The sequence below is a fragment of the Mesorhizobium liriopis genome (assembly GCF_024053505.1).
Classification (GTDB): domain Bacteria; phylum Pseudomonadota; class Alphaproteobacteria; order Rhizobiales; family Rhizobiaceae; genus Mesorhizobium_B; species Mesorhizobium_B liriopis.
Window position 1 is genome coordinate 224578 of the sequence record NZ_JAMXQS010000001.1, and the last position, 113594, is coordinate 338171.

At 64.6% G+C, this 113594-nt stretch carries 96 protein-coding genes, 3 tRNA genes and 1 pseudogene (2 of these 100 only partly in view); 53 read left to right on the plus strand and 47 right to left on the minus strand.

The window, feature by feature from the left end:
- Together NGM99_RS01080 and NGM99_RS01085 are read right to left on the minus strand one after the other, a co-directional pair.
- Window positions 1–22, minus strand: the beginning of a protein-coding gene (locus NGM99_RS01080; protein WP_252815198.1) for a site-specific integrase. 1583 nt of this gene lie to the left of the window's left edge; the window shows 22 of its 1605 coding nt (coding positions 1–22); its start codon is at window positions 20–22; its stop codon lies beyond the left edge, outside the window.
- Between the two features lie 142 nt (window positions 23–164).
- Window positions 165–239 (minus strand) — tRNA-Thr (locus NGM99_RS01085).
- A gap of 89 nt (window positions 240–328) precedes the next feature.
- On the opposite strand from NGM99_RS01085, the gene NGM99_RS01090 reads away from it, so the two are divergent.
- A complete protein-coding gene (locus NGM99_RS01090) occupies window positions 329–502 on the plus strand; it encodes a hypothetical protein (protein ID WP_252815199.1) in 174 nt (57 codons plus the stop codon).
- A 114-nt stretch (window positions 503–616) separates the two neighbouring features.
- Here NGM99_RS01090 and NGM99_RS01095 read toward each other — a convergent pair whose 3' ends face one another.
- From NGM99_RS01095 to NGM99_RS01135, 9 genes are all read right to left on the minus strand, one after another.
- Window positions 617–1447 (minus strand): aldo/keto reductase, encoded by an 831-nt coding sequence (locus NGM99_RS01095; protein ID WP_252815200.1) that lies wholly within the window; start codon window positions 1445–1447, stop codon window positions 617–619.
- 158 nt (window positions 1448–1605) lie between these two features.
- Window positions 1606–2622, minus strand: coding sequence for a zinc-binding alcohol dehydrogenase family protein (locus NGM99_RS01100; RefSeq protein WP_252815807.1), 1017 nt, complete (start codon window positions 2620–2622; stop codon window positions 1606–1608).
- A gap of 35 nt (window positions 2623–2657) precedes the next feature.
- Window positions 2658–3635 (minus strand): ABC transporter permease, encoded by a 978-nt coding sequence (locus NGM99_RS01105; protein WP_252815201.1) that lies wholly within the window; start codon window positions 3633–3635, stop codon window positions 2658–2660.
- A gap of 17 nt (window positions 3636–3652) precedes the next feature.
- A complete protein-coding gene (locus NGM99_RS01110) occupies window positions 3653–5182 on the minus strand; it encodes a sugar ABC transporter ATP-binding protein (protein ID WP_252815202.1) in 1530 nt (509 codons plus the stop codon).
- A 76-nt stretch (window positions 5183–5258) separates the two neighbouring features.
- Entirely contained in the window at window positions 5259–6254 is a 996-nt protein-coding gene (locus NGM99_RS01115) for an ABC transporter substrate-binding protein (protein ID WP_252815203.1), read from the minus strand.
- A 414-nt stretch (window positions 6255–6668) separates the two neighbouring features.
- On the minus strand, window positions 6669–9146 hold the full coding sequence (locus NGM99_RS01120; RefSeq protein ID WP_252815204.1) for a glucose/quinate/shikimate family membrane-bound PQQ-dependent dehydrogenase: 2478 nt from the start codon (window positions 9144–9146) through the stop codon (window positions 6669–6671).
- 272 nt (window positions 9147–9418) lie between these two features.
- A complete protein-coding gene (locus tag NGM99_RS01125) occupies window positions 9419–10438 on the minus strand; it encodes an aldo/keto reductase (protein ID WP_252815205.1) in 1020 nt (339 codons plus the stop codon).
- 195 nt (window positions 10439–10633) lie between these two features.
- Window positions 10634–12139 carry a UxaA family hydrolase gene (locus NGM99_RS01130; RefSeq protein ID WP_252815206.1) on the minus strand — a complete coding sequence of 502 codons (1506 nt, stop codon included), beginning with the start codon at window positions 12137–12139 and terminating at the stop codon, window positions 10634–10636.
- The gene (locus tag NGM99_RS01135) at window positions 12136–13281 is read right to left on the minus strand and encodes a mannitol dehydrogenase family protein (protein ID WP_252815207.1); all 1146 of its coding nucleotides are present in this window, start codon (window positions 13279–13281) and stop codon (window positions 12136–12138) included. The genes NGM99_RS01130 and NGM99_RS01135 overlap by 4 nt, the downstream gene beginning before the upstream one ends.
- A gap of 60 nt (window positions 13282–13341) precedes the next feature.
- Here NGM99_RS01135 and NGM99_RS01140 point away from each other — a divergent pair, with 60 nt between their 5' ends.
- The 4 genes from NGM99_RS01140 to NGM99_RS01155 all read left to right on the plus strand — a co-directional run bounded on the left by NGM99_RS01140 (window position 13342) and on the right by NGM99_RS01155 (window position 17835).
- Window positions 13342–14220: a GntR family transcriptional regulator gene (locus NGM99_RS01140; RefSeq protein WP_252815208.1), complete on the plus strand. Its 879-nt coding sequence runs from the start codon at window positions 13342–13344 to the stop codon at window positions 14218–14220.
- Between the two features lie 25 nt (window positions 14221–14245).
- Window positions 14246–15160, plus strand: coding sequence for a sugar kinase (locus NGM99_RS01145; RefSeq protein WP_252815209.1), 915 nt, complete (start codon window positions 14246–14248; stop codon window positions 15158–15160).
- Window positions 15161–15339: 179 nt separating this feature from the next.
- On the plus strand, window positions 15340–17373 hold the full coding sequence (locus tag NGM99_RS01150) for a putative bifunctional diguanylate cyclase/phosphodiesterase (RefSeq protein WP_252815210.1): 2034 nt from the start codon (window positions 15340–15342) through the stop codon (window positions 17371–17373).
- Between the two features lie 12 nt (window positions 17374–17385).
- Entirely contained in the window at window positions 17386–17835 is a 450-nt protein-coding gene (locus NGM99_RS01155) for a BLUF domain-containing protein (RefSeq protein ID WP_252815211.1), read from the plus strand.
- 358 nt (window positions 17836–18193) lie between these two features.
- On the opposite strand, the gene NGM99_RS01160 is transcribed toward NGM99_RS01155, so the two are convergent.
- The 4 genes from NGM99_RS01160 to NGM99_RS01175 form a co-directional block, all read right to left on the minus strand.
- Entirely contained in the window at window positions 18194–18523 is a 330-nt protein-coding gene (locus NGM99_RS01160; protein ID WP_252815212.1) for a hypothetical protein, read from the minus strand.
- A gap of 63 nt (window positions 18524–18586) precedes the next feature.
- A complete protein-coding gene (gene proC, locus NGM99_RS01165; RefSeq protein WP_252815213.1) occupies window positions 18587–19408 on the minus strand; it encodes a pyrroline-5-carboxylate reductase in 822 nt (273 codons plus the stop codon).
- Complete coding sequence (locus tag NGM99_RS01170) at window positions 19405–20724, minus strand: O-antigen ligase family protein (protein ID WP_252815214.1); 1320 nt, start codon at window positions 20722–20724, stop codon at window positions 19405–19407. The genes proC and NGM99_RS01170 overlap by 4 nt, the downstream gene beginning before the upstream one ends.
- A gap of 26 nt (window positions 20725–20750) precedes the next feature.
- Window positions 20751–21749 carry a glycosyltransferase family 2 protein gene (locus NGM99_RS01175; RefSeq protein ID WP_252815215.1) on the minus strand — a complete coding sequence of 333 codons (999 nt, stop codon included), beginning with the start codon at window positions 21747–21749 and terminating at the stop codon, window positions 20751–20753.
- Between the two features lie 164 nt (window positions 21750–21913).
- Here NGM99_RS01175 and NGM99_RS01180 point away from each other — a divergent pair, with 164 nt between their 5' ends.
- From NGM99_RS01180 to NGM99_RS01200, 5 genes are all read left to right on the plus strand, one after another.
- Window positions 21914–23086, plus strand: coding sequence for a glycosyltransferase (locus tag NGM99_RS01180; protein WP_252815216.1), 1173 nt, complete (start codon window positions 21914–21916; stop codon window positions 23084–23086).
- The gene (locus tag NGM99_RS01185; protein ID WP_252815217.1) at window positions 23083–23880 is read left to right on the plus strand and encodes a WecB/TagA/CpsF family glycosyltransferase; all 798 of its coding nucleotides are present in this window, start codon (window positions 23083–23085) and stop codon (window positions 23878–23880) included. Before NGM99_RS01180 ends, NGM99_RS01185 begins: the two co-directional genes overlap by 4 nt.
- A 13-nt stretch (window positions 23881–23893) precedes the next feature.
- A complete protein-coding gene (locus tag NGM99_RS01190; protein ID WP_252815218.1) occupies window positions 23894–24796 on the plus strand; it encodes a DUF6492 family protein in 903 nt (300 codons plus the stop codon).
- Between the two features lie 90 nt (window positions 24797–24886).
- The gene (locus NGM99_RS01195; RefSeq protein WP_252815219.1) at window positions 24887–25102 is read left to right on the plus strand and encodes a ribbon-helix-helix protein, CopG family; all 216 of its coding nucleotides are present in this window, start codon (window positions 24887–24889) and stop codon (window positions 25100–25102) included.
- A complete protein-coding gene (locus tag NGM99_RS01200; protein WP_252815220.1) occupies window positions 25096–25461 on the plus strand; it encodes a type II toxin-antitoxin system VapC family toxin in 366 nt (121 codons plus the stop codon). Before NGM99_RS01195 ends, NGM99_RS01200 begins: the two co-directional genes overlap by 7 nt.
- Before the next feature lie 302 nt (window positions 25462–25763).
- On the opposite strand, the gene NGM99_RS01205 is transcribed toward NGM99_RS01200, so the two are convergent.
- The gene (locus tag NGM99_RS01205) at window positions 25764–27035 is read right to left on the minus strand and encodes a lipopolysaccharide biosynthesis protein (protein ID WP_252815221.1); all 1272 of its coding nucleotides are present in this window, start codon (window positions 27033–27035) and stop codon (window positions 25764–25766) included.
- Window positions 27036–27297: 262 nt separating this feature from the next.
- Between NGM99_RS01205 and NGM99_RS01210 the strand changes: the two genes are divergently transcribed.
- From NGM99_RS01210 to NGM99_RS01230, 5 genes are all read left to right on the plus strand, one after another.
- Window positions 27298–29292, plus strand: a complete 1995-nt coding sequence (locus NGM99_RS01210; protein WP_252815222.1) for a GumC family protein — start codon at window positions 27298–27300, stop codon at window positions 29290–29292.
- Between the two features lie 185 nt (window positions 29293–29477).
- Window positions 29478–29936: a hypothetical protein gene (locus NGM99_RS01215; RefSeq protein ID WP_252815223.1), complete on the plus strand. Its 459-nt coding sequence runs from the start codon at window positions 29478–29480 to the stop codon at window positions 29934–29936.
- Window positions 29937–30143: 207 nt separating this feature from the next.
- Window positions 30144–31058, plus strand: a complete 915-nt coding sequence (gene folD / locus NGM99_RS01220) for a bifunctional methylenetetrahydrofolate dehydrogenase/methenyltetrahydrofolate cyclohydrolase FolD (protein ID WP_252815224.1) — start codon at window positions 30144–30146, stop codon at window positions 31056–31058.
- 449 nt (window positions 31059–31507) lie between these two features.
- Window positions 31508–31583: transfer RNA gene (locus tag NGM99_RS01225), tRNA-Phe, on the plus strand.
- Between the two features lie 231 nt (window positions 31584–31814).
- Window positions 31815–32777 carry a GlxA family transcriptional regulator gene (locus NGM99_RS01230; RefSeq protein ID WP_252815225.1) on the plus strand — a complete coding sequence of 321 codons (963 nt, stop codon included), beginning with the start codon at window positions 31815–31817 and terminating at the stop codon, window positions 32775–32777.
- 53 nt (window positions 32778–32830) lie between these two features.
- Here the strand turns inward: NGM99_RS01230 and NGM99_RS01235 are convergent, their stop codons facing one another.
- Window positions 32831–33595 carry a DUF5131 family protein gene (locus tag NGM99_RS01235; RefSeq protein WP_252815226.1) on the minus strand — a complete coding sequence of 255 codons (765 nt, stop codon included), beginning with the start codon at window positions 33593–33595 and terminating at the stop codon, window positions 32831–32833.
- On the minus strand, window positions 33596–34708 hold the full coding sequence (locus NGM99_RS01240; RefSeq protein WP_252815227.1) for a three-Cys-motif partner protein TcmP: 1113 nt from the start codon (window positions 34706–34708) through the stop codon (window positions 33596–33598).
- Window positions 34709–35349: 641 nt separating this feature from the next.
- Between NGM99_RS01240 and NGM99_RS01245 the strand changes: the two genes are divergently transcribed.
- From NGM99_RS01245 to uvsE, 3 genes are read left to right on the plus strand one after another with little or no spacing between them, the layout of a single operon-like run.
- Window positions 35350–35685 (plus strand): hypothetical protein, encoded by a 336-nt coding sequence (locus tag NGM99_RS01245; protein WP_252815228.1) that lies wholly within the window; start codon window positions 35350–35352, stop codon window positions 35683–35685.
- A 42-nt stretch (window positions 35686–35727) separates the two neighbouring features.
- Window positions 35728–36789 (plus strand): DHH family phosphoesterase, encoded by a 1062-nt coding sequence (locus tag NGM99_RS01250; protein WP_252815229.1) that lies wholly within the window; start codon window positions 35728–35730, stop codon window positions 36787–36789.
- A gap of 8 nt (window positions 36790–36797) precedes the next feature.
- Window positions 36798–37841: a UV DNA damage repair endonuclease UvsE gene (gene uvsE, locus NGM99_RS01255; RefSeq protein ID WP_252815230.1), complete on the plus strand. Its 1044-nt coding sequence runs from the start codon at window positions 36798–36800 to the stop codon at window positions 37839–37841.
- A 35-nt stretch (window positions 37842–37876) separates the two neighbouring features.
- Here the strand turns inward: uvsE and edd are convergent, their stop codons facing one another.
- The 4 genes from edd to NGM99_RS01275 form a co-directional block, all read right to left on the minus strand.
- Window positions 37877–39697: a phosphogluconate dehydratase gene (gene edd, locus NGM99_RS01260; protein WP_252815231.1), complete on the minus strand. Its 1821-nt coding sequence runs from the start codon at window positions 39695–39697 to the stop codon at window positions 37877–37879.
- 31 nt (window positions 39698–39728) lie between these two features.
- Window positions 39729–40430, minus strand: coding sequence for a 6-phosphogluconolactonase (gene pgl / locus NGM99_RS01265; RefSeq protein ID WP_252815232.1), 702 nt, complete (start codon window positions 40428–40430; stop codon window positions 39729–39731).
- A complete protein-coding gene (gene zwf / locus NGM99_RS01270; protein ID WP_252815233.1) occupies window positions 40427–41896 on the minus strand; it encodes a glucose-6-phosphate dehydrogenase in 1470 nt (489 codons plus the stop codon). Before zwf ends, pgl begins: the two co-directional genes overlap by 4 nt.
- A 207-nt stretch (window positions 41897–42103) precedes the next feature.
- Window positions 42104–42433 carry a hypothetical protein gene (locus NGM99_RS01275; protein ID WP_252815234.1) on the minus strand — a complete coding sequence of 110 codons (330 nt, stop codon included), beginning with the start codon at window positions 42431–42433 and terminating at the stop codon, window positions 42104–42106.
- A gap of 196 nt (window positions 42434–42629) precedes the next feature.
- On the opposite strand from NGM99_RS01275, the gene NGM99_RS01280 reads away from it, so the two are divergent.
- A complete protein-coding gene (locus tag NGM99_RS01280; RefSeq protein ID WP_252815235.1) occupies window positions 42630–43019 on the plus strand; it encodes a DoxX family protein in 390 nt (129 codons plus the stop codon).
- A 53-nt stretch (window positions 43020–43072) separates the two neighbouring features.
- On the opposite strand, the gene NGM99_RS01285 is transcribed toward NGM99_RS01280, so the two are convergent.
- Complete coding sequence (locus tag NGM99_RS01285) at window positions 43073–44359, minus strand: NAD(P)/FAD-dependent oxidoreductase (RefSeq protein ID WP_252815236.1); 1287 nt, start codon at window positions 44357–44359, stop codon at window positions 43073–43075.
- Between the two features lie 60 nt (window positions 44360–44419).
- Window positions 44420–45856: a glutamine synthetase family protein gene (locus NGM99_RS01290; RefSeq protein ID WP_252815237.1), complete on the minus strand. Its 1437-nt coding sequence runs from the start codon at window positions 45854–45856 to the stop codon at window positions 44420–44422.
- A gap of 204 nt (window positions 45857–46060) precedes the next feature.
- On the opposite strand from NGM99_RS01290, the gene NGM99_RS01295 reads away from it, so the two are divergent.
- The 5 genes from NGM99_RS01295 to NGM99_RS01315 all read left to right on the plus strand — a co-directional run bounded on the left by NGM99_RS01295 (window position 46061) and on the right by NGM99_RS01315 (window position 51207).
- Window positions 46061–47017: a DMT family transporter gene (locus tag NGM99_RS01295; RefSeq protein ID WP_252815238.1), complete on the plus strand. Its 957-nt coding sequence runs from the start codon at window positions 46061–46063 to the stop codon at window positions 47015–47017.
- Between the two features lie 119 nt (window positions 47018–47136).
- On the plus strand, window positions 47137–48255 hold the full coding sequence (locus NGM99_RS01300; RefSeq protein ID WP_252815239.1) for a polyamine ABC transporter substrate-binding protein: 1119 nt from the start codon (window positions 47137–47139) through the stop codon (window positions 48253–48255).
- 22 nt (window positions 48256–48277) lie between these two features.
- Window positions 48278–49417: an ABC transporter ATP-binding protein gene (locus NGM99_RS01305; RefSeq protein ID WP_252815240.1), complete on the plus strand. Its 1140-nt coding sequence runs from the start codon at window positions 48278–48280 to the stop codon at window positions 49415–49417.
- A gap of 6 nt (window positions 49418–49423) precedes the next feature.
- Window positions 49424–50395 (plus strand): ABC transporter permease subunit, encoded by a 972-nt coding sequence (locus tag NGM99_RS01310; RefSeq protein WP_252815241.1) that lies wholly within the window; start codon window positions 49424–49426, stop codon window positions 50393–50395.
- Window positions 50392–51207 (plus strand): ABC transporter permease, encoded by an 816-nt coding sequence (locus tag NGM99_RS01315; protein WP_252815242.1) that lies wholly within the window; start codon window positions 50392–50394, stop codon window positions 51205–51207. The genes NGM99_RS01310 and NGM99_RS01315 overlap by 4 nt, the downstream gene beginning before the upstream one ends.
- Before the next feature lie 238 nt (window positions 51208–51445).
- Here the strand turns inward: NGM99_RS01315 and NGM99_RS01320 are convergent, their stop codons facing one another.
- Together NGM99_RS01320 and NGM99_RS21875 are read right to left on the minus strand one after the other, a co-directional pair.
- Complete coding sequence (locus NGM99_RS01320) at window positions 51446–52486, minus strand: extracellular solute-binding protein (protein ID WP_252815243.1); 1041 nt, start codon at window positions 52484–52486, stop codon at window positions 51446–51448.
- Window positions 52487–52590: 104 nt separating this feature from the next.
- Window positions 52591–54432, minus strand: a pseudogene (locus tag NGM99_RS21875) (PAS domain-containing sensor histidine kinase); the annotation flags it as partial.
- A gap of 1347 nt (window positions 54433–55779) precedes the next feature.
- Between NGM99_RS21875 and NGM99_RS01330 the strand changes: the two are divergent.
- Both NGM99_RS01330 and NGM99_RS01335 read left to right on the plus strand, forming a co-directional pair.
- The gene (locus NGM99_RS01330) at window positions 55780–56226 is read left to right on the plus strand and encodes a phasin (RefSeq protein ID WP_252815245.1); all 447 of its coding nucleotides are present in this window, start codon (window positions 55780–55782) and stop codon (window positions 56224–56226) included.
- A 225-nt stretch (window positions 56227–56451) separates the two neighbouring features.
- Window positions 56452–56528: transfer RNA gene (locus NGM99_RS01335), tRNA-His, on the plus strand.
- 15 nt (window positions 56529–56543) lie between these two features.
- On the opposite strand, the gene xseA is transcribed toward NGM99_RS01335, so the two are convergent.
- Both xseA and NGM99_RS01345 read right to left on the minus strand, forming a co-directional pair.
- The gene (xseA, locus tag NGM99_RS01340) at window positions 56544–58181 is read right to left on the minus strand and encodes an exodeoxyribonuclease VII large subunit (RefSeq protein WP_252815246.1); all 1638 of its coding nucleotides are present in this window, start codon (window positions 58179–58181) and stop codon (window positions 56544–56546) included.
- 1 nt (window position 58182) lies between these two features.
- Window positions 58183–59139 (minus strand): LysR substrate-binding domain-containing protein, encoded by a 957-nt coding sequence (locus tag NGM99_RS01345; RefSeq protein ID WP_252815247.1) that lies wholly within the window; start codon window positions 59137–59139, stop codon window positions 58183–58185.
- Between the two features lie 181 nt (window positions 59140–59320).
- Between NGM99_RS01345 and NGM99_RS01350 the strand changes: the two genes are divergently transcribed.
- Window positions 59321–59623: a DUF1127 domain-containing protein gene (locus NGM99_RS01350; RefSeq protein ID WP_252815248.1), complete on the plus strand. Its 303-nt coding sequence runs from the start codon at window positions 59321–59323 to the stop codon at window positions 59621–59623.
- A gap of 87 nt (window positions 59624–59710) precedes the next feature.
- On the opposite strand, the gene NGM99_RS01355 is transcribed toward NGM99_RS01350, so the two are convergent.
- The 3 genes from NGM99_RS01355 to NGM99_RS01365 all read right to left on the minus strand — a co-directional run bounded on the left by NGM99_RS01355 (window position 59711) and on the right by NGM99_RS01365 (window position 62753).
- The gene (locus NGM99_RS01355) at window positions 59711–60463 is read right to left on the minus strand and encodes a DUF937 domain-containing protein (RefSeq protein ID WP_252815249.1); all 753 of its coding nucleotides are present in this window, start codon (window positions 60461–60463) and stop codon (window positions 59711–59713) included.
- Between the two features lie 83 nt (window positions 60464–60546).
- Window positions 60547–61920: a glutamate--cysteine ligase gene (locus NGM99_RS01360; RefSeq protein WP_252815250.1), complete on the minus strand. Its 1374-nt coding sequence runs from the start codon at window positions 61918–61920 to the stop codon at window positions 60547–60549.
- A gap of 95 nt (window positions 61921–62015) precedes the next feature.
- A complete protein-coding gene (locus NGM99_RS01365; protein ID WP_252815809.1) occupies window positions 62016–62753 on the minus strand; it encodes a 16S rRNA (uracil(1498)-N(3))-methyltransferase in 738 nt (245 codons plus the stop codon).
- 107 nt (window positions 62754–62860) lie between these two features.
- On the opposite strand from NGM99_RS01365, the gene NGM99_RS01370 reads away from it, so the two are divergent.
- The gene (locus NGM99_RS01370) at window positions 62861–63559 is read left to right on the plus strand and encodes a type 1 glutamine amidotransferase (protein ID WP_252815251.1); all 699 of its coding nucleotides are present in this window, start codon (window positions 62861–62863) and stop codon (window positions 63557–63559) included.
- Window positions 63560–63777: 218 nt separating this feature from the next.
- Window positions 63778–63906, plus strand: a complete 129-nt coding sequence (locus tag NGM99_RS21560; protein ID WP_289852333.1) for a hypothetical protein — start codon at window positions 63778–63780, stop codon at window positions 63904–63906.
- Here the strand turns inward: NGM99_RS21560 and NGM99_RS01375 are convergent.
- From NGM99_RS01375 to NGM99_RS01385, 3 genes are all read right to left on the minus strand, one after another.
- Window positions 63903–64649 carry a metallophosphoesterase family protein gene (locus NGM99_RS01375; protein WP_252815252.1) on the minus strand — a complete coding sequence of 249 codons (747 nt, stop codon included), beginning with the start codon at window positions 64647–64649 and terminating at the stop codon, window positions 63903–63905. The two genes, NGM99_RS21560 and NGM99_RS01375, sit on opposite strands and share 4 nt — an antisense overlap.
- Window positions 64650–64735: 86 nt before the next feature.
- Window positions 64736–65665 carry a bifunctional 5,10-methylenetetrahydrofolate dehydrogenase/5,10-methenyltetrahydrofolate cyclohydrolase gene (locus NGM99_RS01380; protein WP_252815253.1) on the minus strand — a complete coding sequence of 310 codons (930 nt, stop codon included), beginning with the start codon at window positions 65663–65665 and terminating at the stop codon, window positions 64736–64738.
- Between the two features lie 99 nt (window positions 65666–65764).
- Window positions 65765–66520: a L,D-transpeptidase gene (locus NGM99_RS01385; protein ID WP_252815254.1), complete on the minus strand. Its 756-nt coding sequence runs from the start codon at window positions 66518–66520 to the stop codon at window positions 65765–65767.
- A gap of 174 nt (window positions 66521–66694) precedes the next feature.
- Between NGM99_RS01385 and NGM99_RS01390 the strand changes: the two genes are divergently transcribed.
- Entirely contained in the window at window positions 66695–67324 is a 630-nt protein-coding gene (locus NGM99_RS01390; protein WP_252815255.1) for a DNA-3-methyladenine glycosylase I, read from the plus strand.
- A gap of 14 nt (window positions 67325–67338) precedes the next feature.
- Here NGM99_RS01390 and NGM99_RS01395 read toward each other — a convergent pair whose 3' ends face one another.
- Window positions 67339–67758, minus strand: coding sequence for a hypothetical protein (locus tag NGM99_RS01395; protein WP_252815256.1), 420 nt, complete (start codon window positions 67756–67758; stop codon window positions 67339–67341).
- Between the two features lie 361 nt (window positions 67759–68119).
- Between NGM99_RS01395 and hisS the strand changes: the two genes are divergently transcribed.
- From hisS to hisG, 3 genes are read left to right on the plus strand one after another with little or no spacing between them, the layout of a single operon-like run.
- Window positions 68120–69712, plus strand: a complete 1593-nt coding sequence (hisS, locus tag NGM99_RS01400) for a histidine--tRNA ligase (RefSeq protein ID WP_252815257.1) — start codon at window positions 68120–68122, stop codon at window positions 69710–69712.
- A complete protein-coding gene (locus tag NGM99_RS01405) occupies window positions 69709–70818 on the plus strand; it encodes an ATP phosphoribosyltransferase regulatory subunit (RefSeq protein WP_252815258.1) in 1110 nt (369 codons plus the stop codon). Before hisS ends, NGM99_RS01405 begins: the two co-directional genes overlap by 4 nt.
- Entirely contained in the window at window positions 70815–71525 is a 711-nt protein-coding gene (gene hisG, locus NGM99_RS01410) for an ATP phosphoribosyltransferase (protein WP_252815259.1), read from the plus strand. The genes NGM99_RS01405 and hisG overlap by 4 nt, the downstream gene beginning before the upstream one ends.
- A gap of 54 nt (window positions 71526–71579) precedes the next feature.
- Here the strand turns inward: hisG and fumC are convergent, their stop codons facing one another.
- The 5 genes from fumC to NGM99_RS01435 form a co-directional block, all read right to left on the minus strand.
- Window positions 71580–72974, minus strand: a complete 1395-nt coding sequence (gene fumC, locus NGM99_RS01415; RefSeq protein ID WP_252815260.1) for a class II fumarate hydratase — start codon at window positions 72972–72974, stop codon at window positions 71580–71582.
- 155 nt (window positions 72975–73129) lie between these two features.
- Complete coding sequence (locus NGM99_RS01420; RefSeq protein ID WP_252815261.1) at window positions 73130–73321, minus strand: CsbD family protein; 192 nt, start codon at window positions 73319–73321, stop codon at window positions 73130–73132.
- A 162-nt stretch (window positions 73322–73483) separates the two neighbouring features.
- Window positions 73484–75127: a chaperonin GroEL gene (gene groL / locus NGM99_RS01425; protein ID WP_252815262.1), complete on the minus strand. Its 1644-nt coding sequence runs from the start codon at window positions 75125–75127 to the stop codon at window positions 73484–73486.
- Between the two features lie 66 nt (window positions 75128–75193).
- Entirely contained in the window at window positions 75194–75490 is a 297-nt protein-coding gene (gene groES, locus NGM99_RS01430) for a co-chaperone GroES (RefSeq protein WP_252815263.1), read from the minus strand.
- 185 nt (window positions 75491–75675) lie between these two features.
- Window positions 75676–77598, minus strand: coding sequence for a pilus assembly protein TadG-related protein (locus NGM99_RS01435; protein ID WP_252815264.1), 1923 nt, complete (start codon window positions 77596–77598; stop codon window positions 75676–75678).
- 219 nt (window positions 77599–77817) lie between these two features.
- Here NGM99_RS01435 and NGM99_RS01440 point away from each other — a divergent pair, with 219 nt between their 5' ends.
- Both NGM99_RS01440 and NGM99_RS01445 read left to right on the plus strand, forming a co-directional pair.
- A complete protein-coding gene (locus tag NGM99_RS01440; protein ID WP_252815265.1) occupies window positions 77818–78678 on the plus strand; it encodes a TIGR01459 family HAD-type hydrolase in 861 nt (286 codons plus the stop codon).
- Between the two features lie 4 nt (window positions 78679–78682).
- Window positions 78683–79666: a bifunctional riboflavin kinase/FAD synthetase gene (locus tag NGM99_RS01445; RefSeq protein ID WP_252815266.1), complete on the plus strand. Its 984-nt coding sequence runs from the start codon at window positions 78683–78685 to the stop codon at window positions 79664–79666.
- On the opposite strand, the gene NGM99_RS01450 is transcribed toward NGM99_RS01445, so the two are convergent.
- A complete protein-coding gene (locus NGM99_RS01450; RefSeq protein ID WP_252815267.1) occupies window positions 79663–80229 on the minus strand; it encodes an HdeD family acid-resistance protein in 567 nt (188 codons plus the stop codon). The genes NGM99_RS01445 and NGM99_RS01450 overlap by 4 nt on opposite strands.
- A gap of 304 nt (window positions 80230–80533) precedes the next feature.
- Here NGM99_RS01450 and ileS point away from each other — a divergent pair, with 304 nt between their 5' ends.
- Window positions 80534–83440 carry an isoleucine--tRNA ligase gene (gene ileS, locus NGM99_RS01455; RefSeq protein WP_252815268.1) on the plus strand — a complete coding sequence of 969 codons (2907 nt, stop codon included), beginning with the start codon at window positions 80534–80536 and terminating at the stop codon, window positions 83438–83440.
- 157 nt (window positions 83441–83597) lie between these two features.
- Window positions 83598–84284, plus strand: coding sequence for a hypothetical protein (locus tag NGM99_RS01460; protein WP_252815269.1), 687 nt, complete (start codon window positions 83598–83600; stop codon window positions 84282–84284).
- Here NGM99_RS01460 and NGM99_RS01465 read toward each other — a convergent pair whose 3' ends face one another.
- Window positions 84285–84713: a nucleoside deaminase gene (locus NGM99_RS01465; protein WP_252815811.1), complete on the minus strand. Its 429-nt coding sequence runs from the start codon at window positions 84711–84713 to the stop codon at window positions 84285–84287.
- Between the two features lie 99 nt (window positions 84714–84812).
- Here NGM99_RS01465 and NGM99_RS01470 point away from each other — a divergent pair, with 99 nt between their 5' ends.
- The 10 genes from NGM99_RS01470 (at window position 84813) to lpxK (ending at window position 95625) form a co-directional block, all read left to right on the plus strand.
- The gene (locus tag NGM99_RS01470) at window positions 84813–86702 is read left to right on the plus strand and encodes a pseudouridine synthase (protein ID WP_252815270.1); all 1890 of its coding nucleotides are present in this window, start codon (window positions 84813–84815) and stop codon (window positions 86700–86702) included.
- Entirely contained in the window at window positions 86702–87259 is a 558-nt protein-coding gene (gene rsmD, locus NGM99_RS01475) for a 16S rRNA (guanine(966)-N(2))-methyltransferase RsmD (RefSeq protein WP_252815271.1), read from the plus strand. Before NGM99_RS01470 ends, rsmD begins: the two co-directional genes overlap by 1 nt.
- Before the next feature lie 54 nt (window positions 87260–87313).
- A complete protein-coding gene (locus NGM99_RS01480; protein ID WP_252815813.1) occupies window positions 87314–88699 on the plus strand; it encodes a M16 family metallopeptidase in 1386 nt (461 codons plus the stop codon).
- Window positions 88696–90006, plus strand: coding sequence for a M16 family metallopeptidase (locus NGM99_RS01485; protein ID WP_252815272.1), 1311 nt, complete (start codon window positions 88696–88698; stop codon window positions 90004–90006). The genes NGM99_RS01480 and NGM99_RS01485 overlap by 4 nt, the downstream gene beginning before the upstream one ends.
- 89 nt (window positions 90007–90095) lie before the next feature.
- A complete protein-coding gene (locus tag NGM99_RS01490) occupies window positions 90096–91439 on the plus strand; it encodes a TldD/PmbA family protein (RefSeq protein WP_252815273.1) in 1344 nt (447 codons plus the stop codon).
- Window positions 91426–92229: a 3'(2'),5'-bisphosphate nucleotidase CysQ gene (locus NGM99_RS01495; RefSeq protein ID WP_252815274.1), complete on the plus strand. Its 804-nt coding sequence runs from the start codon at window positions 91426–91428 to the stop codon at window positions 92227–92229. The genes NGM99_RS01490 and NGM99_RS01495 overlap by 14 nt, the downstream gene beginning before the upstream one ends.
- Before the next feature lie 56 nt (window positions 92230–92285).
- Entirely contained in the window at window positions 92286–92531 is a 246-nt protein-coding gene (locus NGM99_RS01500; RefSeq protein WP_289852289.1) for a DUF4170 domain-containing protein, read from the plus strand.
- A 3-nt stretch (window positions 92532–92534) separates the two neighbouring features.
- Entirely contained in the window at window positions 92535–93299 is a 765-nt protein-coding gene (locus NGM99_RS01505; RefSeq protein WP_252815275.1) for a lysophospholipid acyltransferase family protein, read from the plus strand.
- Window positions 93296–94609 (plus strand): lipid IV(A) 3-deoxy-D-manno-octulosonic acid transferase, encoded by a 1314-nt coding sequence (waaA, locus tag NGM99_RS01510; protein WP_252815276.1) that lies wholly within the window; start codon window positions 93296–93298, stop codon window positions 94607–94609. The genes NGM99_RS01505 and waaA overlap by 4 nt, the downstream gene beginning before the upstream one ends.
- A 5-nt stretch (window positions 94610–94614) precedes the next feature.
- Window positions 94615–95625: a tetraacyldisaccharide 4'-kinase gene (gene lpxK / locus NGM99_RS01515; protein WP_252815277.1), complete on the plus strand. Its 1011-nt coding sequence runs from the start codon at window positions 94615–94617 to the stop codon at window positions 95623–95625.
- Here the strand turns inward: lpxK and NGM99_RS01520 are convergent.
- From NGM99_RS01520 to mutL, 3 genes are all read right to left on the minus strand, one after another.
- Window positions 95612–95842 carry a DUF2093 domain-containing protein gene (locus NGM99_RS01520; RefSeq protein WP_252815278.1) on the minus strand — a complete coding sequence of 77 codons (231 nt, stop codon included), beginning with the start codon at window positions 95840–95842 and terminating at the stop codon, window positions 95612–95614. The genes lpxK and NGM99_RS01520 overlap by 14 nt on opposite strands.
- A 79-nt stretch (window positions 95843–95921) precedes the next feature.
- Window positions 95922–96305, minus strand: coding sequence for a lysozyme inhibitor LprI family protein (locus tag NGM99_RS01525; RefSeq protein WP_252815279.1), 384 nt, complete (start codon window positions 96303–96305; stop codon window positions 95922–95924).
- Between the two features lies 1 nt (window position 96306).
- Complete coding sequence (gene mutL / locus NGM99_RS01530; RefSeq protein ID WP_252815816.1) at window positions 96307–98145, minus strand: DNA mismatch repair endonuclease MutL; 1839 nt, start codon at window positions 98143–98145, stop codon at window positions 96307–96309.
- Window positions 98146–98300: 155 nt separating this feature from the next.
- On the opposite strand from mutL, the gene NGM99_RS01535 reads away from it, so the two are divergent.
- Window positions 98301–98981 (plus strand): superoxide dismutase, encoded by a 681-nt coding sequence (locus tag NGM99_RS01535; RefSeq protein WP_252815280.1) that lies wholly within the window; start codon window positions 98301–98303, stop codon window positions 98979–98981.
- Window positions 98982–99167: 186 nt separating this feature from the next.
- Window positions 99168–99647, plus strand: a complete 480-nt coding sequence (locus tag NGM99_RS01540) for a cupin domain-containing protein (RefSeq protein WP_252815281.1) — start codon at window positions 99168–99170, stop codon at window positions 99645–99647.
- Between the two features lie 56 nt (window positions 99648–99703).
- On the opposite strand, the gene NGM99_RS01545 is transcribed toward NGM99_RS01540, so the two are convergent.
- A complete protein-coding gene (locus tag NGM99_RS01545) occupies window positions 99704–100039 on the minus strand; it encodes a protein tyrosine phosphatase family protein (RefSeq protein WP_252815282.1) in 336 nt (111 codons plus the stop codon).
- A gap of 96 nt (window positions 100040–100135) precedes the next feature.
- On the opposite strand from NGM99_RS01545, the gene hutG reads away from it, so the two are divergent.
- The 3 genes from hutG to NGM99_RS01560 all read left to right on the plus strand — a co-directional run bounded on the left by hutG (window position 100136) and on the right by NGM99_RS01560 (window position 111633).
- Window positions 100136–100960 carry an N-formylglutamate deformylase gene (gene hutG, locus NGM99_RS01550; RefSeq protein WP_252815283.1) on the plus strand — a complete coding sequence of 275 codons (825 nt, stop codon included), beginning with the start codon at window positions 100136–100138 and terminating at the stop codon, window positions 100958–100960.
- Between the two features lie 154 nt (window positions 100961–101114).
- The gene (locus NGM99_RS01555) at window positions 101115–109631 is read left to right on the plus strand and encodes a glycoside hydrolase family 94 protein (protein ID WP_252815284.1); all 8517 of its coding nucleotides are present in this window, start codon (window positions 101115–101117) and stop codon (window positions 109629–109631) included.
- A gap of 223 nt (window positions 109632–109854) precedes the next feature.
- Window positions 109855–111633 (plus strand): glucan ABC transporter ATP-binding protein/ permease, encoded by a 1779-nt coding sequence (locus tag NGM99_RS01560; RefSeq protein ID WP_252815285.1) that lies wholly within the window; start codon window positions 109855–109857, stop codon window positions 111631–111633.
- A gap of 66 nt (window positions 111634–111699) precedes the next feature.
- On the opposite strand, the gene NGM99_RS01565 is transcribed toward NGM99_RS01560, so the two are convergent.
- On the minus strand, window positions 111700–112764 hold the full coding sequence (locus NGM99_RS01565) for a DNA topoisomerase IB (protein WP_252815286.1): 1065 nt from the start codon (window positions 112762–112764) through the stop codon (window positions 111700–111702).
- Between the two features lie 148 nt (window positions 112765–112912).
- On the opposite strand from NGM99_RS01565, the gene fba reads away from it, so the two are divergent.
- Window positions 112913–113594, plus strand: partial view of a class II fructose-bisphosphate aldolase gene (gene fba, locus NGM99_RS01570; RefSeq protein WP_252815287.1) — the 5' portion only. Its footprint extends 401 nt past the window's final position; only the first 682 of its 1083 coding nucleotides appear in the window; the start codon lies at window positions 112913–112915; the stop codon falls past the right edge of the window.

The following is a 113594-nucleotide window of genomic DNA, read 5'->3' on the forward strand; positions in this document are numbered from 1 at the left end:
AGCGGCCACCACGTTCGATCATGTGAGCGGGCAACCGCTTGGTGCTTGTCCTCGCCACTAGCTACTCTCCCCATTCGGCCGAGTTTTGCAGCAGACTTTGTAGCAGAAGATTGTAGCAGAACCCATGCTGTTCGAGGGGTTCAAGCCTTTTCAAGGGGAAAGGATGGTGCTGCGAGAGAGGATTGAACTCTCGACCTCACCCTTACCAAGGGTGTGCTCTACCACTGAGCTACCGCAGCGCCGCGAGTGAGCGGGCTTCTGCCATATCACTGTTTGCCGTGCAAGGTGCTATGAGCGGGAAACTGAAAAGAGCGAACGGGGCTGGAAAATGAGCGAGGACGAGGAACGCGAGCGCCGCAAGAAAGCGCGCCTCGCCGAAGCGCTCCGCGCCAACCTCGCCCGCCGCAAGAGCCAGACGCGGGCGCGGCGGGAAGGTGCGGCTGACGAGCGGCCCGAAGGGTTGCAGGCGGCGGAGGGTGGGGAGGCTGGCGACGAAAAGTAGGTCCGGGTGGAAGTTTGCCGGGCTATGGGAGGGAGGCATGAGTGGGCCGCCCTCGACCCGAAGCCCGACGCCTCCACGCGCGACAACGCCCCCTTCCACTGGAAGCACTGGCCCTCAGAACGTCGCCGTCATCGGGTTCGGCCCGATGCGCCCGCCCACATCCTCAAGCCCTGAGATCCGTTCCAGATCGCCCGAATCCAGCTTGAAGCCGAACACGTCGAAATTTTCCTTGATGCGGCTCGGCGTCACCGATTTCGGGATCACGATCAGCCCGTTGTCGAGGTGCCAGCGGATGATGACCTGCGCGGGCGTCTTGCCGTATTTCGCGGCGATTCCCGCGATCACCGGGTCGGACAGCGTCTTGCCCTGGCCGAGCGGGCTCCAGCTTTCGGTGCGGATGTCGCGCTGGGCATGCGCCGCGCGCAACCGCTTCTGTTCGAAACCGGGATGCAGCTCGATCTGGTTGAGCACCGGCGTCACGCCCGTTTCCTCGACGATGCGGTCGAGATGCTCGATCTCGAAATTCGACACGCCGATCGACTTCGCCTTGCCGTCCTCGCGCGCCTTGATCAGCGCCCGCCAGGTGTCGACGTAGAGATCGCGATGGGGCGAGGGCCAGTGGATCAGGATGAGGTCCACCTGATCGAGCTTGAGTTTCTTGAGGCTCGCATCCAGCGCCTTCAGCGTCTGGTCGTAGCCCTGGTCCTCGTTCCAGATCTTGGTGGTGACGAACACCTCGTCTCGGCCAAGACCCGAGGCGCGAATGCCTTCGCCCACCCCTTCCTCGTTGTTGTAGGCGGCTGCCGTGTCGATGTGGCGGTAACCGGCTTCGAGCGCGGTGCGCACGGCATCCGCCGCGCCGTCATTGGGCGTCTGCCACACGCCGAGCCCGATCTGCGGGATCGAATGGCCGTCATTGAACGTGATGCGGGGTTGCTCGGTCATGGGGTCCGTCCTCTGTTGACTGGTTCGCCACTCATCTAGGCATTGCCGGGCCGATGTCCGTCCCGAAAGAGGAAATTCGGCGCAGCCGACCGAAACCATCCCGCACGAGCGGCGCGCGGATCACGGCACGAAATCAGAAACGGAAGGCCCTGCCGCTTCTACCCGCCCACCTTCACCAAGGCCTTCACGAGCCCTGCGCGCGTCGCGGCCCAGCGCGGCAGATCCGCTATCGCCCCGCCCAGCGTCGTCTCATGCGTCAGAAGCTTGGCCACCGGCACGAGCCCCTCGCGGAGCGAGCGCACCACATGCTCGAAATCCTCGCGCGTCGCGTTGCGCGAGCCGACCACGCTCATCTCGCGCTTGTGGAATTCTGGATCGGAGAAGGCGATCGCGTCCTTCACCACGCTGACGAGCACTAGCGTGCCGCCATGCGCGACATAGGCAAACGCCCCTTGCATCGACTGCGCATTGCCGGTCGCATCGAACACGAAATCGAAGCTTTCCCCATCCGTCCGCGCCGCCACCACAGCCGGAACATCCGCGCTGCCGTCGATTGTCGCGAAGCCCAGTTCTTCCCGCGCGAACGCCAACCGTTCGGCGCTGGTATCGAGCAGCGTCACATCGAGCCCCGCGATGCGCGCGAAGAGTGCGGTGCCGAGCCCGATCGGCCCGGCTCCGATCACCAGCGCCCGCGCGCCTGCCCACGGTTGCGCGCGCCGCACGGCATGCGCGCCGATCGCCAGAAATTCCACCGTCGCCGCTTCGCGCAGCGAGAGGTCGCCCGCCGGATAAAGGTTGCTTTCGGGCACGAGCACCTGTTCCGCCATCGCCCCATCGCGATGCACGCCCAGGACTTCGATTGCCACGCAGGCATTCGGCTTGTCTTGCCGGCAGGCCACGCAATGGCCGCAGGCGAGATAGGGGTTCACGATCACCGGTTGTCCGACCTGCAAGGCAACGCCATCACCCGGTGCCGCCACGCGCCCCGAAATCTCGTGTCCCATCACCCGCGGATAGGCGAGAAACGGATGCTTGCCCTCATAGATGTGGTAGTCCGTGCCGCAGATGCCGACATAAGCCACATCCACCAGCACCCAGCCGGGGCGAGGGGCCTCCGGCACCGGCCGCTGCGCCAGTTCCAGCCGCCCCGGTTCGACGCAAACCAGCGCGTCCAGCGTGGCGGGCTCTTCCGCCCCCAAGGCCTGCGCGCTCACCGCCCGCCCTTCCGGCGCAATCCGTCGAAATAGACGATCACGATGATCAGGACGCCGGTGATGATGCGCTGCCAGAACGAGTTCACGTTGAGCAGGTTCGCGCCATTGTTGATGGTCGCGAGAATGAAGGCGCCCAGCAGCGGTCCATGCACCGAGCCCACCGCGCCGAACAGCGAGGTGCCGCCGATCACCGATGAGGCGATGGCCTGCAATTCCCAGCCCTCGGCCTGCGTCGGGTTGCCGATGCCGATGCGCGACGCCAGGAGCACGCCCACGAAGGCCGCGCAGAGGCCCGACAGCGTATAGGCCATGTAGATCGTGCGATTGACGTTCACGCCCGACAGGCGCGCGGCTTCCGCGTTCGAACCCACCGAGAACAGATAGCGCCCCCAGCGCGTGTGCTGGAGAAAAACATAGGCCGGCACGCCCACCAGGATCACCATCCAGAACAGGTTCGGCACACCGCCGAACGAGCCGCGCGAGAAGGTCTGGAAGGCTTCGCTCTGGATGTTGATCGAGTTGCCGTTGGTCATCAAGAGGCCGATGCCGCGCAGCGAAGTGAGCGTCGCGAGCGTGATGATGAAGGGTGGCAGGCCCATCTTCACGATGCCGAAGCCGTGGAACACGCCGATGCCGATGCCGACGAGAAGCGTGGTCGCCACCGCCAGCCAGACCGGCCAGCCGGCATTGATCATGAGCGCCGTCACCACCGTCGAGAAGCCCACCACGGCACCCACCGACAGGTCGATGCCGCCGGTGATGATGACGAAGGTCTGCCCCACCGCGAGGATCGCGATCATCGAACCCTGCCGCAACAGGTTCGCGATATTGACGGGCGAGGCAAAGGAGGGCGTGGCGATCGACAAGACGATCCAGAGCACCACCAGCAGCGCCAGAAGTGTCAGCCCGAACAGCACGTTGAAGTTGCGCCGCTTGCGCGGGGCCTCAGGCGCGGCGGCCGTTTCCGTGGACATTCGTGTTCCCCCTCTTTTTATGCCTTGCCAATGGCTTCGGTCAGCACGGTCTCGTCGGTCGCCGCGCGGAAGCCGTGGCTGGCCACCAGCCGCCCGCGCCGGAACACATGCAGCGTGTCGGCCAGTTCATAGACTTCCGGCAGGTAGGACGAGATCAGGATGATGCCGGCGCCGTTGCGCAGCAGCTCGCCGAACAGGCGATAGATTTCGGCCTTGGTGCCCACATCGACGCCGACCGTCGGCTCGTCGAAGATGAAGAGCTTCGCGCCGTGGTTGAGCCATTTGCCGATTACGATCTTCTGCTGGTTGCCGCCCGACAGCGAGGAAGCGAGCGCATGCCGCGTCGGCGTCTTGATGCGCAAACCGCCGATCTGCTGCTCGGCCTGCCGCTTTTCCTCGCCGTTCGAGATCAGCCCATTGGCGCTGATGCGCTTGTAGACCGGCAGGTTGATGTTGAACCCCACCGGCAGGTTGAGACAAAGCCCCTGATCGCGCCGGCTTTCGGGCGCCAGCGCCATGCCGAGCTTGATCGCATCGTGCTCGGAGCGGATATCCACTTCTCTGCCCTGCCAGTGAATGGAGCCCGCGCTCTTCGCGTGCCGCCCGTAAAGCGTCGTCACGAACTCCGAGCGCCCGGCGCCCACCAGCCCGTAGAGCCCGACGATCTCGCCCTCGCGCACCGTGATCGAGACATCCTCGAAGCCCTTGCCCGAAAGGTTGCGCGCTTCCACGATCGGCGCGCCGAACGCGAAATGCTCCTTGTGGTAGATCTGTTCGAGCGAGCGGTTGATCATCATCCGCACCAGCTCGGGCTCGTCGGTTTCGCCGATTGCCCTCGTCCCCACATAGGTTCCGTCGCGAAGAACCGAGACACGGTCGGCCAGCTCGAACACCTCTTCCATGCGGTGCGAGATGTAGATGATCGTGACCCCTTGGGCCTTGAGCCGCCGGATCAGCGCGAAGAGCTGCTCGGCCTCGCGACGGGTCAGATAGGCGGTGGGTTCGTCGAAGATCAGGAATTTCGTGCCGCGCACGGTGGCGCGGGCTGCCGCCACAAGCTGCTGCTGGCCGATGGTCAGATCGCCGAGCATAACGCCGGCCGGCAGGTGGAAGCCGAGATCGTCGAGGATCTTCTGCGCGTCGCGCACCATCGCGCGCTGCCTCAAAAGGCCGTAGCGCGTTTCCTCATCGCCCAGAAAGATGTTGGCCGCGACCGACAGGTGCCGGCACAGCACCACTTCCTGATGCACGGCATTGATGCCCAGCGCCTGGGCCTCGAGCGGCGTGGAAAGCGGCACCGAGCGGCCTTCCCAGATCATGTCGCCGCCGGTTCGCACGATGGCGCCGGTCAAGAGCTTGATCAGCGTGGATTTACCCGCTCCGTTTTCGCCCACCACGGCATGGATTTCGCCGGGCAGAAAAGCGAGATCGACGGGCTTCAGCGCATGCGTGCCGGGGTAGCGCTTCTCCAGCCCCTTGAGTTCGAGGATCGGCGCAGGCGCCCCTCGCGCGAGTGCATCATCGGTCCTGAGAGCCGCTTGAGACATGTTCCGGTTCCTCCCAAAACCAGCGCCGACAAGAAAACAGGCGAGAGCGTGCGCCCCCGCCTGCTGTTGAGCAAGCTTAATTCAGCTTCGGATTGAGGAGCGCGTCGATCTTGGGCTCCTTCATGTTGGCCTTGGTCACGAGGTTGGCGCCCGTGTCGACATTGGCCTCGACCTTTTCGCCCTTGGACGCGGCGAGCGCGGTCTTGATGCCGTCATAGCCCATCCGGTAGGGGTCCTGCACGACCAGCGCCGAGATCACGCCCTGGTTCAGGAACGAGATCAGCTTCTCGTCCGAATCGAAGCCCACCAGCGCGACCTTGCCGCCCAGATCGTTCTCGGCAATCGCCTGGCCTACGCCCTGCGCCATGATCAGATTGGATGCGAAGATACCCTTAAGGTTCGGGTTGGCCGTGATCAGGTCGGTCGCGATGTTGAGGCCGGTCGTCGCCTGGCCGTCGGCATAGCGGTCGGCGACCAGCTTCAGGCCCGGATATTTCGCGGCCAGCTGCTCCTTGAAGCCTTGCGCGCGCTGTTCCAGCGAGCCCGCGCCGGGCTGCGCGGTGATCAGCGCCACGTCGCCCTCGATCTTGCCGCCATTGGCCTCGCCGATGGCTGCGGCCAAGCCGTCGGCCGCGACGCGGCCGCCCTGCACGTTGTCGGTGGTCAGGAACGAGGTGAATGCCTTGGAATCGGCCGCCGAGTCGATGCCCACCACCTTCACCTTGGCCGCCGCCTCGTCGATCGGCTTGCCGAGCGCCTTGGCCTCGGTCGCCGCGATCACGATCGCCGCCGGATTGCCGGCCACCGCATTTTCGAGGATCGAGATCTGCCCGTTCACGTCCGTCTCGGCCTGTGCGCCGAGCTCCGGCACGTTGACGCCGAGCTCCTTGCCGGCCGCGCGCGCGCCGGCCATCACGATCTGCCAGTAGAAGGACGTGGTGTCCTTCACGATGATCGGGATCGTCGGCTGCTGCGCCAGCGCCGGCCCCACGCCCAGCGTCCCCGCGGCGATCGAGGCGGCCGCCAGAAGCCCGAAGGCGCGCCGCGAGATCCTGTTCTTCAAACCAGTCATGCAATTTCCTCCCTGAAGCCCGAACAGTCCTCCCGGCTCCATGCGTCGGGCCGCGTATGGAGCTTTATCGATAAAAAACAATCGCAGGAAGATTGGTAGCCAATCTGTGAGGCGCACGCAAGCGGCTCGAACGCAGTGTTGTGGACTGCTGCGGATGGGGCGGGGCGGCGAAGGGCGCTGGCCTGGGTCGGGCCTTGCCCGTGGCGAATGTAACCGGCGCGATGCCGGCAAAAGGGGAGCGACAATGGCGGAATAGAGCTTTGCCCGCGTCCCGGATCGAACCTTCGATCCGGAAGCGGTCGCGCCGAAAGCTCCTTGGGCACGGCACGACCCGTTGAAGCGGGTTTGCCGGTTCAGAGCCGGTCCAGGGGACCGGCTCTGTGCGCCTTCATCGAGCGGGCGGTCTGGTCTGCCTCATTGGGGCAGGGCATAGGCGATCACGTAATCGCCTCGGTCCTGTGACTGGCGCGCGCCGCCCGCCGAAATGACCACATATTGCTTGCCCGTCTTGGGCGACTTGTAGGTCATCGGCCCGCCCTGGCTGCCGACCGGCAGGCGCGCTTTCCAGACTTCCGTGCCGGTGCCCGAATCGAACGCGCGCAGATAGTAGTCCTGCGTGCCGGCGATGAAGACGAGCCCGCCTTGCGTCGCCAGCGTCCCGCCCAGCGTCGGCATGCCGACCGGGATTGGCGCGCGCATCTTGAAGCCGAAGGGACCGGTGTCCTGCACCGTGCCGACAGGCACCTGCCAGACGATCTGGCGCGTCTTGAGATCGACCGCCGTCAGCGTGCCGAAAGGCGGCTTCTGGCAGGGAATGCCGAGCTGCGACAGGAAGCGGTTCTTGTTGACCGAGTAGGGGGTGCCTTTCAGCGGCACGGCGCCCATGCCGGTGTTGGGCGCTTCGCCGCCATTGTTTTCCTCGGCCTTCTTTTCGGGCGGGTTGGTGCCGGTCGGATTGCTGTTGCTCTGCGCGACCTCCTGCGGCTCCTGAGGGAACATCTGCACCCAGAGGCCGAGCCGCATATCGTTGAAGAAAGCGTAGCCGGTGGTCGGATCGACCGAGAGGCCGCCCCAGTTCATGCCGCCGAGCGAGCCGGGAAAGGACAGCGAGCGGTCCGTGTCGGGCGCGGTGTAGAGCCCCTCATAGCGCATGCCCTTGAAGGCGATGCGGCAGAGGAGCTGGTCGAAGGGCGTCGCGCCCCACATGTCGGCCTCCGTCAGCGTCTGCGCGCCGATCTGCGGCATGCCGACCGAGCGCGGCTGGGTGGGGGAGTATTGCTCGCGGGCGATGCTCGCGGCTTTCACCGGCTGCTCCGTCACCTCGGTCAGCGGCTTTCCGGTCGCGCGATCCACCACATAGATCTGGCCCGCCTTGGTGCCGAAGATCACGGCCGGCGTGGTGGCCCCGTCGGCTGCGGGGAAGTCGATCAGCGTCGGCTGCATCGGCACGTCGAAGTCCCAAAGGTCGTTGTGCACCGTCTGGAACACCCATTTGACTTGGCCCGTGGTGCCGTCCAGCGCCACGACGGACGCGCCGTATTTGTGGTCGAGTTCGGTGCGTGTGCCGCCCCAGAGATCGACCGACGGGCTGCCCACCGGCATGAACACGGTGTTGGATGTCGGGTCATAGGTCATCGAAGCCCAGACATTGGGCGTCGAACGCGTATAGCTCTGACCGGCTGGCGGCGCCTGGGTGATCGCGGGGTTGCCCGGATCGAACGCCCAGCGCAGCGCGCCGGTGATCACGTCGAAGCCGCGAACCACGCCGCCCGGCATATCGACCTGCACATTGTCGGCGATGCGGCCGCCGACCACCGCCGTGGTGCCGGCGATGGTGGGCGGCGAGGTCAGCTGGTACTGCGGATCGGGCGCGGCACCCAGGCCCTCTTTCAGATCGACGCGGCCATTATTGCCGAAATCGGGGCAGAAGGCGCCGGTGTCGGCATCGAGCGCGATCAGCTCGGCGGTGATCGTGTTCATCAGGATGCGGCGCTGGCAGAGCGCGCCTTGCGCGACCACGGCCGGGGTCACGGGCGTGGCCCCGTTCGCGGTCGGCTGTTCGAGCGGCGCCGTGGCGTCGAAATAGGACAGGCCGCGGCAGCGGTTCCAGACCGAGGACTTGGCATCGATCTGGTTCTTCCAGATTTCCTTGCCCGTATCGGCGTCGAGCGCGATCACGTTGTTGTGCGGCGTGCAGAGAAACACGCGGTCGCCGATCTGCAACGGCGTCTGCTGGTCTTCCGCCTCGTTGCCGGTCGGCGAAAGCGGCGTGTCGCCCGTGTGATAGGTCCAGGCGACCTGAAGGTCGGACACGTTCTCGCGCGTGATCTGGTCGAGCGCGGCGAACCGCGTGCCACCGGCATCATTGCCGTAATGCGACCAGTTCCGCTGTTCGGCTGCGGCATCGACCGCCTTCAGCGTGGTGGTGCCGGCGGCCTTCACCTCGGGGTGAGGAATGAACATGCCATAGGCCGTCGCCGCGCAGAGAACGGCAAGCACCCCCGCCGCGCCGAAGGCAGGCGTGGAGCGCAAAGGGAGATCGGAAGCACGGCGCAGCAAAGGGAGGCTGAGCAGCACGAAGACGAGGCCGATGGCCATGGCAAACAGCCGCGACACCAGCGGCCAGAACGCGAAGCCGACTTCCCAGACCGACCAGATGACAGTGCCGATGAAAACCAGCGTGAACAGCCATGCCCCGGAGGGCCGCCCGCGGATCACCTGAATGCCCGCCACGCAGATCAGCAGCCCGGCGATCACGAAGTACCAGCTGCCGCCCAGCGTCAGAAGCGTGCCGCCGCCGACCACGAAGAACGCGCCGGCCAGAAGAAGAACGGCGCCCAGAACAATGAGCCAGATCCTTCCCGGCAGGGAGATCGATGACGCTAGGGGCATGGCAAAAACACTCTTTTCAGAGATGAGCCGAAAGCTCGTAATTCAATTCGGGGCACAAAAAGCTGGCTGTCGCGCAAAGCGATCTGGCATGCAATATGGTGCAGCCTTTACAACAGTCGTGCGGCCAGCGCCACCGCCGGCTCCATGCAGGGCGCAGGCCCACGCAATAGACGTGGAAAGCAGCAGCCTGTGTAAGCAAAGCCGAATTTGTCGATCAGAGCGTGATGGGTGGCTGTAGCACGGCCCCGGCTGCGCGGCTCGTGCCGTCCCGTTTACTCCCGCACCGCGCGGTCCGGCAGCACCTGCTTCACCGTCAGCGCATCATATTTCGCCCATTCGCTGTCGGGGATCGGCGTTTCCAGAAGCTTGAAGTTGCGCTCGAGGCTCGACCGCTTGGACGAGCCCACCAGCACCGTCGCGACTTCTTCCGAATGCAGCGGAAACTGCAGGGCCGCCGCCGGCAGCGCGTAGCCGCCGCTTTTCGCAACCTCTTCCATCTGCCCGACCTTCTCGCGCACGTCGTTGGGCGCTTCCCCATAGTCAAAATGCGCGCCGGGAACGGGGCCGGTGGCAAGAATGCCCGAATTGAACACCCCGCCGATCACCAGCGACGTGCCTTTTTCGCGGCACAGCGGCAAGAGCTTGTCCTCGGCCGTGCGGTCGAGCAGCGTGTAGCGCCCGGCAAGCAGGATGCAGTCGATATCCGCCCGCGCCATCACGTCGAGACAGATCTGCGTTTCGTTGACGCCCAGCCCGAACGCGTGGATCGTGCCCGCCTTCTTCAGCTCCTCCAGCGCCCTTATACCGCCGCCCTCGATGAGCTGGCGCAGATGCTCCTCCGTCTTCTCCGGCCCATGCGTGTAGGAGCCGATATCGTGCACGTAGAGGATGTCGATGCGGTTGAGCCCCAGCCGCGCATAGGAAAACTCGACCGAGCGCATGATGGCGTCATAGGAATAATCGTAGGTCAGCTTGAAGGGCAGCGGGTCGACGAACCCCACCTGCGGCACCTGGTCTTCCGGCACCGGCGAGAGCAGGCGTCCGACCTTGGTGGAGAGGACCCACTCGTCCTTGGGCTTGCCCCGCAGGAAGTCGCCCACCCGCCGCTCGGCGAGCCCGAACCCGTAATGGGGCGCGGTGTCGAAATAGCGCATCCCGCCTTCCCACGCGGCCTCGAGCGCATCCATGCCCTGTTCGCGCGACACCACCTGGAACATGTTCCCCAAGGGTGCCGTGCCGAAGGAATATTCGGTCACATGCAGATCGGTGCGACCGACGCGGCGCGTTTTCATAGGAATCTCTCCGAAATGATGCGTCTGGAGACTGTTTAAGAATTTATCGGTTGAGGGCCGGCGAGGGATTTTTGCTGATCCGCGAGGCGACGAACGCAGGCGATGCCAGCGGCATCGGCGAGGCTCGGCAACGAAGCGGGCGGCGAAAAGAACCGTCGGACCGACCCGAGAACATTTTCAAATGGTCTCCCATAGTTAGAGCGTGGCGCCCAGATGCCAGGGCACGAACTCGTTGTCGCCGTAGCCGAAGTCTTCGCTCTTGGTTTTCTGGCCCGATGCGGTTGCCACGATCAGCTCGAAAATCTCGCGTCCCATCCCCGAGATCGTCTTCGAGCCCGACGCGATCGGTCCGCAATCGAGATCCATGTCCTCTTCCATCGCCTGATAGAGCGCGGAGTTCGAGGCGATCTTGAGCGAAGGCGTCGGCCGGCACCCGAAGCACGAGCCGCGTCCGGTGGTGAAGACGATGACGTTGGCGCCGCCCGCCACCTGTCCTGTCGCCGAAACAGGGTCGTATCCCGGCGTGTCCATGAAGACGAGGCCCGGCGCAGAAACCTTTTCCGCATAGCCATAGACCGCGTTCAGCGGCGTCGAGCCGCCTTTCGCGACCGCACCCAGCGATTTTTCGAGAATGGTCGTCAGCCCGCCGCGCTTGTTGCCGGGCGAGGGGTTGTTGTCGAGCGAGGCCTCATGCATCGCCGCATAGCGCTCCCACCACTTGATCAGCCCGTCGAGTTTCTCGGCCACCTCGGGGCTCGACGCGCGAGACGCCAACAGATGCTCCGCGCCATAGATTTCCGATGTCTCAGACAGGATTCCCGTGCCGCCCACGCCTGCCAGAATATCCACCGCAGCACCCAGTGCCGGGTTCGCCGTGATGCCCGACATGCCGTCCGACCCGCCGCATTGCAGGCCGACCACGATCTCCGACACCGGGATCGGCTCGCGCTTGAGCTTGCCCACTTCTTCCGCGATCTCGTTCAACACGCCCATCGCGCGCAAGACGGCTTTGCGCGAGCCGCCCGCATCCTGAATGTTGAAGTGCCGCTTGGATTGGGCCTGGCCCTGTTGCCCGTAAAGCGTCAGCTGGTTCACCTCGCAGCCCAAGCCCACCATCAGCGCGCCGCCGAAATTCGGATGCCGCGCATAGCCGGCCAGCGTCCGGTGCAAGACGCGCATCCCGTCGCCCGTGCCGCTCATGCCGCAGCCCTGGTCGTGGACGATCGGCACGAAGCCGTCGATGCCGGGATGCTTGGGCAGAAGCGTCCGGTTGGCTTCCTCGGCAATCGACCGGCACACGGTGGACGAGCAGTTGACGCTTGCGATGATGCCGATGAAGTTGCGGGTGCCCGCCCGCCCGTCGGCGCGGCGATAGCCCATGAAGGTGCGCGCCCGATCACTGCTCGATGCCGCCTCCGCCTCGCCCGGCGCCTGCACCGGCAGGCGGCCCGCCTCGAAAACGAGATTGTGGCTGTGAACATGCTCGCCGGCCACGATTGTCGCGGTCGCGCGGCCGATCGCCTGCGCATATTTCACCACGGCCTCGCCCTGGGAAATCGCGCGCACCGCGACCTTATGGCCGGGTTCGATTGCCGAAAGGGTCGCGCCCCCGCCCGGCAGCGCCGTGCCCGGTTCGAGGCGTCCGTTCGCCACCGCCACATTGTCGGAAGGGGCGAGGAGGATTGCGGCTGGCAGGCTCATGCTGCGACGTATCCTTGCGATTTCTGGAAAAGCGTTTCGAGTTCGGGCAGCGCTGCCGCGCCCCCGACCCATGCGATGAAGCCACCCACGCGCTTCTCGATCTTGGCCGCGTGGTTGGTGGCGATGTCGCTCAGGCGATGGTCGAGAAACGGGTTGCGGAAGCGTTCCAGCGTGGTGGCGACATAGAGTTCCGCCTCGTCACCCATGCCTTTCGCCCGAAAGCCCGGCAGAACTTCGCGTCCGTAGATGCCATCCAGCCGCGCCCACGCTTCGGGGTCTTCGAGGATTTCGCGAACCGTCAGCCCCTCGGGCCTGCCATGGCCGAGCCACCAATCGGCCAGCACCGTATGCCCGAGATTGAGGATATGGATCTTCAGCCGTTCGAACGGCTCGAGGCTGTCCACCACCCGGATCGCCGGATGCGCGCAGGGCAGCGTCAGCTTGGGCTTCCTCTCGATGGCCCAGAGCGCATAGGGCTCGGCCACGGCCCCCGCCGGTTCGAGCGGCGTCGAAACGATCCGGTCCACGAGACTGTCGGCGAACACGCAGTCATCGGCGATGAAACGGACGAGTTCTTCCGACGCTCCGCTTGAGCGCGCCAGCCCGAGCACGACCCCGCGCAAGGTCTCGCCGTTGCGCCCGACGAGTTCGGTCGGCAGCACCACGAGCCCAGCCCGGCCCGCGCGATGCCGTGCCGCAAGCAGCACGAGCAGCCGGGCCGGAAAGCTCGGGGGAGGGGCGTCGCAATCAGCAACGGGATCGACCCGCAACCCGTCCGGCACCGTGAAGCCGGTCTCGGTCGTGTTCGAGATCACGAACCGCGCCTCGTCCACGAAGATCCGCTTCAGCTCGGCCCAATCCGCCTCGGCGTCGATCCCACGCGTGACCGAGCGCACCTGCACATGCCGCTCGATCTTATCGCCGTCCTCCAGTCCGCGCACGATCACCGGATAACCAGCCGGATCGTTGAATGCCGCGAGCCGCTCGCGGTTTCCCGCCGATCCGCTGCCGGCCACCACCGTGACCGGCCCGACGTCCTGTCCCTCTTCCCGCGCCTCGTGGATGAAAAAATCCGCATGGGCTTGCAGGAATCGGCTCGTTCCGAACTGTATGACCGGCGTGGACAATGACGTGGTGGACAAGGACGTTTCCCGACTGCTTTTTGTCTTTTATCGTCAAAAAACATTTGCTAGTCAACGCATGTGACCCGCCAGAACAACGTCCTCAAGCAGGCCTACAACGCAGCCCTCGCGCAACTGGAGCACGGCGCGGCCCTGCCGTCCGAGCCGGAACTGGGCCAGCGTCTGGGCGTCAGCCGCACCACCGTGCGCTCCATCCTGTCGCGCATGAGCGAGGAAGGGCTCATCAGCTGGGACAAGCGCCAGAAGACGGTTCTGCGCGCGCCGAAACCGGCCGATTTCTTTCCCGAGGAAGAAACCGACTCGCTCACCGAAGTGGTCGAGCGCGCCTTCATGCGCCGCCTCGTGGAAGGCTCCAGGGAGCCCGGCATGCAGATCAACGAGCTGGAGCTGGCCCGCGCCATCGGGGTGGGCACGTCATCCGTGCGCGAATTCCTGATCCGCTTTTCCCGCTTCGGCCTCATCGAAAAGCGCCCCAACAGCCACTGGGTGCTGAAAGGCTTCACCCCGTCCTTCGCGCTCGAACTGGCCGAGATCCGCGAAATGTTCGAATTGCGCTCCGCCCAGGCCTTTGCCGCGCTCCCCAAATCCGATCCGATCTGGCACGAGCTCGACCGCATCGAGGCCGACCATCATGCGCTGCGCAAGGTGGTCGATTCGGAGTTCAAGCAGTTTTCCGCCCTCGACGAGCGCTTTCACCGCCTGATCCACACCGCCTCGCTCAACCGCTTCATCACCGATTTCTACGATGTGATCGCGGTGGTCTTCCACCACCACTACCAATGGAACAAGGCGGGCGAGCGCGAGCGCAACGCGGTGGCCATCGAAGAGCATCTCCGCTACATCGGCGCCCTGCACTCGGGCGATGCGGCAACCGTGGAAGCGGCCTGCCGCACCCATCTCGCCTCGGCGCGAAAGACCATGCTCGAATCCATGTCCTGAGGGACGGCGGAGGAAGAAAGACCCCATGCCCGACATCATCGCTCTCGGCGAACCCATGGTCGAGTTCAACGAAGGCGCGGGTGCCGGCCAGTTCGGGCAAGGCTTCGGCGGCGATGTCTCGAACTGCGCCATTGCCGCCTCGCGCGCAGGGGCTTCCTCCGGCATCTTCACGAGCCTCGGCCAGGACGAGTTCGGCGACCGTCTGACTGCCCTCTGGGCCGAGAACGGCATCGACGCCACTCTCGTCTCGCGCCACGCGAGCGCGCCCACCGGCATCTATTTCGTGTCCCACGGCCTGCAAGGCCACAGCTTCTCCTACCGCCGCGCCGGCTCCGCCGCCTCGCTGGTCGCGCCCGCCGATCTGCCGCGTGAGGCCATCAGGGCGGCCAGACTCATCCACGCTTCCGGCATCAGCCTCGCCATCTCCGCTTCCGCCTGCGACGCGGTTTTGGAAGCCATCGCGCTCGCCCGCGACAATGGCGTGCTGGTTTCCTTCGACCCCAACTTGCGCCTCAAGCTCTGGCCTCTGCCCCGCGCCCGCGCGCTCACCCATGCCGCGATGCAGGCTTGCGACATCGCGCTTCCCGGCCTCGACGACGCACAGATCCTGACCGGCCTCGACGACCCGCAAGCCATCGCCGATTTCTACCTCACGCTGGGCGCAAGGATCGTGGCGCTGACGCTCGGCCGCGATGGCTGCCTCGTCGCCACGCCGGACCGGCGCGCGCACATTGCCGGCATGACCGTCAAAGCCGTCGATGCCACAGGCGCTGGCGACGCCTTCGACGGCAATTTCATCGCCGAATACCTTCGGCATCGCGACCCGTTCGAGGCCGCGCGCTACGCCAATGCGGCGGCAGCCCTTTCCACGCAGGGCTACGGCGCGGTCGCACCCTTGCCGCACCGCGCGGCGGTGCTCGAATTTCTTGCTCGGCATTAGAGGCTGTTATGAGCCTCGAATCTGCGCAGTTCGCCTCGAAATTGGGCGCAAACTCGCGAAAGACTCAAACTTAACCGCATCGGGTGAAGCTCCTTTAACGTGTTCGCCCTTTAAAGTGGCAGACAACGCAATGCGGGTTGTGCCCCTCGGCGCTTCGGCATCGTTGTCGGAGCTTTCTCTTGCGCGTCATCGACTGCATCGTTTCCGATCATAATCTGTGGTTCGTCCTGCTCGCCGCCATCACCTGCGCGGTCGGCAGCGCGGTTACCACCCGTCTCTGGCGGCAGGCGAGGGCGGCCACCGGGCGCAGCCGCTACGACTGGTGCTTTCTGAGCGGCGTGGTCGCCGGCTCCTCGATCTGGGCCACCCATTTCATCGCGATGCTCGGCTACCTGACGCCTGCGACCGTGACGTTCGATGCGGTCACGACGCTCGCCTCCATCGCCGTCGCGATCCTCGGCTCCGGCCTGGGCTTCCTGATCACGCTCCTGTCGCCGCGTCTCACCGTGCGCATCGCGGGCGGCGCCACGGTCGGCCTGTCGATTGCGGCGATGCATTACATCGGCATGTTCGCCTACCGCGTCGATGGCATCGTGTCCTGGGACCCGCTCTATCTCTGGCTTTCGCTTGCGGCGGCCGCCGGCATATCGGTTCTGGCGGTGCTCGCGCTCGACAAGCGCGACACGATCTTCCGCGGCCATCTGCCCGCCATGCTCCTGATGACGTCGATCGTGCTTCTCCACTTCCTCGGCATGACCGCGTTCGGCGTCACGCCGCTCTCAGGCGTGTCGTCGGGCGTGGACAGCGAGGCTTTCTCTGCCATGGCCATCGCGGTGGCGCTCGTCGCCTTGCTGATCGTCGGCACCGGCGTCTCGTCCTTTCTGATCGACGACCGCGCCCGTGTTTCGTCGGAATCCGCGCTCCACCACATGGCCTCGCACGATGCGCTGACGGGCATGGCCAACCGGCTCCACTTCCATGTGACGCTCGCAGAGCGCTGCGCGGCGCTCGATCTTCGCCAGCCGGAATTCGCCGTGCTCGCCATCGATCTCGACCGCTTCAAACAGGTGAACGACTCGCATGGCCACCATGTCGGCGACGAAGTACTCCGCCGCGTCGCGCATCGTCTGGAAACGGCGCTCGACGGGGCGGGGCTGGTCGGCCGTCTGGGCGGCGACGAGTTCGCCGCGATCGTCGATGACGCGGCGCTCGCCGAAGCGGTCGCCGGCCGCGTCGTGGAGATCCTCAGCCGGCCCTTCCTCGTCAACGGCATGATCGTGGATATCGGCGCCAGCGTCGGCATTGCGGTCGGCCCGCGCGACGCCACCGATCCGCGCGATCTCCTGCGCAACGCCGATGTCGCGCTTTACGCGGCCAAGGAAGCCGGCCGCGCCACGTTCCGCATGTTCGAAGGCGCGATGGTCGAGGAGATGCAGGCCCGCATCGCGCTCGAACAGGACCTGCGCCGCGCCGTCGCCCGCGAAGACTTTACGCTCTTCTTCCAGCCACAGGTGGATAGCCGCACCGGTGCCTTCACCGGTGCCGAAGCGCTGCTGCGCTGGGATCACGCCACGCGCGGCATGGTTTCGCCCGCGATCTTCATTCCGCTCGCCGAACAGCTCGGCCTGATCGGGCGCATCGGCAAATGGGTGCTCACCACTGCCTGTCGCGAGGCCGCCACCTGGGATCCGCACCTGTCGATCGCCGTCAACCTGTCGCCCATGCAACTGGCCGACCCGCGCCTGCCGCGTACCGTGTCGCAGGTGTTGGCGGAAACCGGCCTGCCTGCGGAGCGCCTTGAGCTCGAGATCACCGAAACGGCGCTTCTCGCCAATGACGAGCAGGCGCTTTCCACGCTCAGTGAACTGCGCCGCATGGGCGTGGTCATCTCGCTCGACGATTTCGGCACCGGCTACTCGTCGCTGTCCTACCTCCACCGCTTTCCCATCGACCGCATCAAGATCGACCGCTCCTTCATTTCCGGTGTCGCCACCGACCAGCACAGCGCCACCATCGTCCGCGCCATCGCGCATCTGGGCACCAATCTCGGCTTGAAGATCACCGCAGAAGGCATCGAGGACGGCGACCAGCGCGATTTCTCGGCTCTCTACGGCTGCGACAATCTTCAGGGCTACCTGTTCTCGAGGCCGCTCCCGGCCGAAAAACTTCCCCCCGCTTTCGCCGGGCGGACTACCGCCCCCGAAGCCGCCTGAGGCTCAGATACAATGCCTTTGCACCGTCTTCTCTACACCTCGGAAGCCCGCCTGTCCGACAACGCGTCGGGGGCCGACCTTATGGTCGAAAGCATCGTCGCCCATTCGCAGGCCAACAATGAGAAGCGCGGCCTGACCGGCGCGCTGCTTTATGTGCGCGGCACCTTCATTCAAGCCCTGGAAGGCCCCCTCGATGCGCTCGAAAATACGTTCGAACGCATCTGCCACGATTTCCGCCACGCCAGACTCACGCTGGTCGACATGTCGCCCGCCAGCGAGCGCATGTTCGAGCGCTGGTCCATGACCTATCTCGCCCAGAACGACGAACCCGCCCGCCTGCTTGTCAACCGCGACCTCGAAGAGCTCTATTTCACCGTCAGCACCAACGCCGCCGAAGCCATGCGCCAGATGCGCGGCCTGCTGCTGGGCGAGGGCAAGAAGCCGGCGCTGGAAGTGGTGTGAAAACCTAAAAGCCAAAATGTGGCGCTTGGGGCAGTGCTGGTTGGGAGTTCACCCCCACCCTTTACCCCTCCCCACAGGTGGGAGGGGGACTTCGACGTCGATTCAATCTCGGAGCTTGGTCCCTAGCTTGAAGGATTGACCGCAAGGCTGACGTCTCCCCTCCCACCTGTGGGGAGGGGTAAGGGGTGGGGGTGACCTCTCCATCCCACCAACCCTTCAGCAAACAACCTGTGCCAATCCGTGGAGCAAGGTACAACGGCGGAAAGCTAGCGAGATGCCTTCTCGATCTTCGAGCGCCTCAAGCCATGCGAAAGGGCGCCAGGGAGGCCCCCAACTCTCACCAAAACCCAATCCGCCCTCACAGCTCCCGGGACTGCCGCCGATCCGACAGCCCCGCCAGGTCCGGCCGATCATCCGGATCCTCGCTCGGCTTTTCGCCCTCCGCCAGAAACGTCCCGGGCGGGTTCTCGCCTTCGCTCTGCCGCGTTTCCTCGTAAACGACGTCCACACCTTCCAGAAGATGCGTGTTGGCTGCTGCTTCGCGGTCGTTGTCCGCCAGAAAGTCGCCGGCCTGCCGGTTGCCGCCATCCGGCCGCGCTTCGAGCTTGCGTTCGCCGGAATTGCGCAGGTTTTCCGTGTCGGGACCGGGTTTCTGCGCGTCGCGTGGGTGAGGGGCGTCCTTGCTCATCGGTGGTCTCCTGCTGTTTCACCGGAAACGGCGGGAGACCGCGATGGGTTGCCGAAGCGGGATTTACGCCTTGCCGAGCTCTTCCGACCGCCGCCTGGCCGCATCCACCGTGCCGGCGAGCAGGGGCCCGAGCCCCTTCGTCTCATCCATCAGCACGTTGAGCCCGGCCACCGTGGTGCCGTTCGGGCTCATCACCTGCCGCCGAAGCTCCGCCGGCACGTCCTGCGATTCCACTGCGAGCGACGCCGCACCCCAAACCGTCTGCTTGGCGAGCAGCGCCGCGACATCGTCTGGCAGGCCCGCGCGCTTGGCAGCCTCTTCCAGCGCCTCGATGAAAAAGAACACATAGCCCGGGCCCGAGCCGGAAACGGCCGTCACCGCATCCATCATCGCCTCTTCCGGCAGGGCCGCGACCGCGCCCGAGCACGACAGAAGCGCTTCCACGAACTTCGCCGTCTCGGGGGAAACATGCGCGTTCGCATAAGTCGCGATCATGCCCTTGCCGATCATGGCCGGGATATTGGGCATCGAGCGTATCACGGGCGTTTGCCCGCCCAGCACGTCCTCGAATGTCGCGATCGACGTGCCTGCGGCAACCGACAGAACCGTGGTCGCGCCGTTGCCCCAGTGCCTGTAATGCGCCGCCACATCGCGGATGACCTGCGGCTTCACCGCCAGAACCAGCAGCTCCGGCGCGTCGCTTGCGTCCAGCGCTTCCGCATCCGCCACGGCGCGAACGCCCAGACCCGCCGCCCGCTCGCGCAAGGCTGGCGTCGGCTCCACCACGGCCACCTGATCCACCGGGACCACGCCCCCGCCGAGCCAGCCTTTCAGCATGGCGAAACCCATATGGCCGCAGCCGACCAGAACGATTCTCGTGCTCATGCCCGAACTCTAGCGCCGCCATTCGCTCCCGGCGAGACCGGAAACCGCGCCACGAGCCGCAATCCCAGAATTCCCATCACGGTGAACAGCCAGACCGGGTCCGCGCGCCGAAAGAAGAAGCTTTCGAGGAAGGCGTTCAGCGTGGTGAAGAGCAGAACCATCAGAAAGAAATCCGCCAGCCGCACGTTTTCGAGCAGGCGCGGAACCCGCGCATAATCGCGCAGGGGCACGAGGATGAAGGCGAAAACGGCCGTCCCGAGTGCGGGCAGCCCCATCAGGACGGCGATGTCGAGATAGCCGTTATGGCCGTGCACGATCCCCGAAATGTCCCAGTCCATGTCGAAGGGCCGGTCCATCTCGGTCACTAGGGGCGTGCCCCAGAAGCTCTCATAGCCGTAGCCGAACCAGGGCCGCTGCGCGATCATCTCGCCCCCGAAGCGCCAGAGTGCCGTGCGCCCCGTGAACGTCATGTCCGGGAAATGCGTGGCGGCGAAATCGCTCAAGGGCCCGATGAACACGATGCCCAGCGTGCCGAGCGCGGTGCCGGCGAGCACCAGCGCCACCAACCACGGCGTCAGCCCGCGCACGCCCATGAAGCCCGGCAGCGCCACCACCAGCACCGCGACCGGCACGAGCCCCGCCGTCGTCTTCGACCCCGTATGCGCCACGAAGATGATGGCCAGCCCGAACAGGACCGCACCGGCCCAGCGCCAGCCGCGCCGGAACAGGTAAACGCCGGCGAAGGCGAAGCAGGCCATCACCGGCCCGGCGATGTTCTTGTGGCTGAACACCCCGCGCCAAAGCCCTTCATGCTGCGGCTCCATGGAGTCCGCCGTGTGCTTGGCGACGTCCGGAAGCAGCATCAGCCCCGCATAGGACAGCCCGACCACGGCAAAGCCCGCAATCGCCAGCACCCACGAAAACCGCTCCGCATCCGGCGGCAGCACGAGCACCGCCCCGATCGCCACGATCCCGATCAGCGTGAACGACGCCGCCCGCGCTGCCTGGCCCGGATCGGCCGCATGCAGCACGGACAGGAAGAAGAAGCCCAGCAGCAGCAAAAACCACGGCCCCCAAAGAGCCAGCACCAGCTTGGGCCGCGTGAAGCAGACGAGCCCGCCCAGCGCGAGCAGGCCCACCGTTCCGAACCCCAGCTGGTTGACCGCGTCGCCCCCACCCGCCTCCAGCACCGCGCCGGCAGGCTGGAACGGCCGGAACGAAACGATCAGCAGCGTCAGAATGAGCGCCGCGATGCCCGTCGCGACCGTGCCCTGCGTGACCGCACCGGGGCGAGAGGAGACCGTCTGCGACGTCATCGCCGGATCATCATTGCGAACCGAACCTAATTCTTCTCGGGCTCGCGATATTGCTCACGGGCATATCCGAATTCGGCGGCCAGTCGGCCGATGGCGACAAGAACGGGGTAGGCCCCGATGGCAGCCGAGCCCGACCGCCATGTATCGCGAAACGCGCGCAGTGGCGAGACGCTGAGCAGACCGAGGCTTTTGCCCAACACCCGCGCCCGCGCGCCGAGCGAGTTCCCCCGCTTGCCTTTTTCCACCAGCGTCGAGATCACCCCGTTGCGCACCGAGCGCGCCCGGATCCAGTCGCCTTCCACCCGCCGCGCCGGCACCGCTTCCATCACCGGCGCTTCCGCGCACCAGCCGAGCTTGAACCCTTTCGCCGCCGTCCGGCTCAGGAAATCGGAATCCCCGCCGCCCAGAAAATTGAACCGCCCGTCCAGAAACGGCGGCCCCATCGCCTCCAGCACGTTGCGTCCGATCAGCAGGTTCCCCGAAGAGTAAAGCGCGGGCACCAGCCGCGTTTCGCCGTATGGCGGCGCGAACACCGGATGTTTCCGCACCCCCGCACGCGGCTCCCGCTCGAACACCGGCCTTTGCGGCCCGCCCACGATATCCGCCCCCAGCCGCCGCGCCGCGTCGCGCATCCCCTCGATCCAGCCCGCGGACGCCGTTTCATCGTCGTCGATCACCAGAAGATGCCGCATCGCCGGAAACTGTTTCAGCGCCGTCGCCCATCCCGCATTATAGGCCGAGCAGTTGCCCCGCTGGTGCGCCACGATCACCAGCCCTTCGACCGTGCCGTCCTCGAACAGCGCTTTCGCGGCCCGCGCCCCTGCGAGCCCCTCCGCATCGTTCTCCATCACGATCACCGCGAAAGGCTCGCTCGTCTTCTGCGCCGCCAGCGAGCGCAGCGTTTCCACCACCTGCGCGGGCCGCCGAAAGGTCGGCAGCGTGACCACGGCGGCGAAACGCGAAGCGTCCAGCCCGGCGGAGTGGCCGAACAGCGTCACATGGGGCGGAAAAGCGGCGTCGGGCATGGCAGGAGAGGGGCGTGAGGCCTTGAATTTATCGCAATTCTGGCATCCTGCCCTTCACGCTCCCTTAACGGAACCCGAAGAAACGCGGTGGCAACGCGCGGAAACGGCTGTACCGGGGGCGAGGGGTTCAACCGGTCTTCACTTCTGTCGCTCAAGAGCAATCCATGCGCCTGCTCTTCGCCACTTCGCTCATCCCGGACAGCCACGGCCGGTCCGGCTACGAGATCGCATCAGCCGCGGTCATCGATGCCCTGCGCCATGCCGGTGCCGATGTCACGGTCATGGGCTTCGCCTGGCCCGAGCAGAGCGTGCCCGACGATGGCCGAACGGTCTGCCTGGGCCGCATCGACGTCAAAACCGAAACCGCCTCGCCCGCCCAGAAACTCGCCTGGCTCGCCCGCGCGGTGCGCCTCGGCCTTCCTTTCGCCGCCGCCAAGCTGCGCACGCTCACGCCCGAAACCCTGCGCGAGAAAATCCGCGAAGCCGGTCCGTTCGACGCCTATGTGCTCAATGCCGCGCAGTTCGCTTCCGCCTTCGAAACCGTGCTGCACGATCGCCCCACCGTCTTCGTCGCCCACAATGTCGAGCACCGCTCGGCCGAGGAGAATGCAAGGGCCGCGCGCAACCTGTTCGAGCGCCTGCTCTACGAGCGCGAGGCCAAGCTTCTCGAACGCGTCGAAGCGCGCCTCTGCCGCTCCGCGTCCCACACCTTCACCTTCGCCGCCGAAGACCGCGACACGCTCTTCCTCGACCCCGCGCGCTCTTCCATGCTGCCCCTCGTCACCCGCGAAAGCGCGCCAGAGGCCTTGCCATTCGCGCCCAGGACCCTCGACGCCGCCATGATCGGCACCTGGACCTGGGCGCCCAACCGCATCGGCCTCGACTGGTTTCTCCAATCCGTCGCACCGCTTCTGCCGAGCACGTTCCGCATCGACATCGCCGGCCATGTGCCCGCCGACCTCACGAGCGGGCACCCCGGCATCCGCTTCGTCGGCCGCGTGGACGATGCCGAGGCCTTTCTCGCGAGTGCGGCGGTCGTGCCCCTCGTCAGCCGCGCCGGCACCGGCGTTCAGCTCAAGACGGTCGAAACCTTCGAGCTCGGCCTGCCGACGGTTGCCACCACCCATTCCCTGCGCGGCATCGATCAGGTTCCCGACAACTGCCTCATCGCCGACAACCCGCGCCTTTTCGCCGATCTCCTGATCCGTTTCGCCCGCGAAAAGCCCGCCGCCCTCGACGGCACCGCTTTCTTCGAAACCCAGCGCGCCGCGCTCCGCGCGCGTGTCGCCCTCGTCGTGTCCCGCCTGCGTTCGCCCTTCGAGAGAGCCGCCGCATGACGGTTGCCGCATTTCCCCATCCCGAATTCCTTGTCGCACCCGCCAGCCGCACCATCCTCGGCGTCGCCGTCGCGCCCATGCGTCAGCGACAGGCCATCGCGCGCCTGCAGGATCTGCTCGCCCAGAAACTCTTCACCCGCGTCGGCTTTCTGAATGCCCACACCGCGAACCTCGCGCACACCGACCCCGAATTCGCCGCCTCGCTGAAGGATTTCCTGATCCTGCCCGACGGCATCGGCGTCGATCTCGCCTCGACGCTGCTTTATGGCGAAGCCTTCCCCGAAAACCTCAACGGCACCGATTTCGTGCCCGCCTTCCTGGCGTCCGTCGGTCGCCCTTTGCGTGTCGGCCTGATCGGTGCGAAGCATCATCACGGGGAGGGCGCTGCCGCTGCCCTGCGCCACGCGGCACCCCAGCACAGCTTCTTCGTCGTCCACCACGGCTTCTTCACGCCTGAGGAAGAGCCGCATGTTCTCGAACGCATCGCGGCTCTCGACCTCGATGTGCTGCTCGTCGCCATGGGCGTGCCGCGTCAGGAGCTCTGGATCACCCGCAAGATCGGGCCCGAGCACTGCACGATGCCGATCGCCGTCGGCGCGCTGCTCGATTTCCTGTCTGGCGCCGTGCCCCGCGCGCCGCTCTGGATGCGCCGGCTGCGCATGGAATGGCTGTTCCGCCTCGGCCTCGAACCCGTTCGCCTCTGGCGCCGCTACGTGCTCGGCAATCCGCTCTTTCTTTTCCGCGTCTTCCGCCAGAAACAGACCCGCGCCACCGCCGATGCCGCCGCGAGCTGACGCGGCCGGAAAAATGTCCCTGCAACCAGCCGGCGAGCCTGCTCTCAAACCCTTGGGCGAGGCCCCCACGGCGGCCATCGTCACCGCCTCCTACGCGCCCGATTTCGAGCGCTGCCGCCTGCTCTGCGAAACGGTCGACCAACACGTCTCCGGCTTTTCCCGCCACCTGATCCTCGTCGAGGACCGCGACGTCCCACTCTTCCGCGCGCTCGAAACCCCGCGCCGCCAGATCGTCAGCGAACGCGACCTTCTTCCGGGCTGGCTGCGCCCCTTCAACGATCCCTTCAGCCTCGGCCGCCGGCGCATCTGGCTTTCCCTGCGCACGCCTCCCTTGCGCGGCTGGCATGTCCAGCAACTCCGCCGCATCGCCGTCGCCGATCATGTTTCCGAAGACCTCCTCGTCTTCTGCGACTCCGATGTCGCCTTCACCCGCCCGTTCAACTGCACCGGCTTCGCAGAGAACGGCCGCGCCAAACTCTTCCGCTCAGCCGACCCCCTGCCGCCCGGCCTCCATCAAAAATGGTCCGCCCAGGCGGGCAGGGCGCTTGGTCTTACGCAGCCTTCCGCCCGGGACTACATCGCCACCCTCATCGCCTGGCGCACCGACGCCACCCGCGCCATGCGCGCGCATATCGAGCAGGTCTCGGGCCGCCACTGGATCCCCACGATCACCCGAACCCGCCAATTCTCCGAATGCCTCCTCTACGGCCGCTTCGCCGAAGACGTGCTGGGCGGCCAGGGCCACATCCCCGACCCCCACCCCCTCTGCCGCATCCACTGGACCGGCCAGGCCCCCACCGACGAAGGCTTCCACCAGTTCCTCTCCGAGATGGAGCCCGACCAGATCGCCGTCGGCATCCAGTCCTTCATAGGCATGGACCCCAACCGCATCAGACGCCTGCTCCGGCAGGCATAGCGCAGACCGCCTTGGGCTCTGCGGAAGATACCGGTCCCTTTCAATCCGGTTCCTATATGATATCGTCTATGCATATCATCGGAGAGCCGCATGCGAGCCCTTGTGGACATGAACGACGCTCAGGTCGAAGCTCTGGACATGCTTGCCAAACGCGTCCGCAAGTCCCGCGCGTCGCTCATCCGGGCTGCAATCGACGACTATCTCGAACGTCATCATCGTGGCCAGGTCGAGGATGGCTTCGGCCTTTGGGGCAGGGCGACGGTCGATGGGGTCGCCTATCAGGACAAAGCGCGCAGCGAATGGTAGGCGCGCTGTTCGACACGAACATCCTGATCGATCACCTGAACGGCATACCGCAGGCCCGCCTGGAATTGGGCCGCTATGACGCTCCGGCGATCAGCATCGTCTCGTGGATGGAAGTCATGGTCGGCGCCACGCCCGACTTGGCCGATCCGACCAGACGCTTCCTCGAAGGGTTCAAACTGATCGCTCTCGATAGCACGATCGCCGAAAGGGCCGTCGCCCTGCGGCGCGCCTATCGTATCAAGCTGCCGGATGCCATCGTCTGGGCCTCGGCACAGACCAGCGGCTTCCTGCTCGTGACGCGCAACATCAAGGATTTTCCCCCGACCGATCCGGGAATACGCGAGCCTTACACGCTCTAGGCAAGTGCGACAGGAACACACCCACGGCGCATGTTATGCTCGAGCCTGCTCCGCAGCTTCTGGAAACCCGATGCCGAGCGTCAACGTCACCCCCACCCCGTACCCTTCCCCACAGGTGGGAGGGGAGACACCGGCGCCGCGTTTCCTTCTTCGCGCTAGGCGTCAGGCTTGGAAGTGAAGCGCCACGCCTATGTCCCCCTCCCACCTGTGGGGAGGGGTACGGGGTGGGGGTGACGCCTCCATCTCTTCAGCCTTTCAGCAAACTTGACGGCCCCATCTACGCGGCCGGGCCCACCGTCGCACTACACCCCCCGCACCCCCCGCCGCATCGCCCGGTAAGTCAGCACCATCGACCCCAGATACATCACCGCGAACACCGCGTTGAGCGCCAGCACCAGCCGTTCCGGCCCTTTCGCCCAGCCCAGCACCTGCGCGAGCAGCACGCCCTTCAGAACCCCGAGCAGCGCCAGATTGAGCGCCCGCGTCGCCGTCTGGCCGCGCGCGAACAAGAGTTCCGCCTGATACTCCACGAGATTGCGTAGCCCCGGCACCAACAGCGCCAGTCCGACGATGGGGGCTGCTTCGGCCACATTGCGCCCCAGCGCGTTCGGCGCCACCCACAACACCCCTGCCAGCCCGGCCAGCGCCAGTGTCGAGCCTACGAAGATCCCCATCTCGATCAGCGCCCTGATGCGCAAACCCCGCAACAGGTCCGGCGCGCGCATCATCTTCTGTACCAGCATCATCGTGAAGGCCCGGATCGGGATCGCCGTCAGATCAACCAGCCGCATCACGATCGCATAGATGCCCGCCAGCTGCGCATTGCCGAGCGCCAGCACCAGAAGCTTGTCCAACTCGCTCTGCACGTAGAACAGCGCCTCGGCTCCCGCGACATAAAGCGAATCCGGCAATCGCCGAAGGTAGAGCCGCGGCGCCAACCGCAGGCGCTGCCTGGGATAGGCCAGCACCACGCCCATCAGAAGCGTCGCCGCGTTCGCCGCCGCATAGAACAGCGCCCAGGCACCCAGCGACGTGTCCGCGTTCCACGCAAACAGAAACGCCGCCAGCGCCCGAAACGCCGTGCCCGCGATCACCAGCGCCGCCGCCCGCCCGAACAGCCCCAAGCCGTTATTGACGATCACCACCGCCTCGAAGGGCCGCCACAACAGTGCTTCGGCAATGACGATGCCGAGGAACACCCCGAACCCCATATCCGCGCGAAAGAACAGCCAATAGGTTCCCCACGAGGCCGCGCCGATGAGCGGCAGCGAAAGCACCGAAAGCGCGATGAACCCCGCCGTGAACGTGCCGATCAGCCGTGGCCGCTTGGTCGCCGTCCGGTAAAGTGCCGAAATGAACCCGAATGCCAGGAGCCGCGACAGCACCACGCCGGCAGCGGACGCCGTGGCGAACAGCCCGAACGCCGCCACGCTCAGCGTGTTTGCGAGCGCAATGAAATAAACGAGGCTGAACACCAGCCGTCCCGCCGATCCGCTCACCGCCGAGAGATAGCCGCGCACCAGCGCTGTCCGCCCATCGAGCAGCGAACCATATCGCAACGGAATTTGACTCATGAGGCGGCGCATAGGCTTGCCTCTTTAGCCGCTCGGGCTTAACGCCGCGTGAGCCTGGGCGGTCCGGCGGCGGGACGAGGACTTTCCCCCATCGCTGGCCCGGTCGGAAAGGGAGCCGGGCCAGCGATGGGGGCGTTGCGGGAAAGCCTGCCACGCTCCGCTGAATGGGCGTGCCGGACGGAGCGTTAACCATCTCTTGCGCCGCCCGTGCTAGGCTTGCAAAAGATGCCGCACGAGAAACAGGCGGCCGGGGTCGAGGCGGATGTTTCAAACCGAGGATGGGCACAAGCCGGCAAGGGGTGGCTCGCTGCTTTCCGTGAAGCCGAGCGACAGGCCGGCCCACGAAAAGCGCCCGGCACTTTCACCGGCCGAAGCCGCTGCGATTGCCGAGCGCAACTGGCAGGACGCCAATCCCGTGTCGCCGACCCCGCAGCCCACGTCTGTGGATACCCTGCCGCCCGCGCCGCCAACCTCGCTTGCTGCTGCCATCGCCGCCGCCCGCGCGCGCCCAGGCCCGCCCCCATCCGAGCCCGGCCTGTTCGACCGCATGCGCGGCTGGGCCGCTGCCCGTGCCGCGACTGAGACGCCGTCCGAGGCTGATGCTGCGCCTCAAACGCCGCCCCCGCCGCCAGTCGCCCCCGCGGCCGATCTCGCCCCCCGCGCCACCCCCATCGCGCCGCGTCCCGAAACTGCGCCGCGTCCCATCATCGAATACGGCCCCATCCCCCTGGCTGATGCGTCGGGCGGCGGCACGTGGCGTCCGCTGATCGACCCGGTTCTCGTCGCCCGCCACGTCGCGCGTTCGAAAAGCCTGATCTTCGTCGGCGCGCTGCTGGGCGCCTTGATCGGCGTCGGCATCGCCGTCTCCACGCCCAAGCGCTACGAAGCCTCGACCGAGATCCTGATCGACCCGCGCGATCTCAAGCTCGTCGAGCGCGATCTCACCGGCGCCGGGCTCCCTTCCGAGGCCACCGTCGCCATCGTCGAGAACCAGGTCCGCGTTCTCACTTCCGGCAATGTGCTCGCCAAGGTCGTGTCCGACTTGCGACTTGCCGAGGACCCCGAATTCAACGGCACGCGCGGCGAGGGCGGTTTGCGCGGGCTTGTCGCCGACCTGCGCTCCCTGGTCTCGGGCGCCGGCCCGAGCGGTGATCCTTCCGTGCGTCGGCGCGCGCTCGCCATGGAGAACCTGCGCGAGAAGCTCGAAGTCTCCCGCACCGGCAAGACCTTCGTGATCCGCGTCGGGGCCATCACCGAGGAGCCGGAAAAGTCGGCCTCGATCGCCAACACCATGGCCGCGACCTTTCTGCAGACCTATGGCGAGATCCAGTCCGGCACTGCTGGCCGCGCCGCCGAAGAGCTCAACGCCCGCCTCAGCGAGCTGCGCAAGGGCGTCGAAGACGCCGAGCGCGCGGTGGAAACCTTCAAGGCCCAGAACGATCTGGTCGATGCGCAGGGCCGCCTGATCTCCGACGACGAGATCCTCAAGCTCAACGACCAGCTCGCCACCGCCCGTGCCCGCTCGCTCGAACTCGACGCCCGCGCGGCCTCCGCTCGCGGCGTCGATGCCAATGCCGTGCTCAACGGCGCGCTGCCCGAAGGCGTGTCGTCCAACCTCGTCACCGAACTGCGCGCGCAATATGCCGCGCAAAAGGCCGAGGCCGACCGTCTGGCCGTCCGCCTCGGCCCCCGCCACCCCCAGCTTCTGGCCGTCCAGGCGCAGCTTTCGGGCGCGCGCGAACAGCTCGAAGGCGAGCTCCGCCGCATCGTCACCTCGACCCAGGTCGAACAGCGCCGCGCCGCCGATCTCGTCGCGCAGCTTTCCGCGCGCCTGGCGCAGCTGAAAGTCCGCCAGGGCGACAACTCCTCTAATCTCGTCACGCTACGCGAGCTCGAGCGCGAAGCCACCTCCAAGCGCGCGGTCTATGAATCCTACCTGCTCCGCGCCCGCGAAACCGGCGAGCAGCAGGGCATCAACACCGCCAATATGAGCGTCATCTCTCCCGCCGAACCCCCGCTCGAAGCGCTGGGCCCCTCGCGCGCCATCATCTCGCTCACCGGCCTCATCCTCGGCGCCCTCGCAGGCCTCGGCCTCGCCATCCTCCTCGGCGCCTGGGCCTCCCTTCGCGCCCGCACGACCGAACCGGTCCGCACCAGCTCCGACACCACGGCGGAAGTCGAACACCTCCGCGCCAGCCTCCAGTCCTTGCGCGAAACCGTGCGCGAACTGACCGAGGCGCGGGCAGGGCGGGGATAAACCGACGCGTCGAACCGCCCTCTGAACTGTCCGCTTCGCTTCTCGGACTTCGACAGGATAGGAGAACCCTGTTCCGTCAGCGACAATGGCAGCTACCGAATTCGTCATGTCGGTCCCCACCTCGCGACCGGGAAGGGATGGTTTCCTGCCAGTCGGCTTTCGGGTGATAGTGCCGGAAAGCTGACATGGGAGCATTCGTTGTGGCTTGGGATATCGAACCTTTCATCGGCATGGGAAGCCTTCGCTTTGGTATGTCGCCTTCAGCGGTTGCGGATCTTATCGGAGCGCCCGAGAGCACGCGTGCCAAAGAAACCCGACTCAGGGAGTTCAGGGATGTCGATCTTCCGATCCTCACCTACGACCGTGAGACGCTTGTCGAGATCGAAGCCTTCTACGACGTGCCGGACGTCACCTACCAAGGCATGAACGTTTTCGGTATCTCCGGCCTTCAATGCCTCCAAGCATTGGAAACGGCCAATGGTGGAGCTCTGCACGACGTCGGTGTCGTGCTGTTCGCCCAAATCGGCCTGACCTGCGGGCGTTTGGATGAGGATGCCCAAGGCGACCATTCGGTCGCGGCCTTCTCCCGTGGTTTCTGGGACGACAAACTCGCCGATTTTGAGCCGATCTCTTTCCTGCGGTGAGCTAGACGAGAAACGTCGTCGAATAGCAGCTTTCGAGCACCGTTCGACTTCAAGGAATGGCTTGGTTGGGGTCGGAAGGGGCCATACGCGAATCGCCATCCGCTCTGACGCCAGCTACTCACCCCAAATCCACCAAAATCCGCCGCTCCCGAGCTACCCCTGCCGCTCCAAACCGTGCATACCTCCGCGAAACACGAGGGAGCCCCCATGCCAGCCACGGTCATCGACGGAAAACTCCAGTCCGAGCGCGTCGCCGAACGCGTCAAGACGCTGGCCTCCGAGCTCAACCTGCAAACCGGCAAGAAGCCGGGCCTGGCCGTGGTGCTCGTCGGCGACGATGCCGCGAGCCAGGTCTATGTGGGCGCGAAGACCCGCAAGGCGGCCGAATGCGGTTTCCATTCCGTCCAGCACACGCTGCCGTCCGACACCACCGAAGACCAGCTGGCCGAACTCGTCGATCAGCTCAACGCCGACCCCACCATCCACGGCATCCTCGTGCAACTGCCGCTGCCCGATGGCATCAACGCGCCCCGCATCATCCAGTCGATTTCGGCCGAAAAGGATGTGGACGGCTTCCACTTCCTCAATGTCGGCATGGTCGGCGTCGGCGAGTTCGCCAACGCCTTCGTGCCCTGCACCCCCGCCGGCGCGATGCTCCTGATCGAGCAGATCCACGGCCGCGATCTTTCGGGCCTGAACGCGGTCGTGGTCGGCCGCTCCAACATCGTCGGCAAGCCGATGGCGAACCTCCTGATTGCCCACAACGCCACCGTCACGGTCGCCCACAGCCGCACGAAAGATCTGCCCGGCACGGTGCGTCAGGCCGATATCGTGGTCGCAGCCGTCGGCCGCCCCCATCTCGTCAAGGGCGATTGGCTGAAACCCGGCGCGACCGTCATCGATGTCGGCATCAATCGCGTGCCCGCCCCCGACAAGGGGGAGAACAAGTTCCGCCTCGTCGGCGACGTGGATTATGCCGAGGCCGCCCAGGTCGCCGGCGCCATCACCCCCGTCCCCGGCGGCGTCGGCCCCATGACGATCTCGCTGCTGATGGCCAACACCCTCGTCTCCGCCTACCGCGAAGCCGGCCTGCCCAAGCCGAGCTTCTCGCTCGACAAGTAAGGGAGACGGCACCCCGGCCGGCGATAAGCCATAGAGCAGGCTTCTCGAGCGTCGCAGGCCCCGAGCCATATGAGGAGCGGGGCGGACAGCAGCCCTTGCGCCATCGCGTAGAGGGCAGGGACGACGCTCAAACCCCTGCCAGTGCCCCGGAAACCCCGACGGCCCCCGGTCTCCACGCCCGAAGGCATGCCACCCTCATGGCATGGCCTCCCGGCTCGGGCCCGAGGCCCGCGAATCCACGCCTCGTGCTGTCACCACCCGTGCAGCGGGTCGGAACCCGTTCTGAAACGCGAGCAAACCGTACGGCCGATGCCTCTCATCCCCACAGGAGGCGTCGGGTTTATCTGCTGATGGGTTGGAATAGCCGAGGCGTCACCCCCACCCCTTACCCCTCCCCGAAACGAGGAGGGAAGGACGTGAGCGTGGCATCTGTACCTGTCGACCGGAGTGTCCCGGTCGCTCAGTCGGTAGAGCATGCGATTGAAAATTGCAGTGTCGGTGGTTCGATTCCGCCCCTGGGCCCCATTCCGTTGAGCCAGCCGACAAGCTTTGAAGTGAGGCTCGGCAAAGATGTCCCCCTCCCACCCGTGGGGAGGGGCAATGGGCGGGGAACAGGCTGGCCGCTTGGCGCAACACGTCCGCAACCCGTTCTCACGAACCACCCCCGCCGCTGGCCCTAAACCCCGCGTCGCCCGGCCCCTATCACCGCCCACCTCCCCACGCTAAAACCGGCCGCACCCTCATCCCGGCCGCCTCATGCCCGAACCGCTCACGCCCACCCGCCACTTCGCCTTCCTGCTCGTCGACAAGTTCGCGATGTTCAGCCTCGCAGCCGCCATCGATGCCGTGCGCTCGGCCAATCGCCTGCTCGGCCACGACAGCTATTCCTGGACCACCGTGTCCGTCGATGGCGATGCGGTGACGGCGTCGAACGGCCTGCCGCTCAAGGTCGATTATGCCGTGTCCGACCTCGGCGCCGTGGATATCCTGTTCGTCTGCGCAGGGCTTGCGCTCGAATTCCCTGGCAAGAGCAAGGCGCTCGCTGCCTTGCGCGCGCTCGGCCGAAAGGGAGCGGCGCTCGGCGGCCTTTCGGTCGGCGCGCATATCCTGGCCGAAGCCGGCCAGCTCGACGGGTTCCGCTGCACCATCCACTGGGAGAACCGCGCCGGCTTTCAGGAAAAATTCCCCGAGATCGAATGCACCGGCAACGTGTTCGAGATCGACCGCAAGCGCTACACCTGCGCGGGCGGCACGACCTCGATCGACCTGATGCTGGAGATCATCCGCACCGATCACGGCGCCAACCTCGCCAATTTGGTGGCCAACCAGTTCCAGCACGAGCGCATCCGCTCGGCCACCGACCGCCAGCGCGTGGGCCCCGAGCGCGACCTTTCGGCCAAGTCCGACAAGCTGCGCCGCATCGTGGAAACCATGGCCGACCATCTCGACGAGCCCTTGTCGGCGGTGCAGCTGGCGAAGGGGGCGGGCCTGTCCGTGCGCCAGGTCGAGCGCCTGTTCCTGCGCCATCTCTCGGTGACGCCCGGCCGCTACTACATGCGCCTGCGCCTCGAACGCGCCCGCGAGCTTCTGCGCCAAACCAACATGCCCATCCTCGACGTCGCCATCGCCACCGGCTTCACCTCCCACAGCTACTTCGCGCAGAGCTACCGGTTGCTGTTTGGACGGCCGCCGAGCGAGGAGCGGCGGACGACTTATTGAGAACGACAGCGCTTGTAAAAGCTAAGCGTGCGAGTCCGCTATTATGACGCCCCCTAGATGAATGAGGACGATAGCGCTCCTCCTGGCATTTCATCCCAAGTCCTATTATCCAAAACGCGACCGGTACTCTTCTTGTTAACACCGCCCCATTGCTTGAAATGGAAAGCGACGTTCGAAATCTCGCAAAGATCGCGAATGGTTCTCACCCATTCGGCATCCATGGGTCGGGCACCGGGCCCACTTTCCCCGCCAGCGATGACCCAATCGATCCCATGAAGCTGCAAGTCATCCAGTGGTCCGAGCAAGGGCTCCAAGCTTAGAAATTTAATTTTTGCGCCGGATACACGGAGATCATCGACCCTGAAAAGATAGTCAGAATTCTCGACGCTAACCCCCATCCATATATTTTGATGCCAGATCAAAGAACTGGAAATTTCCCTGAGTCGATCAGCTCTCTTAGTCAGAACCTGATACGTATGGCGTGGCGTTTCTCCCATCACCGCAAAAACTTCCCTTATGAAATCCAAGGGGACATCTTCGTGAAAAAGATCAGACATCGAATTGACGAATATGTGTCTGCCTTTCCTCCACTGATGCGGTGCACGAAGCGCCTTATAATCAAGGTTTATACGTCCGTTCCACTTCGGGCGCCCCCCTGATATTCTTGTCGTGCCGGTATATTTAGGCTGACCCATTGCTTCTAGGCGCCCAGCCATTCGCATCGCGTAGCAATTCGTGCATCCAGGCGAAATGATGGTGCAGCCAGCTACTGGGTTCCAAGTAGCCTCAGTCCATTCGATACCGGAATTGGTAGCCATTTAAGTCTCCTTCGGAAACTTGAGTAGAACATGATCTGGATAGGTGTTCGCTCGCCGTTTCCCTTTTGTGGAGCGTGCGGTGATCTTGTTCTCACCCTCCAACTTTTTCAGGATATCTCGATAGTTGGGCCGAATGTACGGGCGATCCACACTATGCTCTTCGTACATCGTTTCGAAGTTTACTTCTCTTCCGGCGAAACTTGTCAAAAGATCTTGTTCCAAAGCACTTAAGGGCCTCGAAAGTGAGAAAAGAAGAGGCATGTCTGCGTCAGCGGGGGAGTACGTCAATGAAGGTACTCCTTCGTCATGCGTAGAGCTCTCTTTAGCCATGATATCCTTCATGATATCGTAGCCCTTAAAATGTGTGGAAACAAAAATTAGCTTGTGAGACGTCCTTGTCCCGTTAGCATTCTTGAAGGTGAAGGGAAGAACATACGTTCCTCCAAGCCGCTTAATCTCCTCAGCAAGCGCTTCTAAAATGAGGGCTTCACGCAGTTCGGGTGATTTATTTTTCAACTCTTCTCTAAGTTGATCCGCACGCCTTTCGCCGAATAGTGCGTTCATATGTTTAGCGACTGCAGGATTGTTAATTCCTGCATTGATACGATTGTAATTGAAGAAGAAAACGCAGTCGCATCCCCAGTCTTTGATGACGCCATTCACGATCTCAAGTGAAAGCCCCTTGTATCCGAATGGATCAACAAAGGAAAATGATGGGATCATCCGAGTCTGCAGAAAGTACTTTGCCGCGTCCTCATCAACTTCGCCGCATGCGATTTCCGGTTTGAATCTTAACGAGTCAATGCCGGGGAGCTTACCAATTTCTGCTTCCAGCGTCGATGAATTGTCCTTATTGGCATCATTCAGCAATGCTACAAGCATCTTAGACATTTTCGGATGTGCTATCGCTCGTTCAATGACCAATAGTGGTGTTGACGCTGAACCATCCCTGTACCTGCCCGGACCCGCGTACAAATCGATGTACGCAATTTTCCCATCTCTCCTCTCTGCGGTAGGCATTACGACCTGCGCCCATGCGTTGAAATACTTCTCGACGATCCGCGCTTTCACTTCGGACTGATCGCTGCGTTCCTCAAAAAATCTCTTCGACATATTTCCCCGTCACCCCTCGTGTCTAGAACAAAAAGGGAACATCGTCAACGATGTGATCAACCGAAAACGAGTTCAACCTGCTGCCCTTTTAATTGGCTGAGTAACGCGAGTTGATCCAGCGGAGATATGATTTATTCGCAAGTAAAATTCTGTGCGTGCAATGGATAAACTAGCCTGTGCACGAAAAGGCGTGCGAGGTTCCATAAAATCGCGGATTACCCGCTAAGATCGGACAAGTTGCGAGAAGTGGTTTTAATTTCATTCACCCCCTCCCGCCCTGCCATATCCTCCCCCTCGCTCCTTCTCGGGAAGGCGGGTCATGAACCGAGGACACGCGAGGGAGACGGTGCCGGGTTGGTCGTGCGGGTCGGTTCGCATGGCTGGGTGATGAGCCCCTAAGCCCGGGCCCCAAGTGAGGAGCGTGGGTAGCGCCGCGCTCTGTGGACCTAGGGCAAGAACACCGCACCGGCGCATGGCGCGAGCCATGCTTACACTAAAGCGACTGACGGCAAGCGCCATGCGCCGGCTTCCCGACTGCGCTTTTCCCCGAAAACCCCGGCTGGGTTCCCAGCGCGGCAGCGTTTTAGCGCGCCTGCACCTCCCACAACGACGCCCTCAAGCAAACGGAGCCCGATCCCGCGATGCGCCGCAAGCCGCTTAAAAAAGCGCCCACCCGCTATCTCGCCGTGGAGGACCGGCTCCCGCTCAAGCCGGAAGAGGCGTTCAGCGAGGACATCCTGTCCGTGCGCCTCTGGGCACTCAACCTCGACGGCGTTTATCGCCGCTGCACCCGCCGCGAATGCCGCCGCTTCGAAAGCTGCCTGTCGCCCTCCACCACACCCCGCCTCGACTGTCGCGGCCAGCCCGGCCCGGATGTGGAAGCGCGCAGCGAAGGCATGGAGCTTCTCGTGCGGCGCCTCGCCAGCGGCAAGCCGCTGCCGCAATCCACCGTCCCGCGCGCGCTTTTGAAAAGGTGAGGCGCGTGCGAACGTTCCGCGCCGCTTGGCGTTCACCACCCCATGATCACGCACGTGCCCCCGCCGGACACCAAGGAACTCGCCGCCAAGGCCCTCTTCGCGGAAGGCATCGAACGGTTCAGCAAAGAAAAGCCTATCCTCGTGATGGGCCATTTCGACGCCGACGGCCTGTCCGCGACCGCGATATTCCTGCGCTCTCTCGCCCGCGCCGGTTGGCAGGCAGAGCCCCGCATCGTCGGCCGCGGCGAGAACGCGTGGTCGGATGCGATGCGCGCCGAGATGAAGGACGCCGATTATGGCGGCCTCATCGTCACCGATCTCGGCACCAGCAGCGGCTCGATCGCCCCGCACATCCCGACGATCGTGGTCGATCACCACGTCCCCACCGGCTTCCCCGACGAGGCGGTCACGATCTCGGGCGCCGCATCCGACCCGATCCCCACCTCCAGCCTTCTCGCCCTCCGCGCCTGCGCGGCGCTCGGCGACACCGACGACCTCCTCTGGCTCGCGGCAATCGGCCTCATCGGCGATCTCGCCGACAAGGATCCGTGGCCCGAACTCGAGGCTGCCCGCGCGCGCTACGGCATCACGGCACTGCGCAACGCCGTTTCCCTCATCAACGCCCCCCGCCGCGCTTCCGCCGCCGACACGCGGCCAGCGCTCGCCCTTTTGATGAAAGGCGAGGGTCCCAAGGATGTGACGAGCGGCAAGTTCCCTGAAACCCAGGCCCTTCTCGCCGCCAAGGCCGAGGTGAACGAAGAACTCGACCGCGCCAAGCGCGTGGGGCCCAAGGTGGTCGGCGATGTCGCCCTCGTCCAGTTCGCTTCCCCCTGCCAGATCCACCCGCTCGTCGCCCAGAGCTGGCGCGGGCGGTTGAAGAACAAGATCGTGATTGCGGCCAACACCGCCTATTCGCCCGACCGCATCCACTTCGCCGCCCGCACATCCGGCGCGCACGACCTGCTCGAATTCTTCGCGCAGAACCGCCCGCCGGGTGCCGACGAGCAATATGGCCGCGGCCACCGCCAGGCCTCGGGCGGCGCGCTCAAGCCCGCCGACTGGCGCATCTTTCTCGAAAAACTCGGTTTCGGAGACCAGCCATGAGACCAGCCATGACCAGCAGACCGATGCGCCTCGGCTTTCCCGTCAAGGTTCTGGGCGTGGAAGGCCTCAAGAGCAACGATGCGCGCCGCTGGCAGTCCAACCCGCATCTCAAGGTCAGCCTCGAATATCTCGACGCGATCCTCGACTATCTCGCGAAACACCGCATCGACATGTACCGCATGTCATCGGACGTCGCCCCATACGCGACGCATCCCGATATGCCGCAGTTCCACACCATGGTGGCGGAAAGCGACGCCGAACTCGCCGCCTTCGGCAAGAAGGCGCGCGATCTCGACATGCGCCTTTCCTTCCACCCGAGCCAGTACGTGCTCCTCAACAGCCCCGACCCGGAACTGACCCGCAAGAGCATCGCCGATATGCTCAGCCAGGCCGACATGCTCGACCGCATGGGGCTCGGGCCCGAAGCCGTGATGGTCACCCATGTCGGCGGCGTCTATGACGATCACGAAGCCTCCCGCGCCCGCTGGGCCGAGACCTGGAAGACGCTTCCCGAACCCGTGCGCCGCCGTCTCGTGCTCGAAAACGACGACCTCCGTTTTTCCGTCTCTGACGTGCTCTGGATCCACGAGCACACCGGCGTGCGCCTGATCTTCGACTACCAGCACCACTGGTGCCTCAACCCCGAAGGCCTCGACATGGTCGAGGGCTTGGCGCGCGTGCTCGCCTCATGGCCCGAGGGTGTGCGCCCGAAGATTCACTTCTCCAGCCCCCGCACCGAAATGCGCACGCTCGAGCGCAAGGACCGCAAGACCGGCAAGAAGGTGAAGGTCCTCGCGCCCCCGATCTGGACCGGTCACGCCGATTTCGTGAACCCCTTCGAATTCGCCCGCTTCATGCGCGACGCCGAAGGCATGGTCTTCGACGTGATGCTGGAATCGAAATCCAAGGACCTGAGCCTGCTCAAGCTCCGCCCCGACCTGCTCCGCTACGCGCCCGATGTCGCGGCAAGGTTCGGCCTCGAAAAAGACGACGAGCCGGTGCTCGAAGCGGAGGAAGAAAGCATCGAGGAGGACGTGGAAGCGGCAGCGTGAGGGCAGGGCGCTCGGCGCCCCGCCCGCTCGAGGTGTCAGGCCGCGAAAGCGCTCGCGCCTTCGTCCGCGCGGCCCACCAGCGCGCGGAAGCCTGAGAACAGTTCGCGCCCCATTCCAAACTGGTTGTGCGCGAGGCTCACCGTCGGGATTTCCCGCACAAGCAGCTCACTTTCGTCCACCAGTACATCCAGCGTGCCATTCTCGGCATCGAGACGAATCATATCGCCATCGCGGATCTTGCCGATCGAACCACCATCCAGCGCCTCGGGCGTAATATGTATCGCCGCGGGCACCTTGCCTGACGCACCGGACATGCGCCCGTCCGTCACCAGCGCCACCCGGAACCCGCGATCCTGCAGAATGCCGAGCGCGACGGTGAGCTTGTGCAGTTCGGGCATCCCGTTGGCCTTCGGCCCCTGGAACCGCACCACGGCCACGAGGTCACCCGTCAGTCGCCCTTCCTTGAACGCCGCGTTCAGCTCTTCCTGATCGTGGAACACCACAGCCGGCGCCTCAATCAGGTGGCGATCCGGCTTCACCGCAGAGGTCTTGATGACGCCCCGCCCCAGATTGCCTTCCAGAACCTTGAGCCCGCCCGATGGCTGGAACGCCTGCGGCAGCTTCGCCAAGACCTTCGGGTCGCCGCTTTCAAGCGGTGCCGCCTCGCGCGCCACCGTCCCGTCGGCCCCGAGCCGCGCCTCGACCGCATAGCCGCGCAAGCCTTCGCCCCAGATCGTCTGGACGTCCTCATGCAGCAACCCGCCATCGAGCAGCTCACGGATCAAGAAGCCCATGCCGCCTGCGGCCTGGAAATGGTTCACGTCGGCCAGCCCGTTCGGATAAACGCGCGCCAGAAGCGGCACCGCATCCGCCAGGTCGGAGATATCACCCCAGGTCAGCTTGATGCCGGCTGCCGCCGCCATCGCGATCAGGTGAATCGTGTGATTGGTCGAGCCGCCCGTCGCATGAAGGCCGACGACGCCGTTCACTACCGAACGCTCGTCGATCATGCGGCCCACAGGCGTGAATTCGTTGCCGAGTGCGGTGATCGCCAGCGCGCGCTTGGTCGCCTCCCGCGTCAGCGCATCGCGCAAGGGCGTGTTCGGATTGACGAAGGAGGCGCCCGGCGTGTGCAGGCCCATGATCTCCATCAGCATCTGGTTGGAATTCGCCGTGCCGTAGAAGGTGCAGGTGCCCGGCCCGTGATAGGATTTGGATTCGGCCTCCAGCAGTTCCGCGCGTCCGATCTTGCCCTCCGCATAGAGCTGGCGAACCTTCGCCTTCTCGTCGTTGGGCAAGCCCGAGGTCATCGGCCCGGCGGGCACGAACACTGCCGGAAGATGGCCGAAGGTGAGGGCCGCGATCACGAGCCCCGGCACGATCTTGTCGCAGACGCCGAGGAAGACGGCCGCATCGAACATGTTGTGCGACAGTCCGACGGCCGCCGACATCGCGATCACGTCGCGCGAGAAAAGCGACAGCTCCATGCCTGGCTGGCCCTGGGTCACGCCGTCGCACATGGCCGGCACGCCGCCCGCGACCTGCGCCACGCCGCCTGCCTGGCGCGCCGCCTCACGGATCAGCGCCGGATAGGTCTCGAACGGCTGATGCGCCGAGAGCATGTCGTTGTAGGAGGTGATGATACCGAGATTGGGCACCCGGTTTTCGGCCAGCATCGCCTTTTCGGCGGGCGAGCAGACGGCGAAGCCGTGCGCGAGGTTGCCGCAGCCCAACACCGCGCGGTTGGCGCCGCGTCGCTCGCCTGCATCCACCCGCGCGAGATAGGCCTCACGGCTGGCCCGCGAGCGCTCGCGGATACGGTTGGTGACGGCTTCGATTGTGGGTGCGGCGGTCATCGCCGTGCCTCCTTGCGGGTCAGGTTATATCTCAGGGTGCCCAGAACACCTCGATGGGACGTTCGAGCGCTTCAGCGACGACGCGGATCGGCAGAGCCGGATCGGATGCCATCGCGTGCTCGAAGGCCTCGCGCTTGGCTGCGCCTTCGATATGCAGGAATGTCTGGCCGGCATGCACCACGAGCGGCAGCGTCAGTGTCAGCCGAGGCTCCTCGGTGCTCGCCGCATGGATCGCCATCACGCGCTTCGGGTTGGCGCGGTCGAGCGCCAGGCCCAATTCCTGCGCATCCGGAAAAAAGGACAGCGTGTGCCCGTCATTGCCCATGCCGAGCACGGCCACGTCGAGCGGCAGCGGGCTTTGCGCGAACTCGGAATCCGCCAGCTTCGCGGCCTGCTCGACGTCTTCGGCCTGATGAAACAGCGGCAGGAAGCGCGCGGCTTCGGCTTTGTGGGTCAACAGGTTCTCGCGCACCAGCTTCTCGTTCGAGCGCTCATGCGCAGGCGGCACGAAACGCTCGTCGCAAAGTGTCACGGTCGTTTGCGCCCAAGGGATTTCAGCGCCCGACAGCACTTCGAAGAAGCGCTTGGGTGTCGAGCCGCCGGAAACGGCAAGAAGCCCGGTGCCCTTGGTTTCCACGGCCTGTGCAAGGCGGCGTGACACCGCCTCGCTCAAGCGTTGCGCCAGTTCCTCGCGCGAGCCGAACTCGCGCCAGTGGAAGCGCGCCTCCGTCATTCGCTTTCGTGCCAGGTGCGGCCGTCGCGCTCGATCAGCGCGATCGAGCCCGAAGGGCCCCAGGTGCCTGCTGTGTAAGCCTGCGGCTCCTGGCGGTTTTCTTCCCAGCCCTGCAGGATCGGGTCGATCCACTTCCATGCGGCCTCGACCTCGTCGCGGCGCATGAACAGCGTCTGGTTGCCACGCACCACATCCATGATCAGGCGCTCATAGGCGTCCGGATTGCGCTCGCCGAAGGATTCCGCGAAGGTCATGTCGAGCGGGACCGAGCGCAGGCGCATGCCGCCCGGGCCCGGATCCTTGATCATGATCACCTGCTTTACGCCCTCGTCGGGCTGCAGGCGGATGATCAGCTGGTTGTTGGAGATGACGCCCGCGCTCTCGTCGAAGATCGAGTGCGGGATCTTCTTGAACTCGATCACGATCTCGGAAAGCCGGCTTGCGAGACGCTTGCCCGTGCGCAGGTAGAAGGGCACGCCGGCCCAGCGCCAGTTGTCCAACTCGGCCTTGATCGCCACGAATGTCTCGGTGCCGCTTTCGGAGCCCAGCTCGTCCGCATAGCCCTTCACCGCACCACCGGCGGAAGCGCCCGCCTTGTACTGGCCGCGAACGGTCACGCGCGGGGATTCCGCACCGTTGATGCGCTTGAGCGAGCGCAGGACCTTCAGCTTCTCGTCGCGCACGGCGTCGCCGTCGAAGGAGTTCGGCACTTCCATGGCGACGAGGCAGAGCAGCTGCAGGATGTGGTTCTGCACCATGTCGCGAAGCGCGCCGGCCTTGTCATAATAGGACACGCGATCCTCGAGGCCCACGGTTTCGGCCACCGTGATCTGAACGTGGTCGATATGGCCATGGCGCCAGAGCGGCTCGTAGAGCGCGTTGGCGAAGCGCAGCGCCATCAGGTTCTGCACCGTTTCCTTGCCGAGATAGTGATCGATGCGGAAGATCTGCGCTTCCTTGAAATGGCGGCCGATCTCGTCGTTGAGCGCCTTGGCCGATTCCAGGCTGCGCCCGATCGGCTTTTCCACCACGATGCGCGAGGCCGGCGTGATCAGACCTGTCTTTTCGAGGTTCTGCGAGATCGAGCCGAACAGCTGTGGCGCCACCGCCATGTAGAAAACACGGATGCGATCGTCGCCGTCCACCAGCGTCTTGATATCCTCGAAACCCTCACCGGAACTGCCGTCCGCGGCGGCATATTCCAGGCGCGCGATGAAGGTCTTGAGCTGCTCCTCGTCGAGGTCGCCCTTGGGCAGGTGCTCGCGCAACGCCTTGTCGGCGAAGTCGCGGTACTCCTGGCTCGACATCTTGGTGCGCGAGGAGCCGATGATGCGCGTGGGCTCGGCGAACTGGCCGGCACGCTGGCGCTGGTAGAGCGCAGGCAGGAGCTTGCGCTCCGCAAGATCGCCCGTGGCGCCGAAAACAACGAAGTCGAACGGATCGACGGGAATGGTCTGGCTGGTCATGGTCTGCCTTGGAAGGTTCGCACGAAGGAGCGCGGCTTCTGCCCGCTCACATATCAAATCGATTTAAAAACGCTAGTGCCTATAGCGTCGCATTGCGACAAAACGGCAAAAACAGCACTCGGCGGCTGCTCGCCTTGCGGGGCGGAACCTAGTGTTCGCCGCTCATTCTCGCAAGCGCGGAGACGAGAACGCTCCGTTCTCGGTCACTCATCCTGTTTGACCGTGGCCGCCGAGCAACCGTGTCGCCTGCACCTCGGCCGGCAGCCTGAGCAGGAACTCCTCGTCGCGCAGCAGACGATCAATCGCACGCGGGTCGCCGCCGGAAAACGACGCCATGGATGGCTCGCCCGCCCGGTAGGAGATGGTCATGAATTCCGAATAGCCGTCCGCGTTCTTTCGGAACGTCTGCACGCCCAGCGCTTTTTCGCGCAGCGGCAGAATGCCTTCCTCGAAATGACAGCGCTCGTACTCGTCGGCCCTCTCGGGCGCGCTTCTGCCCCGCCAGATGCGGGCGATGGTGGAAGTGGGCCCTGGCATCATCTCCTTCCGGATCGGAGATGGTTCAGTGCTTCCGCTCGCGCCACGGTTTCAAACGTCGCTGGAATGGCACGGCCGAGTGACAAGGCGATTGCGATCCTGTGGGTGAACGGAGCGTTCGCCGTCGCGCGGCTTGTGCGCCTGCGACAATTCGGCCAGCTTCCACGCAACTTCACTCCCAAGAAAGTTGCCTCAAGTGTTCGACCGTCTTTCCATCTACTCGCCCTATGCGCTCGCCGCCCTGCGCATCATCTCCGCGCTGCTCTTCATCGCGCACGGCACACAGAAGCTCTTCTCGTTCCCCGCACCGTTCCCCTATCTCCAGGCAGACGGCAGCCTGCCCACGCTTCTGCTGGTCGCATCCATCCTCGAAATCGTCGGCGGCATCCTGATCCTCGTCGGCTTCCTGACACGCCCGGTGGCGTTCCTGCTCAGCGGCATGATGGCTATCGCCTATTTCCTGATGCACGCCCCGCAGAACTTCTATCCGGTTCTCAACGGCGGCGACGCGGCCATCCTGTTCTGCTTCGTCTTCCTCTACCTCTTCTTCGCCGGCCCCGGCGCGCTCAGCGTCGACAAGCGCTAAGCACCGTCTCGACCCGGAACGAAAAGGGCGCCTGTCTGGCGCCCTTTTGGCCGTTAGATCCGGTCGCGCAGCGCGTACCAGCTCATGGCGAGAAACATCAGGGGCGCGCGGAAGCGCCGCCCGCCGGGAAAGGCCGGCACCTTCAGCTCCTCGAACAGCTTGAGCCGGTCGCGGTTTCCCGCAACCGTTTCGGCGTAGAGCTTGCCCACGAAATTGGCGAGCATCACGCCGTGGCCGGAATAGCCGCCAGCCGAGATCACGCCCGGCATCACCTCGCGCACGAAAGGCTTGCGCGGCATGGTGATCCCCACCGAGCCGCCCCAGGCATGCGTGATCTCCACATCTTTCAGCGCCGGATAAACTTCCGCGATCTGCCGCTGCATGGATGCGGCCAGATCGTTGGGAGCTGCGCTCGTATAGACCTCGCGCCCGCCGAACAGCAGCTCGCCCGTGGGCGTTCGCCGAAAATAGCGCACCACGAAGCGCGAATCGTCCACCGATTCGCGGCCAGGCAGCACAGGGCTATGGTCGCCCAGCGGCACCGTCGCACCGATGAACGAGCTGATCGGCATCACATGCGCCGCGCTCTCGGGCTCGAGTTCGCCGCCATAGGCATTGACCGCGACGAGCGCCTTGTCCGCCGTGATCGTACCACGCGCGGTTCTGATGCGAACCTTGCCACCCGTGGCTTCGATGCCGAGCGCCTTCGTATTCTCATGAAGCCTCGCGCCCGCCTGTGCCGCCACCCGCGCGGTGCCGATCACCAGCTTCATCGGATGCACATGCCCGGTGCCCGCATCGCGAATGCCGCCATGGTAGCGCGTCGAGCCGAGCCGCTCGGCAGTCTCCCGGGCATCCATCACGCTGATATGCGGATAGTCGAACCGCTCGCGCATCAGGTCGGCATGGCGGCGATATTCGTCGAGATAGCGCTTCTTGTGCACCACCGAGAGCTGGCCCGGCGTGAAATCGACATCGATGCCGTGCGTTCGCGTGAAGTCGAGCAGATGCGCCTTGGCTTCTTCGGCGAGATCGAACAGCGCCTTGGCGCGGGTGAGGCCCAGTTCCGCCTCGAGCTCTTCCGGCCAAAGCCGCTGGCCGGTGCCCATCTGCCCGCCATTGCGCCCCGAGGCGCCGTCGCCGAAGCGCGCGCCTTCGATCAGCACGACATCGACGCCGCGCTGCGCAAGGTGTGCGGCCGCAGACAATCCGGTGAAGCCGCCCCCGATGATCGCCACATCCGCGCGGGTTTCGCCATCGAGCGCCGGATAGGCCGGCCGTTCGCCGGCGGTCGCCTCATACCACGAGATGCCGGGCGAAATGGGAGACTGGTAGCTCATGGCGAAACACCGGGACGGGACGGATTGTTGCGAGCGGGGGAGGCGGGCCGAAGCGTAGCCTCACACATTCAGCAACAGATATTCCCGCTCCCAAGGGCTGATCACTTCCATGAAGGTCTCGAACTCGGCGCGCTTGATGGCCGCATAGGTCGAGATGAAGGAGTTGCCCAGAATGTTGCGCAGGTCCTCGTCGGCTTCGAACAGGTCCACGGCTTCCAGGAGCGAGCGCGGCAGGTCGATCTGGTCTGCGTTCGCGGTCGTCACCACCGGCGCGTCAGGCGCGATGCGATCCCTGATGCCGATCAATCCGCAGGCGAGCGAAGCGGCGATCGCGAGATAGGGATTGGCGTCGGAAGAGGGGATGCGGTTCTCCACGCGCCGTGCTGCCGGGTCCGAACGCGGCACGCGGAAGGCGGTCGTGCGGTTGTCGTAACCCCATTTGGTGTTGACCGGCGCGGATGCCGCCTGGGTCAGCCGTCGATAGGAGTTCACGTAAGGCGCGAACATCACCAGCGCGCTTGGAATGTGCTTCTGCATGCCGCCGATGAAATGCGCGAACGCATCGGTTTCCGACCCGTCCTTTTCCGAAAAGACGTTCTTGCCGGTCTTCGCATCGACGATCGACTGGTGGATATGCATGGCCGAACCCGGCTGGCCCTGAATGGGCTTGGCCATGAAGGTCGCGTAGATTTCGTGCTTGAGCGCCGCTTCGCGGATCGTGCGCTTGAACAGGAAGACCTGATCGGCCAGCTCCACCGGATCGCCATGGCGCAGGTTGATTTCGAGCTGGCCGGCACCCTCCTCGTGGATCAACGTATCGATCTCGAGGCCCTGGCCCTCCGAAAAATGGTAGATGTCGTCGATCAGCTCGTCGAACTCGTTGACGCCCGCGATCGAGTAACCCGCACCGCCGCCGATGGCCCGGCCCGAACGGCCGACGGGCGGCGTCAGAGGATAGTCGGGGTCCGGGTTCTTGCGCACGAGATAGAATTCGATCTCGGGCGCCACCACCGGCTTCAAGCCTTGCGCCTCATAGGCGGCGACCACCCGGCGCAACACGTTGCGTGGGGTGAACTCGACGCGGCGGCCGTCCTGATGAACGAGATCGCAGATCACCTGGGCCGTCGGATCGTCCTCCCACGGCACCTTGCAGAGCGTGGAAAGGTCGGGAACGAGCTTCAGGTCGCCGTCGTCCTCCGGATAGGAGAAGCCGTTGCCATCCTCCGGATAGCCGCCCGAGATCGTCGTCATGAACACCGCCGAGGGCAGGGCCAGCGAGGTGTTCGAGGTGAATTTCTTGGACGGCATCATCTTGCCGCGCGCGACACCCGCCTGATCGGGCGTGATGCACTCGATGTCCTCGATCTGGCGATAGTCGAGCCAATCTCCCGCTTCCTTCCAGTCCTTCACGCCGCGCAGATTGTTCACGAAGGGAGGCGTGCGAAAGCGCCCTCCGTTTTTCGACGGTTGGGCTGGCTTTTTCGCAGGTGGCATCATTCACCGGATGAGGTTGCGGATTGCTCGACTATAGCCGCCCGCGCCCACGCTTGGGAAGGGGAGGCGCTTGGGCCAGCCGAAAGCGCGCTCGCTCCGCTGCCGATCCGCGCTTCATCCACCGCGCGTCGCTGGCGTGATATCCCCCGTCCGAGGTTTCGGCTATTGCCGGAATCAATTGCCTTGATCCAACACGAAGACCGCCCGATGACCTCCTCCGCGAAGGCTGTGTTGCCTGCCGTTCCGGCTGTTCCCGCGTTAGGTTCGGAACGCGTGGGCGCGTTGCTCGTGCTGTTGTCCGCCATCGTCTGGAGCAGCAGCGGCACGCTGGCTCTGTTTCTGGCCGACCTGTCGAGCTGGACCGTTGTGTTCTGGCGCACGCTCTGGGCTGCGGCTTTTCTGCTCGGCTTCATGCTCTGGCGCGACGGCTGGCCCGAGACCGTCCGGATGTTCCGGCGCATGGGCGTGCCCGGCGTGGCCGTGGCCGTCTGTTTCGGCATTGCCGGCTCGTGTTTCGTGATTGCCGTCAGCCTCACGACCGTCGCGAATATCGTGCTGATGCAGGCCGGCGTTCCGCTCTTTGCAGCGCTTCTGGCTTTTCTCGTGTTCCGCGAGCGTATCTCGCTTGCCACTTGGATCGCGATTGCCGCCGTGATTGCAGGCGTAGCCGTCATGGTGTCCGACTCGTTCGGCAGCAGTGGGTCGTTCGCCGGTAATGCCCTGGCGCTGACCATCGCAGTCGTCTTCGCCGTGGCGACCGTGATCACCCGCCGTTTTTCCCATGTCCGCATGACCCCGGCCAACTGCCTGGGCATGGTGCTGGCCGCCCTCTTCGCGGCAACTCAGGCACCGAGTTTCGCAGTGGGAGCCGGCGACTTCGCGCTTCTCGCAGCCTTCGGCATGCTCAATCTGGGCCTCGGCTTGGCGCTCTTCGCATCGGGTGCCCGGCTTGTCCCGGCCGCACTCGCGGCCCTTCTTGGGACCATGGAAACGGTCTTGAGCCCGATCTGGGTCTGGCTGATCCATGGTCAGGTGCCCGCTTCGCGCACCTTGATCGGCGGCGCCATTGTCTTTTGCGCCCTGCTGCTCCATCTCGGGCTGGAATTCGCGCGCCAGCGCCGTCCGCAGAAGCCGGGAACCACGGGCGTCAATCTCCCACAATGAACTGTCGCAATTCTTTGCGAAACAGGTTCGATGCTGTGGAAAGCCGGCTTGCCGCGCTGCACAAACCTTCATACGCTCGGTTTCGAGCACGATTTTTCAGCAGGGAGCTGTTTCAGAGCATGGCAAGCAAGATCGGTTTGGTCGGAAAAGTGTTCTTCACCTCAGCCGCAGTGGCTGCACTCGTCATCCCGACCACGGTCGCATCGGCGCAGGAGAAGGTCGTCAACGTCTACAACTGGTCCGATTATATCGACTCGACGATCCTCGAAGACTTCACCAAGGAAACCGGCATCAAGGTCGTCTACGACGTCTACGATTCCAACGAGGTCTTGGAGACCAAACTGCTTGCCGGCGGCAGTGGCTATGATGTGGTCGTTCCCACTGCCTCTCCCTTCCTCGCCCGCCAGATTCAGGCCGGCGTCTACCAGAAGCTCGATAAGTCCAAGCTGCCGAACCTGTCGAACATGTGGGATGTGGTGACCCAACGCGTCGCCGCCTTCGATCCGGGCAACGAGTATTCCGTCAACTATATGTGGGGCACGACCGGGATCGGCTACAATACCGCCAAGGTCAAGGAAGCGCTCGGCACCGACACGATCGACAGCTGGGACGTGTTCTTCAAGCCTGAGAACATGGAGAAGCTGTCGAAGTGCGGCGTCTATGTGCTGGATTCGCCGACGGACATCATTCCCACCACGCTCAACTATCTTGGCCTGAAGCCCGATTCATCCTCGCCGGATGACATCGCGAAGGCTGAGGAGGCGTTGCTGGCGGTGCGGCCCTATATCCGCAAGTTCCATTCGTCGGAATACATCAACGCGCTGGCCAATGGCGACATCTGCATGGCGGTCGGTTTCTCGGGCGACCTTTTCCAGGCGCGTGACCGGGCGTCCGAAGCCGGGCAGGGCGTCGAGATCGCCTACGCAATCCCGAGCCAGGGCGCCGAGATGTGGTTCGACCAGATGGCAATCCCGGCCGACGCCCAGCATGTCGAGGAGGCGCACGCCTTCATCAATTACATGATGAAGCCGGAAGTCGCAGCCAAGGCCTCGAACTTCGTGTTCTACGCGAACGGCAACAAGGCCTCGCAACCGTTGCTCGACAAGGAAGTGAGCGGCGACACCGCGATCTATCCGTCCGACGAGGTGCTCGGCAAGCTCTTCACCGTGCAGCCCTATGATCCGCGCACGCAGCGCGTGGTCACGCGGTCCTGGACCAAGATCGTCACGGGCCAGTAAGACCGAAGCACAGGGGGCAGGCATGAAACCGCTCGGCAGCATCCGGCGCAGCTTCGCCCCTTGGGCCGATCCTGCGGCGAAGCCCTATATCGTCTTCGAGAACGTCTCGAAGGTGTTCGGCGACTTCACGGCGGTCGATGACCTGTCGCTCAGCATCTACGAGCGCGAGTTCTTCGCGCTGCTCGGCGCCTCGGGCTGCGGCAAGTCCACGCTCCTGCGCATGCTGGCGGGCTTCGAAACGCCGACCAGGGGCCGCATCCTGCTCGACGGGCAGGATCTCGTGGGCATTCCGCCCTATCGGCGTCCCGTCAACATGATGTTCCAGTCCTACGCGTTGTTCCCGCATATGAGCGTGGAGGACAACATCGCCTTCGGTCTCAAGCAGGAGGGGATGCCGAAGGCCGAAATCGCCAAGCGCGTGACCGAAATGCTGCGGCTGGTGAAGCTCGAAGCGTTCGCCAAGCGCAAGCCGCACCAGTTGTCGGGTGGCCAGCGCCAGCGCGTGGCGCTCGCGCGCTCGGTCGCCAAGCGGCCCAAGGTCTTGCTGCTCGACGAGCCGCTCGGCGCGCTCGACAAGAAGCTGCGCGAGGAAACCCAGTTCGAACTGATGGACCTGCAACAGGATCTCGGCCTCACCTTCATGGTCGTCACCCACGATCAGGAAGAGGCGATGACCATGTCCGACCGCATCGCCATCATGGACAAGGGCAAGGTCTGCCAGGTGGCGACGCCGGCCGAAATCTACGAGGCACCCAACTCGCGCTTCGTGGCCGATTTCGTGGGCAGCGTGAACCTGTTCGAAGGCACGGTCGCGCGGCGCGAGGGAAGCGCTGCCGTGATCGAAGGCGAGGGGATCACCATCGACACCGACAACGGCTCCGATGCGCCTGCGGGTGCCAAGGTCTGGTATGCGGTGCGCCCCGAAAAGATCAAGGTTTCCGCCCGCGCGCCCGAAGTGATGGGGCCGAACACGGCCGAAGGCGAAGTGTGGGACATCGCCTATCTCGGCGACATGACGCTCATCCACGTGCGTCTGCCCGATGGGCGCGTGGTGCGCACGAGCCAGCTCAACCGCCAGCGCGTGGTCGAGGAACCGCTGACCTGGAACGACCGCGCCTGGATTTCCTTCGCGCGCGATTCCGGCGTCGTGCTCACGAGGTAGCGGGCGATGGCGGTGGAAGCGGCAGAAGCGAAAATCGCGCCGGTGAGCGGTACGGGAAAGGTCGATGGCGGCGGCTTTATCCAGGCCGTCACCTCACGGCTCGTGATCGCCGTTCCCTATTTCTGGCTCCTGCTCTTCTTCCTCGTTCCCTTCTTCATCGTCGTCAAAATCTCGCTGTCGCAGACTGCGATCGCCATTCCGCCCTATACGCCGGTCTTCACGGCAAGCGATGGCCCGAGCGGGTGGTGGGCGAACGTTCGCGAGTTCTCCTTCGACAACTATCTCTGGCTGACGCAGGATGCGCTCTACTTCAACGCCTATGTGACGAGCGTCATTATCGCGGCGATCTCAACGGTTCTGACGCTGCTGGTCGGCTATCCCATTGCGTACGGCATGGCGCGCGCGCCGCAGAGCCTGCGCCCCGTGCTGCTGATGCTGGTCATTCTGCCGTTCTGGACGAGCTTCCTGATCCGCGTCTATGCTTGGATCGGCATCCTCAAGCCCGAGGGCCTGCTCAACCAGCTGCTGCTCTCGATCGGCCTCTTCAGCCAGCCCTTGGTCATCCTCAACACCTATACGGCGATCTTCATCGGCATCGTCTATTCCTACCTGCCCTTCATGGTGCTGCCGCTCTATGCGTCGCTCGAGAAGATGGACAATTCGCTGATCGAGGCGGCACAGGATCTCGGTTGCACGCCCACCGCCGCCTTCTGGAAGATCACCTTCCCCCTCTCGCTTCCCGGCGTGGTCGCAGGCGCGCTGCTGGTGTTCATTCCGGCGGTCGGCGAGTTCGTCATTCCCGACCTGCTCGGCGGCTCGCAAACCTTGATGATCGGCCGCACGCTGTGGAGCGAGTTCTTTGCCAACCGTGACTGGCCGGTCTCATCGGCCGTGGCGGTGATCCTGCTGATCATCCTCGTGGCGCCGATCATGTATTTCCAGCGTGCGCAGGCGCAGGCACAGGAGGCGGGCCGGTGAACCGCTGGAGCCGCTTCAACATCATCTCCGTGACGCTCGGCTTCGCGTTTCTTTATCTGCCGATCGTGATCCTGATCGTCTTCTCGTTCAACGAGTCGCGGCTGGTGACCGTGTGGGGCGGGTTCTCGACCAAGTGGTACGGCACGCTTCTTTCGAACCAGGGCCTGATGGATGCCGTCTGGGTCACCGCCCGCGTCGGCGTGATTTCGGCCACCATCGCCACCGTGCTGGGCACGATGGCAGCCCTTGCGCTGACGCGCTGGACGCGCTTTCGCGGCCGTTTGCTCTTTTCCGGCATGGTCTTCGCGCCGCTGGTGATGCCGGAAGTGATCACCGGCCTGTCGCTGCTCCTGCTCTTCGTCTCGCTCGGCTTCGACCGCGGCATCACAACCGTGACGCTCGCCCACATCACCTTCACCATGTGCTACGTGGCCGTCGTCGTGCAGTCGCGGCTCGTTTCGTTCGACCGCAGCCTCGAGGAAGCGGCGATGGATCTGGGCGCGACGCCGACGCGAACCTTTTTCGCCATCACGCTGCCGTTGATCCTGCCGGCCGTGGTCGCCGGCTGGATGCTCGCCTTCACGCTGTCGCTGGACGATCTCGTGATCGCGAGCTTCACCTCCGGTCCGGGCGCGACCACGCTGCCGATGAAGATCTACAGTCAGGTGCGCCTGGGCGTAACGCCCGAGATCAACGCCATCTGCACGATCCTGATCGGCATCGTCTCGCTCGGCGTGTTGACGGCTTCCGTCGTCAACAAATGCCGGGAAGTGCAACGCCGCCGCGACGAGCAAGCGGCCATGCGCGCCTGATCGTGGTTAAGAAAACGTGACGCGGAAATTTACTGCGATCGGCAAGCGTGGCCTGCCTCGGGTCAAACACCGCTCGGCGGTAAGAACTCGTTAAGAACCGGGCTGGCATGGTTCACGCATTCTCAAGAGCGCAAAACCCCCGACGGCTCTTGATCGACACGCGATCGAACCCCTCGATCTTCCTTGTTCAGCAGATTTACTTTGCGGCGTCCTCTCCGGGACGCCGTTTTCTTTTGCCTCAGCGCTCAGGCCCGTTGTCGTAACCGATACGCCCGACGATTTCGGATGCCAGCTGGCGGGTGTTCTCGATTTCGTCCATCAGCAACGCGTCTGCTGTGAGCGGGCCGAAAGACTGCACGACGGTGGACGCCTTCAGGCGCGGCTCGACGGGATATTCGAAGTTTTGCTCCGCCATGATCTGCTGTCCCCGTGGGCTCGACAGGAATTGGATGAGCTTCACCGCGTTGTCGCGATGCGGCGCGTAGCGTGCGAGGGCTGCGCCCGCGATGTTCACATGGGTCGCGCCGTTCTCGAACAAGGGGAACACGATGTGGATCGCCTTGGCCCATTCCTGCTGTTCGGGCGACCGGGCATTGGTCTGCATGAAGCCGACCTGATCGGCATTGCCGATCGCAAGATCGCATCGCCCCTCGGCAATGGCTTTCACCTGATCGCGCTCCATGCCGCTGGGCGCAGCGCTGAGATTGGCCTTGATGCCCCTCAACCACTCCTCCGTTCGCTGTTCGCCCCAATGGAGGATGGCGGCGGAGAACAGTGCGAGATTGTGCTCATGCTGTCCCGAGCGCGAGCACAGGCGGCCCTTCCAGCGTGGGTCACTGAGCGCGGCATAGGACATCACCTTTTCCGGCACGCGCGCGTTGTAGGCGTAGAACACGCGGGCGCGCTTGGTGAGGCCGAACCAGTGGTTCTCCGGATCGCGATAGCTGGCCGGAATGTTGCTATTGACCGTCTCGTCTTCGAGCGCCTGTGTGACCCCTTTCGCCTTGGCAGCGGAAAGGCGCGCGATATCCACCGTCACGATGACATCGGCAGGCGAGTTCTCGCCTTCCGCCGCGATACGGTCTTCGAGGCCTTTGTCCACGAAAAGTACTTCGGTCCGGATGCCGGTTTCCGTCGTGAAGGCATCGAGCGCGGGCTTGATGAGGTCCGGTTGGCGAAACGTATAGACGTTGACCACCGCTTCCTGCGCAGAGGCGGGAGTGAAAGCTGCAAGGAGCGTCGAGACTGCCACAACCGCTCTTAGAGCGCGCGAGGCCATGGCGAGATCTCCTTTGTACGGTCTGGAACGGGCATGCGGGGAGGATGCCCGGTTATCGAACGCGTCGGGCAGGGCGTCAACGTTTCACGCCCGAACCCGGCCACTCACTCTGCGAGAACGCGCGTCGAGGGAAACACGATTTCCACCAGCGTGCCTTCGCCCGGCGTCGATGAAATCGAGAACCGCGCGCGGTTGGCCTCGACCATCGCCTTGGTCAGCGGCAGGCCGAGACCGGTGCCGTCGCCGCGCGGACGCTTGAGCGAATTGATCTGGCGGAACGGCTTCAGCGCCTGCTCGATCTCGCCCTGCGTCATTCCTACGCCCGTGTCACGCACGCGCATCGAGACATCGCCCGAGGGTTCGAGCGCGGTCGACACGATCACCTGGCCACCTGCCTGGGTATAGCGCACGGCATTGGAGATGATGTTGAGCCCGATCTGGCGGACCGAGCGCAGATCGGCCACCACATCCGGCAGCTTGGGCGCGAGGCTCGAGCGGATGATGACCCGCTCGCGGTTCGCCTGCGGCTGCATGGTCGCGACCGTTTCGGCGAGCGCATCGTTCAGCGAGACAGCCTCGTAAGTCATCTCCTGCTCGCCGGCCTCGATCTTCGAGATGTCGAGCAGATCGTTGACCAGATCGAGCACATGGTTGCCCGAGCGGTTGATGTCGCGCAGATAGTCGCGATAGCGGTCATTCGAGATCGGCCCGAACTTCTCGTCCAGCATCAGCTCTGAAAAGCCGATGATGGCGTTGAGCGGCGTCCGGATCTCGTGGGAGACGCGGGCGAGAAAGTCGGTCTTGTGCGAGGAGGCGCGCTCGGCGATCGTGCGCGACTGCGTGAGTTCTTCTTCGGCCTTCTTCCACGAGGTGATGTCGCGCAGAACCGCGCAGAAGCCGCTGTCTTCGGGCAGGCGGCCGATGGTCATGAAGACGGGCAGAAGCCCGCCGCCTTTCTCGCGGCCCATCACCTCGCGCCCGTCATTGAGCACGCTGGCGACGCCATGGTTGGAGAGGCTGGCAAGATAATCGGTGACCGCGCGCTGGCTTTCGGCCGCGAACAGGCTGCCGAACGGCTTGTCGCGCACATCGTCGCCGTTGATGCCGAACAGCGCTTCCGCAGGTCGGCTGAGCGAGCGGATCGTGCCGTCGGGTGCTATCAGCACGACACCATCGGTTGCGGTGTCGAGAATGGTGCGCAGTTCCGCCACGCGCTGTTCGAGTTCTCCCGACGCCTTTTCATCGGCGGGGGGCGCAGGCGTGTCGAGCCGGCGAAGCACGAGCAGCAGGGCCGTGCCGCCGCCCCAGGGCACGGAGCGCAAGACGGCATCGACGGGAATGACATCGCCATCCGAGCGCAGCAACCGCATCGGGCGCGTTTCGGTGTCGCTGTCCTCCGGGCCGGCGAGCAGCGCATCGAGCCCACCGCGCGCGGCAAGATCTTCAACGGTGTCGTAGCCCGTCAGCGCCATGAATTCCGGATTGGCGTAATGCAGCCGATCGCCCGAATGGACGAGAAGCGGAACGGGCAGCCGCTCGAGGATCGAGGTGTCGGGCTTGAAGCGCAGGCCGTTGGCGCTCTCGCCTGCCGATCCGTTGTCGTTCTCGGCATGGTTCACGGTCGGCTCGAAGTCGGGCTCGTCGTGATCCTCCGCGATAGCCGAAGGGAAGGCCGGTGCAGCCGAGGCCTCGGAGTCCACCAGCCGCAACTCAGGACGGATGGGGCGGGCTTCCGCTTCGCGGTCACGCAGGCGCGCGCCGATCTCGCGAAACGCGCTTTCCTCATGCGGCGCGAGGCGTTCGCCGGGTTCCTCGTCCTCATCCAACTCGACCGGCGCGTCTTCCCACTCGCTGTCTTCGGATATCGCCACGGTTTCAGTTTCCGGCTCTGGCTCGGCTGCCAAAGCCTGGACGTCGGCAAGCCGCGCGATGCCGAAACCGCGAAAGCCTTCGAAGCTGCGGTTGCGACCGTGAACCGGCAGGGCTGCCAGATCGACGGGCACAACCAGATCGCCGCTCCCCAGCGGCCAGAGCACGGTACGGCCCGACCATGTGTCGCGACCCGAAAGCAGCGCCGTGATCTCGCCGTCGGAATCGAGGCCGAAGCGTTGTGCGACGGCCCCGAAGGGCTGTCCGATCAGTTCACTCGCATCGATGCCGACTGCATCGGCGAATTCCGGCGACAGGGCGCTGAACCGCGTGTCCTGATCCGTGCGCCATGTGAAGCGAACGGGCTCGGCGCCACGATTGGGTGTGTCCTCGGTGGACTCCGCGGAAACGGCTGGTTCAGGAATGGCTTCGGACGAAACTTCAGCCCCCGGCGAGGCAGGCGTTCCGATTTCGCTCGATTTCTGCGCTGGAGCCGTATCGCGATTGGGCTCTACCGAAGCTTCGGGGGCGGCTCGCTCCTGCTCGACGGATGCCTCGGCTTCAGCCGACCGGGTTTCCGCGTCGTCGGGATGCGACCCGGACGCAGGCTGCGTTTCGGCAGAAGCCCCTTCGTCCTCCACCAGCGGCAGGGCATGGCCCCCTTCAGAGGCATGCAGGTCGTCTGCCGTGGCGCCGGCCATATCAGCAAAACCGGGCGTGGCATCAAAAGCGACGCGGGGCGCGTCCTGCGCTTCGCCCAGCAAACTCGCCAGAGCTTCGCCGGCCTCGGTCGCCTCCTGCTCACGCGCGCCTTGTTCCGAAAGCAGAATCGCGGTGCCACCATCCGGCAGGTTCAGGCTGCTCGCCGAAAGGCTCACCATGCCGCGCGCAAGGCGCAGGGCCACGGGACGGTCTTCGCCGATCAGCGGAAAGCCGCGCGTGGCCATCAATTGCCGGCGCGCGGGCACACCCAGCGGCGCAGTCTGGCCGACCGTGCGATCCGCACTTTCGAAGCCAAGCAAAACCGCACCGGCGAGGTTGGCCCACAAGACCTCGCCAAGGTCGGCGCTGAGCACGACAATCGCGTCGCCACGCGCGAATCGATCTTTGATCGCGTCGAGCGTTGCGAAATCCACGGGTAGGGATGATTCCCAACTCATCCGCTCAGTCGAACCTTTGCCTTGCCGGCAGCTCGGTGAACGAGTCTGCCTGGGGTTAACGCATTGTTACTACTGGCTCGGCCGCAGGGCGTCCACCGGGCGCTTCCTACCATGCCCCTGCTAACTGGAGCCAAGGTTAATCACCGTCCCTTGATGCGTTGCAGCATTATGTTGCACTGCACAATAAAATGCGCTATATGGTCGCTGTACCCAACAAGACGGCTCTGCTTTCGCACACGCCGCCCACGATGTGAGGAAAAGTCCATGGCGAATGAATTTTCCGACAATGTCGAGTTCCCGTCCTTCGACACGTCGAAGGCCACCGACCAGTTCCGCGTTCTTGCCGAGCGTGGCGTCGAGCAGTCCAAGCAGGCCTATGAGCGCATCAAGTCGGGCGCCGAATGGGCACAGAAGACCTTCGAGACTTCGGCGGAGACCAGTCGCGCAGCGACCAGCGAGCTTTCGCTGAAGACGATCGCAGCCCTGCGCACAAACACGCTGGCCGGTTTCGACCACCTCGAAAGCCTGACGCGTGCCAAAACCTTCGCTGAAGTGATCGAGCTTCAGTCCAACTATCTCCGCTCGTCTTTCGAGACCTTCGTTTCCCAGGGCAAGGACCTGCAGGCTGCCGCGACCAAGGCCGCCGAGGATGTGTCGCGCCCGGTGAAGGAGAACTTCGAATCCGCGATGCGGGAACTCAAGGTCGCCTGAAGACTTAAAGGCGCAAGTGACCTGCGGGACGGAACCTCCTCCCTCCAACCTGCAGAGAAAGCCGGCATCCTCCTCCCAGCCGGTTTGAACGAGAAAGGCCGGGTCCTCCCCCCGGCCTTTTTCTTTTGGGGTAGGGGCGATATCCTCGCGCGAGATGCTTGAACTCGAAAGCGTTTCTGCGTATGCACCCCTCACCAATGAGGCGCGCCTTAAGCGCCGCGATGGGCGGTTGTAGCTCAGATGGTTAGAGCGCCGGATTGTGGATCCGGAGGTCCTCGGTTCGATCCCGAGCAACCGTACCACCTTCAAAAATCATCTCAGAATAACTGACCCTGCTCCTTCTCGGGCTGGGGAGCATTCGGCTTTGCGGTCTTTTTACGCGTGGACGGCAGCGCGCCCCAGCCGGTGGTGGCGTGGGCGCGGCCATCGGCGAACTGGATTTCAATAGCGCGCGTCTGTTCGAGTTCGGTGGCGCTCGTGAGGGGCGTGCCGTCCTCGCCGCGCACCACGGCGAAGCCTCGGCCGAGCACGTTCTGGTAGGAGAGGCTGCTCAGCAGGCGGTCTGCTTGGGCGAGGCGCGTGCGACGGTCGTCCACGGTTTGCACGGCGAGGCGGGCAAAATCTTCGCCGGCCATGGCGAGAGCATCGCCGTGGCTGGCGAATGCGGTTTCGCTGGCGCGGAGAATCCGAGCGGAAAGGCGGTCTTCCGTGCGGCGTGCGTCAGCGAGGCGGCGGCGCAGGGGTTCGAGGCTGAGGCGCTGACCAGCCAGGCGAGCCAAGCGGGCTTTGTCGTGGTGCACGCGGCTTTGCGCACGGTCCAGCGCTACACCGATGCGCGCGACGTTGCGCCGGTTTTCATCCGCCCGCCGCTTGAGTTGAGCCGGTGACAGCCGAGCGCTGGTGAGACGGGCACGCTTGGCCGCGACGCAGACTGAAAGCGCGCGTTCGAGGCGGCTCGAGGCTTCGTCCAGCCGGCGGCGGGGCAGAGCGAGCAGTTGGTCAGGAACGGGAAGCGCGCGGGCAGCCGCACGTACGGCCTGGCGGCGGCGATCGACCAGGCGCACGAGGGCCGATTGCAGACGGGCCGCATAGGAGGCGAGCGTCGCTTCGAGATCGGCACGCACGGGCACGGCCATCTCGGCTGCACCTGTCGGGGTGGGGGCGCGTCGGTCGGCGGCAAGATCGATCAGCGTCCAGTCGGTTTCGTGCCCGACCGCCGAAATGACGGGGATGCGCGAGCCTGCGACCGCGCGGGCGAGGTCTTCGTCGTTGAAGCCCCAGAGGTCTTCGAGACTGCCGCCGCCGCGCGCGACGATCAAGAGGTCCGGCCGGGCGAAGCCTTCGGGCAGCGCGTTGAAGCCGGCGACCGCCGCCGCGGCCTCGGGGCCAGCCGTTTCGCCCTGCACGCGCACGGGCCACACCATGACATGAAGCGGAAAGCGGTCGGCGAGGCGATGCAGGATGTCGCGGATCACGGCACCCGTGGGCGAAGTGACGACGCCGATCACGCGCGGCATGAAGGGGAGCGGGCGCTTGCGTTCCTTGTCGAAGAGGCCTTCGGCGGCGAGCTTGCGCTTGCGCTCCTCAAGCAAGGCCATCAACGCGCCGGCGCCCGCCGGCTCCAACTGGTCGATGACGATCTGATACTTGGACGAGCCGGGATAGGTGGTGAGCTTGCCGGTCGCGATCACTTCCATGCCTTCTTCGGGCCGGAAGCGGATCTTGCCCATGGTGCCTTTCCAGACCACGGCTTCGAGCCGGGCGCGCTCGTCCTTCAGGGCGAAATAGGCGTGACCGGACGAATGCGGTCCACGATAGCCGGATATTTCGCCGCGCACGCGGACATTGCCATAGGCATCTTCCACCGTGCGGCGGAGCGAGTTCGACAATTCACTGACCGAGAACTCAGCGGCGTTGGTCCGCTTGGGAGCGGTGGGCGTGAAGAAATCGCTCATCTCACCAGCCCGCCAAAACCTGTCCGGGCTTTTGCCGCTTCATGCGCGACAGACTGAGGCCGGCGAAATCGAAGCTGCCGGACTCTTCGATCAAGGGCACCGAGATATTGTCGAGGCTTTCGCTGATGTGGCGCGCAAGCGCGTCCACGATCTCGGGCCGGCTCGAGGCCCCGCGCAGGATGCCGATTTCGAAATCCGGCAAGGGGGAGAAGCCCTCGGTTTCGCCGAGCACCCGCATGCCGGGGCGCAGCGCGCATTCGGGCAGAACCGAGACGGCAAGGCCGGAAAGCACGGCCGCGCCGATCACCGCCGCCGACCATGATGAAAACAGCACGCGATAATCGCGACCCGAGCGGTCGAGCTGTTCCACCGCCGCGCGGCGCCAGCAGCAGGTAGGGCGGCCGAAGGCCATCGGCAGAACCGCCTCCTCGTGCACGGCATGGTTCGTGGAGGAAACCCAAAGCAGCGGTTCGCGCCGCACCACCTCCGACGAACCGAGCGAACGGTCATGCGTGATCAGCGCGAGGTCGAGTTGGCCGCGCTTCATGTGGTCGATCAGGTTGGCGGTCGGCTCGCAGATGACCGTCAGCTCGACACGCGGATGGGTGCGGGTGAAGCGCGCCATGATTTCCGGCAGGAAGCGGTCGGCATAGTCGTCCGGCGTGCCGATGCGCACCGTGCCTTCGAGCCGGCGATCGTCGAAGGCGGCCAGGGTCTCGCGGTTGAGATGCAGCATGCGCCGCGCATAGGACAGGAGCCGCTCGCCTTCTTCCGTCAGCTTGTTGGTGCGTCCGTCCTTCTCGAAAAGCGGGCGACCGATGCGCTCTTCCAGCCGGCGCATCTGCATCGAGACGGCGGATTGCGTGCGGAACACCTCATTCGCCGCGCGGGTAAAACTGCCCGAATCGGCAATGGCGACGAAGGTCTGGAGCTGGTCGAGATCGAGCGGCGAGGCCATGGGAATAATCCATCAGCAAGCTTGATAGTCAGGATTAGAAACATTCGTTGGAATAATCAATCGAGCGAGAGCATCTTGTGATGGTTCGAACGCCAGCAAAGCCACCGCGAAGCCACGCGGAAGCGGACGGGGATAGGCCCCGGACCGATCGGCGGCGTTCGTCTTGACCCGGAGAATTCCCATGGCAACGCTTGCCAGCCTATCCAGCGCCTCGTCTTCCCGCTTTGCCGCCCCGCGCGCCGCAAATGCAGTGGTTCGCCTGGTCAAGGGCGTGCACGCCATGTGGAAAGCGATGCGAAACCGCCGTCAGATTTATCGCCTGGGCGAGATGAGTGATTTCGAATTGGCGGATATCGGCCTGACCCGCACCGACCTTTACGTGGCGGTCACAGGCCCGCTCGGCATCGATCCGACCACGACGCTCGGCACCATTGCCTATTCGCGTATCCATTCGGTCGAAGAGGGCGCGCGCCGCGTCGCCTGAACGAATTCTTCGCAGGCGGTCGTCGCATCCCGTTGCGGCTCCCCGTTCCGCCTGCTTACCTGCCCGGCCTTTCGAGGCCGGGCTTTTTTATGGGCGCTTCTCCATGCCCTTCAGGAACTGGTCGAACACGCCTTGGAGCCCGCGCAGGTACTCGTCCTGCGTCTTTCGGCCGGTTTCGAACATCTGGCTCATCGCCTTGGCGTAAGGGTTGTCGGGCTTTTCCGGTTCAGGCTTGGGTTTCGCACCGCCGTGCCACTGGTCGAAAACCTTCTGCCACGGGTTACCGTCGGCACTCGCCTTGAACATTCCTTCCATCGCTTTCGCGTAAGGATTGTCGGTCCACGGATTTCCGGCCGGTGCTGCGCCGCCCACCTGTTGCATCATCTGGGCATAGAAATCCGCGAAAGGGTTGGTGCCCTGCGATGATGAGCGGGCTTCCTTGGCGAAGCCGCCCATGAGCATCGCCGCGATGACAGGAAGCATCTGGCTCATCACCTGAGCGCCCAGGCCCGAGGCGCGGGCCGCTTGCTCGGCGATGGCGCGGCTGAGTTCCTTGGAGCCGAAAATCTGGCCGAGCACGGTGTTGCCATCGGCAATCCCCTGGGGGGTGAAGGCGCGGGCGGCGTCCTCGAAATATTTCGCGTGCTGATTGCTCGCCAGCGCGCTCATGAAGGCGCCCATGCCGTAGGGATCGGCGGTGAAGCGGCGGAAGGCCTCGCTGAATGCGGGAAGCAGGGCCGACAGCGCTTCCTGCGCCTGGGTCTGGCTGAGGTTGAACTGGCGAGCGAAGGCATCGGGACCTCCGCCGGCGCGCAAGAGCATGTCCCACAACGGCAGCATTCCAACCTCCTCCCTTTATCTCGTTGGGGGAGATGCTAGCGCGTCGAACATGCCTCGCGCTAGTGGCGACGCTCGCTCAGGTCTCAGTAGGCGTATTCGAGGAAGACAGGCTCGATCGAGCCGCCCCAGCGGGTGTTGAAAGCGGTCAGCATTTCTTCGGCCGAGGTCGAGTTGCGCGCGACGACTTCTTCCAGCGTTCCGAGGAAATGGGTCTCGTCATAGCCATCGCCATTGAGCCTCGCGCGGCTGGCGAGGCCGGCTTTCGAGATTGCCAGAACCTCGCGTGCAATTTCGCGCAGGGACTGTCCGCGATGCGTGGCGCCGATGCCTTGGGCGGGCACCGCATCGCGCATCGCCTGCACTTCCTCGAACGTCCAGTCGCGCGTCAGCGTTTCGGCGGCGTCGAGCGCTTCGGCATCATAGAGCAGGCCCACCCAGAAGGCGGGCAGGGCGCAGATGCGCCGCCAAGGTCCGCCATCCGCGCCGCGCATTTCAAGGAAACGCTTGAGGCGCACATCAGGGAAGAGCGTGGAAAGGTGGTTCGTCCAATCTCCCATGTTCGGCAAGCCATCCGGGATTTCGTTACGCAGCTCACCCTCCATGAACTGGCGGAAGGTCCAGCGCGTGAGGTCGTGGTAGCGGCCCTCGCGGATCGAGAAATACATCGGCACGTCGAGAGCCCACTCGACATAATCGGCGTAGCCGAAGCTGTCGGAAAAACAGATGGGCAACAGGCCCGAGCGTTGATTGTCGGTGTCGCGCCAGATCTCACCGCGCCATGACTGCAGCCCGTTCGGCTTGCCGTCGGTGAAGGGCGAGTTGGCGAAAAGTGCGGTCGCGAGGGGCTGGAGCTTGAGGCCGACCTGCATCTTGCGGCGCATGTCGGTTTCGGATGCGAAGTCGAGATTCACCTGGATCGTGCAGGTGCGATACATCATGTCCAAACCCTGGCTACCGACTTTGGGCATGTACCGGGTCATGATGTCGTAGCGCGATTTCGGCATGCGCGGCGTCTGCGCAAGCGTCCATTTCGGGCTGCCGCCGAGGCCTAGGAACCGGATGCCGAGCGGTTCGGCGATCTCGCGCAGCTGCGCCAGGTGCGCGTTGCTCTCGCGGCAGGTCTGATGGATCGTTTCCAATGGCGCGCCAGATAATTCGAACTGTCCGCCGGGCTCGAGCGAGATGGCCCCCTGGCCGGTCGGCTCGACCAAACCGATGATGCGGCCTTCGTCGAGGATCGGCTCCCAGCCGAGCATCCTCTGCATGCCTTCGAGAAGCGTGCGGATCGAGCGTTCGCCCTCGTAAGGCACCGGCGCGTGACCATCGGTGAAGAAGGGGAATTTCTCGTGCTCGGTGCCGATGCGCCAATCGCTGTCGGGCTTCTCGCCTTTGGCGAGATAAGCGATCAGCTCATCGACGGTTTCGACGGGCCGGGAATCGGTCGTGTCGCGCGCCATAGGGAAAGAAGTCTCCGGCCAGTTGCGTGAGCGTGATGGACGATTGCCTGTTGAGCGGGCAAGCGAAAAATCCTTGAGGCGGGATCAAAGACGGTTCAACGCCAATCGCCGAGCGTCGCCTGCACCAAAGCGAGCGCCGCGACCGCCGCCGTATCCGCGCGCAGAATGCGGGGACCGAGCGGGATGGCCGTCACGAAGGGAAGGGCACGCAGCCGCTGCCGCTCGGCGTCCGAAAAGCCGCCTTCGGGGCCGACGAGGAGCGCGACTGGGCTAGGACCGAGCGCTTGGAGTGCGGCGAGGGGGCCATCACCGGGTGCATCCTCGTCGCAGAAGACGAGGCGGCGCGAGGCGTCCCAGCCATCGAGCAGCGCATCGAGCTTCACTGCATCCTCGATGGCCGGCACGGCCAGAACGCCGCATTGCTCGGCGGCTTCGACCGCATTGGCCTGCATCTTGTCGCGGCGGGGTGCGGCGCCTTGCGTGTGCTGGGTCATCACGGGCTGTATGGTGCCGGCACCCATTTCAACAGCCTTCTGCACGAGATAGTCGAGCCGCCCGACCTTGAGGGGCGCGAAGCAGAACAGCAGTGGGCTTGGGTCGGGCTGAGGCCGGGTTTGTTCCACCGCCGTCAGCGTGACGAGTTTTTTCGACGCGTGACCGAGGCGCGCGCGCCACTCGCCATCGACACCGTTGAAAACCAGAACCTCGGCGCCTTCCACCATGCGCAGGACGTGGAGGAGGTAGTGGGTTTGAGCCGTGTCGGGCGTGACCGTCGCCCCTTCGCTCAGGGGAACTTTCACGAACAGACGTTGCATTCTGTAATTCGCACGCATGCCGTTCGGCATCGGCGGAACGGCGCGCAAGGTCAAGCGCCAGATGGGGTCTTTGCGCAGCATTCAATCACGCATAGGAGAAGCGAAGCGGAACGAAAGAGGCCATCATGAGGCGCGTGCTGGTGATCCAGAATTATGGGGGCACGGGTCTCGGCCAGCTCGGCGATGCGCTGGCCGAGCGCGGCATCGAGGCGGATATCCGGCGCGCCTATGCCGGTGAGGCATTTCCCGACACGCTGGAGCATGATGGGCTGATCATCTTGGGCGGCGGGCAGAACGCGCTGGATGACGAGGGCAGCCCCTATTTCCCGAGACTCCTCAAGCTCGCGAAGGAGGCGGCCCATGCCGGACGCCCTGTGCTCGGCATCTGTCTTGGTGCGCAGCTTCTGGCGCGGGCACTCGGTTCCGAAAATCTCATGGGCAAAACGAGCGAGTTCGGCTGGTGCGCGGTGCGGCTCACGCCCGAGGGTGCCGAAGACCCGGTGCTCGGGCAATTGCCCGGCGAATTCCCGATCTTCGAATGGCACGATGATACCTTTATCCTGCCGCGCGGTGCGTCACGGCTGGCCGGCAATGACGCGACACACAATCAGGCCTTTCGCTTCGGTACGGCGGCCTACGGCATCCAGTTCCATTTCGAGGCCGACCGCAAGCTCGTGCGCGAGTGGAGCTCGGCTTTTGCGGACGTGATCGAGAGAAAACAGTCGGGCTGGGAGGCGCGTCAGGAGAGCGAGGCGAAACGCCTAAGTGCGCAGGCGGACGAGGCCGGGCGGATCATCTCCCATGCCTGGATCGATCTCCTCTAGTCCACCGCCCGAAGCTCTGTGGCAATTTTGATACGGCCGCCGAGTATCAACAGCTCGGTGCCCCGGATCGGCTGGTTTTGGCCCATTTCCATCCATAGAAGCCCGCCTCGCGACGGAACAGGCCTTTGCCTGCCACGTTGTTTCGTCCGAGTTCGCAACTCAATCGTAACCGCGTCCGTGGCTTATAGGGCCACCCAACAAAGCTTGGAATTTTTCCCGTGAAAGCCGCTCTTCTTTCCATCGCCATGCTCTCCGCCATCGCTGTCTGGGGTGCCGGCATCTATGCAGCGGATGCGTCCACCAACCACGCGGTGGTCGATGGCTACGGCGTTTCGGCCTCCCGCTAAGACACGCCGATCAGCTGCTTTGCCGCGCCCTCGATTCGGAGGGCGCTCAGGCGGCCGGTCATGAAGGCGCCCGTATCGAGGTTGACCCTGTTGGGTCTGATATCGGGCGCTCGCACAGGCGTATGGCCGTGCACCACCAGCTTCGGATGAAGCGGTTCCCAATCCAGAAACACATCCCTGATCCAGACGAGATCGTCCTGTTGCTGCCTGTCGAGCGGGCGGCCGGGCCTGATACCGGCATGACAGAAGAAGATGTCGCCGAAGCTCGCATGGAAGGGGAGTTGAAGCAGGAAGTCGAGATGTGCCTGGGGCACCGCGCGGACGAGTTCCGCGTGGCCTTGGATCAACGCGCGGTCGTCGTTGAAATTCAACTCGATGCCATATGAGCGAGCCGTCTCCTCGCCACCATACCGGGCGAAGAGGCCATAGGCATCCGGGCTGCCGAGAAAATCCAGAAAGCCGACATCGTGATTGCCGCCCAGCGCCAGCACGCGGCTGTCCTGCTTTTGCGCTTCGGTTATGAGATCGAGCACGCCTTTCGAGTCCGGGCCACGATCGACGTAATCGCCCAGATGAATGACGCGCCAGTCATCCGGTCTGTCTGCTTCGATCTCGCCGAAGATCCGGTCGTGCATGGCAGCCAGAAGGTCGCGGCAACCATGGACGTCGCCGATTGCGTAAAGGCGCATGCCATCGGGTGCGCTTGCCATCTCGAAAGAGAAGCCGGGTGTTTCGCATGGCATGGGCACCCTCCGATTCGCGCTGGAATCAGCTTGTGCGTATGGGTTCGCCCGAGGCGGCGCAAGCCGGTTGCGGCTGTGCCCGGTGTCTAGCCGACCTTCGTTGCGAATGCGGAGGTGTAGAGCTCCTGTTGCCGCTTCAGTGCCACCATCGTGTTGCGCATCAGGATCGAGACCGTCACCGGCCCGACGCCGCCCGGAACCGGAGTGATCCACGAGGCGACGTCCTTGACGCTGTCGCTGTCGACATCGCCGACGACACGCTCTTGGCCGTCCGGGCCGATCTCCGAATTGATGCCGATATCGATCACGGCGGCACCAGGCTTCACCATATCCGCCTTGATGAAGCGCGGCTTGCCGACCGCCACGAACAAGGCATCCGCACGGCGCGCATGGGCGGCCACCGAGCGCGTCATGTGGTGACAGACGGTTACCGTCGCCCCTTCACTCATCAGCAGAAAGGCGATGGGCTTGCCGACGATCTCGGAATGGCCGACCACGACGGCTTCGAGGCCTTTGAGGTTCAACCCCGTACTTTTCAGCATCTCGACGGAAGCCGCCGCCGTGCAGGGGGCGAGGTCGAGCTGGTTGTAGACGATGTTGCCGATCGAGGCCGGGTGCATGCCTTCCACATCCTTGAGCGGATGGATCGCGGCCTGCATGGCCTTCACGTTGATCTCGCGGGGCAGGGGACGCTGGATGATAATGCCGGTCACGCGCGGATCGGCATTCATGCCCTGGATCGCGGCTTCCAGTTCGCGCTGCGTGGTGTCGGCCGGCAGACGTCGCTCGTCAAAGGCGATGCCGCAGGATTCCGCCTTGCGCCTCTGGTTGCGCACATAAACATCGACCGCGGCGACTTCGCCCACGGTGATGGAGACGAGACGGGGCGGGAAACCGTCCTCGGTTGCCTTGGCTACGGCTTCGCGGACCTCGGCCAGAATGCCTTCCGCGATCGGACCGCCGCGCAGGAAACGATTATCGGTGGCACTGACCAGGGGCGAGCTTTGATGTTGCATGCGCCTGCATAACCCAGACCAACGAAAAAGGGCAGCGCGATTGCGAACCGCGCTGCCCTTTGCTGCGACCACGCGCCCCTCCGCGCCGGCCGGCGAAACTCACATCACGACGACGGTGGCGCCGACCGGCACGCGCTCGTAGAGATCGGTCACATCCTCGTTGCGCATACGAATGCAGCCCGACGATACCGCGCCGCCGATGGTCCAGGGCTGATTGGTGCCGTGGATGCGGTAGAGGGTCGAGCCGAGATAGAGCGCACGGGCGCCGAGCGGATTTTCGGGACCGCCCGCGAGGTAGGTCGGCAGATATTTGCCCTTGGCCTTCTCACGCGCGATCATCTGCGCCGGCGGACGCCAGTCGGGCCATTCCTGCTTGCGTGTCACCTTGTGCGTGCCGGCCCATTCGAAGCCAGGCTTGCCGGTGCCCACGCCATAGCGCCGCGCGGTCCCGCCTGAGCCCACGAGATAGAGAAAGTTCTGCCGCGTATCGATCACCACCGTGCCCGGCGATTCCGAGCCGGAATAGGCGACCTCCTGCGGCAGGAAGATCGGATTCATCTCGCGCCGCACCTTCTGCTTGGCGGGACGCGTCACGGCGGCTGGTGTCACATCCGGCTCGACGCGCACGCCTTCGTTGCGCATCACGCGACGGGGAAGGCGCTGATTGGCCGGCACTTCGCGCATCACGCGGCGCTGAACGCGTGCGGGCTGTTCGCCCAGCTGCATCACCCAAGGTGCCGAAAGGTCGGGGCTGACCATGACCGGCGGCCGTTCGCGATAGCGGTCGCTGGCCTGTGCCGGCATGGCCGTCAGCGCGGTGGCTGCGGAAAGTGCGAGAACGAAGATTGGTCTCATGGGGCGCGGAAACTCTCGAACACACAATCGAATATGGCAGCCACGTTCCGCTCATCTCCCAACCAATTGGTGAATCCCGAACGGTCCAGCGCCAAACCGGGATGGAAACCATTTGGTACGGTTACCGCCCCGTCTCCGCGCGTGGTAAAGGCCCGCTTAAACGGAGGTTCGGGAATGGAAGAAGGGCTGATCGCAGGCGAGGACGGGCGCATCCGCTGCTTCTGGCCTGGCAGGCTGCCGGACTATCTGCGTTACCACGACGAGGAATGGGGCCGCCCCGTGACAGATGACAAGCGGCTCTTCGAGAAGGTCTGCCTCGAAGGCTTCCAGTCGGGGCTGTCCTGGCTCACGATCCTGCGCAAGCAGGAGAACTTCCGACGCGCCTTTGCCGACTTCGATTTTCACGTCGTCGCGCAATTCGGACAGGAGGATGTCGAGCGGCTGGTGCTGGATGCGGGGATCATCCGCCATCGCGGCAAGATCGTCTCGGTCATCAACAACGCCCGGCGCGCCATCGAACTGGTGCAGGAGGTGGGTTCGCTCGCTGCCTTCTTCTGGCGCTTCGAGCCGAAGCCGGAAGAGCGGCAGGCGCGGATCGATCTGAGCTACTATCGCGCCAATCCGACCGTGGCGGCCTCGCACGCGCTTTCCAAGGCTCTCAAGAAACGCGGCTGGACCTTTGTCGGGCCGACCACGGTCTATGCGTTGATGCAGGCGATGGGGATGGTGAACGACCACCTCGAAGGCTGCTTCTGCCGGCAAGAGGTGGAAAAGGAAAGGGCCGCTCTGAGGCGGCCCGCTTGAACAATGATCGATGTCTAGCGCTTGACGTAGAGGCCGTCGCGGGCCGGCGTGGCCCGCTCGCCGCCCATGTGCCAGATCAGTCCATTCGCACCGCGCTCGAGCACAAGGCCGGAGAATTCGGTACGGTCCAGCACCGGCGTATCCGCGACCTTGGTCGCACCCGTCGGCATCAGGGTCACGGCGTTGCCGTCGACCGTCCAGCAGCCGTTGCCGCGCTGCGCGACGGCGCCGTAGGACAAGCGGTAATCGAAGGTGCCGTCGCGCTTCAACGTGACCCGCGAGCCGACATTCATCACGCCTTGCAGATCGTAACGACCGGCAAGCGCCGGATCGCCAGCGACGCAAGACCCTTGCGTCACCGCCCCGGAGGTCGCAGCCCCCAGCAGAAGGAGGCTGCCAGCCAGCCCCCCGATGGTCAAAACCGAACCCCGCATACTGAAAATCCCGAAACCCTGAAAAAGCTAATGTGAAAGTGTAGCCACGAAAGCGAGCACCACCACGGCCATCGGCGCCATCGCGCCAAAGGCTGCGGCAAGAAGCTTTCCTGCGCCTTGTAGTTCCTGAGATTCACCAACTCGTGTACGCATAGCCTTCACGCTTTCTTACGCGCCGATATCTGCAATCTTTGTTTCCGCCCGATGCCGGGCAGGCGAGGCGAGTGAAACAGGCGTGGCAACAGACCCTTCCGGCCTTGCCCAGCGGCCAAGCCATCGGCTAGAGCAAGCCCCGCGAAAAGCTGTCAGCCCCGTTTCCCGTCCTCGGGGCGAATATCAAGAACAAGAAGCAGGCCAATCCATGACCGAACGGCGCGAAAAGATGAAGGCGCGGCTGCCACGCGGCTTTGTCGACCGCACGCCCGCCGACCTGCGTGCCACCGCCCGCATGACCGAGACGATCCGCGAGGTCTATGAGCGCTACGGTTTCGAGCCCGTCGAAACCCCGCTGGTCGAATACACCGATGCGCTCGGCAAGTTCCTGCCCGATCAGGACCGCCCGAACGAGGGTGTCTTCTCGTTTCAGGACGATGACGAACAGTGGCTGTCACTGCGCTACGACCTGACCGCACCGCTCGCGCGCTATGTGGCGGAAAACTGGGAGCGCCTGCCCAAGCCCTATCGCTCGTACCGCGCCGGCTGGGTGTTCCGCAACGAAAAGCCCGGCCCAGGCCGCTTCCGCCAGTTCATGCAGTTCGACGCCGACACGGTGGGTACGCCGGGTGTGGCCGCCGATGCCGAGATGGCGATGATGATGGCCGACGTGATGGAGGCGCTCGGGATCAAGCGCGGCGATTACGTGATCCGCGTCAACAACCGTAAGGTGCTGGACGGCGTTCTGGAAGCAATCAGGCTTGGCGGCGAGGAGAACGCACCGCGCCGACTCACTGTGCTCCGAGCAATGGATAAGCTCGATAAATTCGGGCCTCTCGGCGTTCGAGAACTGCTAGGTGAAGGGCGTCGGGACGAGAGCGGCGATTTCACGAAGGGCGCACAACTTACACCTAGCGCTAATAACGCTGTGGTATCATCAATCACACTATTTAAGCCGTGGTTTTTTGAGAGTGAACAGCGTTTAAAGCGAGCTCATCGCTTCTTCTACAAAGGGTGGCGTAAGCCTTTTTCAGTAGATGTGTATAGAAAATATCTTCTTGAAATATTGAACGCGGAACAATTGCCTTCCATTGCCGAAGAAGGATTGAGGGAACTCGAAGCTATCAGGAAAATGGTTCGTGATGCGGGCTATGGAACCGATCGCATCCGCATCGACCCATCCGTCGTCCGCGGCCTCGAATATTACACGGGCCCCGTTTACGAAGCCGAACTGACCTTCCCCGTTACCAACGAAGACGGCGAGATCGTGCGCTTCGGCTCTGTCGGCGGCGGCGGTCGTTATGATGGTCTCGTTTCGCGCTTTCGCGGCGAGCCTGTGCCGGCGACGGGCTTCTCCATCGGCGTCTCGCGGCTGATGACCGCGCTGAAGAACCTCGGCAAACTAACGGACTCTGACTCCGTGGGTCCGGTCGTCGTGCTCGCCATGGACAAGGACACCGAAAGCCTCGGCCGCACCCAGCGCATGGCGACCGCGCTGCGCGATGCCGGCATCAAGGCCGAGATGTATCTGGGCGGCGCGGGCATGAAGGCGCAGATGAAATATGCCGACCGCCGCAACGCGCCTTGCGTCGTGATCCAGGGCGCCGATGAGCGCGCGGCCGGCACGGTGCAGGTCAAGAACCTGATCGAAGGCAAGCGCCTGTCCGAAAACATCACCGACAATACCGAATGGCGCGAAAGCCGCCCCGCGCAGGAAACGGTGCCAGAGGCCGAGATGGTCGCCACCGTGCGCCGCGTGCTCGGTGCGCAGAAGGCGGACCGCGAGAGGGGCGCCCGTTGAGCGCGCTTGCGGCTCAAGTCGCAGCCTTCCTCGCCGCGCGAGACGCGGGCGCGGTCGATGCGGCCATTCTCCAGCCCGCCGAACCTTTCCTCGACATGGCCGGCGAGGACCTGCGCCGGCGTATCTTCTTGACCGAAAGCGAGACCGGCGAAACGCTCTGCCTGCGCCCGGAATGGACGATCCCCGTCTGTCTCGACCACATTGCGAGCCAAGCCGGCACGCCGCGCCGCTATTCCTATTGCGGCGAAGTCTTCCGCCAGCAGCGTGCGGGTGCGGTGGAGTTTCTGCAGGCCGGCATCGAGGATTTGGGCGAAACCGACACGGCGTCCGCCGATGCGCGCTCGCTGGCCGATGCCCATGCGCTGGTTCAAACCGTGCTTCCAGACCAAAGCGTTGCGATAACCTTGGGCGATCAGGCTGTGTTCGAGGAGGTGCTGACCGCGCTCGGCCTGCCGCGTGGCTGGCGCCGCCGCCTCGTGCGCGCCTTCGGTTCGCCCGATCAGCTTTCGGCGGCTCTCGAAGATATCGCGAACCCGGTCAAGCGGGGCATTCTCGCCGAAGAAGCGGGCGAGCAGATCGCACAGAGTGACGAGGAAACCATTGCCACGCTTCTGCGCGGCGAGATGGAAAGCGCCGGCTTCTCGCCGAGCGCGGGCCGCACGCCGGAAGACATCGCGCATCGCCTGCTCGAGAAAGCCTCGCTCGCGAGCCTGCGTCTGCCAGCCGCCGAACTGCGCGCGCTGCGCATCTTCCTTTCCGTCAAGGTCTCACTCGAGCGCGCCACCGATGCGCTCTACGCCTTCGGGCGCGGCGCGGGGATCACGCTCGACGGCGCGGTGGAAGGCTTTGCGCGTCGCAGCGATGCGCTTCGCGAGCATGGGCTGACGCTGGCCGAAATTCGCTACGATGCCGCCTTCGGCCGTCCGCTCGACTACTATACCGGCCTCGTCTTCGAGATCGCCACGGCCGACGGCGAGCGTCCGCTGATCGGCGGTGGCCGCTATGACCGTCTGCTAACCCTGCTGGGTGCCGCCGATCCCATTCCCGGCGTTGGCTTTTCCGCCTGGCTCGACCGCATCGAAGCTGCCCGGGGAGGTGCCGCGTGACCGTCCGCCTCGCCATCCCCTCCAAGGGCCGCCTGCGCGACGAGGTACTGGAGCGCCTCGAAGCCGCGAACCTGCGCGTCGAACTGCCCGAGGACGACCGTTCCTATCGCGCCCGCATCGCGGGGCTCGACGGTGTCGAGGTCTCGTTCCTCTCGGCGTCTGAGATCGCGCGCGAACTGGGCGCGGGCCGCGTCGATCTGGGCGTCACCGGCGAGGACCTGCTGCGCGAAACCTGGGCCGATGCCGAAACGCGCGTGCCGATCTTGTCGCGTCTGGGTTTTGGCCGCGCCGATGTGGTAGTGGCCGTGCCTGAAATCTGGCTCGACGTCGAAACCATGGCCGATCTCGACGACGTGGCAGCCGAGTTCCGTCAGCGCCACGGACGGCGGCTGACCATCGCCACCAAGTACTGGCGGCTGACGCAGCAGTTCTTTTCGGGTAGCCATGGCATTCAGGTCTATCGCATCGTTGAGAGCTTGGGCGCCACTGAAGGCGCGCCGACCGCAGGCTCCGCCGATCTGATCGTGGATATCACCACGACTGGTGCCACCCTGCGCGCCAACCATCTGAAAATCCTGTCCGACGGCGTGATCCTCCGCTCGGAAGCCTGTCTGGCTGTTTTCGCCTCCGAGCGGAGCGAAGTGGATGATGCCTTGATCCGCGAGATCGTGGAGCGTCTGAACGAGAGCGTTTCAGCCGAAGCTTGATGCAAAAAGGCCCGGTGCGAACCGGGCCTTTTCTGTTTCAACTGTGCGAAGGCTTCAGCCCGGCCGCGTCATGTCGGCCGGCACCACCAGGCGATCGTAGTCCTCGGCTGAAACCAGGCCGCTTGCCAGCGCCTCGTCCTTCAGCGTCGTGCCGTTCTTGTGCGCGGTCTTGGCGATCTTGGCGGCCGCATCGTAGCCGATGGTGGGGGCGAGGGCGGTCACCAGCATGAGCGAGTTATCGAGCCCGCGCTTGATGATGTCCTCGCGCGGCTCGATGCCGACCACGCAGTTCTCGGTGAAGGACACGGCGGCATCCGCCATCAGGCGAACGGACTGAAGGAAGTTATAGGCCATCACCGGGTTGAACACGTTCAGCTCGAAATGGCCCGACGCACCTGCGAAGGTGATCGCGGCATGATTGCCGAACACCTGCACGCAAACCTGCGTCAGGGCCTCGCACTGGGTCGGGTTCACCTTGCCCGGCATGATCGAGGAGCCCGGCTCGTTCTCGGGGAGAGCCAATTCGCCCAAGCCGGAGCGCGGGCCTGAGCCCAGGAAGCGGATGTCGTTGGCGATCTTGAAGAGAGAGGCCGCCACCGTGTTGATGGCACCATGGCTGAACACCATCGCGTCATGGGCGGCGAGTGCTTCGAACTTGTTGGGCGCCGTGGTGAAGGGCAGGTGCGTGATTGCCGCGATGCGCTCGGCCACCGCTTCCGCAAAGCCCACCGGCGCGTTGAGCCCGGTGCCGACAGCCGTGCCGCCTTGGGCGAGTTCCATGAGCTTGGGCAGCGTCTGCTCGATGCGCGCGATGCCGTTCTCGACCTGCGCGGTGTAGCCCGAAAATTCCTGGCCAAGCGTCAGCGGCGTCGCGTCCTGCGTGTGCGTGCGGCCGATCTTGATGATGCTTTTCCACGCTTCCGCCTTGTCGTTGAGCGCGTTGCGCAGCGTCTGCAACGCGGGCAGCAGGCGGTGCACGATCTCCTCCGCGCACGCGATGTGCATCGCGGTCGGGTAGGTGTCGTTGGACGATTGGCTCATATTGACGTGGTCGTTCGGGTGAACCGGCTTCTTCGAGCCCATGGTTCCACCAAGCATCTCGATGGCGCGGTTCGAGATCACCTCGTTGGCGTTCATGTTCGACTGCGTACCCGAGCCCGTCTGCCAGACGACGAGCGGGAAGTGTGCGTCGAGCTTGCCCTCGATCACCTCCTGTGCGGCCTTGACGATGGCGTCGCCGACGGTGCTGTCGAGGCGTCCCAACCCCATATTGGCTTCCGCCGCCGCGCGCTTGACGATGCCGAGGGCGCGCACGATGGGCAGCGGCTGCTTTTCCCAGCCGATCTTAAAGTTACCGAGGGAACGCTGCGCCTGCGCGCCCCAGTAGCGGTCGCTCTCGACCTCGATGCCGCCGAATGTATCGGTCTCGGTTCTCGTGCTTGCAGCCATCTCGTGCCCCTTCGCGAACGTGGTGGCAGAGCGCTAACGTCTCGAACGCGTAGGTTCAAGCGGGCGAGGGACCTATCAATCGATTGGAGCGGGAATGCACAGAAGAAAAGCGGCCCCGAGGAGCCGCTTTTCAGTTATTCCGAAAGGATGGAAGATCAGATCTTGTCGATCCCGTCCTTCACCTTTTCCTTGGCGTCGCCGACGCCCTTCTGAAGCTTGCCTTCAGCCTTGTCGGCCTTGCCCTCAGCCTGCAGGGCCGGGTCGTTGGTGGCACCGCCCCAAGCATCCTTCACGGCGCCCTTGATCTGCTTGCCGACGCCTTCGGTCTGGTCCGAATTGATACCCATGATGCAATCTCCCTTGTGGATCGTTGGAGTGCATGGGTAACGGCGCCGCCTGTCGAATGTTCCCTCGTTTCTATCAAATGACAGTTTCGATGAACCGGAAGGGCAAAAGAAAAGGGCGGCATCGCTGCCGCCCTCGTCCGATTTCGAGCCTGTCGGCTGGACTTAGAAGTCCATGCCGCCCATGCCACCCATGCCACCGCCGGGCATTGCCGGCATCGGGCTGTCCTTCTTTGGAGCCTCGGCGATCATCGCCTCGGTGGTGACGAGCAGGCCAGCGACCGAAGCCGCGTCCTGAAGTGCGGTACGAACCACCTTCACCGGATCGACGATGCCGAGCTGGATCAGGTCGCCATATTCGCCGGTCGCGGCATTGTAGCCGTAGGTCTCGCCCGAGTTCTCGAGGATCTTGCCAGCCACGATCGAGGCTTCCGCACCGGCATTCGAAGCGATCTGGCGGGCCGGAGCCTGCAGAGCGCGACGGATGATGTTGATGCCGGCTTCCTGGTCGGGGTTGATGCCCTTGGCCTGGAGGTTCTTCGACGCGCGGAGCAGAGCGGTGCCGCCGCCGGGAACGATGCCTTCTTCAACGGCCGCGCGGGTCGCGTTGAGAGCGTCGTCGACGCGGTCCTTCTTTTCCTTGACCTCGACCTCGGTCGCGCCGCCGACGCGGATCACCGCGACGCCGCCAGCGAGCTTGGCGAGACGCTCCTGGAGCTTCTCACGGTCGTAGTCCGAAGTGGTCTCTTCGATCTGCTGCTTGATCTGGCCGACGCGACCTTCGATCTCGCCCTTCTGGCCGTTGCCGTCGACGATCGTGGTGTTCTCCTTGGAGATCGACACGCGCTTAGCGCGGCCGAGCATGTCGAGGCCGACATTCTCGAGCTTGATGCCGAGATCTTCCGAGATCACCTGGCCGCCGGTGAGGATCGCGATGTCCTCGAGCATGGCCTTGCGGCGGTCGCCGAAGCCCGGAGCCTTGACGGCAGCGATCTTGAGGCCGCCGCGCAGCTTGTTGACGACGAGCGTGGCCAGAGCCTCGCCTTCCACGTCTTCCGCGATGATCACGAGCGGACGCGAGGACTGAACGACAGCCTCGAGAACCGGCAGCATCGCCTGGAGGTTGGAGAGCTTCTTCTCGTGGAGCAGGATGTAGGCGTCCTCGAGCTCAGCCACCATCTTGTCCGGGTTGGTGACGAAGTAGGGCGACAGGTAGCCGCGGTCGAACTGCATGCCTTCGACGACTTCGAGCTCGGTGTCGGCGGTCTTGGCTTCCTCGACCGTGATGACGCCCTCGTTGCCGACCTTCTGCATGGCCTCGGCGATCATGTCGCCGATTTCCTTTTCGCCGTTGGCCGAGATCGTGCCGACCTGGGCGACCTCTTCCGAGGTGGCGATCTTCTTGGCCGAAGAGCCGAGGGCTGCGACGACTTCCGAAACGGCGAGGTCGATGCCGCGCTTGAGGTCCATCGGGTTCATGCCGGCGGCCACAGCCTTGGCGCCTTCCTGGACGATGGCCTGGGCCAGAACGGTCGCGGTGGTGGTGCCGTCACCGGCGATGTCGTTGGTCTTCGAGGCCACTTCGCGCACCATCTGGGCGCCCATGTTCTCGAACTTGTCCTCGAGCTCGATCTCCTTGGCGACGGTGACGCCGTCCTTGGTGATGCGCGGCGCGCCGAACGACTTGTCGATCACGACGTTGCGGCCCTTGGGACCGAGCGTGACCTTCACGGCATTGGCGAGGATGTCGACGCCGCGCAGCATGCGCTCGCGGGCGTCACGGGAAAACTTTACGTCTTTGGCTGCCATGTTTCTCTCCTGAGCCCCTTGAGGCCCGAAAATTGAATTTTTAGGGGAGGGAAGGGTGGAGGCTGGTTAGCCGATCACGCCCATGATGTCGGCTTCCTTCATGATCAGAAGGTCCTGGCCGTTGAGCTTCACTTCGGTGCCCGACCACTTGCCGAACAGAACGCGGTCGCCGACTTTCACGTCGAGCGGCACGAGCTTGCCCGATTCGTCGCGAGCGCCCGAACCAACAGCGATCACTTCGCCTTCCTGCGGCTTCTCCTTGGCCGTGTCGGGGATGATGATCCCGCCCTTGGACTTCTCCTCGGAGTCGACGCGCTTGACGACGACACGGTCGTGAAGCGGACGGAAATTGCTGTCTGCCATCTTGTTTCCTCGGTTGAACGCAATCAGATGCGCCCGGCCGGTGCCGGGGCCCGTTAGCACTCGGTTGTGAAGAGTGCTAACGCGGCGCCGAGATAAGTCCGCGGATTTTGAGAGTCAAGACTGACGCAAGCTTCAGCCGGCCCTTTCATCCCAAATCGGTAGATGATTTTTGCGACGGTTCCCTGTCACCCGACGATGCGCAGGTTGGACAGCTCATCGGCGATCGATTTGAAATCGTTCGACAGCGTCTTGCCCGTCGCATTCCAGAACAGCTTGACCGGCGTGCCGTCGGCGTTCTTGCGGGCTCGGGAAGGCGACGCGCAAGCCGACAGCGTATCGATCTGCGCCTTTTCCTCGGTTTTCGTCGAATCGAGGTCGAGCGCCACCGTCATCAGAATGACATTGCCCGCCTTGGCATTCTCGCAGAGCGTCGCAAAATGGCTGCTCATCGCCTTGGTGTAGTTGGCGTTGTCGAAGGTTGTCTTGCTCACGCTTGTGCCGACGCCCGAAAGAATGCGGGGCAGGTTCGTCGTGTCGTAGTTCTGACCGGCGTAACCATAGGCCGAATAGATCGACCTGCGCGAGGCGAGATCGTTGCCGCCCTTTTTGTAGTTCGTGCCAGAATAGGTTTGAGCCGTCACCGTGTCTGGGGTGTAATAGGTGTTGGCGCCATCCGTCAGCACGATGACGATCTTATCGTTGCCGCGCTCCTGATCGCCGCGCCCCTCGGTGAACGGCTCGCGCGACGAAATCGCACGCCAGCCCCAGGCGAGACCTTCCGTCACGTTGGTCGCGCCGCTCGGCGCCATGGCGTCGATGGCGTCCTTGATCGTCTTGAGGCCCGATGCGGCGGTCACATCGGTCAGCTTGGTGATGGCCTTGGTCGAGCAGGAGACATTCGGCCCCTCGTTCATGCCCCATGCCGCTTTGACCGCCGTGCCGGTCTCGAAATATTTCGGCATGTAGCGAAGGCGCGTCAGGTCGGTGTTGGTGGAAACGATGTCCGCCATCCAGTTGTTGTTCGCAGGGCGCGAATACGAGTCGGTGCGATCCGTCTCATCGGGCGCGAACATCGGCACGAACAGCGTGGCGCCCTTCGAGAGCGACGGCGGCTCGTCGGTCACGTTATAGGGCGAAGGCCGTGCCTCCACGCAGCCACCCCAACTGGCGAGCGGTGCGTAGTTGTAGATCGTCTCGGTCTTGTTGGTGCAGCCGCCCTTCGTGCCGCCATTAGGGACACAGGTCATTTTGGTGGACGTGCTTTCCACCCGCTGCATCATGTCGAAAAGCGTGAAGCGCGTGAGCGGCTTGTCCTCCTGCGTGCCCCAGCCCTTGCCGCGTGCGAACCAGATGGAACCGACCTTTTCGGCCGTTTTTCCTGAAACCGTCATCGTGCTCCAGTCGAAGTTCTCGTTCTGGACGGGCGAGTAGCCGGTCTTGTCCATCCAGTCCTTCGACCGGTTTTCCGCACCGACATTGACCGAGGCCGCGAAGGGGACCACCGCGAAGCGCACCGGCTCCTCGACCTGCGTCATGAGCTTGCCCTGCGCGGCGATCGTATCGACCAACTGTTTGGCCGCTTCCTTCAACAGGTCGATGCGCTTCCTGCCCGAGCCAGTGCCGGTGAAATCCATCGAACCCGAATTGTCGAGCGCGAGCGCGACTTCCAGCGTGTTCTTGAGCCTGATTTCGGTCAAAGCGTTGAACTTGAGGATGTTGGGGCCCTCGACCTGCGCCAGCATCGCGAGAAACGTATCGAGGAAGTAAGGCCTGAATTGATGCTCAGCCGTCAGCTTCAGCGTGCCGCCGCCCGTGGCGTTGTTGGGCAGGGTCACATCGAAATCGGTCTCGCCTTCTTTCGCCGGCGGGAAGTTGGCCGCGAAGAAATTCCACGCATACTCGATCGCTTCCTCATCCGACTTTCCCGCCAACACTTCCCGCGCGGTGGCGATGCCGGCAGCATCGAGCGCGTTGAGCATGGCCTGGCGCTCGCGCGTCACATCCGCATAGTCGATGGCGAGCGCCAGACCGCCGAACAAGGGCATCGCCGCAAGCGCAGCCGCCACGGTGAACTGACCACGGCGATCATTCCAGAACTTTCTCAGCATGAAGGCGGAACTCGGGAAGGCGTGAAGATGGCAAGGGTTCACTCTTCCAGAGAGTTTTGAAGGCCGCGTTGAAAACGGCGCTCGCCTTTGAAGCGTGTTTGATTGCCGCGATTCATTCTCCGTTAGCCAAGCCGCATGGCTGGATTGCGCAGGGGAAGGGTGACATCACCTCGCGCCGCGCTATAAGCAGCACGGACCAGCCGAGAGCCCGACCGTTTCATGATCAACCCGCCCGCTTTCATCGATGGATTGCACGGTGTCGACGAGCGCTACCAAGTGCTGCTCTGCGATGTCTGGGGCGTTGTCCATAATGGCGTGGCGCCGTTCGCCGATGCTGTTTCTGCCCTTGTCGAGGCGAGGCGCCGGGGACTGAAAGTCATTCTCGTCACCAACGCGCCGCGCCCGCATCCGCCGATCGAGACACAGCTGCTGGGTCTCGGCGTGCCGCGCGAGGCATGGGACCGGATCGTGACCTCGGGCGACGTGACGCGCGACCTGATCAAGGAAGGCCCGCGCCAGATCTTCCACATCGGCCCCGAGCGCGACGTGGCGCTCTTCGACGGGCTCGGCGTCGAGCTTGTGGAAGAGAACGAGGCGAGGGGCGTGGTCTGCACCGGCCTGTTCGACGACACGACCGAGACGCCCGAAGACTATGCCGAGATGCTCAAGCGTTTCCGCTCGCGCGACCTGCCCTTCATCTGTGCCAATCCGGACGTGATGGTCGAGCGCGGCCATGGCTTGATCTGGTGCGCCGGCGCGCTTGCCCGCGATTACGGCCAGCTCGGCGGCCGCACGCAGGTCGCCGGCAAGCCGTTCAAGCCGATCTACGATCTCGCCTTCAAACAGGCAGAGGAGCTGCTCGGCCGCCCGGTTGCCATCGGAGAAGCGCTGGCCATTGGCGACGGCATGCTGACCGATGTGAAGGGCGCGGCCGACTATGGCGTGGACGTTCTTTACGTGTCGGGCGGCATCCACTGGCGCGACTATGGCGAGCAGTACGATCCCGATCCCGAACGGCTCCACGCCTTTCTGACCAAGCACGGCCAGACCCCGGTCGCCGTATTGAGCAGCCTGCGTTAGCGTCATGGCAGACGGTTTCATCCGCGTTTCCGGCTCCGCCAACCTCCCATCGCAGCTCAAAGGTGCCGTGGTTGCGATCGGCAATTTCGACGGCGTGCATCGGGGCCATCAAGTGGTGCTGGAGCGTGCGTTGAGCGAGGCCCGGGCGCGAAACAAGCCGGCTGTGGTGCTGACCTTCAACCCCCATCCGCGCCGCTACTTCGCACCGGATGCGCCACTTTTCGAGCTGACGCCGCCCGCCCTCAAGGCGCGTCTTCTCGCCGGTCTCGGCTTCGATGCGGTGATCGAGCAGCCCTTCGATGGTGAACTCGCCGGGCTCGATGCGCAGGAATTCGTGTCGCGTCTTCTGGTGGCCGAACTCGATATCTCGGGTGTCGTCACCGGCTTCGATTTCCATTTCGGCCGCGGACGAGGCGGCACGCCGCAATTCCTGCGCGAGGCGGGCAAGCGCGCCGGCTTCACCGTGGAATGTGTCAAGGCTTTCACCGACGAGGGTGGCGCGACGATCTCTTCGAGCCGCATTCGCAATGCGTTGGCCGATGGCGACGTATCGGAAGCTGCCGGCCTGCTCGGCTATCGCTGGACGGTGCAGGCAGAGGTGCGGCAGGGTCGGCAGCTGGGCCGCACGCTGGGCTACCCGACCGCCAACATGCACCTGCATCCATCCGTCGATCTGCGCCACGGCATTTATGCCGTGCGCTTCCGGCGCGGCAACGGCGCGCTGCATGACGGGGTCGCGAGCTTCGGCCGTCGCCCGACCGTGGAAGACGACGGGGCGCCGCTGCTCGAGACGTACCTGTTTGATTTCTCCGGCGATCTCTATTGGGAGAACGCCACAGTCTCGCTGTTCGGCTTCTTGCGCTCGGAAGAGAAGTTCGAAAGCCTCGAAGCGCTGGTGGTGCGGATGAAGCAGGACGACGCGGAAGCCCGGGCTCTGTTGTCGAAAGTTCAGCCCCTCTCGGACCTCGACCGCCGTATCGCCTTCTAGCGTCGGCGGAGCGCCAGCCCAAGCGCGATCATCGCCCAGCCCTGCATCAAGAGATCGACGGCAAGAAAAAGGCCGAGCACCCATAGGCTGTTCACCGGCCAGCCGAGCGCGATCACGATGCCGGCGAGAAGCGTGAGCGCGCCTGAGAAGACCACCCAACCCCAGCCCTGGTGGTCGCGCTCGCCGAGGCCCGCCGCGATGCGGATCACGCCACCCGCTGCAAGAGCTGCCGCAAGAAGCAAGGTTAGCACCGTCGAGGCGAGAATGGGGTCGAGCAGCGCGAAGACGGCGCCTAGCGCGTAAACCACGCCGGCCGGCAGCCAGAGAAAGAAGTTCGACCAGCTCTTCATGCCGAAGGCCTGCACGATCTGGATGGCGCCTGCGAGCAGCATCAGGAAGGCGATGGTGTAGATGGACGCGATGGTCGCGGCGAGCGTGTTGACTAGCGCGATGGCGCCCACCACGACGAGAGCGGCACCTAATCCGACGAACCAGCCCCATTTGTCGCGAAGCTCCGCCAAGCGCAATCGGGAGGGGCGGGGCGTGGAAAGGGGAGCAGACATCGAGATTTCTCCGAGACACAGGCCTTGTCCGAAGAATGAAGCGCGGCGTTGACGGTTCCGTGAAGCCCGTTCGATGCGAGCCGCATAAGCTCTTGCCCCCACTTTATTCTTTTTCCCCGCTCCGCTATGGGGCAGCCATGGTTTCTCGCGCGTCTGCCGCTTATCTCCGGCGAATTACCGGCCCGGTCTTCCGGGCAGCCTGACGCGCGCCCTGAAGGCCGGGACTGAGCCGACCTTCCACGCTTTTATCGCGACCGCTTCTCTTTAATCGAAGCTCGCCCGTTCGAGACCGCAGCCTTTCGCCATGACCGACGACTATTCGAAAACGCTTTTCCTGCCCAAGACCGATTTCCCGATGCGCGCAGGGCTCCCGGAAAAGGAGCCGCAGATCGTTGCCCGCTGGCAGGACATGGACCTCTACCGCCGCCTTCGCGAGGACGCGGCGGGGCGCGAGAAGTTCGTGCTGCATGACGGCCCGCCTTACGCCAACGGCAACATCCATATCGGCCATGCGCTCAACAAGGTGCTCAAGGACGTCATCACGCGCTCCTTCCAGATGCGCGGCTACGACTCCAACTACGTTCCCGGCTGGGACTGCCACGGCCTGCCGATCGAGTGGAAGATCGAGGAACAGTATCGCGCCAGGGGCCTGAACAAGGACGAGGTGCCGATCAACGAATTCCGGCAGGAATGCCGCGAATTCGCCGCCCACTGGATCGCGGTGCAGGGCGAGGAGTTCCAGCGCCTCGGCGTGGTCGGCGACTTCAAGAACCCCTATACGACCATGGCCTTCCATGCCGAAGCGCGGATTGCGGGCGAACTCCTGAAATTCGCCACCAGCGGCCAGCTATACCGCGGCTCGAAGCCGGTGATGTGGAGCGTGGTCGAGCGCACCGCACTCGCCGAGGCCGAGGTCGAGTATCAGGATTATGAGAGCGATACGATCTGGGTGAAGTTCCGGGTGGCGAACGGCAGCGGCGACCTGTCCAGCGCATCGGTCGTCATCTGGACCACCACGCCCTGGACCATCCCCGGCAATCGCGCCGTCGCCTATTCGCCACGCGTCGCCTATGGCCTTTACGAGGTCGCGAGCGCCGAGAACGACTTCGGCCCGCAGCCCGGCGAGACGTTGATCTTCGCGCAGAATCTGAGCGCGGACGCGGCTCAAAAGGCGAAGCTCACCCTGAATCTGATCCGCAGCGTTTCAGCCGATGAGCTTGAAGCGATACAGCTTTCGCACCCCCTGAAGGGCCTTGGCGGTGGTTACGAATTCACCGTGCCCATGCTCCCCGGCGATCACGTCACCGACGATGCCGGTACCGGCTTCGTGCACACGGCACCCAGCCACGGCCGCGAGGATTTCGACGCCTGGATCGACGCTGCCGCTGCGTTGTGCGCGGCGAACATCGACACCACGATCCCGTTCCCCGTCGATGATGCCGGCTTCTACACCAAGGACGCGCCGGGCTTCGGTCCCGACCGCGAGGGCGGTGCGGCACGCGTCATCGACGACAATGGCAAGAAGGGCGATGCGAACAAGGCCGTGATCGAGGCACTGATCGCCCACGACGCGCTGTTCGCACGCGGGCGGCTCAAGCACCAGTATCCGCATTCCTGGCGCTCCAAGAAGCCGGTGATCTTCCGCAACACGCCGCAATGGTTCGTTTCCATGGACAAGGACCTCGGCGACGACACCACGTTGCGCTCACGCGCGCTGTCGGCCATCGACGCCACCCGCTTCGTGCCCTCGGCCGGCCAGACGCGCCTGCGCGCCATGATCGCCGAGCGGCCCGATTGGGTGCTCTCGCGCCAGCGCGCCTGGGGCGTGCCGATTGCGATCTTCGTCAGCGAGAACGGCGAAATCCTCAAGGACGAGGCAGTGAACCAGCGCATCCTCGACGCATTCGAGGCCGAGGGCGCAGACGCCTGGTTCGCGGAAGGCGCGCGCGACCGTTTCCTTGGGAGCCGGGCCAACGAGCCCTGGACCATGGTCAAGGACATCCTCGATGTCTGGTTCGATTCCGGCTCCACCCACGCCTTCACGCTGGAAGACCGTCCCGACCTCAAATGGCCGGCGGATGTTTATCTCGAAGGCTCGGACCAGCATCGCGGCTGGTTCCATTCCTCGCTGCTCGAAAGCTGCGGCACGCGCGGCCGCGCGCCATACAACGCGGTCGTCACCCATGGCTTCACGCTCGACGAGCAGGGCCGCAAGATGTCGAAATCGCTCGGCAACACCGTGGTGCCGCAGGATGTGATGAAGCAGTCGGGCGCCGATATCCTGCGCCTTTGGGTGATGACCACCGATTACTGGGAGGATCAGCGTCTCGGCAAGACGATCCTGCAGACCAATGTCGACAGCTATCGCAAGCTGCGCAACACCGTCCGCTGGATGCTCGGCACGCTCGCCCATGACGCGGGCGACGAGGTGGCCTTGGCCGATATGCCCGAACTCGAACGCTTGATGCTCCATCGCCTGAGCGAGTTGGATGCATTGGTGCGTGCCGGCTATGACGGGTTCGATTTCAAGCGCATCGCCAAGAGCTTGCTGGATTTCATGAATGTCGAGCTTTCGGCTTTCTATTTCGACGTGCGCAAGGATGCACTCTACTGCGAGCCGCAATCGAGCGTGAAGCGCAAGGCGGCGCTCCAGACCGTGCGGCACCTGTTTGAATGCCTCGTGAAATGGTGGGCGCCCATGCTGCCCTTCACCACGGAAGAAGCCTGGCTCGACCGCAACCCGGATGCGCAATCCGTGCATCTCACGCAGTTCCCGGAAATCCCTGGGGAATGGCGCGATGCGGAACTGGCGGCCAAGTGGCAGAAGATCCGGCAGGTTCGCCGCGTGGTGACCGGCGCGCTTGAAATCGCGCGTGCGGAAAAGCGCATCGGTTCATCGCTGGAAGCTGTGGTCGCGGTTTCGGTCGCCGACGCTGAACTGGCCAAGCTGATCGAGACGGTCGATCTTGCCGAGATCGCGATCACCAGCGGCATCGAACTGGTCGTGGGCGACGGGCCGGCGGACGCCTTCCGCCTGGACGATGCGCCGGGCATTTCGGCCGTCGTGCTGCGCGCCGAGGAGAAGGGCCTCACGCGTTGCGCCCGTTCCTGGCGGTGGACAAACGATATCGGCAGCGATCCGGCATTCCCCGATGTTTCCGCACGCGATGCTGTGGCTCTCCACGAGTTTAAGAAGCTTCACCGCCTCTAGGCGTTGATGGCGAGGGGGCGTTTCGCTAAGGCCTGGTTAAGCGTAAACGCCCCATTATCGCCGGATTGTTCGGGGATAGGCGGCAAGAGGGGCAGCCGCACCTTCAAGAATGAAGGGCGGCAGCGAAGGGAAGGCGGTTTCCAAGGTGCAGCATCAGTTGACGCGCAGGGTCGGCCCTGCATCCGTTCTCGCATTGCTCGGGCTGAGCGTCGCGCTCGGCGGCTGCGTGAGCTCGCCGACCTATGGCACCGGTACGCCCGCCGGCCAGCAGTTGGCGAACGACGTGTCGAACATCCTGATGATCGGCCCGAAGAAGCGCGAGCAGATCGCCTACAACCCTCGGCCCGAACTGGTCCGCCCCGCGCCGGGGCAGAAAGAGCAGCTGGTCGAGCCGCAGCAGGCGGTGGCGAGCGCGCAGAACCCGGACTGGCCCGAATCGCCCGAGCAGCGCCGCGCCCGCGTGCGCGCCGAGGCGACCGAGAACCAGGACAACCCATACTACCGCTCCGAAGTGGCGATGGACGGAACCCGTGCGGCGGAGTTCAGCCCGAAGGTGAACACGTCGCCGCGCAAGGACGAGAAGATCGTCGGCGATGGCCGCGACACAAAGGCGACCCGCGCCGCCTTCAACGAGCGCCTGAAGGAACAGCGCCAGGGCGATCCGACCCAGCGCAAATTCCTCAGCGAGCCGCCGCTGGCCTATCGCCAGGCGTCGGCGGACGCCCCGCAGAACGATGTGGGCGAGGACGAGTGGAAGAAGGAGCGCCGTCTGAAGGCCGAGGCCAAGAAGCGCAGCGGTGGCGGAGGCGGCTGGTTCGACTGGCTGCCCGGCGTCGGCAACTAACTAGCGCCGCGCTTCGAAGAAATCGCGCAGCAGCGCGGCACTCTCCGCCTCGCGAAAGCCTTCATAGACCTCCGGTGCGCTGTGACAGGTGGGTGACGAGAAGAAGCGCCCGCCATGGGCCACGGCCCCGCCCTTCGGGTCGGGCGCACCGAAATACAATCGCCTGAGCCTTGCAAACGAGATCGCGCCCGCGCACATGGCGCAGGGCTCGAGCGTCACATAGAGATCGCATCCGGAAATCCGTTCAGCGCCGAGCGTTTGGCAGGCCTCCCGGATGGCCAGCATTTCGGCATGGGCCGTCGGATCGTTCAGTTCACGCGTGCGATTGCCCGCCAGACTGAGCACCGTGCCCTCCCGCACCACGACAGCGCCAACGGGAACTTCGCCACGCGAAGCGGCCTTTCGTGCTTCATTCAGCGCCAGTCCCATGAAGTCGGGCCGGCTGATCCTCGAAAACTCGCTCAAATCCGCCTCGCGGAACCACTTCACTTCTGCTACCTACGCGCCCGATTGGACGAAGACCACCACATGGACGACAAACCGAAACGACCGCGCCGCGACGAGCGCAGTTCCGAGCGCTCCTCTCCGAAGGGCGACCGCTCTTCCGCCCCGCGCAGCCGTGCGCGCGCCTTCGACAAGCCCGAGGGCGACGGCTTCGAGGGCGAGCGCATCGCAAAGCGACTGGCACGCGTCGGCGTCGCGTCCCGCCGCGAGGCCGAAGGGCTGATTGCGGATGGCCGCATCCGCGTCAATGGCGAGGTGCTTACGAGCCCCGCGCGCAACGTGATGCCCGATGACCGCATCGAGCTCGACGGCAAACCTCTGGCAGCGCCTGAGCGCACGCGGCTGTTCCTGTTCCACAAGCCGGCCGGCGTGGTCACCACCAACCGCGACCCCGAAGGCCGCAAGACCGTTTTCGACGTTCTGCCCGAAGGCCTGCCACGCCTGATGACGGTGGGCCGCCTCGACATCAACACCGAGGGCCTGCTGCTGCTGACCAATGATGGCGGCCTGTCGCGCGTGCTCGAACTGCCTCAGACCGGCTGGCTGCGCCGCTACCGCGTGCGTGTTCATGGTGAGGTGGACGAAGCGAAGCTCGCATCGCTGAAGGACGGCATCGCGGTGGACGGCGTATTCTATGGCGCGATCGAGGCCGAGCTCGAGCGCACGCAGGGCACCAATGCCTGGATCAGTGTGGGCCTGCGCGAAGGCAAGAACCGCGAAGTCAAGAACGTGATGGGCGCGCTCGGCCTCGAAGTGAACCGCCTGATCCGCGTGTCCTTCGGACCTTTCCAACTCGCCGAACTCGAAGAAGGCCATGTGCTCGAGATCAAGGGCCGCACCCTGCGCGATCAGTTGGGCGACCGTCTGATCGAGGAATCGGGTGCCGACTTCGAAAGCGACATCCAGAAGCCGTTCAGCAATCGTCCGACCCAGCGCGAGAACACGCCGCAGGAGCCGCGCGAGGCGAGAGCGCGCGTGGAGGAAGGCGAGGGTGGACTGATCAAGCGCCGCCGCATGCGCGAGGACAGCCGCGACAATGCACTCGGCCGCCTCTCGACGCGCCCCGAGCGCCGATTCGACAAGACCGAACGTCCGGATCGCCCGCGTGGCGAGCGCAGCGAACGTCCCCGCTTCGAGCGTCGCGAGGACAATCCGGGCCGCCCCGAGGAAAAGGCGCGTACGGCGAATGTCTGGATGGCGCCCGGCGCGCGTCCGCAAGGCGCCGACAAGCAGAAGGCAGAACGTGGCCTACGCGAAGATCGGCCGCGCCGTGAAGGCGGTGGCGAGCGCTTCCAGCGTCGCGACACGCGCGGCGAGCGTTCGGAAGGTGGCGAGGACCGGCCACGCCGTTCTTATGCGCCACGTGAGGGTGGTGAGGATCGTGCCTTCCGCAAGCCTCGCGCCGAAGGCGAGCGGGCCGAGCGTCCGTTTCGCAAGTCGGGCGACGGCCGTCCCTCCCGCGAGCGCTCGGACGGCGACCGCCCCTTCCGCCGCGAGGATGGGGATCGTCCGCGCAAGCGTTTCGAGGGGGGTGACCGTCCTCGCTTGGATAAGCCTCGCGGCGAGCGTCCATCTCGCGAAGAGGGAGAGAAGCGGTCGTTCCGTCCGCGCAGTGAAGGTGGGGAGCAGCGCGCCGAGCGCCCGTTCCGCGAGCGCCGCGAAGGCGAGCGTTCGGAGCGGCCTTTCCGTGAGAAGCGAGAGGGCGACCGTCCGTTCGGCAACAAGCCGCGTGGCGAGCGCTCCTTCGGTGCGCGCTCGAACAGTGATCGTCCGCGTGGCGACCGGCCGCAGGGTGATCGCCCGGCTGGCAACAAGTTCGGCGGCAAGGGCGGAAAGCCCGGCGGCTTCAAGCCGGGCGGTGGCCGCCCGAGCGGTGGCGGGTTCAAGGGCAAGCCGCGCGGCCCGCGCACCTGATGCGCATCGTCGGCGGCAGTTTCCGCGGGCGGCCCCTTGCCACACCGCGTGACGAGCGCACGCGGCCGACCAGTGATCGCACGCGCGAGGCCGTGTTCAACGTGCTCGCGCATCGCTTCGAAGGCGTGGTCGAGGATGCGCGCGTGCTCGACCTTTTCGCAGGCACGGGCGCGCTGGGTCTCGAAGCCCTGTCGCGTGGTGCCGCCTCCTGCACCTTCGTGGAAGAGGGTGCCGAGGCGCGCGGGCTGATCCGTACCAATGTCGAGGCTTTCGGCTTGGGCGGTCGCACCAAGATTTTCCGCCGCGATGCGACGCGGCTGGGCGAGGCGGGCACGATTCAGCCCTTCACGCTGGTCTTCGCCGACCCGCCTTATGGCAAGCGCATGGCCGAACCCGCGCTCGAAACCGCGTTGGCCGGCAAGTGGCTGGTACCCGGCGCGCTCTGCGTGGTGGAGGAAGCATCCGACGCGCCCTTCGACCTGCCGGCCGGTTTCACTCTTTTCGACACCCGCCATTATGGCGACACGACCGTGCGGTTTCTGGGCGCTCCCGCCTGAGTTCCGGAGTTATCCTTGATTCGCAAAGCCTCCGCCTTTTTCGCCCTCGCGCTCATCGTTTCATCCAGCCTCGCGGCGAAGGCGGAGGAGGTGTCAAACTTCCTGCTTTCCAACGGCATGGAAGTGGTCGTGATCCCCGACCACCGCGCGCCCATCGTGACCCATATGGTCTGGTACAAGGCGGGGAGCGCCGACGAACCGCCGGGCAAGTCGGGCATTGCGCATTTCTTCGAGCACCTGATGTTCAAGGGCACGAAGAACCATCCGGCCGGTGAGTTCTCGCGCGAGGTCGCGAGCATCGGCGGCAACGAGAACGCTTTCACCACGGCCGACTATACGGCCTTTTTCCAGACCGTTTCGCCCGACGCGCTGCCCACCATGATGCGCTTCGAGTCCGACCGGATGCGCAACCTGACACTGACCGATGCGGTGATCGGCCCCGAACGCGACGTGATCCTCGAAGAGCGCCGCATGCGGGTGGAAAACGATCCCGAGGCGCTGTTGAGCGAGGAGGTCGCGGCGACTCTCTACCAGAACCAGCCCTACCGCATTCCGGTGATCGGCTGGATGCAGGAAATCGAAAAGCTCAACCGTGAAGACGCGGTCGCCTTCTATGACAGGTTCTACGCACCCAACAATGCGATCCTGATCGTGGCGGGCGATGTCACCGAAGAGCGGGTTCGTGCCTTGGCCGAAGGCACCTATGGCAAGATCGCGCGCGGGCCCGATCTGCCGCCGCGCAACCGTCCGCAGGAGCCCGAGCAGAACGCCGCGCGCACCGTGACGCTGAGTGATGCCCGCGTCGGCGTGCCGAGCTACGGCCGCTCCTGGGTGGTCCCTTCCTATCAGACAGCCAAGAACGGCGAGGCCGAAGCGCTCGATCTTTTATCGGAAGTGCTCGGTGGCGGCGCGCAAAGCCGCATCTATCGCGAACTGATCGTCAACCAGGGCATCGCAGTGGGCGCCGGCGCCTATTACGAGGGCACCTCCGTCGATCCCACCACCTTCTCCGTCTACGGCGCGCCGCGCGGGGAGAGCAAACTGGACGCGGTGGAGAGCGCGGTCGACAAGGAGATCGCGCGGATCCAGAACGAAGGCGTCACGCCTGACGAGCTCGATCGCGTCAAGAAGCGCTATCTGCGTGCGATGATCTTCGCCCGGGACAGTGCGGAAGGCCTGGCACAGATATACGGCTCGACGCTCGCCACCGGCGGCACCGTCAAGGATGTCGCCGAATGGACGGGCCGCATCGAGAAGGTGACGCCGCAACAGGTGCAGGACGTCGCGAAGCGCTATCTCGTGCCCGAGCGCGCGGTGACGAGCTATCTGCTGCCCAAGGGCGGTTCTGGTGCGGTGGCCGAAAGCGGCGGGCCGGTGCAGGCGCCGGCCATGGTGCCGCCTAGGCCTGGACAGTCAGCCGACAAGGTGGAGCAGCCATGATGCGTCGTCTTTTCGCCGTCATCCTTTTCTCGCTCGCCGCACTCCCCGCACACGCCATCGAGATCAAGGAAGTGGTCTCGGACAAGGGCGTGAAAGCGTGGCTGGTCGAGGACCATACGCTGCCGCTTCTCACCTTGCGCTTCGCTTTCAAGGGCGGCAGCACGCAGGACCCGGAAGGCAAGGAAGGCCTTTCGACCCTGATGAGCGGCCTGTTCGACGAGGGCGCGGGCCAGCGCGAACGCGAGGCGTTCCAGACCAGGCTGGACGAAATCGGCGCCGAGATGAGCTTCAATGCGAGCCAGGACAGCATGGCCGGCTCGATGCGCCTTCTCACCGAGAACCGCGACGAGGCGCTCGACCTGTTGCGCGACGCGGTGAACGCGCCGCGCTTTGATCGTGAGCCGTTCGAACGCATTCGCGCACAGCTTCTTTCCGGCATCGTCGCCCGCGCCAACGATCCGCAGGCCCAGGCCTCGCGTCGCTGGGCGGAAGCGCTTTACGGCAAGCACCCCTATGCCCGCGACGACAGCGGCACGAAGGCGTCGCTTGAAAGCGTCACGCCGGACGGCCTTCGCGCGCTGCGTAGCCGGACTTTCGCTCGTAGTAACCTGATCCTGGGCGTGGTCGGCGACATCGACCCCGACACGCTCAAGCGCGAACTCGACCGCGTCTTCGGCGACCTGCCGGCCGACCCGCAGCTGACGCCTGTTGCGGACGTGCAGCCCCTGCTGGCGCAAGAAATTCTGGTTCCCTACGAACTGCCGCAGGCGAGCATCCAGCTGGCCTATCCCGGCGTCGCGCGCGACGATCCGCGCTTCTTCGCGGCCGTTCTGATGAACCAGGTTCTGGGCGGCAGCGATATGGGCTCGCGCCTGTTCGACGAGGTGCGCGAGAAGCGCGGGCTTGCCTATGGCATCGGCTCGTCGCTCGCAGGCTACGACCACGCCAACTCGCTGGTGATCGGCACCGCCACCCGTGCGGAGCGTGCCGGAGAAACGCTGGACGTGATCCGCAACGTCGTCAAAGGCATGGCCGAGCAGGGCCCGTCCGAGGAAGAGCTGAACGCCGCCAAGCGCTACCTGATCGGCGCCTATGCCATCGGCAATCTGGGCTCGTCCTCCTCGATTGCCAGCACGCTGGTCGGCCTCCAGCTCGACCACTTGCCTATCGACTACATGGACCGCCGCGCGGCTCTGATCGAAGCCGTCACGCCGGAGCAGGCCAAGAAGGCGGCGCAGGATCTTCTGCTGACGGAGCCGGCCGTGATGATCGTCGGCCCGCGCCTCACGAAGCCGGTCGCGCAGTAAGCCGGCATGCCCTCTCGCCTTGCAGAAGCGGGAGGGCAGCCATAGATGGGGGTGACCGCCGCAAGCCCCCTCCCGAACGGATTTTGCCGATGCCCGTCGATATCGACACCGAGAAACTGACCACGCGCGTCTCCGCTCTGGTCGATGCCGCCAAGCGCGCAGGCGCTGATCAGGCGGATGCGGTGGCGGTGATCGGGCGCTCCACCGGCGTGTCCGTGCGGCTCGGCAAGGTCGAGAACACCTCGTCGGCGGAAGGTGACGACGTTTCGCTGCGCGTCTTCGTCGGACGCCGCGTGGCGAGCGTATCGGCAACCGCTGCTTCCGATCCGAAGATGCTGGCCGAGCGCGCCGTCGCCATGGCCAAGGTTTCGCCCGAAGACCCGTATCAGGGGCTGGCCGACGCGGGCGATCTGGCAAAGAAATTCCCCGATCTTGACCTGCTCGACGAGACTGTGGTTTCCGCCGACCAATTGCGTGAAGCCGCGCTCGAAATGGAAGAGTCGGCGTTGGCCGTGAAGGGCGTGACCAATTCGAGCGGCGCGGGTGCTGGTGCGGGCTTGGGCGGCCTGGTGCTCGCGACCTCGGAAGGTTTCCTCGGCCAGTATGTCGCCTCTCGCTTTTCGCGTTCCGCCAGCGTGATCGCGGGCGAGGGCACCGGCATGGAGCGCGACTACGAATATTCCTCACGCCTGCATTTCGGCGAACTCGACGGCCCTGCCGCGATCGGCCGCAAGGCGGGCGAGCGCGCGGTGCGCCGCCTCAACCCACGCAAGGCCAAGACCGGCCCTGTCACCGTCGTCTTCGACCCCCGCGTCGCGCGCGGCATCGCGGGCCATCTGTCGGGTGCGATCAATGGCGCCTCTGTCGCGCGCAAGACCTCGTTCCTGCGCGAGATGATGGGCAAGCAGGTGGCTTCGGCGAACATCACTGTGACGGACGACCCGCGCGTCGTGCGCGGCCAAGCCTCGCGGCCCTTCGATGGTGAAGGCGTGGCCGGCGAGAGGTTGGTGATGGTGGACCAGGGCGTGCTCAAGCACTGGTTCCTGTCCACTTCGGCCGCCAAGGAACTCGGCCTCAAGACCAACGGCCGCGGGTCTCGCAGCGGCTCGTCCGTTTCACCGACCTCCACCAACCTTGCCATCGAGCCGGGCGAGCAGTCGGCGGAAGACATGATCCGCTCGCTCAAGACCGGCTTCTATGTGACCGAAGTCTTCGGTCAGGGCGTCAACATGGTGACGGGTGAATACAGCCGTGGCGCTTCCGGCTTCTGGATCGAGAATGGCGAACTGTCCTATCCGGTGTCGGAGGTGACGATCGCGTCCAACCTCAAGGACATGTTCCTTTCAATGGTGCCTGCGAGCGATCTCGACCGCAATTTCGGCACGGCCGCGCCCACGCTTCTGATAGAGAACATGACCCTTGCCGGAAGCTGACACCCACTCCGACGCGCTGCGGGCCGACCTCGCGCTTCTGACGGAGGCCGCGCGCGAAGCCGGCCGCATTGCCCATGGCTTCTTCCGCCACGACCCGCAGGTCTGGATGAAGGAAGGCGTGTCGCCTGTCAGTGAGGCGGATTATGCGTCCGACAAATACCTGCGCGAAACGTTATTGGGTGCGCGTCCCGGCCATGGCTGGTTGTCCGAGGAAACGGTCGACTCGCCCGAGCGGCTGGCCCGCAGGCGGACCTTCGTGGTCGACCCCATCGATGGCACGCGCGCCTTCGTGCAGGGGCTCGACATCTGGTGCGTGAGCGTCGCGCTGGTGGAAAACGGCGAGACACTTGTTGGCGTGCTCGAATGCCCGGCATTGCGCGAGACCTTCACGGCGGTCAAAGGCGGCGGCGCGTTCCTGAACGGCAAGCTGCTGCATGTTCGACCTTCGACGGCCACGCCGACGATCGCGGGCCCCAAGCAATATCTCGACGCATTGCCTGAGCCCTATGCCTCAAAGGCGCATCGTCACGGCCATATCCCCTCGCTCGCCTATCGCATCGGGCTGATCGCCAAGGGCAAACTCGACGCGACTTTCGTGAAGCCGAACTCGCATGACTGGGATCTGGCGGCGGCCGACCTGATCCTGCGCGAGGCGGGCGGCGCGCTTCTCGATACGGATGGCTTGCCGCTGCGCTATGCCACCACGAGCAATCCGCGTCATGGCCTGCTGGTCGCAGGCTCGGGGCCGCTCCTCGCGGTCGCAGCGGAAACGCTCAAGCGGTTGACTTGAGAAGCCGCGCGCGAGAAACCCTGCCTTCCGATTTTATCCGAGTGGAATCTGTGGCCATGGCCGAAGAGCGCAAGCAGCTCCTTCATCTGGTGTTCGGTGGCGAATTGAAGACGCTGACAGGCACCGAGTTTCGCGATCTCGATGCGCTCGACATCGTCGGCATTTATCCGGATTACGCTTCCGCGCGCGATGCCTGGAAAGCCAAGGCACAGGCCTCGGTGGACAACGCCCATATGCGCTATTTCGTGGTGCACCTTCACAAGCTCCTCGAACCGGAAGGAGCTGTCGGTCAGGGACTCTGATCCTTGAGCGAAACGCCGGCGAAGCCAAAGAAGCCACGCCCCAAGCCCAAGAAGACTTTCTGGCGCCAGATGCGTGCGCCCTTGCGGGATTCGTTCTTCCTGAAATCCGTCGTGGCGGGCGCCATCACCAACGCGCTCCGCTTCGTGCGGCTCACCAATCCCCTGTCGCCTGCTTCCATGCCAATCCCTTACACGGCGGACGACACGGTGATCGTGGCGCTCTGGCATGGCCAGCACCTGATGGTGCCGACATTCAACCCGAAGGGCACGAAGATCGCGGCATTGATTTCGCGCAGTGCGGATGCCGAGATGAACGCGATGGTCATCGAGCGTTTCGGGCATCAGGTCGTGCGCGGCTCGGGTGGGCGCGGCAAGCCGCGGCATAATGTGGATAAAGGCGGCGCGCGCGCGCTGGTCGCCCTCAAAAAGGCGCTGGATCAGGGCACCAGCGTGGTCATGATCGCAGACATTCCCCACGGCACCCCGCGCGAAGCGGGCCTCGGCATCATCACGCTCGCCAAGATTTCCGGCCGACCCATCGTACCTTCGGCGGTGGCGACGAGCCGGCGCAGGGTGATCGAGAAGAGCTGGGACAAGACCACCATCAACCTGCCTTTCGGCCGCTCGGCACTGGGTTTCGGCCCCTATATCGAGGTGCCGGTCGATGCCGATGAAGCGCTGATGGAAGAGAAGCGGCAGGCGCTGACCGATGCGCTCAACCTCGCGACCGAAGAGGCTGACCGCCGTTTGAAGGGCTTGGCCGCATGAGCGAACGCTGGGCCCGCACACTTCTGCGCACCTATGGCATTGCCGGTGCGATGGCTTTTCCGCTTGTCGGCGCCTATGTCACCTGGCGCTCGACCAAGGGCAAGGAAGACCCCCGCCGCAAGCGCGAACGCTACGGCAAGACCAATCGCGCGCGGCCCGAGGGACCGGTGATCTGGGTCCATGCCGCGAGCATCGGCGAAACGCTGGCAGTAACCCCGCTTGTCGATGCCATCCTCTCGCTCGGCGTCCATGTGGTGCTGACCACCGGCACCGTCACCTCTGCCAAGCTCGCCGAAGAGCGGCTGGGCGATCGTATCATTCACCAATATGTGCCGCTCGACCTGAAGCCTGCGGTCAGCCGCTTCCTCGACCACTGGCGTCCCGACCTCGCGATCATCGCGGAGTCCGAGATCTGGCCGATGACCATCATGGAACTCGGCCGCCGTCGCATCCCCGAGGTTCTCGTGAACGGTCGCATGTCGGACCGCTCGTTCAAATCCTGGCAGAAGCGCATTCACGTGGCCGAGGCGCTGTTCGAGAACCTGGCCCATGTGGTGGCGCAGTCGGAAGAAGACGGCGAACGTTTCCGCGCGCTGGGCGCCCGGCCCGTGACGGTTTCTGGCAATCTCAAGGTCGATGTCGATCCGCCGCCGGTGGATGAGAAGGCGCTGAGCGCCTTGCGCAAGCAGATCGGCCGTCGCCCGACCTGGGCCGCCGTTTCGACCCATGACGGAGAGGAGCGCGTGGCGGCGGAAGTGCACGCCACTTTGCGCAACCGGCACCCTGGGCTTTTGTCGATCATCGTTCCGCGCCACCCAGACCGCGCCGACGCGCTCGCTGCCGAGCTGGAAGCGATGGGCCTCAAGCTCGCCCGGCGCTCGCGCAATGCGAAGATCACGCCGGATACGGATATCCTGCTCGGCGATACGGTGGGCGAGATGGGCCTGTTCCTGCGCCTGACCGAGATCGCCTTTGTCGGCCGCTCGCTCGAAGCGCAGGGCGGACAGAACCCGCTCGAGCCTGCTATGCTCGACACGGCGATCCTGGCCGGGCGGAATGTGCAGAATTTCCGCGATGCCTATCAGCGGCTGATCGAGAGCGGCGGCGCCAAGCTCGTGCGCGACGGCGACATGCTGGCGGGTGCAGTGAACTATCTCCTGTCCAACGAAACCGCGCGCCACACCATGATGGAGGCCGGCGCGCAGGCCGTGGAAGAGATGCGCGGTGCGCTGGAGCGCACCATGATAGCGCTCGAACCCTTCATCCAGCCTCTGCTGGTCAAGGCGCGCCTGCGGAACGCGGGCGAGTAGCACGGATGGCGCTGGGCTCCGCGCCACGCTTCTGGAGCGAGCCGCCCGGCCTCGTTTCGACGCTGCTTTCGCCCTTTGCCGCGATCTATGGCGCGGTCGCCGCATCCCGCCTGCGCAACGCGCCGCGTGTCCGCACCGGCCTTCCGGTGATCTGCGTCGGCAATCCCACCGTCGGCGGCACGGGCAAGACGCCGCTGTCGATCACGCTCGCTGAGAGTGCGAAGGCAATGGGCCTCAACCCAGGATTTCTCTCGCGCGGCCATGGAGGCGGTCGCTCGCACGCGCGGCTTGTCGCGGCGTCCGACACCGCTGCGGCGGTCGGCGATGAGCCGATGCTCCTCAGCCGGCACGCGCCGACCGCTGTCTCGCCCGATCGTGCCGCCGCCGCCGAACTCTTGCGTCAGGCGGGTTGCGATCTCGCCATCATGGATGACGGCTTTCAAAGCGCGCGCATCCGTTTCGATCTGGCCTTGCTTGTGGTCGATGCCGCAGCCGGGCTCGGCAACGCAAGACTGCTCCCGGCAGGCCCGCTGCGTGCGCCGATCGGTCTCCAACTGGCTTACGCCCACGCTGTGGTCGCGATGGGAGAGGGGCAGGGGGGCGACGATTTTCTGGATGAAGCGAGGGCCAGCAAACTCCCGGTTCACCGCGCTCATCTGGTCACGCAAAACCCAAAAGCCGTCGCCGGTCGAAACGTGCTGGCTTTTGCCGGCATCGGCCGGCCGGAAAAATTTTACCGCAGCCTGTCGGAAGCGGGAGCGGCGGTCGCAGTCCGGCGCAGCTTCGCCGACCACCACGCCTTCACGCGAGGCGAACTCGACAGCCTGCTCGCCGATGCGAAAAAAGCGAGCCTGACGCTCGCAACCACGGCGAAAGACTTCGCACGGCTTCAACCGCTCGCATCGGGCGAGTTTATCGCAAACCTCGTGGTACTCGAGGTCGCGGCGCGTTTCCGCGATGAACGGACCCCGAAGGCGCTGATCGAACAGGCGCTGAAGAACTTCAGCGCTTCTTGAGGCTCGGCTCGGACTCGATCTCGCGTGCCAACGAGACATCAGCGCTGACATAGGGCTCCTGCCGCTTCACGCTCCAATAGCGCAGCTCGTCGATGGGGATCGGTTCGCCCGTCACCGCGCACCGCACGAACCCGCCGGGGCTCGTGACTTGGAAGTCCCCGTCGAGATAGCGGATGCGGGCTTCCCGTCCGCCGGGGCCCTCGAAGCGGTTCATCATCGGTTGCCAGTTCCTGTCATTCTTTCTTCCTCGCCACAGAGCGGCGCGGCGGTCAAGACAATCAAGGGTGAGAGGCCGGTCATTGCGGGCTCATCTGCTCGATATAGCTGTTCAAGGCCTTCGTCCGCTCGGCGATCACGCCGGCACGGCAGGCGGGAAAGGAAAGAACCTCGCCCTCTCGGCCCCAGTCGCCGTTCGCATAGACCTTGCAGGAGGCTTCCTTGAACGTGTTCCACAGGCGCTCCTCGGCCAGAAGATCGGTCCTGCTCTGACCCGACACGAGGTCGGACAGCTTCTTCCAGGCAGCATTCAGGCGGTCGTCCTCGCGCTTGATGAAATCAGCGCCGCATTGCGCCCAAGCCGTGTTGGACGTGTTGGCGTCCACGCATGAGTCGTAAGCCTCGTCGGCCATCGCGCATGAAGCGAAAACCGTGAGCGCCCCGGCAAGCAGCAGAACCTTCATCTCATCTCCGTCCGAACAGCCGCTCGATGTCGTGCAGCTTAAGTTCGATATAGGTCGGACGCCCGTGGTTGCAGGTACCCGAGCCCGGCACGGCCTCCATCTGGCGCAGCAGCGCATTCATCTCGTCGGGCTTGAGCCGCCGTCCCGAGCGAACCGAGCCGTGGCAGGCCATGGTGGAGGCGACACGATGAAGCTGGTCGCGCAACGCGCTCGACGCTTCGCCATCCGCCAGCTCGTCGGCCAGATCCCGCACCAGCCGGGCGGCGTCGATCTCGCCCAGCATGGATGGCGTCTCACGCACCTCGACCGCACCCGGTCCGAAACGCGCGAGCGACAGGCCCATGCGCTGGAATTCGTCGGCATGCGCGATGAGCCGGTCCACGTCTTCCTCGGGCAGGTCGACGATTTCGGGCAGAAGAAGCATCTGCGTGGGCAACGCATGTTTGTCGAGCCCGTCCTTGAGCGCCTCATAGACCAGCCGTTCATGAGCCGCGTGCTGATCCACGATGATCAGCGAATCTTCGGTCTGTGCGACGATGTAATTGTCATGCACCTGTGCGCGTGCAGCCCCGAGCGGCGAGGTGAAGGCCGCAGCCGGTACCTCGGCCTCGGCCCTGACATCGGCGGCCGGCGCAGTCGCGAACCGCGCCTGCGATGACTCGGCCATCCCAAGATCGAGCGGCCGATAGGGCGACGCTGCCGGCGACGAGGCATAGGTTGGGGAAGAGTAGGACGCAGGCTGTGGCCGATAAGCGCCCAGACCATTTGACGCCCCGCCACTCATCCCGCCCGGCCGGAACGCCTGCTGCATCGCCTGCGCACCGCTCGTCGCCGGCCGGATGCCCGCCTGTGCCAGGGCCTCGCGCACGCCACCGATCAGAAGTCCGCGCACGAGGCCGGGATCGCGGAAGCGCACATCGGCTTTCGCCGGGTGCACGTTCACATCGACATCGCGTCCGTCGATCGAAACAAAGAGCGCTGCCAATGGGTGCCGATCACGCGGCAGAAGATCCGCATAGGCCGCGCGCAGGGCCGAGGCCAGCTGGCGGTCGCGCACGGGCCGTCCGTTGACAAAGAAATACTGCTGAAGCGCGTTGGCCCGGTTGAACGACGGAATCGAGACATGGCCCGACAGCCGCACGCCCTCGCGCACCGCGTCGAGCGGCACGGCATTCTCCTTGAACTCCGCGCCCAGCGCCTGCGCCACCCGCGCCAGCTGACCGTTCTCGTCCGCCGCCTGCGGCAGGAAATCGAGCGTCTGGCGGTCGGTGCCCGACAGCGTGAAGCGCACCTGCGGGAAGGCCACCGCGATGCGTCGTACGGCATCCGTGATGGCGGAGGATTCGGCACGCTCGCCCTTGGCGAATTTCAGGCGCGCCGGGGTTGCGAAGAAAAGGTCGCGCACCTCGACGACGGTGCCCGGATTGGCCGGAGCCGGCATCACGCCGCTTACCGCACCGCCCTCGACGAGGATTTCAGCTCCTTCCGCTGCACCCGGCTGGCGCGAACGCAGGGATAGCCGCGCAACTGCGCCGATCGAGGGCAGCGCCTCGCCGCGAAAGCCCAGCGTGCGGATGTCATCGAGCGACGCGCTGGTTTCGATCTTCGAGGTGCAGTGGCGTGAAACGGCAAGAGGCAATTCGGTGGGCGGAATGCCACCGCCATTGTCGCTGACGCGCACGAGCCCCAATCCCCCGCCGGCAGTCGCGATCTCGACGCGCGTGGCGCCCGCGTCGAGCGCGTTTTCCACCAGTTCCTTGACCACGCTCGCAGGCCGCTCGACCACCTCGCCGGCGGCGATCTGGTTGATGGTGGTTTCGGACAGAAGGCGGATCGGCATCGCGTTATTATAAGTCACGCCTGTCCGAATTTGCAGACCAGGAGCCTATGAACCCCCTGAAAACGGAAAGGCTCAAAAAAGAAAAGCCGGGGAACGCCAGTTTGCGCGTCGCGTTGCGTCACAAGAGAGGGAGCAACGCCAATGGAGCAATCTGCATGACCGCCTCACTGACACGCCGGGACGCGCTTGCGCTCGGTGCCGCCGCTGCCGCGACCACGCTGTTCACACCCCACCTCGCGCGCGCTGCCGTCCCGTTCGAGCAGCCACCGCTGCCCTATGATGAGGGCGCGCTTGCACCGCAAATCTCGGCTCGCACGGTCGGCCTGCATTATGGCAAGCACCACAAGGCCTATTACACAAAGCTCAACGAACTCGCACCCGGCACGCCTTATGCCGATATGTCGCTCGAAGAGGTGGTGAAAGCCTCCAAGAAGGACGGCAAGGACGCGATCTTCAACCAGGCTGGGCAGGCCTGGAACCACGTCTTCTACTGGGACCAGTTCAAGGGCGGCCCCACAGCACCCACCGGCGCTTTCGCGGAGGCCGTCACACGCGATTACCAGAATGTGGATGGCCTCGTCGCCGCCATGGTCGCGGAAGGCGACAAGGTGTTCGGCACGGGCTGGGTCTGGCTCGTGGCCGACAATGGCAAGCTCGCGATCAGGGGCTATCAGGATGCTGGCAATCCGCTGCCCGACAATCTGACGCCCTTGGTCGGCATCGATGTCTGGGAGCACGCCTATTATCTCGACTACGAGAACCGCCGGCCCGAGCATGTGAAAGCGGTGCTGACCGGCCGCGTGAACTGGGCGGCGGCTGGCGAGAAATTCGCCTGATCGCGATTTGTCCGGTCGAGGAGGGGCGCGTCGCGAGCATCCGCGTCGCGCCCTTTTCACGTTTCCGGCAGTGTTACCGGCCTGAAACTTCGCGCGTGTCGCGAGGCGGTGGAGCGAAACGAAGCGGTCTTAGACAGCGCGGCGACGGCGACAGACGCCGCCTTCTGTTTCAAAGGAAACGCCGCAATGACCGCCCATTCCCAAAACACCGTTCACGGCGAACTGCTCCAGTTCCCCGGCTCCCTGATGATCGTCCGCGTATCCGCCGCAAGCAATGCCGACCGGATCAGCGTCATCGAGAACCGTATGCCTTATGGCGAATCGCCGCCGCTCCACATCCACCGCAACGAAGACGAGGTCTTCCACGTGCTCGAAGGCACGATGCGCTTCAATGTGGATGGCAAGGATCTGATCGCCCACGCCGGCCAGACGGCGCTGGCGCCCAAGGGTATCCCGCATTCCTTCCGTGTCGAGTCCAAGGAAGGCGCCGTTTGCCTCGTGATCACCCATGGCGGGGATTTCGAGCGCATGGTGCGCGAGGTGAGCGTGCCGACCGCGAGCACTGAGATCTCGCCCTTCGCGCCGCCTTCGCCGGAAGCTGTGGCAGCGCTCATCGTCGCCTGTACGCGCAACCACATCGACATCGTCGGCGCGCCGCTCAGCTAGGAGACGGTGTTCGCGAATGGCAAAGGAGCTCGGCGATGCCGGCCCCTTCGGCGTGTTCAGCGCCCCTGTTCGACCACGTTGAAGATGTTGGTCGAACGCGTGCCCGAGCGGCAATAAGCGAAGACCGGGCCTTCGAGCTCGTCGAGGGCCGTGCGCATCTCGTCCACATTGGCCTGCGTCATGCCCGAGCCTGAAACCGGAATGTGGCGAAAGCCGAGCCCGGCCTTCTCGGCCGCTTCCCTGATGCTCGCAGCAGTCGGCTGGTCGAGCACCTCGTCGTCCGGCCGATGCGAGATGATGCTCTTGAAGCCTGCCTCCCGGATGGCATCCACATCCTCGGGCGTGATCTGCGGCGACACCGCGTAGTCTTCCGTCACGTGGCGGATTTCCATGAGCCTTCTCCTTGGGAGCTTCGAGCGCGAAGTCTTGCCATTCCGAGCCCGAGCCCGCAACCATGCGATTCTACGAACCGCCATGGAGTGCAATGCTTGGCCCATCCGGACTGGTTGACCGTTTCACAGGGAAAGGCACCGCTTCTGGTCAGCCTGCCGCATACGGGGCGCGACCTGCGCGAGGTCGAGGAGGCGCTGGTCTCACCATGGCTCGGGCGGCGTGACACGGATTGGTGGATCGACCGGCTCTACGATTTCGCGTCCGACCTCGGCGCAACGGTCGTCCACACCGCCGTTTCGCGCACGGTGATCGATGTGAACCGCGATCCGTCCGGCGTTTCGCTCTATCCTGGGCAAGCGACCACCACGCTCTGCCCGCTCGAAACCTTCGATGGCGACCCGCTCTACAAGCCCGGCCGCGAGCCGGACGAGACCGAGATCGCGTGGCGCCGCGCAACCTATTTCGATCCCTATCACGCCGCACTCTCGGCCGAGCTTGCCCGCCTGCGCGAGAGCCATGCGCATGTCGTGCTCTACGACTGCCACTCCATCCGCTCGGTGCTGCCACGCCTGTTCAACGGTACGCTGCCTGTCTTCAACTTGGGCACCAATGGCGGCGCGAGCGCCGATCCGAGTCTCGAATCGCTGATCGCGGCGAAGATGGACGCGACAGGCGAAACCGCCGTGGTGAACGGCCGCTTCCGGGGTGGCTGGATCACGCGCCATCACGGGGCGCCCGAGCGCGGCATTCATGCGGTGCAGATGGAATTGTCGGATCGCGGCTATCTGCGCGAGCCAGACCGCAAGGGTGAACCGGGCAACTGGCCGGTGCCCTTCGACCGCAACTTTGCCGAACCGATGCGGAAGGTTCTCACGGAAATCCTCATCGCGGCGCGCGATTGGGCAGCCGGGCGAAACTAGACCACCATCTTAAAGTCGCCATCTGTGCATCGCATGGGCTTTGTGCGGTGCAGCACTTCCGATGCAACCTTTGATGGCTTAATCGGTTTATCGCACCGGTCGGCGGCGAAAGCTTCCGGCCCTTTTCCGTATGAAGTTCTGGGAAAACGATCGCATGAATGTTCAGACCGACCCGAACCGGCTGCAACCCGCGCACCGGTATCTGGCACCGGCAGAACTCCCGATTCGCTCCGGCTTCATGCAGGAGGACCGCCTTCGCAGGCTCGGTCAGAAGCTTGCCGATGGCGAAGTCACCGACCTCTTCGGTTTGACGCCTTTCGATTTTCAGGCGCGCATCCGCGACAACGCGGCAAAAATTCTCGAAGTCTATCGCGATACCAACGAGGCCGCCCTGCGTGGCGACTCGATCACGCCCGCCGCTCAATGGTTGCTCGACAACAATTACGTCGTCGAGGAAACGATCTTCCAGGTGAAGCGCGACCTGCCGCGCAAGTTCTATCGCGAGCTTCCCACGCTGACCCTGCCCAACGGCACAACCGTGCCGCGTGTGCTGGCGATTGCATGGCTTTACGTCGCGCATTCCGACAGCGCGATGTCGGCGAACTTGTTCCGCGCCGTCGTGGAAGGCTTCCAGACCCGCACGCCATTGCGCATCGGCGAACTCTGGGCGCTGCCCTCCATGCTGCGCTTCGTGCTGGTCGAGAATCTGCGTCGTCTCGCGGTGCGCGTCCGTCGCGCGCGCCAGATGCGCCAGATCGCCAACGAGGTGGCCGACAATGTGTTGGCCTCGCTCGACGATGACAAGGGACGCGACATTCTTTCGGGCTATTCCGAGCACGCCCGCGACACCACCTTCGCGACCCAGCTGCTTTATCGTTTGCGCGATGGTTCGCAGAATGCTGGCAAGGCGTTGATGTGGCTGGAAAACGAGCTGGAGAAATCCGGCTCGGACGCCGAAGAGATCATCATCGGCGAGCACCAGACGCTGTCGGCCGGCAACGTCACGACCGGCAACATCATTCGCGGCCTGCGCCTCATCAACGATGTCGATTGGACCGTGTGGTTCGAGGAGGTTTCGGAAGTCGATGCGCTGTTGCGCGAGGAAACCGACTTCGCCGATCTCGATTTCCATTCCCGCGACCAACTCCGCCGCGCCATCGAGGATCTCGCCAAGGGTTCAAAGCTCGGCGAGCACGAGGTGACGGTGAAGGCCGTCGAGATGGCCAAGGCGGCCAACCTCAATATCGGCTTCTTTCTCGTCGGTCCCCAACTGCCCGAGCTCGAAAAGGCGCTGGGCTATCGCCAGTCGTTCGGCTCGCGCCTCAAGCGTTCGCTCACCAGGGCGGACTGGCTCGGCGTCGTCGTGCCGGTGGCGCTTCTGACCATCCTGCTTCTGCTTTTGGCCGCCGTCTCGCTGAAAGCCGCCGGCCTTCATGCGGGCGCGATTGCGCTTCTTCTGGTGCTGTTCGCGGTGCCTGCCAGCGAAGGCGCTCTCGGCTTCTTCAACACCATCGTTTTGCTTTTCCTCCAGCCCTCGCGTCTGCTCGGCTATGATTACAGGAAGGACGGCGTGCCGGAGGAGGCGCGCACGCTCGTGGTCGTTCCGGCACTCATCGGCTCGCGCGACGACGTCGATGAGAGCGTGCGCAATCTCGAAGTGCACTACCTCGCCAACACCAAGGGCGCGATTCACTTCGCCCTGCTGACCGATTGGCCCGACAGCCGCGAGGAGCAGAAGGACGGCGATGCCGAGGTGCTGGCTTACGCGCGCGCCGAGATCGAAAAGCTCAACGCGCGCTATCCGATCGAGGGCACGCCGCGCTTTTATGTGCTCCACCGCCGCCGCCTCTTCAACAAGGCGCAAGGCGTCTGGATGGGATGGGAGCGCAAGCGCGGCAAGCTGCACGAGCTGAACCTGCTCCTGCGCGGTGACGGCGACACCACCTTCCTGCCGAACCCCACGCCACTGCCGCGCGACATCCAGTATGTGATGACGCTCGACGCCGACACCCGCATGATGCGTGACGTGGTGCAGAATCTCGTCGGCAAGATGCGCCATCCCTGCAACGTGCCGGTCTATGATCCAGCCAAGGGCCGCGTGACACAGGGCTACGCGATCCTCCAGCCGCGCGTGACGGCCTCGCTTACTACCGGCGACGAAGCTTCTTTCTTTCAGCGCGTCTTCTCGGCCAATCGCGGCCTCGACCCTTACGTCTTCGCCGTGTCCGACCTTTATCAGGACGTCTTCGGGGAGGGCACGTTCACCGGCAAGGGTCTGTACCACGTCGATATGATGGAGGAGGCGCTTGCGGGCCGCATTCCCGAGAATGCCGTTCTTTCCCACGACCTGCTCGAAGGCTCGCTGGCGCGCGCGGCTCTCGTGACCGATGTGGAGCTGGTCGAGGATTATCCGACCCGCTACGCCGTCGATGCCTCGCGTCAGCATCGCTGGGCGCGTGGCGACTGGCAGCTGCTGCCTTTCATCTTCGATCCGAAATCCGCCGTGCCGGCTTTGTCGCGCTGGAAGATGATCGACAACCTGCGCCGTTCGCTGACGCCGATCTTCTGGGTTCTGGCCTCGATCGCCGGCTGGTCCTTCCTGCCCTTCACGGTCGCCGCGCAGTGGCAGGCGCTCTTGATCCTCTCGCTGTTTCTCGCGCCGACCTTCGACATCGTCCACGGCATCCTGCCGAGCAGCCGCGAGGTGACGCCGCGCGGCCATGTGCGCGCGCTTTTCCGCGATATCGCCTTCGGCACGGCCATGGTCGCGCTTCGTATCGTACTCATGGCGCATTCGGCCTGGATGATGGGCGACGCGCTGGTGCGCACGATCTATCGCCTCTTCGTCACCCGCCAGAACATGCTCGAATGGCGCGCGGCGTCGCAGGTCCATCAGGGCAGCGCGACCTCGATGGAATTCTACTACCGCCTGATGTGGGGCGCGCCGGTGATCGCCGTCTTCGCGCTGGTGATCCCGCTTTTCGCGCAATCCACCGGTGCCGTGGTCGCCTTCTTCTTCGCCGTGTTCTGGGCCTTTTCGCCGGCCTTCGCGTGGCTCATCAGCCGATCGGCGGAAACCGAGGATCGGCTTGACGTTTCCGACGAGGATATCGCGGCCCTTCGCACGGTGGCGCGCCGCACATGGTCCTATTTCGAGTCCTTCTGCCAGGCCGAGCACAATTTCATTCCGCCGGACAATTTCCAGGAGAACCCTGTTCCGGTCGTTGCCGCACGCACCTCGCCGACCAATATCGGAATGTATCTGCTGTCCGTCGTTTCCGCCCGCGACTGCGGCTGGATCAGCCTGGAAGATGCCGCCACCCGCATCGACCAGACGATGACGACGCTCGAGCGGATGGACCGCTATCGCGGCCATATCTACAACTGGTACGAGACCCGTACGCTGCGCGCCATGGAGCCGCGCTACATCTCTGCGGTGGACAGCGGCAACCTGGCTGGCCATCTCGTGGCGCTTGCCGCCGCCTGCGACGAGTGGGCGGAAGCGCCGGCCGTCTACCTTCAGGGCGACTATGACGGCGTGACCGACGCGGCCCGCGTCGTCGCTGAAGTGCTCAACGAAATCCCCGACGATCGCCGCCAGCTGCGCCCCTTGCGCCAGCGCCTCTTCGACCGCCTCGACGGCATGAAGCGCGCGGTGGAAACGATCAAGAGCCAGCCCGAACTCGCATCCGTCCGCACCATCAATCTGACGGTCGCGGCGGCGGAAGTCCGCAAGATATCTGGCGCCATCCATGCCGAACTCGGCAACTATTACAGCGCCGAGCTCGATGCCTGGGCGAAGCGTCTCGAAGAGTGCTGCGAGGCCCATGTGCGCGACGCGCATACGGACGAGGCGGGCATGCGCTCACTGCGCGAGCGTTTCACCAAGCTGCGTGATCGCGCTCGTCTCTTCGCCTTCGAGATGGATTTCTCGTTCCTGCTCCGCCAGGACCGCAAGCTGCTCTCGATCGGTTATCGCCTCGACGACCATCAGCTCGACGAGGCCTGCTACGACCTTCTTGCCTCCGAATGCCGTCTGGCGAGCCTCTTCGGCGTCGCCAAGGGCGATCTGCCGACCGAGCACTGGTTTCGTCTGGGCCGCACGGTGACCGAGATCGGTTTCTCGGGGGCTCTGATGTCCTGGGCCGGCTCGATGTTCGAGTATCTGATGCCGCCCTTGGTGATGAAGGAGCCCCACGGCTCCATCCTGAACCAGACCAGCCATCTCGTGATCAAGCGTCAGATCGCTTACGCGCGCAGCAAGAACATCCCTTGGGGCATCTCCGAAGCGGCCTTCAACGCGCGCGACCGCGAGATGAACTACCAGTACACGAATTTCGGCGTGCCCGGCCTGGGCCTTAAGCGCGGTTTGGCGAACAATCTCGTCATCGCGCCCTATGCCACCATTCTGGCCTCGCAGTTCGAGCCGCGCGCGGCCGTGGAAAACCTGGAGCGCTTGAAGAAGCTCGGCGCTCTCGGCCGCTACGGCTTCTGCGATGCGGTTGATTTCACGCCGAGCCGCGTGCCGGAAGGCGCGACCTGTGCGGTTGTGCAGAACTACATGGCCCACCATCAGGGCATGTCGATCGTCGCGGTCGCCAACGTCATCTTCGAAGGCCGCATGCGCGACCGCTTCCACAGTGATGCGGTGATCGAATCGGCCGAACTGCTGCTGCAGGAAAAAGCGCCGCGCGACATTCCCGTCGCCACCGTGCGCACCGAGGCCGACGAGCGAAAGGCCGAAGAGGCGGAAGCCAGCGCCGATACCCGCTTCCTGCATTCGCCGATCAAGGACTCACTCGCCGTCAATCTGATGTCGAACGGCCGCTATGCCGCCATGGTGACCGGCACGGGCACCGGCTACAGCCGCTGGAATGACTTGGCCGTCACCCGCTGGCAGGCCGACCCGACCGAAGACCGCATGGGCTCGTTCCTGTTCCTGCGCGACCTCGACAGCGGCGAGTGGTGGTCGACGACCGCCGAACCCAAGCGCATCGAGGGCGAGGTGACGCATGCGGTCTTCTCCGACGAGAAGGCGGTGTTCACCAAGCTCGTCGGCAAGATCCGTTCGGAAGTCGAGGTGACGCTGGTGTCCGAAGGTGCCGGCGAAGCGAAGCGCGTCACGATCATCAATGAAAGTGCCGAGGATCGGCATATCGAAGTGACCTCCTTCGCCGAGCTGGCACTTGCGAAGGAGGATGCCGACAACGCGCATCCCGCCTTCTCCAAGATGTTCGTGCACACGGAGATCCTCGGCAACAGCGAGGCGATCCTGGCCACGCGCCGCAAGCGCGAAGCCAAGGAAGCCGACATCGCGCTGGCCCATTTCGTGACGGACAGTGGTGCCGAGTCGCGCGACGCGCAGGCTGAAACCGACCGCCGCGCCTTTGTTGGCCGCGGCCGGACGATCACGGAGGCTGCCGCTTTCGACCTCGGGGCTCGGCTGTCGGGCGCGCATGGCTTCACGCTCGATCCGATCATGTCGCTGCGCCGCCGCGTCCGCGTCCCTGCCGGCAAGAAGCTGATGCTCACCTTCTGGACCGTGGTCGGGGCCAATCTCGATGAAGTGCGCGAAGTCATGGGGCGGCTCGACCATCCGGGCAGCTTCGCGCGCCAGTCGATGCTGTCCTGGACGCGCTCGCAGGTGCAGACGCGCCATATCGGCCTAAGTCTGGCCGATGCCGCGAGCATCCAGAAGCTCGGCGGCTATCTCGTCTACCCGCAGCCCGACCTGCGCATGCCGAGCGAGACCATCGCCGCCGGCATGGGTCCGCAATCGGCGCTCTGGCCACTGTCGATCTCGGGCGATTTCCCGATCTTCGCACTTCGCATCGCGGATGTCGCGGACATCGAGATCGTCGCCCAGGCCTTGCGCTATCAGGAATATCTGCGCGTCCACGGTTTGGTTGCCGACTTCGTTGTCGTGAACGAGCAGGCCTCGACTTACGTGCAGGACCTCCAGCACGCCATTGAAGCGCTTTGCGAGAACAGCCGCATGCGCGGCCGTGAACTCGGCCCCCGCCAGCACATCTTTGCCGTGCGCAAGGATCTCATGGATGCCAACACTTATCGCACGCTGCTGGCTTCAGCGCGCGTCGTGCTCCATACCCGCAACGGCACCGTGTTCGATCAGATCGAACGCGCGGAGATTGCCGCCTTGAAGGCGCGTGCGGCGGCAACCGATGCGTCTCAGCAGGTCGGTGTCGTTTCCACCACTTCGCCCAAGGCCATCGACGTGCCACAACGCCTGCCGTCGCGTGCCCAAGCGAGCGGCGACGGGCTGTCCATGTGGAACGGCTTCGGTGGCTTCGCCAAGAACGGCGCCGAATATGTCGTCCGCCTCGCGGGCGACGACGTCACGCCCCAGCCCTGGATCAACGTCATCTCAAACGGCCAGTTCGGCTTCCACACCTCGTCGGAAGGCGCATCCTTCACTTGGAGCCGCAACAGCCGCGATTTCCAGCTGACGCGCTGGTCCAACGATCCGGTCGTAAACCGGCCCGGCGAAGGCATCTATGTTTTCGATCAGGCCAGCGGCCGCGCCTTCTCGCCTTTCGCCGGCGTGCTTCGCGACCCGTCACTGGTCTATGAAGCGCGGCACGGACAGGGTGTCAGCACCTTCTCCACCAAACGCGGTCCGCTGGCGATGGAGGCGACGCAGCTCGTCGATCCCACCGATCCGGTGAAGGTTACGCGGTTGCGCCTGCGCAATGACGGCTCCGTGCCCGTTCGCCTGCGCGTTTATGCGTTCGCGGAATGGGTTCTCGGCAACAACCGTCCGAAATCGGCTGCAACGATCGTGCCGAGCCACGATGCCGAAACCGGCGCGGTGATGGCGCAGAACCCCTTCAGCCTCGACTTCGGCGACCGTACGGCCTTCCTTGTCTCCGATGCCGTGCCGCAATCGGTGACAGCCGACCGTGCCGAGTTCATCGGTCGCGCCGGTTCTGCTTTCGGCCCGGAAGCGGTGGTGAAGGGCGCGAGCCTTTCCAACCGCGTCGAGGCAGGCGGCGATCCTTGCGCTGCGATTGCCCGCGATGTCGAACTGGCGGGCGGGCAGACCGTCGATATGCTCTGGCTGATGGGTGACGCCGGCAGTGCTCGTGAGGCCGTCGAGTTCGTGCGCAAGCATCGCGAGCGCTCCTTTGACGAGCGCCTGGAGGAGAATGCCCGCAACTGGGACAATTTCCTGGGCGCCGTCCGCGTCGAAACGCCCGATGAGAGCTTCAACACGCTCGTCAATCACTGGCTGCCTTATCAGGGCATGGCCTGTCGCATCCGCGCGCGCTCGGCCTTCTATCAGGCCAGCGGCGCCTTCGGCTTCCGTGACCAGTTGCAGGACACGCTCGCGCTGCTGCTGCACGACCCGAATCTGGCGCGCGAGCAGCTTTTGAACGCCGCCCGCCGCCAGTTCCCTGAAGGCGACGTGCAGCATTGGTGGTTGCCGCGCACCGATGCCGGCGTGCGCACCATGATCTCGGACGATGTGGTCTGGCTCGCTTATGGCGTGAACCGCTTGGTCGCTGTAACGGGCGACAAGTCCGTGCTCGACGAGCCGGTGCATTGGGCGGAAGGCCGCAAGCTGGAGGAAGGCGAACACGATGCCTTCTTCACGCCGGAAGTGTCGAAGGACACCGCGCCCCTCTACGAACATGTCGCCCGCGCGCTCGATCTCGCAATCGAACGCACCAGCGAACGCGGCCTGCCGCTGATCCTCGGCGGGGACTGGAACGACGGCATGAACCGCGTCGGCGAAGAGGGCAAGGGCGAGAGCATCTGGCTCGGCTGGTTCCTGATCCGCGCCCTTCGCGACTTCGCGGCCATCGCCGACGAACGGGGTGAATCAAGCCGCGCGCAGAAGTGGACGGCTCACGCTGACCGCGTCCATGCAGCCATTGAGAAGTTTGCCTGGGACGGCGAATGGTATCTGCGCGGCACCTTCGATGATGGCACACCGCTCGGTTCTCACGCCTCCGAGGAATGCCGCATCGACTCGCTCGCCCAGTCCTGGAGCGTGATCTCCGGGGCCGGCGAAGAGGCCCGCGCGCATCAGGCCGTGGACTCGGCCATGACGCACCTCTTCGATGAAGAGAACCGCATCATCCGCCTGTTCACGCCGCCCTTCGAGAACACGGAGAAGGACCCGGGCTACATCAAGAGCTACCCGCCGGGTGTCCGCGAGAATGGCGGGCAGTATACGCATGGCTCGTCATGGATGGTCGTCGCGCTGGCCATGCTCGGACGGGGCGATGACGCCTTCCGCGCCTTCCAGCTGTTGAACCCGGTGACGCACGCGCTCGACCGCGACAATGCGGAGAAGTTCCGCGTCGAGCCCTATGCCGTGTCGGGCGATGTCTATGGAGCCGACAAGGCAGGCCGTGGCGGCTGGTCATGGTATACGGGGTCGGCCGGGTGGCTTTATCGCGCGGCTGTGGAAAACATCCTCGGAATAACCAAGACGGGCAGGGCGCTGAAGCTTGCACCGGTTCTGCCCACAGCATGGGACGGCTTCACGGCCACCCTGCGTCTCGAAGGATCGACGATCCAGATTCGCGTTGTTCGCAACGGCGAAATAAACGAGCCCGTTCTTGAGGTTGACGGCGCGCCGGCGAACGAAATTTCGCTGGATGGCACCACCGAGCGGCATGTCGTTCTACGCATGCCGCGATAGAAGAAAGCTTCATCGCGCAAGAGGGGCGGGCGCTGAAAAGGGCCCGCCCCTCTTTTTTCTTCTCGTTGATTTCCAAGCGTTTGAGCGTTCATGCAGCGTTCAGGCGCGAAGTCGTTAATGGCGCCTGTCATGAGATGGCGAGACTCGTTTTCGCCGTTTCATCACCGGCCAGGAATGATCCGGGCCGCTTTGAGTGCATTGCACAAAAACCCGGGAGACACTCGTGTCTTTGATCGAAGTCTACTGGCGGGCTCTCCGCTACCTCGGCGAAGATCGCCGTCGTGCCGGACTGATCTGCGCAGCCAACGTCGCATTGGCAATCGTCACGATTGCCGAGCCGATCCTGTTCGGTCGCGTGATCGATGCCATCTCCAATCAGGGGAACGTCTTCGCCTCCATGGCCATGTGGGCCGGGTTGGGCGCATTCAATATCGTGGCCTTTGTTCTGGTGGCGCGTGGCGCCGACAGGCTTGCCCACGCCCTGCGGGCAAAGACCCTAACCCGCTCCTTCGAGCAGATCATCTCGATGCCTTTGTCCTGGCATCAGGCGCGCGGCACGTCGCAGACGCTGCACATGCTGATCCGTGCCGTCGAGTCGCTGTTCAACCTTTGGCTTGAATTCATGCGCACGCACCTCGCGACCGCCGTGGCTCTCGTGCTGCTGGTGCCGACCGCGCTTGCCATGGACTGGCGCATGACGCTGGTGCTCGCCGGTCTCGGCGCGGCTTACGTCACGATCGGCCAGTTGGTGATGCGCAAGACCAAGACCGGTCAGCAGGCTGTCGAGGCGCACCACCACCGTGTGTTCGGTCACGTCACCGACACTGTGAACAACGTTTCGGTGCTGCAGAGCTACAACCGCATCGGTCAGGAAGCTCAGGCTCTGCGCGAGCATGTCACCAAGCTTCTTGATGCACAGTTCCCCGTGCTCGACTGGTGGGCGCTTGCGAGCGCGCTGAACCGTTTGTCCTCGACCATCTCGATGATGGCGGTTCTCTTGGTCGGCTCCTATCTCGTGAGCATCGGCCAGCTGCGCATCGGCGACGTCATTGCCTTCACCGGTTTCGCGACCCTTCTGATCTCGCGTCTCGACCAGATCGTCACCTTCGTGAACCAGATCTTCGAGGCCCGCGTGAAGCTCGAGGAGTTCTACAAGGCCGAGGACGAGTCGGCTCTGGCTCAGGAGCCTGCCGGCCTGCGGACGCTGAACAAGGTGTCGGGCCATGTGCGCTTCGACAATATCGGCTACCGCTTCCCGAACGGCGGCCACGGTTTGCGCGACGTCTCCTTCGACGTCCAGGCCGGCCAGACGGTCGCCATCGTGGGCCCGACGGGTGCCGGCAAGACCACGCTCGTGAATGCGCTGCAGCGCGTGTTCACCCCGAGCGAGGGCCGTATTCTGATCGACGGCATCGATGTGTCGACGGTCAGCCGCGCCTCGCTGCGCAACTCGATCGCCACCGTCTTCCAGGACAGTGGCCTGCTCAACCGCTCGATCGAGGAAAACATCCGCATGGGCCGCGACGGCGCGTCTTATGAGGATGTCCATGCGGCGGCCCGCGGTGCAGATGCGGAAGGCTTCATCCTTTCGCGCACCGATGGCTACGACACATGCGTCGGCGAGCGCGGCTCGCAGCTCTCGGGTGGCGAGCGCCAGCGTCTGGCCATCGCCCGCGCTATCCTCAAGGATGCGCCGATCCTGGTGCTGGACGAGGCGACCTCGGCGCTAGACGTCGAGACCGAGGAGCGGGTCAAGGAAGCGCTCGACCGTCTGCGGGCCAACCGCACGACCTTCGTGATCGCCCACCGCCTGACAACCGTCCGCGACGCCGATCTCGTGATCTTCATGGATCGCGGCGAGGTGATCGAAATGGGCGGCTTCGACGAACTCGCCGCCCGCAACGGCCGCTTCGCCAGCCTCTTGCGTGCCGGTGGCCTGCTCAACGACGAGGAAGTGCGCCGCGTGTCCCACCTCCACGCCGTGGAAAAGGAAGCTGCCTGATCGAAGGCATCACCCCAAAAGAAACGGCCCGCGAAAGCGGGCCGTTTTTGTTTGTGGGCAGATAAGTCAGGCTGGAACGGCTGAGCGTTCCAGCCAGCGCAGCAGCAGCGTCTCTTCCTCGTCCAACCCGTCGAGCGGCTTGCGGAACGACTTGCGCGCCGCCAGCATCCCTTCCGACAGGATGCCTTCCGACCAGTGAGAAATCACGCGTGGGTGGATATAGGCCTTGCGACATACCGCGCGGGTGTTGCCCAGGCGGTGAGCCACTTCATCCACGATGGCATTGAGCCGCTTGGCCGCCATGGTCTTGGCCTCGGGCAGCGCCTCGTCGCGCAAGAGCGCTGCCGCAGCCTGCGTGCCGCCCCAGGTGCGGAAGTGCTTGGCGGTAAAGTCACCCGCGATGTCGCGCAGATAGTCGTTCACGTCTTGCGAGCGCACCATGCGCCGCTCGCCGTCTTCGTCGAGATACTGGAACAGATGCTGGCCCGGCAGGTCCTGCGCACCGCGCACGATATTGATGATGCGGCGGTCGGTCAGATGCAGGTCCCATTCCTTTCCGGACTTGCCCTTGAACTTGAGCCGCATCTTGCCGCCTTCCATCTTGGCGTGGCGGTCGCGCAGCGTGGTCAGCCCGAAGCTCTTGTTGTCGCGCGCATAAGCCTGGTTGCCAACGCGGATCATCGTGTTTTCCAGAAGCCAGACCACAGACGCGATCACCCGCTCACGGCCAAGGCCGCGACGGCGCAAATCCATCTCGATCTGCGCGCGCAACACGGGCAGGGCGGTCGCGAAGGTGATGAGGCTGCCGTATTTCGATTCGTCTCGCGCTTCCGCCCAGCGCGGATGGTAGCGATATTGCTTGCGTCCGCGGTCGTCGCGACCCGTCGCCTGAAGGTGCGCGTCGGCCTCCGGTGATATCCAGACATCGGCGTAGGCCGGCGGAATGGCCAGCGCGTTGATGCGCTCGATTTCCGCCTTGTTCTTCAACCGCGCGCCGTCGGGGAGGAAGTAGCTGTAACCGCTCCCGGACTTGCGCCGGGTGATTCCCGGCCTGTCGTCGGTGAGATAGATAAGCGAGGCGAGCTTCGCGGCCACCTGAGGGTCACGAGGGTCTTCAGTCTTCTTGAGCATCGACACGCAACCCGAAAACGAAAAAAGAAAACGAACTGAAACGGTTGAAGCGTTGAGCCGGTTCCCGCAGCACTTGCAGGCCCTATTTCGATGCGGCAGGAAGAGCGCGTTTCGAGGTTTTCGCACGCCACCAAGGGAGGATGCCGCCATGGCCCTGATCACACTTCGCCAGCTTCTCGACCACGCCGCCGAGAACGGCTACGGCGTGCCCGCCTTCAACATCAACAACATGGAGCAGGGCCTCGCCATCATGGAGGCGGCGGCGGCGACCGACTCGCCGGTGATCATGCAGGCCTCGCGCGGTGCGCGCTCCTACGCCAACGATCTGATGCTCGCCAAGATGATGGAGGCACTCGCGGAGATGCATCCGTCGATCCCGTTCTGCGTCCACCAGGATCACGGCAACAATGAAGAAACCTGCCTGACCGCCATCCAGCACGGCTTCACCTCCGTCATGATGGACGGCTCGCTGAAGGCCGACGGCAAGACGCCGGCCGACTGGGATTATAACGTCGCGATCACCGCGCGCGTGGCCGAGATGGCCCATTGGGTGGGCGCCTCCGTGGAAGGCGAGTTGGGCGTTCTCGGCTCACTCGAATCCGGCAAGGGCGAGGCTGAGGACGGCCATGGTGCGGAAGGCGAGTTGAGCCACGACCAGCTTCTCACCGATCCCGACGAGGCGGTCGAGTTCGTCCGCCTGACCAAGGTCGATGCGCTGGCGGTCGCCATGGGCACCAGCCATGGCGCTTACAAATTTACCCGCAAGCCCGATGGCGCGGTGCTCGCGATGAACGTGATCGAGGAGATCCACCGCAAGCTGCCGAATACGC

What these genes read in the sequence shown, in the direction of transcription:
- NGM99_RS01090 (WP_252815199.1), top strand. Translation starts at nt 329, where the DNA reads ATGAGCGAGGACGAGGAACGCGAGCGCCGCAAGAAAGCGCGCCTCGCC.
- NGM99_RS01095 (WP_252815200.1), bottom strand. Translation starts at nt 1,447, where the DNA reads ATGACCGAGCAACCCCGCATCACGTTCAATGACGGCCATTCGATCCCG.
- NGM99_RS01105 (WP_252815201.1), bottom strand. Translation starts at nt 3,635, where the DNA reads ATGTCCACGGAAACGGCCGCCGCGCCTGAGGCCCCGCGCAAGCGGCGC.
- NGM99_RS01110 (WP_252815202.1), bottom strand. Translation starts at nt 5,182, where the DNA reads ATGTCTCAAGCGGCTCTCAGGACCGATGATGCACTCGCGCGAGGGGCG.
- NGM99_RS01115 (WP_252815203.1), bottom strand. Translation starts at nt 6,254, where the DNA reads ATGACTGGTTTGAAGAACAGGATCTCGCGGCGCGCCTTCGGGCTTCTG.
- NGM99_RS01120 (WP_252815204.1), bottom strand. Translation starts at nt 9,146, where the DNA reads ATGCCCCTAGCGTCATCGATCTCCCTGCCGGGAAGGATCTGGCTCATT.
- NGM99_RS01125 (WP_252815205.1), bottom strand. Translation starts at nt 10,438, where the DNA reads ATGAAAACGCGCCGCGTCGGTCGCACCGATCTGCATGTGACCGAATAT.
- NGM99_RS01130 (WP_252815206.1), bottom strand. Translation starts at nt 12,139, where the DNA reads ATGAGCCTGCCAGCCGCAATCCTCCTCGCCCCTTCCGACAATGTGGCG.
- NGM99_RS01145 (WP_252815209.1), top strand. Translation starts at nt 14,246, where the DNA reads ATGCCCGACATCATCGCTCTCGGCGAACCCATGGTCGAGTTCAACGAA.
- NGM99_RS01155 (WP_252815211.1), top strand. Translation starts at nt 17,386, where the DNA reads ATGCCTTTGCACCGTCTTCTCTACACCTCGGAAGCCCGCCTGTCCGAC.
- NGM99_RS01160 (WP_252815212.1), bottom strand. Translation starts at nt 18,523, where the DNA reads ATGAGCAAGGACGCCCCTCACCCACGCGACGCGCAGAAACCCGGTCCC.
- proC (WP_252815213.1), bottom strand. Translation starts at nt 19,408, where the DNA reads ATGAGCACGAGAATCGTTCTGGTCGGCTGCGGCCATATGGGTTTCGCC.
- NGM99_RS01170 (WP_252815214.1), bottom strand. Translation starts at nt 20,724, where the DNA reads ATGACGTCGCAGACGGTCTCCTCTCGCCCCGGTGCGGTCACGCAGGGC.
- NGM99_RS01175 (WP_252815215.1), bottom strand. Translation starts at nt 21,749, where the DNA reads ATGCCCGACGCCGCTTTTCCGCCCCATGTGACGCTGTTCGGCCACTCC.
- NGM99_RS01180 (WP_252815216.1), top strand. Translation starts at nt 21,914, where the DNA reads ATGCGCCTGCTCTTCGCCACTTCGCTCATCCCGGACAGCCACGGCCGG.
- NGM99_RS01185 (WP_252815217.1), top strand. Translation starts at nt 23,083, where the DNA reads ATGACGGTTGCCGCATTTCCCCATCCCGAATTCCTTGTCGCACCCGCC.
- NGM99_RS01190 (WP_252815218.1), top strand. Translation starts at nt 23,894, where the DNA reads ATGTCCCTGCAACCAGCCGGCGAGCCTGCTCTCAAACCCTTGGGCGAG.
- NGM99_RS01195 (WP_252815219.1), top strand. Translation starts at nt 24,887, where the DNA reads ATGCGAGCCCTTGTGGACATGAACGACGCTCAGGTCGAAGCTCTGGAC.
- NGM99_RS01200 (WP_252815220.1), top strand. Translation starts at nt 25,096, where the DNA reads ATGGTAGGCGCGCTGTTCGACACGAACATCCTGATCGATCACCTGAAC.
- NGM99_RS01205 (WP_252815221.1), bottom strand. Translation starts at nt 27,035, where the DNA reads ATGAGTCAAATTCCGTTGCGATATGGTTCGCTGCTCGATGGGCGGACA.
- NGM99_RS01210 (WP_252815222.1), top strand. Translation starts at nt 27,298, where the DNA reads ATGTTTCAAACCGAGGATGGGCACAAGCCGGCAAGGGGTGGCTCGCTG.
- NGM99_RS01215 (WP_252815223.1), top strand. Translation starts at nt 29,478, where the DNA reads ATGGGAGCATTCGTTGTGGCTTGGGATATCGAACCTTTCATCGGCATG.
- folD (WP_252815224.1), top strand. Translation starts at nt 30,144, where the DNA reads ATGCCAGCCACGGTCATCGACGGAAAACTCCAGTCCGAGCGCGTCGCC.
- NGM99_RS01230 (WP_252815225.1), top strand. Translation starts at nt 31,815, where the DNA reads ATGCCCGAACCGCTCACGCCCACCCGCCACTTCGCCTTCCTGCTCGTC.
- NGM99_RS01235 (WP_252815226.1), bottom strand. Translation starts at nt 33,595, where the DNA reads ATGGCTACCAATTCCGGTATCGAATGGACTGAGGCTACTTGGAACCCA.
- NGM99_RS01240 (WP_252815227.1), bottom strand. Translation starts at nt 34,708, where the DNA reads ATGTCGAAGAGATTTTTTGAGGAACGCAGCGATCAGTCCGAAGTGAAA.
- NGM99_RS01245 (WP_252815228.1), top strand. Translation starts at nt 35,350, where the DNA reads ATGCGCCGCAAGCCGCTTAAAAAAGCGCCCACCCGCTATCTCGCCGTG.
- NGM99_RS01250 (WP_252815229.1), top strand. Translation starts at nt 35,728, where the DNA reads ATGATCACGCACGTGCCCCCGCCGGACACCAAGGAACTCGCCGCCAAG.
- uvsE (WP_252815230.1), top strand. Translation starts at nt 36,798, where the DNA reads ATGACCAGCAGACCGATGCGCCTCGGCTTTCCCGTCAAGGTTCTGGGC.
- edd (WP_252815231.1), bottom strand. Translation starts at nt 39,697, where the DNA reads ATGACCGCCGCACCCACAATCGAAGCCGTCACCAACCGTATCCGCGAG.
- pgl (WP_252815232.1), bottom strand. Translation starts at nt 40,430, where the DNA reads ATGACGGAGGCGCGCTTCCACTGGCGCGAGTTCGGCTCGCGCGAGGAA.
- zwf (WP_252815233.1), bottom strand. Translation starts at nt 41,896, where the DNA reads ATGACCAGCCAGACCATTCCCGTCGATCCGTTCGACTTCGTTGTTTTC.
- NGM99_RS01275 (WP_252815234.1), bottom strand. Translation starts at nt 42,433, where the DNA reads ATGCCAGGGCCCACTTCCACCATCGCCCGCATCTGGCGGGGCAGAAGC.
- NGM99_RS01285 (WP_252815236.1), bottom strand. Translation starts at nt 44,359, where the DNA reads ATGAGCTACCAGTCTCCCATTTCGCCCGGCATCTCGTGGTATGAGGCG.
- NGM99_RS01290 (WP_252815237.1), bottom strand. Translation starts at nt 45,856, where the DNA reads ATGATGCCACCTGCGAAAAAGCCAGCCCAACCGTCGAAAAACGGAGGG.
- NGM99_RS01295 (WP_252815238.1), top strand. Translation starts at nt 46,061, where the DNA reads ATGACCTCCTCCGCGAAGGCTGTGTTGCCTGCCGTTCCGGCTGTTCCC.
- NGM99_RS01300 (WP_252815239.1), top strand. Translation starts at nt 47,137, where the DNA reads ATGGCAAGCAAGATCGGTTTGGTCGGAAAAGTGTTCTTCACCTCAGCC.
- NGM99_RS01305 (WP_252815240.1), top strand. Translation starts at nt 48,278, where the DNA reads ATGAAACCGCTCGGCAGCATCCGGCGCAGCTTCGCCCCTTGGGCCGAT.
- NGM99_RS01310 (WP_252815241.1), top strand. Translation starts at nt 49,424, where the DNA reads ATGGCGGTGGAAGCGGCAGAAGCGAAAATCGCGCCGGTGAGCGGTACG.
- NGM99_RS01320 (WP_252815243.1), bottom strand. Translation starts at nt 52,486, where the DNA reads ATGGCCTCGCGCGCTCTAAGAGCGGTTGTGGCAGTCTCGACGCTCCTT.
- NGM99_RS01330 (WP_252815245.1), top strand. Translation starts at nt 55,780, where the DNA reads ATGGCGAATGAATTTTCCGACAATGTCGAGTTCCCGTCCTTCGACACG.
- xseA (WP_252815246.1), bottom strand. Translation starts at nt 58,181, where the DNA reads ATGAGCGATTTCTTCACGCCCACCGCTCCCAAGCGGACCAACGCCGCT.
- NGM99_RS01345 (WP_252815247.1), bottom strand. Translation starts at nt 59,139, where the DNA reads ATGGCCTCGCCGCTCGATCTCGACCAGCTCCAGACCTTCGTCGCCATT.
- NGM99_RS01350 (WP_252815248.1), top strand. Translation starts at nt 59,321, where the DNA reads ATGGCAACGCTTGCCAGCCTATCCAGCGCCTCGTCTTCCCGCTTTGCC.
- NGM99_RS01355 (WP_252815249.1), bottom strand. Translation starts at nt 60,463, where the DNA reads ATGCTGCCGTTGTGGGACATGCTCTTGCGCGCCGGCGGAGGTCCCGAT.
- NGM99_RS01360 (WP_252815250.1), bottom strand. Translation starts at nt 61,920, where the DNA reads ATGGCGCGCGACACGACCGATTCCCGGCCCGTCGAAACCGTCGATGAG.
- NGM99_RS01365 (WP_252815809.1), bottom strand. Translation starts at nt 62,753, where the DNA reads ATGCGTGCGAATTACAGAATGCAACGTCTGTTCGTGAAAGTTCCCCTG.
- NGM99_RS01370 (WP_252815251.1), top strand. Translation starts at nt 62,861, where the DNA reads ATGAGGCGCGTGCTGGTGATCCAGAATTATGGGGGCACGGGTCTCGGC.
- NGM99_RS01375 (WP_252815252.1), bottom strand. Translation starts at nt 64,649, where the DNA reads ATGCCATGCGAAACACCCGGCTTCTCTTTCGAGATGGCAAGCGCACCC.
- NGM99_RS01380 (WP_252815253.1), bottom strand. Translation starts at nt 65,665, where the DNA reads ATGCAACATCAAAGCTCGCCCCTGGTCAGTGCCACCGATAATCGTTTC.
- NGM99_RS01385 (WP_252815254.1), bottom strand. Translation starts at nt 66,520, where the DNA reads ATGAGACCAATCTTCGTTCTCGCACTTTCCGCAGCCACCGCGCTGACG.
- NGM99_RS01390 (WP_252815255.1), top strand. Translation starts at nt 66,695, where the DNA reads ATGGAAGAAGGGCTGATCGCAGGCGAGGACGGGCGCATCCGCTGCTTC.
- NGM99_RS01395 (WP_252815256.1), bottom strand. Translation starts at nt 67,758, where the DNA reads ATGCGGGGTTCGGTTTTGACCATCGGGGGGCTGGCTGGCAGCCTCCTT.
- hisS (WP_252815257.1), top strand. Translation starts at nt 68,120, where the DNA reads ATGACCGAACGGCGCGAAAAGATGAAGGCGCGGCTGCCACGCGGCTTT.
- fumC (WP_252815260.1), bottom strand. Translation starts at nt 72,974, where the DNA reads ATGGCTGCAAGCACGAGAACCGAGACCGATACATTCGGCGGCATCGAG.
- NGM99_RS01420 (WP_252815261.1), bottom strand. Translation starts at nt 73,321, where the DNA reads ATGGGTATCAATTCGGACCAGACCGAAGGCGTCGGCAAGCAGATCAAG.
- groL (WP_252815262.1), bottom strand. Translation starts at nt 75,127, where the DNA reads ATGGCAGCCAAAGACGTAAAGTTTTCCCGTGACGCCCGCGAGCGCATG.
- groES (WP_252815263.1), bottom strand. Translation starts at nt 75,490, where the DNA reads ATGGCAGACAGCAATTTCCGTCCGCTTCACGACCGTGTCGTCGTCAAG.
- NGM99_RS01435 (WP_252815264.1), bottom strand. Translation starts at nt 77,598, where the DNA reads ATGCTGAGAAAGTTCTGGAATGATCGCCGTGGTCAGTTCACCGTGGCG.
- NGM99_RS01440 (WP_252815265.1), top strand. Translation starts at nt 77,818, where the DNA reads ATGATCAACCCGCCCGCTTTCATCGATGGATTGCACGGTGTCGACGAG.
- NGM99_RS01445 (WP_252815266.1), top strand. Translation starts at nt 78,683, where the DNA reads ATGGCAGACGGTTTCATCCGCGTTTCCGGCTCCGCCAACCTCCCATCG.
- NGM99_RS01450 (WP_252815267.1), bottom strand. Translation starts at nt 80,229, where the DNA reads ATGTCTGCTCCCCTTTCCACGCCCCGCCCCTCCCGATTGCGCTTGGCG.
- ileS (WP_252815268.1), top strand. Translation starts at nt 80,534, where the DNA reads ATGACCGACGACTATTCGAAAACGCTTTTCCTGCCCAAGACCGATTTC.
- NGM99_RS01465 (WP_252815811.1), bottom strand. Translation starts at nt 84,713, where the DNA reads ATGGGACTGGCGCTGAATGAAGCACGAAAGGCCGCTTCGCGTGGCGAA.
- NGM99_RS01470 (WP_252815270.1), top strand. Translation starts at nt 84,813, where the DNA reads ATGGACGACAAACCGAAACGACCGCGCCGCGACGAGCGCAGTTCCGAG.
- rsmD (WP_252815271.1), top strand. Translation starts at nt 86,702, where the DNA reads ATGCGCATCGTCGGCGGCAGTTTCCGCGGGCGGCCCCTTGCCACACCG.
- NGM99_RS01485 (WP_252815272.1), top strand. Translation starts at nt 88,696, where the DNA reads ATGATGCGTCGTCTTTTCGCCGTCATCCTTTTCTCGCTCGCCGCACTC.
- NGM99_RS01490 (WP_252815273.1), top strand. Translation starts at nt 90,096, where the DNA reads ATGCCCGTCGATATCGACACCGAGAAACTGACCACGCGCGTCTCCGCT.
- NGM99_RS01500 (WP_289852289.1), top strand. Translation starts at nt 92,286, where the DNA reads ATGGCCGAAGAGCGCAAGCAGCTCCTTCATCTGGTGTTCGGTGGCGAA.
- waaA (WP_252815276.1), top strand. Translation starts at nt 93,296, where the DNA reads ATGAGCGAACGCTGGGCCCGCACACTTCTGCGCACCTATGGCATTGCC.
- lpxK (WP_252815277.1), top strand. Translation starts at nt 94,615, where the DNA reads ATGGCGCTGGGCTCCGCGCCACGCTTCTGGAGCGAGCCGCCCGGCCTC.
- NGM99_RS01520 (WP_252815278.1), bottom strand. Translation starts at nt 95,842, where the DNA reads ATGATGAACCGCTTCGAGGGCCCCGGCGGACGGGAAGCCCGCATCCGC.
- NGM99_RS01525 (WP_252815279.1), bottom strand. Translation starts at nt 96,305, where the DNA reads ATGAAGGTTCTGCTGCTTGCCGGGGCGCTCACGGTTTTCGCTTCATGC.
- mutL (WP_252815816.1), bottom strand. Translation starts at nt 98,145, where the DNA reads ATGCCGATCCGCCTTCTGTCCGAAACCACCATCAACCAGATCGCCGCC.
- NGM99_RS01535 (WP_252815280.1), top strand. Translation starts at nt 98,301, where the DNA reads ATGACCGCCTCACTGACACGCCGGGACGCGCTTGCGCTCGGTGCCGCC.
- NGM99_RS01540 (WP_252815281.1), top strand. Translation starts at nt 99,168, where the DNA reads ATGACCGCCCATTCCCAAAACACCGTTCACGGCGAACTGCTCCAGTTC.
- NGM99_RS01545 (WP_252815282.1), bottom strand. Translation starts at nt 100,039, where the DNA reads ATGGAAATCCGCCACGTGACGGAAGACTACGCGGTGTCGCCGCAGATC.
- NGM99_RS01555 (WP_252815284.1), top strand. Translation starts at nt 101,115, where the DNA reads ATGAATGTTCAGACCGACCCGAACCGGCTGCAACCCGCGCACCGGTAT.
- NGM99_RS01565 (WP_252815286.1), bottom strand. Translation starts at nt 112,764, where the DNA reads ATGCTCAAGAAGACTGAAGACCCTCGTGACCCTCAGGTGGCCGCGAAG.